The sequence below is a fragment of the Cupriavidus consociatus genome, from assembly GCF_017814975.1.
In the GTDB taxonomy this organism is placed as follows: domain Bacteria; phylum Pseudomonadota; class Gammaproteobacteria; order Burkholderiales; family Burkholderiaceae; genus Cupriavidus; species Cupriavidus consociatus.
The window spans coordinates 57,672-169,179 of the sequence record NZ_JAGIQA010000015.1; the positions used below are offsets into that span (position 1 = coordinate 57,672).

113 protein-coding genes and 3 pseudogenes (2 of these 116 only partly in view) are annotated in these 111,508 nt (G+C 61.2%); 73 read left to right on the forward strand and 43 right to left on the reverse strand.

All coding sequences use genetic code 11. The annotated features are described in order from the left end of the window. The 5 genes from J8I82_RS20735 to J8I82_RS20755 all read left to right on the forward strand — a co-directional run. Positions 1-907 carry the 3' portion of an L-serine ammonia-lyase gene (locus J8I82_RS20735; protein WP_209760678.1) on the forward strand. It extends 476 nt beyond the left edge of the window, so the window shows 907 of its 1,383 coding nt (coding positions 477-1,383); its start codon lies off the left edge, out of view; the stop codon is at positions 905-907. A gap of 540 nt (positions 908-1,447) precedes the next feature. After that, positions 1,448-2,617 carry an efflux RND transporter periplasmic adaptor subunit gene (locus J8I82_RS20740; protein WP_209760680.1) on the forward strand — a complete coding sequence of 390 codons (1,170 nt, stop codon included), beginning with the start codon at positions 1,448-1,450 and terminating at the stop codon, positions 2,615-2,617. A 27-nt stretch (positions 2,618-2,644) separates the two neighbouring features. Further along, complete coding sequence (locus tag J8I82_RS20745) at positions 2,645-5,797, forward strand: efflux RND transporter permease subunit (protein WP_209760683.1); 3,153 nt, start codon at positions 2,645-2,647, stop codon at positions 5,795-5,797. Continuing rightward, positions 5,794-7,254 carry an AdeC/AdeK/OprM family multidrug efflux complex outer membrane factor gene (locus J8I82_RS20750; protein ID WP_209760685.1) on the forward strand — a complete coding sequence of 487 codons (1,461 nt, stop codon included), beginning with the start codon at positions 5,794-5,796 and terminating at the stop codon, positions 7,252-7,254. The genes J8I82_RS20745 and J8I82_RS20750 overlap by 4 nt, the downstream gene beginning before the upstream one ends. A gap of 170 nt (positions 7,255-7,424) precedes the next feature. Then, positions 7,425-8,561 carry a zinc-binding dehydrogenase gene (locus J8I82_RS20755; protein ID WP_209760687.1) on the forward strand — a complete coding sequence of 379 codons (1,137 nt, stop codon included), beginning with the start codon at positions 7,425-7,427 and terminating at the stop codon, positions 8,559-8,561. A 260-nt stretch (positions 8,562-8,821) separates the two neighbouring features. On the opposite strand, the gene J8I82_RS20760 is transcribed toward J8I82_RS20755, so the two are convergent. Continuing rightward, entirely contained in the window at positions 8,822-9,298 is a 477-nt protein-coding gene (locus tag J8I82_RS20760) for a DUF3455 domain-containing protein (protein WP_245179952.1), read from the reverse strand. A 560-nt stretch (positions 9,299-9,858) separates the two neighbouring features. On the opposite strand from J8I82_RS20760, the gene J8I82_RS20765 reads away from it, so the two are divergent. The 3 genes from J8I82_RS20765 (at position 9,859) to J8I82_RS20775 (ending at position 12,663) form a co-directional block, all read left to right on the forward strand. Beyond that, a complete protein-coding gene (locus J8I82_RS20765; protein WP_209760690.1) occupies positions 9,859-10,494 on the forward strand; it encodes a nitroreductase family protein in 636 nt (211 codons plus the stop codon). A 187-nt stretch (positions 10,495-10,681) separates the two neighbouring features. Next, entirely contained in the window at positions 10,682-11,227 is a 546-nt protein-coding gene (locus J8I82_RS20770) for a carboxymuconolactone decarboxylase family protein (RefSeq protein WP_209760692.1), read from the forward strand. Between the two features lie 479 nt (positions 11,228-11,706). Continuing rightward, entirely contained in the window at positions 11,707-12,663 is a 957-nt protein-coding gene (locus tag J8I82_RS20775) for an AraC family transcriptional regulator (protein ID WP_209760694.1), read from the forward strand. Positions 12,664-12,935: 272 nt separating this feature from the next. Here the strand turns inward: J8I82_RS20775 and J8I82_RS20780 are convergent, their stop codons facing one another. From J8I82_RS20780 to J8I82_RS38415, 4 genes are all read right to left on the reverse strand, one after another. Continuing rightward, positions 12,936-13,472: a dihydrofolate reductase family protein gene (locus J8I82_RS20780; RefSeq protein ID WP_209760696.1), complete on the reverse strand. Its 537-nt coding sequence runs from the start codon at positions 13,470-13,472 to the stop codon at positions 12,936-12,938. Between the two features lie 134 nt (positions 13,473-13,606). Then, entirely contained in the window at positions 13,607-14,101 is a 495-nt protein-coding gene (locus J8I82_RS20785; protein ID WP_284183117.1) for an inositol monophosphatase family protein, read from the reverse strand. Positions 14,102-14,131: 30 nt separating this feature from the next. Further along, the gene (locus J8I82_RS20790; protein WP_209760700.1) at positions 14,132-14,359 is read right to left on the reverse strand and encodes a hypothetical protein; all 228 of its coding nucleotides are present in this window, start codon (positions 14,357-14,359) and stop codon (positions 14,132-14,134) included. 252 nt (positions 14,360-14,611) lie between these two features. Further along, entirely contained in the window at positions 14,612-14,938 is a 327-nt protein-coding gene (locus J8I82_RS38415; protein ID WP_245179953.1) for a substrate-binding domain-containing protein, read from the reverse strand. Between the two features lie 55 nt (positions 14,939-14,993). Here J8I82_RS38415 and J8I82_RS39645 point away from each other — a divergent pair, with 55 nt between their 5' ends. Continuing rightward, positions 14,994-15,140: a TauD/TfdA family dioxygenase gene (locus J8I82_RS39645; RefSeq protein WP_431831567.1), complete on the forward strand. Its 147-nt coding sequence runs from the start codon at positions 14,994-14,996 to the stop codon at positions 15,138-15,140. 479 nt (positions 15,141-15,619) lie between these two features. On the opposite strand, the gene J8I82_RS20800 is transcribed toward J8I82_RS39645, so the two are convergent. Continuing rightward, positions 15,620-16,570, reverse strand: coding sequence for a LysR family transcriptional regulator (locus J8I82_RS20800; protein WP_209760702.1), 951 nt, complete (start codon positions 16,568-16,570; stop codon positions 15,620-15,622). 137 nt (positions 16,571-16,707) lie between these two features. On the opposite strand from J8I82_RS20800, the gene J8I82_RS20805 reads away from it, so the two are divergent. The 8 genes and pseudogenes from J8I82_RS20805 (at position 16,708) to J8I82_RS20835 (ending at position 22,167) form a co-directional block, all read left to right on the forward strand. Further along, positions 16,708-17,787, forward strand: a complete 1,080-nt coding sequence (locus tag J8I82_RS20805) for a succinylglutamate desuccinylase/aspartoacylase family protein (RefSeq protein ID WP_209760704.1) — start codon at positions 16,708-16,710, stop codon at positions 17,785-17,787. 48 nt (positions 17,788-17,835) lie between these two features. Continuing rightward, entirely contained in the window at positions 17,836-19,167 is a 1,332-nt protein-coding gene (locus J8I82_RS20810; protein WP_209760706.1) for an MFS transporter, read from the forward strand. Positions 19,168-19,196: 29 nt separating this feature from the next. Further along, the gene (locus J8I82_RS20815; protein WP_209760938.1) at positions 19,197-20,111 is read left to right on the forward strand and encodes a pyridoxal-phosphate dependent enzyme; all 915 of its coding nucleotides are present in this window, start codon (positions 19,197-19,199) and stop codon (positions 20,109-20,111) included. Between the two features lie 113 nt (positions 20,112-20,224). Continuing rightward, positions 20,225-20,407 carry a tripartite tricarboxylate transporter substrate-binding protein gene (locus J8I82_RS39095; protein WP_280907772.1) on the forward strand — a complete coding sequence of 61 codons (183 nt, stop codon included), beginning with the start codon at positions 20,225-20,227 and terminating at the stop codon, positions 20,405-20,407. Beyond that, positions 20,380-20,574: a tripartite tricarboxylate transporter substrate-binding protein gene (locus J8I82_RS39100; protein WP_280907716.1), complete on the forward strand. Its 195-nt coding sequence runs from the start codon at positions 20,380-20,382 to the stop codon at positions 20,572-20,574. The genes J8I82_RS39095 and J8I82_RS39100 overlap by 28 nt, the downstream gene beginning before the upstream one ends. Before the next feature lie 71 nt (positions 20,575-20,645). Next, positions 20,646-21,499: pseudogene (locus J8I82_RS20825) on the forward strand (NAD(P)/FAD-dependent oxidoreductase). A 26-nt stretch (positions 21,500-21,525) separates the two neighbouring features. Continuing rightward, positions 21,526-21,750 (forward strand): annotated as a pseudogene (locus J8I82_RS20830) (FAD/NAD(P)-binding oxidoreductase); the annotation flags it as partial. Between the two features lie 57 nt (positions 21,751-21,807). Next, on the forward strand, positions 21,808-22,167 hold the full coding sequence (locus tag J8I82_RS20835; RefSeq protein ID WP_209760710.1) for a RidA family protein: 360 nt from the start codon (positions 21,808-21,810) through the stop codon (positions 22,165-22,167). Positions 22,168-22,430: 263 nt separating this feature from the next. Here J8I82_RS20835 and J8I82_RS20840 read toward each other — a convergent pair whose 3' ends face one another. From J8I82_RS20840 to J8I82_RS20850, 3 genes are all read right to left on the reverse strand, one after another. Further along, positions 22,431-22,862, reverse strand: coding sequence for an HU family DNA-binding protein (locus tag J8I82_RS20840; protein ID WP_209760712.1), 432 nt, complete (start codon positions 22,860-22,862; stop codon positions 22,431-22,433). A gap of 203 nt (positions 22,863-23,065) precedes the next feature. Continuing rightward, positions 23,066-23,245 (reverse strand): hypothetical protein, encoded by a 180-nt coding sequence (locus tag J8I82_RS38430; protein WP_245179954.1) that lies wholly within the window; start codon positions 23,243-23,245, stop codon positions 23,066-23,068. Between the two features lie 31 nt (positions 23,246-23,276). Further along, the gene (locus tag J8I82_RS20850) at positions 23,277-24,194 is read right to left on the reverse strand and encodes a tyrosine-type recombinase/integrase (RefSeq protein WP_431831568.1); all 918 of its coding nucleotides are present in this window, start codon (positions 24,192-24,194) and stop codon (positions 23,277-23,279) included. 243 nt (positions 24,195-24,437) lie between these two features. On the opposite strand from J8I82_RS20850, the gene J8I82_RS20855 reads away from it, so the two are divergent. Beyond that, positions 24,438-24,854, forward strand: coding sequence for a VOC family protein (locus J8I82_RS20855; protein ID WP_209760716.1), 417 nt, complete (start codon positions 24,438-24,440; stop codon positions 24,852-24,854). A 369-nt stretch (positions 24,855-25,223) separates the two neighbouring features. On the opposite strand, the gene J8I82_RS20860 is transcribed toward J8I82_RS20855, so the two are convergent. The 11 genes from J8I82_RS20860 to J8I82_RS20910 all read right to left on the reverse strand — a co-directional run bounded on the left by J8I82_RS20860 (position 25,224) and on the right by J8I82_RS20910 (position 35,949). Beyond that, entirely contained in the window at positions 25,224-26,195 is a 972-nt protein-coding gene (locus J8I82_RS20860; RefSeq protein ID WP_209760719.1) for a Bug family tripartite tricarboxylate transporter substrate binding protein, read from the reverse strand. A gap of 456 nt (positions 26,196-26,651) precedes the next feature. Continuing rightward, on the reverse strand, positions 26,652-28,025 hold the full coding sequence (accC, locus tag J8I82_RS20865; RefSeq protein ID WP_209760721.1) for an acetyl-CoA carboxylase biotin carboxylase subunit: 1,374 nt from the start codon (positions 28,023-28,025) through the stop codon (positions 26,652-26,654). Next, positions 28,018-28,503, reverse strand: a complete 486-nt coding sequence (gene accB, locus J8I82_RS20870) for an acetyl-CoA carboxylase biotin carboxyl carrier protein (RefSeq protein ID WP_209760723.1) — start codon at positions 28,501-28,503, stop codon at positions 28,018-28,020. Before accB ends, accC begins: the two co-directional genes overlap by 8 nt. Positions 28,504-28,510: 7 nt before the next feature. Further along, the gene (locus J8I82_RS20875; protein ID WP_245179956.1) at positions 28,511-29,287 is read right to left on the reverse strand and encodes a LamB/YcsF family protein; all 777 of its coding nucleotides are present in this window, start codon (positions 29,285-29,287) and stop codon (positions 28,511-28,513) included. A gap of 39 nt (positions 29,288-29,326) precedes the next feature. Next, entirely contained in the window at positions 29,327-30,421 is a 1,095-nt protein-coding gene (locus J8I82_RS20880) for a 5-oxoprolinase subunit C family protein (RefSeq protein WP_245179958.1), read from the reverse strand. Continuing rightward, positions 30,307-31,008, reverse strand: a complete 702-nt coding sequence (gene pxpB, locus J8I82_RS20885; RefSeq protein WP_209760727.1) for a 5-oxoprolinase subunit PxpB — start codon at positions 31,006-31,008, stop codon at positions 30,307-30,309. Before pxpB ends, J8I82_RS20880 begins: the two co-directional genes overlap by 115 nt. A 497-nt stretch (positions 31,009-31,505) precedes the next feature. Next, positions 31,506-32,414, reverse strand: coding sequence for a LysR family transcriptional regulator (locus J8I82_RS20890; RefSeq protein WP_209760729.1), 909 nt, complete (start codon positions 32,412-32,414; stop codon positions 31,506-31,508). A 43-nt stretch (positions 32,415-32,457) separates the two neighbouring features. Next, positions 32,458-33,276, reverse strand: a complete 819-nt coding sequence (locus J8I82_RS20895) for an alpha/beta fold hydrolase (RefSeq protein WP_209760940.1) — start codon at positions 33,274-33,276, stop codon at positions 32,458-32,460. A gap of 137 nt (positions 33,277-33,413) precedes the next feature. Beyond that, entirely contained in the window at positions 33,414-34,628 is a 1,215-nt protein-coding gene (locus J8I82_RS20900) for a pyridoxal phosphate-dependent aminotransferase (RefSeq protein ID WP_209760731.1), read from the reverse strand. Then, entirely contained in the window at positions 34,625-35,284 is a 660-nt protein-coding gene (locus tag J8I82_RS20905) for an RraA family protein (protein ID WP_209760733.1), read from the reverse strand. The genes J8I82_RS20900 and J8I82_RS20905 overlap by 4 nt, the downstream gene beginning before the upstream one ends. Then, positions 35,281-35,949 (reverse strand): RraA family protein, encoded by a 669-nt coding sequence (locus J8I82_RS20910; RefSeq protein ID WP_209760941.1) that lies wholly within the window; start codon positions 35,947-35,949, stop codon positions 35,281-35,283. The genes J8I82_RS20905 and J8I82_RS20910 overlap by 4 nt, the downstream gene beginning before the upstream one ends. 104 nt (positions 35,950-36,053) lie before the next feature. On the opposite strand from J8I82_RS20910, the gene J8I82_RS20915 reads away from it, so the two are divergent. Next, on the forward strand, positions 36,054-37,004 hold the full coding sequence (locus J8I82_RS20915; RefSeq protein WP_209760735.1) for a LysR family transcriptional regulator: 951 nt from the start codon (positions 36,054-36,056) through the stop codon (positions 37,002-37,004). A gap of 96 nt (positions 37,005-37,100) precedes the next feature. Further along, positions 37,101-37,769: an RraA family protein gene (locus tag J8I82_RS20920; RefSeq protein WP_209760737.1), complete on the forward strand. Its 669-nt coding sequence runs from the start codon at positions 37,101-37,103 to the stop codon at positions 37,767-37,769. A gap of 129 nt (positions 37,770-37,898) precedes the next feature. Here the strand turns inward: J8I82_RS20920 and J8I82_RS20925 are convergent, their stop codons facing one another. Then, positions 37,899-38,150 carry a hypothetical protein gene (locus J8I82_RS20925; protein ID WP_209760950.1) on the reverse strand — a complete coding sequence of 84 codons (252 nt, stop codon included), beginning with the start codon at positions 38,148-38,150 and terminating at the stop codon, positions 37,899-37,901. Here J8I82_RS20925 and J8I82_RS20930 point away from each other — a divergent pair. Both J8I82_RS20930 and J8I82_RS20935 read left to right on the forward strand, forming a co-directional pair. Next, entirely contained in the window at positions 38,045-39,046 is a 1,002-nt protein-coding gene (locus J8I82_RS20930) for a tripartite tricarboxylate transporter substrate-binding protein (RefSeq protein ID WP_209760740.1), read from the forward strand. The two genes, J8I82_RS20925 and J8I82_RS20930, sit on opposite strands and share 106 nt — an antisense overlap. Positions 39,047-39,296: 250 nt before the next feature. Continuing rightward, on the forward strand, positions 39,297-40,259 hold the full coding sequence (locus tag J8I82_RS20935; protein WP_209760742.1) for a Bug family tripartite tricarboxylate transporter substrate binding protein: 963 nt from the start codon (positions 39,297-39,299) through the stop codon (positions 40,257-40,259). A gap of 45 nt (positions 40,260-40,304) precedes the next feature. On the opposite strand, the gene J8I82_RS20940 is transcribed toward J8I82_RS20935, so the two are convergent. Next, positions 40,305-41,231, reverse strand: a complete 927-nt coding sequence (locus J8I82_RS20940) for a LysR family transcriptional regulator (protein WP_209760744.1) — start codon at positions 41,229-41,231, stop codon at positions 40,305-40,307. 128 nt (positions 41,232-41,359) lie between these two features. On the opposite strand from J8I82_RS20940, the gene J8I82_RS20945 reads away from it, so the two are divergent. The 3 genes from J8I82_RS20945 to J8I82_RS20955 are packed head-to-tail and all read left to right on the forward strand — an operon-like array spanning position 41,360 to position 43,989. Then, positions 41,360-41,893 carry a thiamine pyrophosphate-binding protein gene (locus tag J8I82_RS20945; RefSeq protein WP_209760746.1) on the forward strand — a complete coding sequence of 178 codons (534 nt, stop codon included), beginning with the start codon at positions 41,360-41,362 and terminating at the stop codon, positions 41,891-41,893. Between the two features lie 3 nt (positions 41,894-41,896). Continuing rightward, the gene (locus J8I82_RS20950; RefSeq protein ID WP_209760748.1) at positions 41,897-42,493 is read left to right on the forward strand and encodes a thiamine pyrophosphate-dependent enzyme; all 597 of its coding nucleotides are present in this window, start codon (positions 41,897-41,899) and stop codon (positions 42,491-42,493) included. A gap of 29 nt (positions 42,494-42,522) precedes the next feature. Beyond that, a complete protein-coding gene (locus J8I82_RS20955) occupies positions 42,523-43,989 on the forward strand; it encodes an aldehyde dehydrogenase (protein WP_209760751.1) in 1,467 nt (488 codons plus the stop codon). A 203-nt stretch (positions 43,990-44,192) separates the two neighbouring features. On the opposite strand, the gene J8I82_RS20960 is transcribed toward J8I82_RS20955, so the two are convergent. After that, entirely contained in the window at positions 44,193-45,110 is a 918-nt protein-coding gene (locus tag J8I82_RS20960; protein ID WP_209760753.1) for a LysR family transcriptional regulator, read from the reverse strand. 212 nt (positions 45,111-45,322) lie between these two features. Between J8I82_RS20960 and J8I82_RS20965 the strand changes: the two genes are divergently transcribed. The 4 genes from J8I82_RS20965 (at position 45,323) to J8I82_RS20980 (ending at position 49,585) form a co-directional block, all read left to right on the forward strand. Beyond that, a complete protein-coding gene (locus tag J8I82_RS20965) occupies positions 45,323-46,501 on the forward strand; it encodes a CaiB/BaiF CoA transferase family protein (RefSeq protein ID WP_209760755.1) in 1,179 nt (392 codons plus the stop codon). Between the two features lie 90 nt (positions 46,502-46,591). Beyond that, positions 46,592-47,407 carry an HpcH/HpaI aldolase/citrate lyase family protein gene (locus J8I82_RS20970; RefSeq protein WP_209760757.1) on the forward strand — a complete coding sequence of 272 codons (816 nt, stop codon included), beginning with the start codon at positions 46,592-46,594 and terminating at the stop codon, positions 47,405-47,407. Between the two features lie 145 nt (positions 47,408-47,552). Beyond that, positions 47,553-48,401: an HTD2 family dehydratase gene (locus J8I82_RS20975; protein WP_209760759.1), complete on the forward strand. Its 849-nt coding sequence runs from the start codon at positions 47,553-47,555 to the stop codon at positions 48,399-48,401. A 26-nt stretch (positions 48,402-48,427) separates the two neighbouring features. Further along, complete coding sequence (locus J8I82_RS20980; RefSeq protein ID WP_209760942.1) at positions 48,428-49,585, forward strand: acyl-CoA dehydrogenase family protein; 1,158 nt, start codon at positions 48,428-48,430, stop codon at positions 49,583-49,585. Between the two features lie 87 nt (positions 49,586-49,672). On the opposite strand, the gene J8I82_RS38435 is transcribed toward J8I82_RS20980, so the two are convergent. The 6 genes from J8I82_RS38435 to J8I82_RS21010 form a co-directional block, all read right to left on the reverse strand. Continuing rightward, a complete protein-coding gene (locus J8I82_RS38435) occupies positions 49,673-49,783 on the reverse strand; it encodes a biotin/lipoyl-containing protein (protein WP_336620904.1) in 111 nt (36 codons plus the stop codon). 202 nt (positions 49,784-49,985) lie between these two features. Further along, positions 49,986-51,194, reverse strand: coding sequence for an aminotransferase class I/II-fold pyridoxal phosphate-dependent enzyme (locus J8I82_RS20990; RefSeq protein ID WP_209760761.1), 1,209 nt, complete (start codon positions 51,192-51,194; stop codon positions 49,986-49,988). A 29-nt stretch (positions 51,195-51,223) separates the two neighbouring features. After that, on the reverse strand, positions 51,224-51,952 hold the full coding sequence (locus tag J8I82_RS20995; protein WP_209760764.1) for an amino acid ABC transporter ATP-binding protein: 729 nt from the start codon (positions 51,950-51,952) through the stop codon (positions 51,224-51,226). Further along, positions 51,927-52,664: an amino acid ABC transporter permease gene (locus J8I82_RS21000; protein ID WP_209760766.1), complete on the reverse strand. Its 738-nt coding sequence runs from the start codon at positions 52,662-52,664 to the stop codon at positions 51,927-51,929. Before J8I82_RS21000 ends, J8I82_RS20995 begins: the two co-directional genes overlap by 26 nt. 2 nt (positions 52,665-52,666) lie before the next feature. Then, complete coding sequence (locus J8I82_RS21005) at positions 52,667-53,365, reverse strand: amino acid ABC transporter permease (protein WP_209760769.1); 699 nt, start codon at positions 53,363-53,365, stop codon at positions 52,667-52,669. A 53-nt stretch (positions 53,366-53,418) separates the two neighbouring features. Further along, positions 53,419-54,240 (reverse strand): ABC transporter substrate-binding protein, encoded by an 822-nt coding sequence (locus J8I82_RS21010; RefSeq protein ID WP_209760771.1) that lies wholly within the window; start codon positions 54,238-54,240, stop codon positions 53,419-53,421. A 176-nt stretch (positions 54,241-54,416) separates the two neighbouring features. Here J8I82_RS21010 and J8I82_RS21015 point away from each other — a divergent pair, with 176 nt between their 5' ends. Both J8I82_RS21015 and J8I82_RS21020 read left to right on the forward strand, forming a co-directional pair. Then, on the forward strand, positions 54,417-55,358 hold the full coding sequence (locus tag J8I82_RS21015) for a LysR family transcriptional regulator (protein WP_209760773.1): 942 nt from the start codon (positions 54,417-54,419) through the stop codon (positions 55,356-55,358). Beyond that, on the forward strand, positions 55,355-56,275 hold the full coding sequence (locus J8I82_RS21020) for a LysR family transcriptional regulator (protein WP_209760775.1): 921 nt from the start codon (positions 55,355-55,357) through the stop codon (positions 56,273-56,275). Before J8I82_RS21015 ends, J8I82_RS21020 begins: the two co-directional genes overlap by 4 nt. A gap of 9 nt (positions 56,276-56,284) precedes the next feature. Here the strand turns inward: J8I82_RS21020 and J8I82_RS21025 are convergent, their stop codons facing one another. Further along, complete coding sequence (locus J8I82_RS21025) at positions 56,285-57,184, reverse strand: LysR family transcriptional regulator (protein ID WP_209760777.1); 900 nt, start codon at positions 57,182-57,184, stop codon at positions 56,285-56,287. A 299-nt stretch (positions 57,185-57,483) separates the two neighbouring features. Here J8I82_RS21025 and J8I82_RS21030 point away from each other — a divergent pair, with 299 nt between their 5' ends. The 7 genes from J8I82_RS21030 to J8I82_RS21060 all read left to right on the forward strand — a co-directional run bounded on the left by J8I82_RS21030 (position 57,484) and on the right by J8I82_RS21060 (position 63,537). Continuing rightward, on the forward strand, positions 57,484-58,725 hold the full coding sequence (locus tag J8I82_RS21030; protein WP_209760779.1) for an aconitase X: 1,242 nt from the start codon (positions 57,484-57,486) through the stop codon (positions 58,723-58,725). Positions 58,726-58,730: 5 nt separating this feature from the next. After that, entirely contained in the window at positions 58,731-59,156 is a 426-nt protein-coding gene (locus J8I82_RS21035; RefSeq protein WP_209760781.1) for an aconitase X swivel domain-containing protein, read from the forward strand. Positions 59,157-59,295: 139 nt separating this feature from the next. Next, complete coding sequence (locus J8I82_RS21040) at positions 59,296-60,264, forward strand: tripartite tricarboxylate transporter substrate binding protein (RefSeq protein WP_209760783.1); 969 nt, start codon at positions 59,296-59,298, stop codon at positions 60,262-60,264. 16 nt (positions 60,265-60,280) lie between these two features. Next, positions 60,281-61,465, forward strand: a complete 1,185-nt coding sequence (locus tag J8I82_RS21045; protein WP_209760785.1) for a YncE family protein — start codon at positions 60,281-60,283, stop codon at positions 61,463-61,465. A gap of 16 nt (positions 61,466-61,481) precedes the next feature. Beyond that, positions 61,482-62,216, forward strand: coding sequence for an RraA family protein (locus J8I82_RS21050; protein ID WP_209760787.1), 735 nt, complete (start codon positions 61,482-61,484; stop codon positions 62,214-62,216). A gap of 11 nt (positions 62,217-62,227) precedes the next feature. Next, positions 62,228-62,890 carry an RraA family protein gene (locus J8I82_RS21055; RefSeq protein ID WP_209760943.1) on the forward strand — a complete coding sequence of 221 codons (663 nt, stop codon included), beginning with the start codon at positions 62,228-62,230 and terminating at the stop codon, positions 62,888-62,890. Continuing rightward, positions 62,890-63,537 (forward strand): RraA family protein, encoded by a 648-nt coding sequence (locus J8I82_RS21060; protein ID WP_209760789.1) that lies wholly within the window; start codon positions 62,890-62,892, stop codon positions 63,535-63,537. Before J8I82_RS21055 ends, J8I82_RS21060 begins: the two co-directional genes overlap by 1 nt. A gap of 381 nt (positions 63,538-63,918) precedes the next feature. Here the strand turns inward: J8I82_RS21060 and J8I82_RS21065 are convergent, their stop codons facing one another. Next, a complete protein-coding gene (locus J8I82_RS21065) occupies positions 63,919-64,320 on the reverse strand; it encodes a hypothetical protein (protein WP_284183118.1) in 402 nt (133 codons plus the stop codon). Positions 64,321-64,553: 233 nt separating this feature from the next. Then, positions 64,554-65,468, reverse strand: coding sequence for a LysR family transcriptional regulator (locus J8I82_RS21070; protein WP_209760791.1), 915 nt, complete (start codon positions 65,466-65,468; stop codon positions 64,554-64,556). Between the two features lie 135 nt (positions 65,469-65,603). On the opposite strand from J8I82_RS21070, the gene J8I82_RS21075 reads away from it, so the two are divergent. The 7 genes from J8I82_RS21075 to J8I82_RS21105 all read left to right on the forward strand — a co-directional run bounded on the left by J8I82_RS21075 (position 65,604) and on the right by J8I82_RS21105 (position 72,573). Further along, the gene (locus J8I82_RS21075) at positions 65,604-65,987 is read left to right on the forward strand and encodes a VOC family protein (RefSeq protein WP_209760793.1); all 384 of its coding nucleotides are present in this window, start codon (positions 65,604-65,606) and stop codon (positions 65,985-65,987) included. Next, positions 65,984-66,910, forward strand: coding sequence for an NAD(P)-dependent oxidoreductase (locus J8I82_RS21080; protein ID WP_209760796.1), 927 nt, complete (start codon positions 65,984-65,986; stop codon positions 66,908-66,910). The genes J8I82_RS21075 and J8I82_RS21080 overlap by 4 nt, the downstream gene beginning before the upstream one ends. A gap of 1 nt (position 66,911) precedes the next feature. Continuing rightward, the gene (locus tag J8I82_RS21085; protein WP_209760798.1) at positions 66,912-68,606 is read left to right on the forward strand and encodes an IlvD/Edd family dehydratase; all 1,695 of its coding nucleotides are present in this window, start codon (positions 66,912-66,914) and stop codon (positions 68,604-68,606) included. A gap of 32 nt (positions 68,607-68,638) precedes the next feature. Next, positions 68,639-69,979 (forward strand): NAD(P)H-dependent oxidoreductase, encoded by a 1,341-nt coding sequence (locus tag J8I82_RS21090; RefSeq protein ID WP_209760800.1) that lies wholly within the window; start codon positions 68,639-68,641, stop codon positions 69,977-69,979. Positions 69,980-70,046: 67 nt separating this feature from the next. Further along, positions 70,047-71,015, forward strand: coding sequence for a Bug family tripartite tricarboxylate transporter substrate binding protein (locus J8I82_RS21095; RefSeq protein WP_209760802.1), 969 nt, complete (start codon positions 70,047-70,049; stop codon positions 71,013-71,015). A gap of 531 nt (positions 71,016-71,546) precedes the next feature. Continuing rightward, positions 71,547-71,972: an organic hydroperoxide resistance protein gene (locus J8I82_RS21100; protein WP_431831570.1), complete on the forward strand. Its 426-nt coding sequence runs from the start codon at positions 71,547-71,549 to the stop codon at positions 71,970-71,972. Between the two features lie 136 nt (positions 71,973-72,108). Next, positions 72,109-72,573, forward strand: coding sequence for a DUF6130 family protein (locus tag J8I82_RS21105; RefSeq protein WP_209760806.1), 465 nt, complete (start codon positions 72,109-72,111; stop codon positions 72,571-72,573). Positions 72,574-72,679: 106 nt separating this feature from the next. Here J8I82_RS21105 and J8I82_RS21110 read toward each other — a convergent pair whose 3' ends face one another. Further along, positions 72,680-73,639 (reverse strand): GlxA family transcriptional regulator, encoded by a 960-nt coding sequence (locus J8I82_RS21110; protein WP_209760808.1) that lies wholly within the window; start codon positions 73,637-73,639, stop codon positions 72,680-72,682. Positions 73,640-73,764: 125 nt separating this feature from the next. On the opposite strand from J8I82_RS21110, the gene J8I82_RS21115 reads away from it, so the two are divergent. Both J8I82_RS21115 and J8I82_RS21120 read left to right on the forward strand, forming a co-directional pair. Continuing rightward, a complete protein-coding gene (locus J8I82_RS21115) occupies positions 73,765-75,288 on the forward strand; it encodes an amidase family protein (RefSeq protein ID WP_245179961.1) in 1,524 nt (507 codons plus the stop codon). Positions 75,289-75,430: 142 nt separating this feature from the next. Then, positions 75,431-76,402: a carbon-nitrogen hydrolase family protein gene (locus J8I82_RS21120; protein ID WP_209760810.1), complete on the forward strand. Its 972-nt coding sequence runs from the start codon at positions 75,431-75,433 to the stop codon at positions 76,400-76,402. A 142-nt stretch (positions 76,403-76,544) separates the two neighbouring features. Here the strand turns inward: J8I82_RS21120 and J8I82_RS21125 are convergent, their stop codons facing one another. Further along, positions 76,545-77,246: a nitroreductase gene (locus tag J8I82_RS21125; RefSeq protein WP_209760812.1), complete on the reverse strand. Its 702-nt coding sequence runs from the start codon at positions 77,244-77,246 to the stop codon at positions 76,545-76,547. A gap of 104 nt (positions 77,247-77,350) precedes the next feature. After that, positions 77,351-78,703 (reverse strand): MFS transporter, encoded by a 1,353-nt coding sequence (locus tag J8I82_RS21130; RefSeq protein WP_209760814.1) that lies wholly within the window; start codon positions 78,701-78,703, stop codon positions 77,351-77,353. A 501-nt stretch (positions 78,704-79,204) separates the two neighbouring features. Between J8I82_RS21130 and J8I82_RS21135 the strand changes: the two genes are divergently transcribed. Beyond that, positions 79,205-79,762 carry a 4-hydroxylaminobenzoate lyase gene (locus tag J8I82_RS21135; RefSeq protein ID WP_209760816.1) on the forward strand — a complete coding sequence of 186 codons (558 nt, stop codon included), beginning with the start codon at positions 79,205-79,207 and terminating at the stop codon, positions 79,760-79,762. Between the two features lie 83 nt (positions 79,763-79,845). Here the strand turns inward: J8I82_RS21135 and J8I82_RS21140 are convergent, their stop codons facing one another. The 4 genes from J8I82_RS21140 to J8I82_RS21160 form a co-directional block, all read right to left on the reverse strand. Beyond that, the gene (locus tag J8I82_RS21140) at positions 79,846-80,427 is read right to left on the reverse strand and encodes an NADPH-dependent FMN reductase (protein ID WP_209760818.1); all 582 of its coding nucleotides are present in this window, start codon (positions 80,425-80,427) and stop codon (positions 79,846-79,848) included. Positions 80,428-80,679: 252 nt separating this feature from the next. Then, positions 80,680-81,651: a LysR family transcriptional regulator gene (locus J8I82_RS21145; protein ID WP_209760820.1), complete on the reverse strand. Its 972-nt coding sequence runs from the start codon at positions 81,649-81,651 to the stop codon at positions 80,680-80,682. 145 nt (positions 81,652-81,796) lie between these two features. Beyond that, positions 81,797-82,039 carry a LysR family protein gene (locus J8I82_RS21150; protein ID WP_209760823.1) on the reverse strand — a complete coding sequence of 81 codons (243 nt, stop codon included), beginning with the start codon at positions 82,037-82,039 and terminating at the stop codon, positions 81,797-81,799. A 425-nt stretch (positions 82,040-82,464) separates the two neighbouring features. Then, positions 82,465-83,475, reverse strand: a complete 1,011-nt coding sequence (locus J8I82_RS21160; RefSeq protein ID WP_209760825.1) for an AraC family transcriptional regulator — start codon at positions 83,473-83,475, stop codon at positions 82,465-82,467. A gap of 169 nt (positions 83,476-83,644) precedes the next feature. Between J8I82_RS21160 and kce the strand changes: the two genes are divergently transcribed. The 7 genes from kce to J8I82_RS21195 all read left to right on the forward strand — a co-directional run bounded on the left by kce (position 83,645) and on the right by J8I82_RS21195 (position 90,925). Then, positions 83,645-84,580 (forward strand): 3,5-dioxohexanoate:acetyl-CoA acetone transferase, encoded by a 936-nt coding sequence (gene kce / locus J8I82_RS21165; protein WP_209760828.1) that lies wholly within the window; start codon positions 83,645-83,647, stop codon positions 84,578-84,580. Positions 84,581-84,679: 99 nt separating this feature from the next. Then, positions 84,680-85,738: a beta-keto acid cleavage family enzyme gene (locus tag J8I82_RS21170; RefSeq protein WP_209760831.1), complete on the forward strand. Its 1,059-nt coding sequence runs from the start codon at positions 84,680-84,682 to the stop codon at positions 85,736-85,738. Positions 85,739-85,845: 107 nt separating this feature from the next. Then, on the forward strand, positions 85,846-86,592 hold the full coding sequence (locus tag J8I82_RS21175) for an SDR family NAD(P)-dependent oxidoreductase (RefSeq protein WP_209760833.1): 747 nt from the start codon (positions 85,846-85,848) through the stop codon (positions 86,590-86,592). 76 nt (positions 86,593-86,668) lie between these two features. After that, the gene (locus J8I82_RS21180; protein ID WP_209760835.1) at positions 86,669-87,640 is read left to right on the forward strand and encodes a quinone oxidoreductase family protein; all 972 of its coding nucleotides are present in this window, start codon (positions 86,669-86,671) and stop codon (positions 87,638-87,640) included. Between the two features lie 129 nt (positions 87,641-87,769). Further along, positions 87,770-88,750, forward strand: a complete 981-nt coding sequence (locus J8I82_RS21185; RefSeq protein ID WP_209760837.1) for a tripartite tricarboxylate transporter substrate binding protein — start codon at positions 87,770-87,772, stop codon at positions 88,748-88,750. A 12-nt stretch (positions 88,751-88,762) separates the two neighbouring features. After that, positions 88,763-89,611 carry a TauD/TfdA dioxygenase family protein gene (locus J8I82_RS21190; RefSeq protein ID WP_209760839.1) on the forward strand — a complete coding sequence of 283 codons (849 nt, stop codon included), beginning with the start codon at positions 88,763-88,765 and terminating at the stop codon, positions 89,609-89,611. Between the two features lie 156 nt (positions 89,612-89,767). Beyond that, complete coding sequence (locus J8I82_RS21195) at positions 89,768-90,925, forward strand: porin (protein ID WP_209760840.1); 1,158 nt, start codon at positions 89,768-89,770, stop codon at positions 90,923-90,925. Positions 90,926-91,148: 223 nt separating this feature from the next. On the opposite strand, the gene J8I82_RS21200 is transcribed toward J8I82_RS21195, so the two are convergent. Then, positions 91,149-92,090, reverse strand: coding sequence for a histone deacetylase family protein (locus tag J8I82_RS21200; protein ID WP_209760841.1), 942 nt, complete (start codon positions 92,088-92,090; stop codon positions 91,149-91,151). Between the two features lie 507 nt (positions 92,091-92,597). After that, the gene (locus tag J8I82_RS21205; protein ID WP_209760842.1) at positions 92,598-92,900 is read right to left on the reverse strand and encodes a hypothetical protein; all 303 of its coding nucleotides are present in this window, start codon (positions 92,898-92,900) and stop codon (positions 92,598-92,600) included. A gap of 293 nt (positions 92,901-93,193) precedes the next feature. Between J8I82_RS21205 and aceE the strand changes: the two genes are divergently transcribed. The 4 genes and pseudogenes from aceE (at position 93,194) to J8I82_RS21225 (ending at position 98,690) form a co-directional block, all read left to right on the forward strand. Continuing rightward, positions 93,194-95,890 carry a pyruvate dehydrogenase (acetyl-transferring), homodimeric type gene (gene aceE, locus J8I82_RS21210; RefSeq protein ID WP_209760843.1) on the forward strand — a complete coding sequence of 899 codons (2,697 nt, stop codon included), beginning with the start codon at positions 93,194-93,196 and terminating at the stop codon, positions 95,888-95,890. 472 nt (positions 95,891-96,362) lie between these two features. Further along, a complete protein-coding gene (locus tag J8I82_RS21215) occupies positions 96,363-97,430 on the forward strand; it encodes a CBASS cGAMP-activated phospholipase (RefSeq protein WP_209760844.1) in 1,068 nt (355 codons plus the stop codon). Positions 97,431-97,527: 97 nt separating this feature from the next. Continuing rightward, positions 97,528-97,794, forward strand: a pseudogene (locus tag J8I82_RS21220) (porin); the annotation flags it as partial. Between the two features lie 317 nt (positions 97,795-98,111). Beyond that, positions 98,112-98,690 carry an elongation factor P gene (locus J8I82_RS21225; RefSeq protein WP_209760846.1) on the forward strand — a complete coding sequence of 193 codons (579 nt, stop codon included), beginning with the start codon at positions 98,112-98,114 and terminating at the stop codon, positions 98,688-98,690. Positions 98,691-98,898: 208 nt separating this feature from the next. On the opposite strand, the gene J8I82_RS21230 is transcribed toward J8I82_RS21225, so the two are convergent. After that, positions 98,899-99,153 (reverse strand): hypothetical protein, encoded by a 255-nt coding sequence (locus J8I82_RS21230; RefSeq protein WP_209760847.1) that lies wholly within the window; start codon positions 99,151-99,153, stop codon positions 98,899-98,901. Between the two features lie 363 nt (positions 99,154-99,516). On the opposite strand from J8I82_RS21230, the gene J8I82_RS21235 reads away from it, so the two are divergent. Further along, positions 99,517-99,843 (forward strand): hypothetical protein, encoded by a 327-nt coding sequence (locus tag J8I82_RS21235; RefSeq protein WP_209760946.1) that lies wholly within the window; start codon positions 99,517-99,519, stop codon positions 99,841-99,843. 203 nt (positions 99,844-100,046) lie between these two features. Here J8I82_RS21235 and J8I82_RS21240 read toward each other — a convergent pair whose 3' ends face one another. Further along, positions 100,047-101,123 carry an AI-2E family transporter gene (locus J8I82_RS21240; RefSeq protein ID WP_209760848.1) on the reverse strand — a complete coding sequence of 359 codons (1,077 nt, stop codon included), beginning with the start codon at positions 101,121-101,123 and terminating at the stop codon, positions 100,047-100,049. Positions 101,124-101,335: 212 nt separating this feature from the next. On the opposite strand from J8I82_RS21240, the gene J8I82_RS21245 reads away from it, so the two are divergent. The 13 genes from J8I82_RS21245 to J8I82_RS21310 all read left to right on the forward strand — a co-directional run. After that, complete coding sequence (locus J8I82_RS21245; RefSeq protein ID WP_209760849.1) at positions 101,336-101,557, forward strand: hypothetical protein; 222 nt, start codon at positions 101,336-101,338, stop codon at positions 101,555-101,557. Between the two features lie 881 nt (positions 101,558-102,438). Then, positions 102,439-102,753 (forward strand): H-NS histone family protein, encoded by a 315-nt coding sequence (locus tag J8I82_RS21255; RefSeq protein ID WP_209760851.1) that lies wholly within the window; start codon positions 102,439-102,441, stop codon positions 102,751-102,753. Positions 102,754-103,007: 254 nt separating this feature from the next. After that, complete coding sequence (locus J8I82_RS21260) at positions 103,008-103,256, forward strand: response regulator transcription factor (RefSeq protein ID WP_209760852.1); 249 nt, start codon at positions 103,008-103,010, stop codon at positions 103,254-103,256. Beyond that, complete coding sequence (locus J8I82_RS21265; protein WP_209760853.1) at positions 103,207-103,611, forward strand: helix-turn-helix transcriptional regulator; 405 nt, start codon at positions 103,207-103,209, stop codon at positions 103,609-103,611. The genes J8I82_RS21260 and J8I82_RS21265 overlap by 50 nt, the downstream gene beginning before the upstream one ends. A gap of 317 nt (positions 103,612-103,928) precedes the next feature. Beyond that, complete coding sequence (locus J8I82_RS21270; protein ID WP_284183119.1) at positions 103,929-104,636, forward strand: sensor histidine kinase; 708 nt, start codon at positions 103,929-103,931, stop codon at positions 104,634-104,636. A 2-nt stretch (positions 104,637-104,638) separates the two neighbouring features. Next, on the forward strand, positions 104,639-105,283 hold the full coding sequence (locus tag J8I82_RS21275) for a response regulator (protein ID WP_209760857.1): 645 nt from the start codon (positions 104,639-104,641) through the stop codon (positions 105,281-105,283). A gap of 219 nt (positions 105,284-105,502) precedes the next feature. Next, positions 105,503-106,864 (forward strand): hypothetical protein, encoded by a 1,362-nt coding sequence (locus tag J8I82_RS21280; RefSeq protein WP_209760860.1) that lies wholly within the window; start codon positions 105,503-105,505, stop codon positions 106,862-106,864. Positions 106,865-106,966: 102 nt separating this feature from the next. Further along, on the forward strand, positions 106,967-108,280 hold the full coding sequence (locus J8I82_RS21285) for a hypothetical protein (protein ID WP_209760862.1): 1,314 nt from the start codon (positions 106,967-106,969) through the stop codon (positions 108,278-108,280). Between the two features lie 19 nt (positions 108,281-108,299). Next, entirely contained in the window at positions 108,300-108,557 is a 258-nt protein-coding gene (locus J8I82_RS21290; protein WP_209760864.1) for a hypothetical protein, read from the forward strand. A gap of 72 nt (positions 108,558-108,629) precedes the next feature. Next, complete coding sequence (locus tag J8I82_RS21295) at positions 108,630-108,845, forward strand: hypothetical protein (RefSeq protein WP_209760866.1); 216 nt, start codon at positions 108,630-108,632, stop codon at positions 108,843-108,845. 351 nt (positions 108,846-109,196) lie between these two features. Further along, a complete protein-coding gene (locus J8I82_RS21300) occupies positions 109,197-109,790 on the forward strand; it encodes a Pvc16 family protein (protein WP_209760868.1) in 594 nt (197 codons plus the stop codon). Next, positions 109,787-110,548, forward strand: a complete 762-nt coding sequence (locus tag J8I82_RS21305; protein WP_209760870.1) for a hypothetical protein — start codon at positions 109,787-109,789, stop codon at positions 110,546-110,548. Before J8I82_RS21300 ends, J8I82_RS21305 begins: the two co-directional genes overlap by 4 nt. Before the next feature lie 39 nt (positions 110,549-110,587). After that, positions 110,588-111,508 carry the 5' portion of a phage tail sheath subtilisin-like domain-containing protein gene (locus J8I82_RS21310; RefSeq protein WP_245179964.1) on the forward strand. Its footprint extends 1,260 nt past the window's final position, so 921 of the gene's 2,181 nt are visible here — the first part of the coding sequence; the start codon lies at positions 110,588-110,590; the stop codon falls past the right edge of the window.

Consider the following 111,508-nt stretch of genomic DNA (forward strand, 5'->3'; position numbering starts at 1 on the left):
AGACGGTAATCGTCAGGCTGCGATGGTTGCGGAGAGCAGCGAGCTGCCGTTTCCATTCCGTACCGGAGAGGAGCTGCTGTCGCTCACGCAACGCTATGGCATCACCATTGCTGAAGTCATGCGTCGAAACGAGCGACATTGGCGTTCTGACGCAGAAACCCGGGAGGGATTGCTGAACATCTGGAACATCATGAAGGCTTGTGTTGACCGGGGGTGTCGAACGGAGGGGACGCTTCCGGGTGGCTTTCAGGTGCGTCGACGCGCAGCGGTGCTTTCCCGAAAGCTCAACGCGCGTCCGGTTGCCGGCGACCCGTTGGACGTCATGGACTGGGTGAACCTGTATGCGCTGGCGGTAAATGAAGAAAACGCAGCCGGTGGCCGTGTGGTGACTGCACCCACAAACGGCGCAGCGGGAATTGTCCCTGCCGTTCTGCACTACTTCGTTCGCTTTGTCCCGTCAGCGAATGAAGATGGGATTGTCGATTTCCTGCTAACTGCTGCGGCAATTGGGATTCTCTACAAGGAGAACGCCTCGATATCCGGAGCCGAAGTGGGCTGCCAAGGCGAGGTTGGCGTCGCGTGTTCGATGGCTGCGGCCGGCCTATGCGCGGTGCTGGGTGGCACGCCGGAGCAAGTCGAAAACGCCGCAGAGATCGGCATGGAGCACCACCTCGGGCTCACCTGCGACCCGGTGGGGGGCCTGGTACAGATTCCATGCATCGAGCGAAACGCGGTGGCTTCGGTCAAGGCCATCAATGCGGCTCGCATGGCGCTCAATGGAGATGGCGTGCATCACGTCAGCCTCGATAAGGTCATCAAGACCATGCGCGAGACCGGTGCCGACATGAAGACCAAGTACAAGGAGACCGCGCGCGGCGGTCTTGCAGTCAACATCATTGAATGCTGAGGGCGTGACCCTCAGCAAGTCAGGAGAACGAGATGAAAGTTAAAGCCGCAGTTGCATGGGGTGCCGGTAAGCCGCTTTCCTCCTGAAGCACGAGCGCGAGGATGCCGACACCGCCAAGGCTTGCCTTGTGCCGGAACAGAATCAGGAATCCGTTGCCCAATAGTGCACCTCCGAGGCGGGGCGGGGGGCGGGGGCGAAGGCGAAGGCGACTTCGAGACCTGTCCATCCAGATCAGTCGGGCGCACGTTGCACTACAACCGGCAAAGTGTAGCGACGCTGGGCGAGGCCTCGCATGATCCCGGTCAAGTGCCAGCCCCCAAAGCTACGAGTTCGTCCAGCACTGACTGGATCTTCCAGTCGATCGATAATCGGCCTAACCAATTTCTCTAGTCGCGCTAGACTTTGTCGGCTGCGCCTGCAACTGGCACTGCCGCTGTACCAATTGCGGACATGGTGTTTGCGTCACCTGGATCTCTTCGCCGGCTGACCGGTTCGCCAGCGACATTCTGACTCGGCTTCATTCCTACGCGGGACATCGCAATGCAACGATCACGCGGCTGCAGCGCTCGGGTTCCGGTCACACTGGCCATCGCCATGTCAATGCTTGCCGGATGCGGCAACAAGAAGGAGGCCGCAGGCCCGCCGCCACCGCAAGTGAGCGTGGTCACGCTCAAGGCCGAGCAACTGACGCTGGATACCCAGCTGCCGGGGCGCACCACGGCGTTCCGCATTGCCGAAGTCAGGCCGCAAGTGGATGGCATCATCTTGCGCCGCCTGTTCAAGGAAGGCAGCGACGTCACGCAGGGCCAGCAGCTCTACCAGATCGATGCGTCTACCTACGAGGCCACCTACAAGAGCGCGAGGGCGACGCTGGAATCCACCCGCTTGCTGGCAGAGCGCTACGGGCGCCTGGTTGGTGACGAGGCGGTCAGCAAGCAGCAGTATGACGAGGCCAGGGCGGCCTGGCTGCAGGCGCAGGCGGCGGTGGACCGCGCCGAAATCAACCTGCGCTATACCAGGGTGCTGGCGCCGATCTCCGGCCGCATCGGACGCTCGAATGTGACCGAAGGTGCGCTGGTGACCAACGGCCAGGCTACCGCACTGTCAGTGGTGCAGCAGCTCGACCCCATCTACGTCGACGTGACCCAGGCTTCTTCGTCGCTGCTGCGGCTGCGGCGTGAACTGGCCAATGGTGCGCTGCAGAGTGCCGGCACCAACGCGGCCCAGGTTAGCCTGGTGCTCGAAGATGGTACCCGCTATCCCGAAACCGGCCGCCTGGAGTTCTCTGAAGTGGCGGTGGACCAGGGCACCGGCTCGGTGACGCTGCGCGCGGTGTTTCCCAATCCGCGCCATGAGCTGCTGCCGGGCATGTTTGTCCATGCCCGCCTGCGTGAAGGCGTCAAGACCGATGCGCTGCTCGTGCCGCAGCAGGGGGTGACGCGCGATCTCAAGGGCCAGGCGACGGCGCTGGTGGTCAATGCCAAGGACGAGGTGGAACTGCGCCAGATCCGCACCGATCGCGCCGTTGGCGACAAGTGGCTGGTCACTGAAGGCCTCAGTGCCGGCGACCGCGTCATCGTGGAGGGCCTGCAGTTCGTGCGGCCCGGGGCAAAAGTGCGCGTAGCCCAGGCCGGGAGCGGGGCGGGTGCGCCGGTGGCTGCTGCATCCGGCCCATCCGCACAATCCGCCCCATCCACGGCCAAGCCCTGAGCGCACCGCCCGGGCGAGGGAGTAGCCATGTCCAACTTCTTTATCGATCGGCCCATCTTTGCGTGGGTGATCGCCCTGGTCATCATGCTGGCCGGCGTGCTGTCGATTCGTGCGCTGCCCATCAGCCAGTATCCGGCCATCGCGCCGCCCACCATCGCCATCTCGGTCAACTACCCCGGCGCCTCCGCCGAGACGGTGCAGGACACCGTGGTGCAGGTGATCGAGCAACAGCTCAACGGCCTGGACCGTCTGCGCTATATCTCCTCCGAAAGCAACGCCGACGGCAGCATGACGATCACGGTGACCTTCGAGCAGGGCACCAATCCGGATATTGCCCAGGTGCAGGTGCAGAACAAGCTGGCGCTGGCGCAGCCTCTGCTGCCGCAGGAAGTGCAGCAGCAAGGCATCCGCGTGACCAAGTCGGTGCGCAACTTCCTGGTCATCGTGGGCCTGATTTCCACGGATCCCAAGGTGACGCGCGAAGACCTGTCGAACTACATTGTCTCGAGTCTCCAGGACCCGCTGTCGCGTACCTACGGCGTGGGCGACTTCCAGGTGTTCGGCGCGCAGTATGCGATGCGGGTATGGATCGACCCGGCCCGGCTCAACAGCTACCAGCTCACCCCGCTCGACGTGAGCAACGCCATCCGGGCGCAGAACGTCCAGGTGGCCTCCGGCCAGCTGGGCGGCCTGCCGGCGGTGCGCGGCCAGCAGCTCAACGCCAGCGTGATCGGCAAGACCCGGCTGCAGACCAGCGAGCAGTTCGGCAACATCCTGCTCAAGGTCAACCCCGATGGCTCCCAGGTACGCCTGAAGGACGTGGCCGAGGTGGGCCTGGGCGGGCAGGACTACAACATCAACGCGCAGTACAACGGCCAGGCGGCCTCCGGCATTGCCGTCCGGCTGGCCGCGGGGGCTAACGCGCTGGAAACCGTGCGCGCCATCCGCAGGACCCTGGATGGGCTGGAGCCGTTCTTCCCGCCCGGGATGAAGGTGGTCTTTCCGTATGACACCTCGCCGGTGATCGCGGGCTCCATCCACGAAGTGGTGAAGACGCTGATGGAAGCCATCGTGCTGGTGTTCCTGGTGATGTACCTGTTCCTGCAGAACGTGCGTGCCACGCTGATTCCCACCATCGCCGTGCCGGTGGTGCTGCTGGGCACCTTTGGCGTGCTGGCGGCGTTCGGCTACACCATCAACACGCTGACCATGTTCGGCATGGTGCTGGCCATCGGGCTGCTGGTGGATGACGCCATCGTCGTGGTCGAGAACGTCGAACGCGTGATGGCCGAGGAAGGCCTGCCGCCCAGGGAGGCGGCGCGGCGCTCGATGGGCCAGATCCAGGGCGCGCTGGTGGGCATTGCCATGGTGCTCTCGGCGGTGTTCCTGCCGATGGCGTTCTTCGGCGGCTCGACCGGCGTGATCTACCGGCAGTTCTCCATCACCATTGTCTCGTCCATGGTGCTGTCGGTGCTGGTCGCGCTGATCCTGACGCCGGCCCTGTGCGCCACCATGCTCCAGCCCATCGAAAAGGGCGATCATGGCGAGAACAAGGGCGGCTTCTTTGGCTGGTTCAACCGCAAGTTCAGCGCGACTACCCAGGGTTACGAACGCAGCGTGTCGGGCATCCTGAAGCGCCGCCTGCCGTTCCTGCTGATCTACGTGGCCATCCTGGTGGTGATGGGCTTCCTGTTCACGCGCATCCCCACTTCATTCCTGCCCGAAGAAGACCAGGGCGTGCTGTACGCCCAGGTGCAGACGCCTGCCGGCGCCACCGCCGAGCGCACGCAGAAGGTGCTCGACCAGATGCGCGAATACCTGCTGAAGGAAGAGGGCGGCGTGGTGGCATCGCTGTTCACCGTCAACGGCTTCAACTTTGCCGGCCGCGGCCAGAACTCGGGCCTGGCATTCATTCTGCTCAAGCCATGGGCGCAGCGCAGCGGGGACAGTACCAGCGTGTTCGACCTGGCCGCGCGCGCACAGCGCAAGTTCATGAGTTTTCGCGATTCGATGTCGTTCGCGTTCGCCCCGCCCGCGGTGCAGGAACTGGGCAATGCCACCGGTTTTGACCTCTACCTGCAGGACCAGGCCGGCATTGGCCACGTGGCGCTGATGAACGCGCGTGACAAGTTCCTGGCGCTGGCCTCGCAAAACCCGGTGCTGCAGCGCGTGCGTCCCAACGGCCTGAATGACCAGCCGCAGTACCAGCTGGTGATCGACGATGAGAAAGCGCGCGCGCTCGGCATCTCGCTGGCTGACATCAACAGCACGGTGTCGATCGCCTGGGGCTCCAGCTACGTCAACGACTTTATCGACCGCGGCCGGGTCAAGCGCGTCTACGTGCAGGGCCGCCCGGATTCCCGCATGAAACCGGACGATATCGACAAATGGTTTGTGCGCAATGGCAAGGGCGAAATGGTGCAGTTCTCAGCCTTCGCCGACGGCAAGTGGAGCTATGGCTCGCCCAAGCTGCAGCGCTACAACGGCGTGGCCGCGGTGGAAGTGCTCGGCGAGCCCGCGCCCGGGCGCAGCTCCGGCGAGGCCATGAACGCAATCGAGGAGATCATGAAGCAGATGCCGCCAGGCGTGGGTTATGCCTGGACCGGCCTGTCCTACGAGGAACGGCTGTCGGGCTCGCAGGCGCCGGCGCTCTATGCGCTCTCGCTGCTGGTGGTGTTCCTGTGCCTGGCCGCGCTGTACGAAAGCTGGTCGATCCCGTTCTCGGTGATGCTGGTGGTGCCGCTCGGCGTGATCGGCGCACTGCTTGCCACACTGGGGCGCGGCTTGTCGAATGACGTTTTCTTCCAGGTTGGCCTGCTGACCACCATCGGCCTGTCAGCCAAGAACGCCATCCTGATCGTGGAATTCGCCAAGAGCGAGTACGAACAGGGCAAGGGCCTGGTCGAGGCCGCCGTGGAGGCGTGCCGCTTGCGCCTGCGCCCCATCGTGATGACTTCGCTGGCCTTCATGCTCGGCGTGTTCCCGCTGGCCGTGTCGACCGGGGCCGGTGCCGGCAGCCAGCACGCCATCGGCACCGGCGTGATCGGCGGCATGATCACTGCCACGGTACTGGCGATCTTCTGGGTGCCGCTGTTCTTTGTCGCTGTCACCTCCATGTTCGGACGCAAGCGCAGGCCGCGGGCGCATGGCGCCTCCGTGGAAAAAGGCGCGCTCGAATGAAGAAGACCTTGTTTTGCGCCGCCGCCATGGCCATGCTGGCGGGCTGCAGCCTGATTCCCAGGTACGAGCGCCCGGCCTCGCCGGTGGCGGCAGCGTACCCGCAGGGCGCGGCCTACCTGCCCGCCGATGCCGCCGCCGAGGCCGGCCAGGTGCCTGCGGTCGAGTTGGGCTGGCGCGAATTCTTCGCCGATGCGCGCCTGCGCCGTCTCATCGAACTGGCGCTGGAGAACAACCGCGATCTACGCGTGGCTGTCCTTAACGTGGAGGCGTTCGGGGCACAATACCGCATCCAGCGCGCCGACCTGTTTCCCGCCATCGGCGCGGCCGCACAGGGCACGCGCCAGCGCATTCCCGCCGACCTGTCCGCCACCGGACGGCGCCTGATCAGCAGCCAGTATGGCGTGTCGCTGGGCACCACGGCGTGGGAGATCGACCTGTTCGGCCGCGTGCGCAGCCTCAGTGAAGCCGCGCTCGAACAGTATTTCGCCAGCGACGAGGTACGCCGCAGTGCCCAGATCTCGCTGGTGGCGGGCGTTGCCAGCGCCTACCTGACCCAGCGCGCCGATGAAACCCTGCTGCGGCTCACCCGGGAAACCCTGGCCAACTATGAGCGCAGCTATGGCCTGACCCGGCGCAGTTACGAGGAAGGGATCGCTTCCCGGCTGGACCTGCGCCAGGCGCAGACCGCCGTGGAAACCGCCCGCGCGAGCCTTGCCCGTTTCACCCGGCTGGTCGCCCAGGATGAGAATGCCCTGGTGCTGCTGCTCGGCACGTCCCTGCCAGCGGATCTGCCGGAAGGCCTGCCGCTGGAGCAGAAGCTGTTCGCCGATGTGCCGGCCGGGCTGCCCTCAGACCTGCTGCAGAACCGTCCGGACGTGCTCGCGGCCGAGCACCGGCTGCGCTCCGCCAACGCCGATATCGGCGCCGCGCGGGCGGCGTTCTTCCCCAGCATCAGCCTGACCGCGTCGGCGGGCACCGCCAGCAGCCAGCTTTCCGGCCTGTTCGGGGCCGGCTCCGGCACGTGGTTGTTCCAGCCGCGCATCAATCTGCCGCTGTTTACCGCCGGCAGCCTGCGGGCCAGTCTGGACTACGCCACCATCCAGAAGGACGTCAATGTCGCCCAGTACGAGCGAACGGTGCAGACCGCCTTCCGCGAGGTGGCCGATGGGCTGGCGGCGCGGGGCACCTACACCAGCCAGCTCCAGGCCCAGGTCCGTTTCGTGGAAGCTGCCCAGGACGCCTATGGCCTGGCCGACCGGCGCTATCGCACGGGTGTCGACAGCTACCTTGCCGTGCTGGACGCGCAGCGCTCGCTTTACAACGCGCAACAATTGCTGATCGAAGCCCGGCTCGAGCAACTCTCCAGTGAAGTCAACCTGTACAAGGCCCTGGGCGGCGGCTGGCACGACCAGACTGGCAAGCGCAACGATACGAAAGTTGGCCGGGGGGATTCGTAAAGATGAGGAGCTTGCATGTTGGCCTGCCGGCCGACGCATGACTGGATTTTCCGGCCCAGTACGGGATTCGCAGGAACTTGCTACATTGCTGACTGCTGACGAAAACAGCCCCACGCTGCTGTCCCGCTCATCGCAAATCATCGCAAACCGACAGACCAAGGAGACATCGAATGCGCACCACACTTCAACTTCGTTCGCAAATCAAGAGCAGCGGTGAACTCGAGCTGTCGCTAGCCAGCATCGACACGCCGAAGCCTGGCCCGGATGAAGTGCTCATCCGCATTGAAGCCTCTCCCCTCAACCCCTCCGATCTCGGCCTGCTGTTCGGTGCGGCCGACATGAGCACGGCCAAGGCCAGCGGCACGGCCGAGCGCCCCATCGTCACCGCACGCGTTCCGGAAGGCGCGATGCGCAGCATGGCGGGCCGCCTGGATGCGTCCATGCCGGTTGGCAATGAGGGCGCGGGCGTGGTCGTCGATTCAGGCTCGTCCCCTGCGGCGCAAGCCTTGATGGGCAAGACCGTGGCTGCCATCGGTGGCGCGATGTACTCGCAGTACCGCTGCATTCCCGCGGATCAGTGCCTGGTCCTGCCCGAAGGCGCCACGCCCGCTGACGGCGCGTCATCATTCGTCAACCCGCTCACCGCACTGGGCATGGTCGAGACCATGCGGCTTGAAGGACATAGTGCCCTGGTGCACACCGCCGCGGCCTCCAACCTGGGGCAGATGCTCAATCAGATCTGTCTCAAGGATGGCATCAAGCTGGTGAACATCGTGCGCAAGCAAGAGCAGGCGGACCTGCTCAAGGCACAAGGCGCGGTCCACGTCTGCAACGCCGCGTCGCCGACGTTCATGCAGGATCTCACCGAGGCACTCGTCGCCACTGGCGCAACAATCGCGTTCGACGCCACGGGCGGCGGCAAGCTCGGCGGCCAGATCCTCACCTGCATGGAAGCGGCCTTGAACAAGACGGCCCGCGAATACAGCCGCTATGGCTCGACCACCCACAAGCAGGTCTACCTCTACGGCGGCCTGGACACAAGCCCGACCGAGTTCAACCGCAACTTCGGCATGGCGTGGGGCATGGGCGGCTGGCTGCTGTTCCCGTTCCTGCAGAAGATCGGGCGCGAGCGGGCCAACGCGCTGAAGCAACGCGTAGTGGCGGAGCTGAAGACCACCTTTGCCAGCCACTACTCGAAAGAGATTTCGCTGGCCGAGGTGCTGGACCTCGACGTGATCGCCGTCTACAACAAGCGCGCGACGGGGGAGAAGTACCTGATCAACCCGAACAAGCGCCTGGCCGGATAAGCCACCCCGGGGCGCCTTGCGCGCCCACCGTGTCAAGAATCAGCCGCTGCGCCACCGCCGGCGGCGCGGCGCTGCCGACTGGCCGGCCGGCAACGGGGGAGCGCTTTCCAGTTCCGCGGCGGTGTGGAAGCTCACCCACACGCTGACCTGGCAGTCATCGCGCACCAGCACGCGCTGGGCCAGAAGAGCTCAAAGATGTGCCCCCCGTCGTCGCTGGTTTCAAAGTCCTCGCATGGGTAGCTCTGCTTCTGATCGCATAGCTATTCCAGGAAGACGTAGTCCGCCCGATAAGGCATGCGATTCTCCTGTCCTTCCTGTGTGCAAGCCTGAGGGAGGGCCTGTCCGCCTTGGGTATTCAGCCGTTGCACGTAACGCGTCCTCGAAAGCAGGCCAGCTCCGCCGGTGCTCGTTGCCTGCAACAGCAAGAGTGGAATGCTGTCGGGTTCCTGCGCATTGGGCGTCTGCCGCAATACCTTGCCGGTCACCTTGCTGCCATCAGGCGCTTCCCAGGTCGGCCCAGAATAATGTTTGACGGCGAGTTGTCCGGTGTCATCCTTCAGGGTGGCTTCCGGGGCCGAAAAGATCCATAACAACCGGCCGTCGTTCGCACGCTTGCACTGATAAATCTGTACACCGGATGCGTGCAGCACCGCGATCGTTCCACGCGCGTCGGTGGGCTGGAGTTCGGGCGGAGCCGATATCCTCGGTGTGGTACACGAAACGAGCAGGCCTGCCATGCAGAGTACAGCGAAACTCGCGTTGAAAAAATGCCGAGAACATTGCGACATTTTGCCCCCTTACCTTAACCCATGCAGGAGGATAGTACTTCCCGTGCCACGTTGCCAGTTGCGTCCGCGCGGGTCCGATCGCCTCGTCGCATCGGGATGCGGGCGGAAGGCTTGGCGGCTTCAGTAGCCCGTCAACAAGGGTCGTTCGGGGCCCGCAATCGGAACCTTGAGTGGCCCAACGAGACCCGCTCGGCGGCGACGCGCGCGGCAGCAGCAGCAGCAGGTAGTGCAGGACCTCTCTCCATCCGGCATCGGCGGGCACGGCTCAGGGCAAATCGCCGCGTCGGGATCAGCCGAGCGAAACTTCGACGTGTGATGTCGTGCTCGCCCGGCAAGGCGGCTCAATCGACGGGTGGAAAGTCAACGTGGAGAACCTTGGCATTGCGAGAAGATTGCCTCGTTGCTTTGATCCTTTTGGGCATTCTTTTGAGTACATGGAGTCTCGAAATCTGCATTCGGTAGACCTAAAGTTGAGGCTCCTAACTACCTGATGAATGAGTCTCGCACCCATGGCTAACGGAACCACCAGGACCAATGCAGTCATCGAATGTATCTTGAGCCGCAGCGCGGCCAAGTACTACGATCCCACCGCGACCTTGAGCGACGAGCAAATCCGCGAGCTGGTGCGGATCGGCACCAGCGCGCCGACATCCTTCCACATGCAGAACTGGCGCTTCATCGCCGTACGCTCGCCTGAAGCCAAGGCGCGGCTGAGTCCGATCGCCTGGAGCCAGCCCATGATCACGGAAGCAGCCGTTACTTTCATCGTCTGCGGCCAGTTGGCCGATTCCAGCGTAATACCGGATCGCCTGGCGCCTCTGGTGAAAGCAGGTGTCATGCCGGCAGAGATGGTGCCGGAATGGGAAATCCCGGCACGCGATCTGTATATGGATTACCCGCAGCGCCAGCGCGACGAGGCAGTACGCACTGCCACCTTCGGTGCGGCGGCGATGATCTACGCGGCCCGCTCGCTGGGCCTGGGTTCGACGCCGATGATTGGTTTCGATGCCGAAGGGGTGCACCGCGAGTTCGGACTGGCCCAGGACGAAGTGCCGGTCCTGCTGTTGTCCGTCGGACCGGAGCGTCCCGGAAACTGGCCGCAGAAGCCGCGCCTGCCAGTGGCCGATGTGCTGGATCTGGTATAGGCGCGTCGCCCTGGCAGCGATCACGCCGAACGATCAAGCGGCTGCCAAGTGAGAGGCAAACACAAGGTACCTCCCACTTGAAGGCCTGACCAGCTTCGACCCAAGACTTGGGCACGAAGTAAGCCGGGGGATGGTTCCCACATGGACTTTCCCCAATTAGTGAAACCAGCAACTTACAGAGATTACGATGCCAAGAACTGCTGCTCTAAAGCCGGAACACGTGCCGGCCGATTCGAAACCAACCCTCGATGCAATCACCAGGAGCATCGGGTTCACCCCAAATATGATGGCGACCTTCGCGCAGAGCCCCATCGCGTTCAACTCATGGGCCACCCTGCTCGGCTCCTTGAGTAAGGCGCTCGACGTGAAGACGCGTGACAGCATCGGCCTCGCTGTCTCCGAAGTGAATGGCTGCAACTACTGTCTGACAGTTCACAGCTATACGGCCGAGCATCTGGCCAAGCTGCCGGCCGATGAAGTCATTCTGGCTCGGAAGGGCCGTGCCAACGACCCGAAGCGCGACGCCGCCGTCCAGTTTGCGCGCAAAGTCATCGAGGCCCGCGGCAACGTCACTGACGCCGATCTGAATGCCGTCCGCGAAGCCGGCTACACGGATGCGAACGTCATGGAGATCGTCGCGCTGGTCGCCATGTACTCCCTGACGAATTTCTTCAATAACGTGTTCGATCCCGAGAAGGACTTTCCCGCCGTTACGCCGGCTGGCTCGATCTGAACGCTATCCGGGTGCTTGAAGGGTTTGATGCGAGCGCAGCGCCAAAGCCCGGAGGCACCCGGGAAGGATTCTTGGGAACGCGTTCGGGCTTTTCGTATGGCCCGACAAGTCTGGGAGTAGGAATGTGACACTCGCGGCTTCGATCGCTTCCTTCATGTGCAGGCATGGCTCGATCGCGGCCTCGCGCGCCCAGCCGTTCAGAAGGGAATCAATATGTGAAACCCATCGGCGCATAGGTGCAGGGTCTGCGAAGAACGGCATGCGGCTTTACGACCGCATCGCTCGTCGTCCCGGCTTTCCAACCGGCATGCAAATGCCTTGACGGCGGCGCGCACGCGAAGGAATTCCTTGCCGTCCAGTTGCCCGGACGAGCTTGCGCGCTACGTGTCCGATCAGCTCAGGCACTGAGGCCATTTGCTTTGCACAACCGGAATGCAATCGCAATAAGATGCTTGAGCGTTCCAAGTTCTCGAGGTCCTATGTCCCAAGTCGACTGGCTGAGCCAACTCCTGCAAATGATCACCATCACTGGCCGGCTGGAGGTCCGTTGCGTCTACGGCGCGCCATGGCGTGTGGCCTGGCCCCAGTCCGCAGCGCACGAGATTCCCTACCACGTCGTGCTCAAGGGCCGGGCGATTATCGAGAATCCGGAGACCGGGACGACCATGGAGCTGGTGGGAGGAGATATCGTGCTGTTGCCGCACGGGTCGGCGCACGTCCTGCACGATGGCAGCGGACATGCGCCGGGTCTTACCTACAATCGCCAAGGTTCAGCAGGATGGATGCTCAGCCACAATGACGGCCAGGGCGATCATCTGGACCTGTTGTGCGGGCGATTTTTCATCGAGCCGCCCCATGATCGGCTGATTCGCAATTATCTACCCACGAATCTGGTGGTACGGGCCGTGGACGGCCATGATGAAGACGCCATCGGGACCGCTGCGAATCACCTGGCCAGTCTCATGGGGCTGATGCGCATGGAGTCCAGCGGGGACAAACTGGGCGGATATGCCATGCTCAACGCGCTTACCTCGGCGCTGTTCACACTGGTACTGCGCGCAGCAAGCGAATCCGAGCAGGCCCCGGCAGGCTTGTTAGCGCTTGTCGGCCATCCACGGCTGTCTCCGGCCATTTCGGCCATGTTCGCCGAACCGGCGCGACCCTGGAACCTGCCTGATCTGGCCGACTTGTGCAGCATGTCGCGCGCCACCTTCATGCGGCATTTTCAGGACAAGCTGGGACGCTCGGCCATCGAATTGCTGACAGATATCCGCATGAGCCTGGCCGCCAACGAACTGAAGAAGCCGATGATGACCACCGAAGCCGTGGCCGAATCAGTCGGTTATCGATCCGTGGCAGCGTTCCGGCGTGTGTTCACCGACACAATGGGGATGACGCCGGGGGAATGGCGCCGCCTGGCGCGCGAGGGCCAGTAATGCGATTCGGTTTCGGTGTGCAGCCTGGATGAGGCGCTAGACGCGCCGGCGCCGGGCGGCCACTCTTCCGTGCTCCAACGCGACCACATTGGGGGAGTCGTTCTATAAGAAAGGGCGCCGCTGCGAATAGTGCGGCTGCATGTATTGAACGTGTCTCTGTGTCATGATCCGCATTGCGCATCGACTACGTTGTGCAGAAGTCGCGACCGCTACGTCACAAGTGCAAGTGGATTTAGCACGAAAGCAAATCTTCCGAACCGCTCTGGCGCTCGTCAGCGCAGCACGCGGTAGGTCGACTGCACCAGTCCGGACGGAAAATGTCGGCTCGACACAAGTGCCAGACTGACGTCCTGCGGCAGTGCGCCGAACAATGGCCTCCCGGCTCCGATCAGCACGGGCGCCGTTGTGACCACCAGGTCGGCGATCAATCCATCGCGCAGGAAAGATTGGACCAACTGGCCGCCATCGACATACACGCGATTCACGCCTTCGGCCTCCAGTTGTGTCATCGTGTCCTTGGGGGTGCGACCCGAGAAACGCACCTTTCCCTGCAACGCCTCCGGCACCGGCTTGCCGGCCAATTGGCGGGAAAGCACCAGCACAGGTCTGTCGTAAGCCCATTCGCCCATCGTGAGGACTTTTTCAAAGCAGCCCCGCCCCATCACGATCGCGCCCTTGTCGGCGATGAAATCCGAGTAGCCGTGGTCTTCAGCGTGGTCGTCCCGCGCCAGAAGCCAGCCGATGTCACCATCGGGTCGGGCGATAAAGCCATCCAGGCTGGTAGCAATAAAGACGTGTCCTGTAATCATCCTTCCTCCATGGTTCCGTCGCGATCGCGCAAACCGCAATCGACGCCTCCAGCTTCCCGCAGAACGAACAACTCAATTGGGTAGAGGCGTCTATCGGCGATATCCCTTTTCCTGCCGGAGAACGGACAATAGCACTATTGTTGTGAGCGACCGCTTCTGGCCCGGGAGCTGACTTCCATGCTTCGAAAGATGGATTCCCGGCCGAACCAGCCTTCCACCGGTGCAGAGGTAGATAAGTCATCGAAGCTGACTGGCCTTGATATCCGCTCGCCAATTTCCGAGCAATAGCGCACCGGCTTGCCGTCTGCAAGAAGGGCGATGAGGCAGCCGAACAGTGGTACGCCGCAGATAAAGCTCTTCGTGCCGTCGATGGGGTCGATGACCCAGCCGAGTCCGGCACCGATGGAGCCGCCGGATTCCTCGCCGAAAAAGCCATGGTGTGGGTAGCGGTTGGCAATCAGCGAACGAAGTTTCGATTCGATTTCCCGGTCGGCCCGCGTGACGGGAGTCGCATCCGACTTGATTGCGATTTCCACGTCCGACCGGAAATAATGCATGGCCTTGTCGCGAGCGATGTCGGCCAACTCGCCGGCAAAAGCGGATAGGGCCCGGAGTTCGTCAGCGTTCACTTGAGACTCCATGATGGGACGCAGTAGCAGTTAGCCCGCCCTGGATGCCACGTTCTGTAGTCGCTCGATCAGCCATTCCGCAGCGGGCGACAGTGTCCAGCCGCTCAGGGTGACGATGCCGATGTGGAAAGCCCGGTCCGGTGTCGGCGAGAGATTGAGCGCGACCAGAGCACTGCTGTCAAGTTCTGAGCGGACTGCCGTGTTGACTGCGAGCAGGACGGCATCGCTCTCAAGAGTCACACTGATCAGGAGCGGCACGAAATCACTGATCAAGTGAATGGGCACTGGGAGCGTCTCGCATGGCGCAGCTTGCGCAGATCCATGGTGCGTGTTCCTTCCCAGAAGGGCTTCAATACATTGCACCGGACGCCAGGCTATTGCAATCCCCCGCGTCAGTACAGATGTCGTCTGGATGGGTTTGGAAAACCGTTGCAGCGATAGCAAAGGGGGCGGCTTTATACGGAGTGCGCCAGGCAATTGCAGAAACGGCGGCCCTCCACCCTAGCCACGCTAACCTGGTTGAGCCACATGAGATGCAAGGCGCGAGTCTCGCATCGCACAGGATTCGCCCAGTACCAGATCCAGGGGCACAGTGACATTGCGTGGCGAAGCATCGACGATGCCTTCAAGCCGGTCGAGCATCAGTCGCGCGGCGGCTTCCGCCGCGGCTTCGATATTGAAGCGCAGGGTTGTCAGCGGCGGGTACATCAGCTCAGGGGTTTCCGGTGTACCAATTCCGATCACCGAGAGGTTGCGCGGAATCTCCAGGCCCGCCTTGCGCGCAGCATAGACGGCGCCAGAAAGCAGGCGCGTGCCAACGAAGGCTTTGTCACTCATCTGGCCAACTACAACGAACACCACAAGGGTCGTATCGGCTCTGACTATTGTTTCGGTGAACCTCTTGCAGTATCTGTATCGGCAGGCAGGGGCACCGGAATACCAGATCCGACTGAAGTGGCGGCAGAACACGGTAGCGCTATGGGACAACCGCGCTGTAGTTATTGGGATTTCCTACTGCGGCCACCTGCCCGTGCCATGACACGGGCGGATTTCGTCGTTGAAGTGCATGGTGTCCCAGGGATCGGTCAATTTCTCGATACACTACTCGTTCGGCGTGGGGGCCCCCGCCATCGGTACCACGCCGATCACGCTGCCTACTGAAACGCCCGGCCACGCCGGCGACAATGCGGGTTGGGGAACATCGGTTTCGTATCTCGATGGCAGGTTCGGCGCATCTCTGTTCTTCGACCAATGGACGGGCATCCGCCATATCTTCTTGAGAGCGCATGCGAGCCTCGGAGAACAATCTGCCGTGCGCTACGCCCCCTTGGAAGCACACGCAGATTGGGGGCGATCCGTCGCCGGAGCTCCGGAATTGGTGGAGCATGAACTAAAATGGGGACTCGCTAGCGATAGTCCGTCAGCGTGGGCCCAGCAGACATCCGAATGACCGACTAATTGCGCCGTCCAGCGACGCTTAAAGCCGAACTTCTGCCGTTGGATCAATGACGGCGGAAATCAACCGCCCGCCCGTCGCTGGCCGGGTGTGTCTTTAAATACCAATTTGTGGTCTTCCCCAAGCACCCGGCGAACCGATGCAACGAATCGCTCGACAGGCGGTGATTGCGCTTCCCGGCTATAGACGAACTCGACGTCAAACTCGACCTCCAGCCCCTTGAGCGGCAACAGGCTTACGGACGGCGGGCACGCCGCCCGTGTGCTGGCAGGTACGAATGCATAGCCCATCCCTGCGGCGACCAGCCCGAGCATGGTTGGGATATCCGCACCGATCTGGGCGATGTGTGGAACAAAGCCTGCCTTGGCGCATTCAGTGATCAGCGCGTCATGCTGTGGGGCAGATCGATCCCGACTAAACCAGATAAATCTCTGCGTCGCGACATCTGCCAGCTTTTTGGGGGTAGTCCTTGAGTTTTTGACCAGGGCAGGCATGGCCAGCACGAAGCCTTCACGCAGGAGACGAATGCCCTGAAGCGATGGGTCATCTTTGGACCGGAATGCGAGTATGCCGCCGTCCAACTCGCCGTTTCGGATAGATTGCGCCTGTTGCAACGACAACATTGGCTCGACGGAAAGCACCACGTCGGCTTGATGTTCCCGGAAGTCTTTGAGTATTGCGAGGGCTTCCGGCAAGACCAGATAGTTTGGCAGCGCGCCAATTTTCAGTGTTCCACCGAGCCCTTGCCCGATACGGTGCGCGCGGTCGCGCGCATCAAGCGTATTGCGCAGCAACTGCTTCGCGTCATTCAGAAAGCTCACGCCAGCGGGGGTGAGCCTTACTCCTTTCGCATGCCGGACAAATAACGGCGCGCCAATGTAGTCCTCCAGGTCTTTGACCTGACGTGACAGCGCAGGCTGCACGATGTTCAGTGTGCGGGCTGCCGCAACGATGCTCCGCGCTTCGGCCACAGCGATGAAATAGCGCAAATGGCGTATCTCGATGGTTTGCATTTTTTTCTCCGCCGAGGGCAACTCAGGCCTTGGCCTATGCTTACAAAGTATAGCTGTTGAAACTATCAAGTATTTGAAAGTATGGCATGGCGAGTCTATCTTCAGGTCTCCCATGAGCAACCAACGGCAGGCAAGCGATGACGCGTGACGCAAGAGAGCCTTTCCCAAAAACCCTCCTCCCGGTCAGCAGTGAGGGGACTGCGCGAAAGCACCTGGTTTTCACCGATGTCGAACTCCATCGCGAGGGCAGACAGGTGGGGTATTTCCACATTCCTCACTCGCCCGACGATGACGCATGGGGTACGACACGGATCCCGATCGCGGTGCTGAGTCATGGCGACGGGCCTACCGTTCTGCTGGAGGCGGGGAATCACGGCGACGAATATGAAGGACAGATCGTGCTTGGTGAGATCATCCGGGATCTCGATATCAGCAGGTTGCGAGGGCGACTGATCGTCATCCCGGCAATCAACCTCCCGGCCGCGATTGCCGGCAAGCGAAACTCACCGATTGACGGACTCAATTTCAATCGCGCCTTTCCGGGGGATCCGAACGGATCCGTGACCCAGCAGATTGCAGCCTTTGTGAATGATGTTCTGATGGCAGCGAGCGATGCTTTCATCAGTCTTCATTCCGGGGGCAGTTCACTGGATATTCTCCCTAGCAGCATCGTTCACTGCACCGGCGATACGTCGCATACCGAGCGTAACCTGGCGGCAGCAGCGGCATTTGGTGCGCCGATCTCAGTCGTGTTGGACAACCTGGGGGACACGCGTACTGCCGCCAGTGCGGCGATGACGGCGGGATTGATCACGCTGAGCGTGGAGATGGCTGGGCAGGGGACCGTTTCGCGCGAGGCGCTCACAATTTGCCGGCGCGGCGTCCGGAGCGTCCTGCGCCATCTAGGGGTCCTGAAAGACGTCGCGCCCGCGACACCGACGCCGGCCGCGATGCGCTACGAAGTGCCAGGTCCTGCAGCCTATGTCATCGCCAATGCGGATGGCGTGTTCGAACCGCTCTTCTCTATTGGAGAGCCGGTCGAAGCCGGTCAGGTGGCAGGGCGAATCCATTTCCCGAGCGATCCCGGCCGCGCTCCGCTGGACCTCAGGTGCCAGCAAAGCGGGATCTTTTACGCGAAGCGACAGCCCGGCCTTGTGCGGCAAGGGAACTGCTGTGCAGTTGTTGCCTCACGAGCCGGGACGGCGAGCAACGCCTGATTGGCTGCAGCCCGGGCAAGAGATATCCATAAGAGAAGAGGAGACATCATGGGCGAATCGAAAACACATCATGGACCCGATGCGGTTCAAAGGAAGGCGATCGCAGCCGCCGTTGCAGGGTGCGCGCTCGAATGGTATGACTTCGCCGTATACGGCTTCTTTGCACTCACCATATCGAAGCTCTTCTTTCCATCGGACGAGGGTTCGGTGTCCCTGCTGTTAGGGGTCGCAACCTTTGGCGTAGGCTTCATCATGCGCCCGGTAGGTGCGATCGTGCTGGGCTCGGTTGCGGATCGGCATAGCAGATCCGCGGCGCTGTCGCTCACGATCTTGCTGATGGTCATCGGTACCGCCATGATCGCTTTCGCACCGACCTATGCGCAAGCAGGAATCTGGGCGCCGCTCATGATCGTTGCCGCACGGCTTATCCAAGGCTTCTCGGCGGGAGGGGAGATGGGCGTGGCGACGGCCCTGCTGATCGAATCTGCCCCCCACAGCCGCCGAGGCTTATATGGAAGCTGGCAGCAGGTAGCTCAGTCCACCGCACTGCTGTTTGGATCCGGCCTCGGGGCATTGCTGTCGTCAACGTTGACGGCTGCGCAGATGGACGAATGGGGCTGGCGCATCCCGTTCATGCTGGGGCTGGTGATCGGACCGATCGGTTGGTACATTCGCCGGAAGTTGCCGGAGCCAGAGCACGCAAGCAGTGAGGCATCGGTGGCACGTCGTCGTGCTCCGTTAAGGTCGGTGCTGCGCGACCACCGCGCCGAAACCGTCGCAGGCCTTGGAATTACCACTGTATGGACGGTCTGCTCGTATTTTTTCCTGGTCTATATGCCGACCTATGCGGCGACTCAACTACAGATTGAGCTGTCCAGTTCGCTGGCCAGCAATGCAATCGGGCTGGTGATGCTGCTTGTGCTCGCGCCGCTGTTCGGTAGCCTCTCGGATCGTTGGGGCCGCTACCGGATTATTCTGGTGGGCATTGCCGGAGTCCTGGTGACTTGCTATCCCGCGATCGTCGCTCTCCAGCGTGTGCCCAGCCTCGGGATGCTGATCTGCGTCCAACTCTGGATGGCAATGCTCGTTGCGGCAATCGCCGGCCCCGCGCCGGCTGCCATGGCGGAGCTTTTTCCGCAGGAGGTCCGGTCCACCGGTATTTCGATCGGCTACAACGCCGCCGTGGTGGTCTTCGGTGGCTTTGCCCCCCTGATCGCGACCTGGCTTATCCGAGTCTGCCAGAGTGGTTCGGCGCCCGCCTGGTATGTCTCTGCAAGTGCAGCCTTGAGCTTGATGGCGCTGGCCTGGTCCACACGCACCATTGGCGCGGCCAGTCGGGCAAAGCCCATCATGCCAACCGCGCCGGATACACCTGCGTGAATCCCGTCAGCATTTTCCTTTTTTCGGCCATGACTCTGTATATCCATACACCACTGCTTCGTTCGCAGTCCAACTCCATCCGTCTGGGCAAAACTGTCTGGCTCAAGATGGAGGGCCTGCAACCGTCTGGTTCATTCAAGTTGCGCGGGATTTCACATGCATGCACCTGGCATATGGAACGTGGCGCCAAACACTTTGTTTCCTCATCAGGGGGCAACGCCGGCATGGCTGTCGCATATTGCGGCCGAATTCTCGGTTTGCCCGTAACAGTGGTTGTGCCGGAAAGCACATCTGCGCGGGCGAGAGCCTTGATCGGACTGGAAGGTGCAAGTCTCGTTGTCCACGGCAAATCCTGGGCGGAAGCCAATGCATATGCCATGTCACTGCTCACCGAACATACAGCATTCATCCATCCCTTCGACGACGCATTGCTATGGGAAGGCCATGCAACGCTGATTGACGAAGTTGCACAAGCTGGTGTCAGGCCGGGAGCCGTACTGCTATCCGTAGGCGGAGGTGGTCTGCTTTGCGGCGTACTGGAGGGAATGACGCGCAATGGCTGGGGCGACGTCCCCGTGGTTGCGGTTGAAACCGAAGGTGCTGCTAGCTACTCGGCATCGATCGCTGTGGGCAGGCCGGTATCATTGCCAGAAATTACCAGCATAGCGACGTCGCTTGGTGCCAGAAGTCCCTGCCAGCAAGCCGTCGACTGGGCTCAACGTCATCCGATCCGGAGCGTGGTCGTATCAGATGCCGCTGCGGTGGCTGCTTGCCTCCGATTACTGGATGAGCATCGCGTGTTAGTGGAGCCTGCATGTGGCGCCACGCTGGCTGCGCTGGACCACGATATCTCGGAACTCAATGCGGCGGAGGATGTCCTGGTGGTCGTTTGCGGGGGAGCCAGTGCCACCGTAGCGGATCTACTGGCATGGCAGCGCCCTTGACAAGGGGAACAGTCACGGTAGGGCCAGGCGCCGCGCCGTGTCGCGATATCGGGTCTGGTTCCACCCCATATCGCGCCGGACAGATCCAGTTGATGGTCAGTAATTTCACGTCCATGGAGCCGCAGGTGCGCGCTGGCCGAATTCGCGCGTTGGCCATCACGGGCCCGACCCGCTCGCCACTGTTGCCAAAGGTGCCAACGATCGCGGAAGCCGGGTTCCCCGCCGTCGAAATGGTAAAACCTGGGGTGGTGTCGTCGGGCCTGCCCGCATGCCCGCAGCGATTGTCCAGAAGCTGAACGCCGAGATCAACGCGATCCTGTCGGATCCCAAGATCATGAAGCAACCCGAAAGCCTGGGGGCGACCGTTGCGCCGGGTTCGCCGGCCCAGTTCGCGGATCTGATCAAAGCCGATGCCTCCAAATGGGGAGCAGTCATCAAGGCAGGTCACATCAGTATCGATTGATAGATGACGCCATTCGTCTTTCGAGGATTGGCAGTGTTGTGAATGAAGGATCGGGCGGTCGAAGGATAAACATGCGCAAGGAAGAAGTCATCGTTGTGGGCGGTGGCGTGGTTGGGGCGGCCATCGCCTTTGGTGCCGCGAAAGCCGGGGCGCCAGTCACATTGCTGGATCAGGGAGACATCGCCAATCGGGCGTCGCGTGACAACTTTGGGCTGGTATGGGCGCAGAGCAAGGGCGATGGGTTTCCTCGCTACGCCCGCTGGTCCCGGGAGGCCATCGATCATTGGAAACCCCTGGCCGACGAGTTGATGGAACTTACCGGGGTTGACGTCGACCTGCAGCAATCTGGCGGCTTCTGGGTCGGCTTCAGCGAAAAGGAAATGCGTGCCCGCCAGACGATGCTCGAGGGCCTCAGGAACACTGGCCCCGGGGTGCCTTACCAGATGATGGATCATGCCGAACTGAAGCGCCATCTTCCGGCTATCGGTCCGAAAGTCGCCGGTGGCAGCTGGTGTCCGCTTGACGGTCACGTCAATCCGCTGAAACACGATCTGCCTCTGCCGGCGCAAAGAGAGGCGCCGTGGCGGCCTGGTGATCAGTGGGCATTGCTAAAACTCCTGGCCGGATCAAGGTAACGATCTCCGGCAAATGGATTGCCCGACGTGCCGTGGAGACGTTCCCAATCCTTGCCAACGTGCGCCTGGTTCGCGCCTGGGGCGCGCTGCGTGTGATGACGCCCGACGGAAGCCCGATCTATCAGGAATCCGCGTCATGCCCGGGAGCCTTCGTCGCAACCAGTCACAGCGGCGTGACACTCGCAGGCACGCACACGTACGTCGTTGGCCCTTGGGTTGCGGCCTTCGGCGCTGCGCCAGACGACATCGAAGCTGCCCAGCTGATCTGGGTATTGGGCACGACTCCCTGATGGAGCAGTACCAGAGAGGTATCGTGGTGTCGGCGGGGCAGATCAGGAAGTATGTCGAGGTTGGCTGCCAAGGCCCGAATCAGACGAAAGCGTTTGGGCGTTGCGGCATGGGGCCATGTCAGGGGCGCCTGTGCGGATTGACGGTGACGGAGCTGATTGCGCAGGGGCGTGGCGTTTCGCCACAGGAAGTGGGCTATTACCGGATCCGCCCGCCGATCAAGCCCGTCACATTGGGCGAGCTAGCGGGATAGCTTCGACTTCGGAATGTTTCTGTATGACGATCAAAAGCGCTGAATCAGGAGGATCCTATGACTGAAATCCGGCGAATTGCCACGGATAAAAGACGTAGCCGCGCGGTAGCGTACAACGGCATGGTGTTTGTAGGCGGGCAGACCGCTGACGACCGTAGCCAGGACATTCGCGGCCAGACCAGACAAACCTTGGCCAGGATCGAGAAGTTTCTGGCGGAAGCGGGGACCGACAAGAGTCGATTGCTCACGGCACAAATTTGGCTGAAGAACCTTGATAGGGATTTTGAAGGCATGAATGAAATCTGGGACGCATGGACGGCCCCGAATGCCGCGTCCACGCGCGCGACCGCGCAGTGCGAACTGGGTCATTCAGACATCCTGGTGGAAACTATCGTCTCCGCCGCAACAGCTGATTGACGCACTCGCGATAATGGTCCGAAACAAGGAGCATTAGATGAGTGCAATGGGAAGAAAATCTTATGATCGAAAGTGAGGAGGCACACCCTTACGGTTCAATGGATTGAGCCGCAATCGGTCGGCATGGGATGCCGCAGCATGGGCAGGCCGCCTGGCAGCAGGCCGCGACACTGCAGCATTCGTTGTTTTGACGACCTACCATAGGTAAAAACCCCGGGCACTCGCAATCCCGGGGCTGCTTACTTTCTGCTCGCGACCTGCGATTACAGAGCAGCGTCCTTCAGCTTCTTGAGCGGGCGGACTTTCACCTTCACGCTGGCCGGCTTCGCGGCGAACCATTGTTCCTGGCCGGTGAAGGGGTTCTTGCCAAAACGCTTCTTGGTGGCCGGCACCTGAATGGCCGACACCTTGAAGAGACCGGGCAGGGTGAATTCGCCAGCGCCCTTCTTGTGGACCGCGCTCAGCACGGTATTCTCCAGGTGAGCCAGCACGGTCTGAACGGTCTTCTTGTCCAGCTCGGTCTGGGCAACCAGGTGTGCCAGCAGGCTGGACTTGTTGAAGGTGTCCTTGATCGGCTTTGCGACCGGGGCGGCAGCGGCAGCCTTCTTGGCGGTAGCGGCCTTCTTGGCAGGGGCAGCCTTCGTTGCAGCGGTCTTCGTTGCGGTCTTTGCTACGGGTTTAGCTTTCGTGGCCATGGTCGTATCAGGTTAGAAATGCGCGCCTGCAGGCCGGTACTGGCGAGCAGCGCACCGGCGAAGAATAGCAAAAACCTGCATCCTTGCAAGCAGGAAATTCCCCGCAATTCACTGGCTGGAGGCGAAAGAGCGCTAGCTGGGCGGCGTATACGCGCGGCGGCCGCCTTCGGAGCATCGCCTATCTGGCTCCAGTCGTGATGCCACTACGCAATGATGGCTGCGGCCGCGGCAGTATTCTCCGCGCCCGCAACAGCCATGACTTCTGCCGCGACAGCGGCCCACCGAGTGTCGCCTTCGACGTCGCTCGCTTTCGGATCCATTGCGCGGCGGTAGATGGCTTTGATGGCTTCCAGCGGTATCTGACTCCCGTACAGCGCAGGCATTGCAAGGATCGCTATAGCGCTAGCGGATCCGCTAGGCCGCTGGTAGCTGGATGGTGGCAAAGATACGGTCGCAGGTCCGGCTGCTGGCCAGCCCGAGCATCTGGCTCACTTCGTCGCGCGGGCGGCCGGCGAGCAGCTGGCGGCGGCAGAAGGTATTGCGCAGGGTGCGCGGACTCATCTCGACGTCGGAGACCCCGATCGCCTTGAGAATCTCCGACACGATGCGGCCGAAGCTCATGTCGGTAACCGGCTGGCCGTTCGGGCGCAAGGTAAAGAGTCGATCGCCCTCGATCGGCAGCGTCTTCCGGCGCGCCAGCCACTCGCGCAGCAGCGACACAGCGAAATCGGGCAGATGCACGGTGCGCGCTTCGCGTGGGCCGTGGGCGGGGACGAACAGGTACGGTGGCGCAGCGTCGGGATAGAGGTCGCCCATACGCGCCGCGCGAGCCTCGGCCGCGGTGATGCCTGTCCCGAGAAAGGTGGCCACGATGGCGCCGCTGCGAAGTTCGGCCAGGTCTTCGGCGGGGGATTGCAGGTAAGCCTGCAGCCGCTGGTCAGTTGCCGCATCGAGGTAGTACGGTGTGGGCTCTTCCTCTGGCCAGCGCACCGAGGCCAGCAGGCCTGCGGCGGGATTGTCCTTGCGCACGCCGGCGAAGACCAGATGCCGGCACAGGCGATCCAGCAGCTTCACGTACCGCATGCGGGTGGCCTGCGAGTAGGTTCGCGCTTCCGGGGTTTGCCAGAAGGCCTCAATGTCATCGGTGCCGAAGCTGGCCACCGACTTGCCCCGCGCCAGCAGGTGTCGACGGAAATGCTCGAACATCGCCTGGTGCTGCAGGATCGAGCGCTCAGCAAAGGGGCGCCTGTCGGCGCCGGCCGCTTCCCGGGTTTGCCAGTCGCGGTAAGCAAGCGTGGGGTTCGAGAGCCAGAGGGTGTCCATGCCAGTCATAGCCAAAGTTATATACTGAATTTGGCGTTCCTCCAACAGCTTGCCGCCTCGGTGAGGCGGAATTGCTGGCAGCAGGGGGCATGGGACTCGTCTTTTCGTGATGCGGCTTCCGGCGTACCGGCATAGTCGCAAAGTCAAGGGTCGCAGCGCGCAGTGCGGCGTGCGCACTGGCCATCTTGTACCGTCATCCGGCGCGGCCATCGCGCATAATTCCACTATCCGCTAAACAGCACCTGACGAATCATGACGCAATCTGTTTTTCACCTGGCGTTCAATATCACCGATCTCGATGAGGCGCGCCGCTTCTACGGCGGCGTCCTTGGCTGCAAGGAAGGCCGCAGCACCGACACCTGGGTTGACTTCGATTTCTTCGGCCACCAGATTTCGCTTCACCTCGGCAAGCCGTTCGAGACCGCACGCACCGGGCGGGTCGGCAATGCCCTCGTGCCGATGCCACACTTCGGCATTATCTTGTTGCTGCCAGAATGGCGCGCGCTGGCCGACCGGCTGACGGCGGCCGGTACAGATTTTGTACTGGCGCCACAAGTGCGATTCGAAGGCGAGCCGGGCGAGCAGTGGACGATGTTTTTCATCGACCCCTTCGGTAACCCGATTGAGGTGAAGGGATTCAACACCTGGGAGGCTGTGTACGCGCACTAGCGTGGCCGCATCCACGTGGTGGGCGACAGCAGTGGGGGGAGTGCAGCGCACCATCGCCAAGCCCCGGCGACATGGCAATCGCGACGTTCTGTTCTGTATCAACTCTCGGCCATGAACGGCCTCTGCGAAGACCGGGGCGGACCGCCATGGCAGGGGAGAGTGCATCCGGCCAGGCCGAATCGGCGGATCCGCAGAGGCCGTCGTGGACGATTTTGTCGTGGACCTCTTTGATCAGAATGCGCGGCAAACCTCGCCGTTCAGGGCGAGGAAGGATAGCGCGGACGCCGCAGGCAAGCACGTTGAGCCGGCACGTGGCGTCGAATCGAGCATCAGGCGGTAGGGTGTTTAGCCAGGAGCCAGGCCGCTTTGCTAGTCCAGTTTGATGCCGGCGTCCAGAATGACTTTTTTCCACTTGCCCGCCTGGGTGTTCATCAGCACCTCCAGAGCTTCCGGAGTGCCTCCAGCAGATTCCAAATCCATTTCTACAAGGCGACGCTTGATTTCCGGCTCGGCCAGAATCTCGTTGATGGCCTTGTTCAGCTTGGCGGTCACATCCTTTGGGGTACCCGTCGGCGCGACGAGCGCTTGCCAGAAAATCATCTCGAAGCCCGGCAAGCCGTTCTCGGACACAGTGGGGAGTTCTGGATATGCTGTGGCGCGCTTCGACGTGGTGATTGCCAACGCCTTGAGCTTTCCGCCTTTCACGAGCGGCATTGCTTCGGGGGCGAGCGCCATCATGATTTGCACTTGCCCTGCCATGAGGTCCTGCAGTGCAGGCGCTCCGCCCTTATAGGGGACGTGGACGACGTTGGTGTTGGTCGCTTTCTTGTACAGCTCCATCCCCAGATGGCTGGGTGTGCCATTCCCCGCAGATGCATAGCCTTCTGATGACGGCCGGCTCTTCAGATAGCGGGCAAGCTCCGACATTGTTCTGACAGGAACATTGGGGTTCACCACCACGACGCTCGGGATAGACGTCACCTGAATGATGGGAGTAAAGTCTTTGGCCGGGTCATAGCTTAGCTTGCTGTACAGGCTCGGGTTCACCGACAGGCCCGTCATAGTCGCGAACAATAGGGTGTAGCCGTCCGGCGCCGACTTCGCCACTGCAGCGGCGGCAATTGCTTCACTCGCACCCGGGCGATTGTCGATAACCACCGGCTGCCCGAGCTTAGCGGAGAGCCTTTGTCCAACCAGGCGCGCCACGCCGTCAGTTGAGCCACCAGGCGGGTAGGGTACGAGCACTCGAATCGGCTTGTTCGGGTAATCTGCGGCACTGGCAAAGACCGGAGTGCTGAACAGGGACAATGCGGCAACTACAGCAGTCGTGATGCGCTTCATGGCGTCCGTCCTTTTTAAAAATGTGGCGGGACAAATAGTCCTGGTTGCTAGGCGTCGAGGAACCCGAGAACAGCGTCGCCGTATCCGACCGTCTTCCCGTCCTCTGTGAGTTGATGTCCTGTACGGCCGTCAGCGGGGGCAGGGACGGCACTCAGTACAGATTCAATGGCAAGATAGCCAACGTGGTCGCCCTTTTTAACTTCACATGGCGCTGAGCCAGCGGCCAGCGGATGGTTTCGGCTGAAGGTGCCGGTGGCGTTTGCAACAATCTCTCTAGGGTTCGAGACCCGGGGTGACGCAGCTGGCTCCGTAGTCTCCCTGTTGCCAACCGTCGGGAGCTCACGGGGCTCACCAGGCGCTAAGGAAAGCCGTAAAGTCAGCGTTTCCGAAGCCTCGCGATATGTCAGCTCCCACACGCCAGCGCGTTCTAGTCTGCTGACCAGGGACGAAATCTCTTCACAGTTCATGGCCGTTTTCCTTAGATGTGGCCCAAAGCGACATCAGTCGCTCCAAATAGTGAATGTCAGAACCGCCAGCAGCAAACGCAGGTTCGTCCATCAACTTGCGATGAAGTGGGACGGTTGTCTGAATTCCCTTAATCTGGAACTCGCCAAGGGCCGCCTTCATTCTGGATACGGCCTCCTCGCGGGTGGAACCCAGCACCAGGAGTTTTGCGATCAGTGAGTCGTAATGGGGTGGCACGACGTAGCCAGGATAGACATGAGATTCCACCCGTACTCCTGGCCCACCCGGCACCACCCAGTCCACAATCTTCCCGGGGCAGGGGGTGAACTTCCAAGGATGCTCGGCGTTGATGCGGCATTCGATGGCATGACCGTTGAACGACACATCACGCTGCGGAATACTCAGCTCCTCACCCATGGCGATTCGCACTTGCTCGGCAACGATGTCGATACCAGTGACGAGCTCCGTTACAGGGTGTTCCACCTGGACCCGGGTGTTCATCTCAATGAAGAAAAACTCGCCATCCTCGTACAGGAACTCGAACGTTCCGGCCCCCCTGTATCCGATGCGGATGCAGGCTTGGGCGCAAAGTTCGCCAATCCGCGCAATCTCATCCCGTGGGATGCCAGGCGCCGGAGATTCTTCGATAAGTTTCTGGTGACGTCTCTGAGTCGAACAGTCCCGTTCGCCGAGCCACACGGCGTTGCCATGGGTATCAGCCAACACCTGAATCTCGACGTGGCGCGGCGTCTTGAGGTATCGCTCGAGATAGACGGTCGGGTTCCCGAAGGCCCTGCCGGCTTCTTCCTGCGTCATTGCCACGAGGCTGGCCAGGACACTCGGGTCTTCCACGACTCGCATGCCGCGGCCTCCACCGCCTCCGGCCGCCTTCACAATGAGCGGAAAGCCTACGCGTGAAGCAATTTCTGCGAGTTCGGCGGTATCCTCGGGAACAGGGCCGTCGGAACCTGGAACACAGGGGACTCCCGCCTCAGCCATCGCTTGTTTTGCGGTAACCTTGTCACCCATCAAGCGGATGGATTGGGACGTCGGCCCAATGAACGTTAGACCGGCTTTCTCGACGGCAGCCGCAAAGGCCGCATTCTCTGAAAGGAAGCCGTACCCAGGATGAACGGCGCCTGCTCCGGTAGCCTTTGCGGCCAGCAGGATTTCCTGCTGATTTAGGTAGCTTTTCGACGAAGGAGCGGGCCCGATGCAGATGGCCTGGTCTGCCAAAGCGACATGACGGAGGGTGGAATCGGCTTCCGAGTGGACAGCTACCGTCTTGAGCCCAAGTTTGCGGCAGGCACGCTGTATCCTGAGCGCAATTTCGCCGCGGTTCGCGATGAGGACCGTATCAAACATTGGCGCCCTCCAGGTCCTCGAGCCCAAACAGGGGCGTATCGGGCGAGACCGAAGCCCCATCGGACACGAGAATCTCAGTGATGCGCCCTGACCGGTCGGCCTCGACGGGGTTAAGCAACTTCATCGCCTCTACAATTGCCAAGGTTTGGCCCTCGGTTACGGTGTCCCCCACCGCAACGAAGGGCGGTTGTTCAGGCGCGGGTGAGCGATAGAAGGTGCCAATCATGCCGGCAGCGATAGTGTGCTTCGTCGCAGCCGGCGCGACCGGGTTCTTGACAGGTTGTACGGTAAGCGCCGCATCTACCACCTCGGATGAGGGGTCCGAAGTGACATGTGTGCCGGCGTCGCGGCTCCGGCCAGAACGCGTTGGCGTTCTCTTCAACGCCAATTGCCGCTGTCCATCGCTGTACTCAATTTCGCTGAGTGCGCTTGAGCGTTCCAGGACGCCGACCAGTGTTTCGACGAACTTCAGGTCCATGCTGTCCTCAGCTGAAAGACTTGACGAGAATGCCGGCACCTTCCAGCTTGCTACGCACCTTTGCCGCCATCTGGATTGCGCCTGGCGTATCGCTGTGGACGCAGATAGTGTCAATCTGTACGGGGAGCAGTTTCCCGGTAACCGTTTCAATGGCACTGGCCTGGACCATGCGCAGCATCCGGGCAGCAGCCTCCTCGCCATCGTGGAGTACGGCACCCGGGACGGAGCGGTGCACCAGGGTGCCTTCTTCCGTATAGGTGCGGTCAGCAAACACCTCCCGCCGCACAGCCAAGCCCATTTCCGAAGCTACGCGCTCCATCACCGCGCCGGCGAAGGTCATGCAAATGAGGTTGGGGTCCACCGCTTGGATGGCCCGGGCAATCGCCTTGGCAACGGCCTCATCTGTCTGGGTAAGGTTGCCCAGCGCGCCGTGCGCCTTGACGTAGGTAATAGGGTGCCCCGCATAACGAGAGAGGGCCTGCGCAGCGCCAATCTGATAAGCGACGAGCCGTTCGACTTCACCATCGGTGAACGGAATTACGCGGCGACCAAAGCCCCACAGGTCGGGGAATCCGGGATGGGCGCCAACTGCGACGCCCCGTGCTTTTGCCAGAGCAAACGTCTTGGCCATGATTTCCGGGTCCCCAGCGTGCATCCCGCACGCTACGTTCGCCGACGTGACAATTTCCAGGATGGCAGCATCGTCGCCCATGCGATATGCGCCGAACCCTTCGCCCATGTCGGAGTTGAGGTCGACTTCAATCGCCTTCGTTTGAGTGCTCATGATTCTAGGTTCCTTTCTCGATGGGTCCGTTAGGGATGTTCAAGCGCGGCCCGACATCATGGCCAGGGTGTCGCGGATGCGTAGCTCTTCATCGCGTCTGGTTCGCAGCGCCGTAACCGCGGTGTCGATGTCGGTCAGTTCGAAGCGTACGTTGCAACCAATAGGTGCTTGGGAGAGCTTCCACAAATCGGCTTCGATCACCGTGGCAATCTTGGGATAGCCTCCACACGTGTTCGCCTCTGCGAGTTGCACGATGGCCTGCCCGGATGGGGGAACCTGGATGGTGCCTGCCACGATGCCGTGGGAAAGGAGCTCTACAGGTACGGATTGGATGAGCGCGGGGCCGATGAGCCGGTAGCCGACACGATTGGCGTCTGGCGATACCTTGAATTCATCCTGCAAGAATGCGGCAAGAGACCTCGGAGTGAAGCGGTCAAACTCGGCCGCAGGCAGTACTCGAACGGTGACGCAGTTCGTACTCAGTTCGTCCCAGTAGTCGAGAAGGCCCGGCGGCACAACTCCCAGGCCCACCTTCCAAGGGCGGGCAGAGCGGGAATGCTCGCTACCAACGTCCAGACGGTCCCCACGCATCAGCCCCCGCCCGGATGCGCCGCCGAACGCTCCTTTCAAATCAGTCGACTTTGAACCCATAATCGGCTTGACATTGATGCCGCCGCCGAAGGTGAGATACGCTCGGGCGCCGCGTCGTGGGCGCTCAATGACAAGGGTCTGTCCAGCGGAAGCGCTCCGCCCCCACCATGGCGCTAGCCGCTGGTTGTCCAGGGTCGTCTTCGCATCTGCGCCCGTGACAGCAAATCGGATGTCCTGGTGGAACTTGACGCGAAAGGGGAACAAATTGATTTCGATGCCAGCCTCGCCGCGCTCATTACCAACCAGAGCATTGCCAATCGAAAGCGCAAACGGGTCCATGGCGCCGCTCCGGCTAACTCCGTAGCTCAAGCATCCATAGCGTCCCAGGTCTTGGACGACGTTGGGGGCGCCGTTTGACAGAATCTCAATCACAACAGAACCTCCTTGACGCTGAATCTCACGGAGTCCCCAGGCGCCAGCAGGCACGGCCGCTCGTTCGACGCATCGAACATCTCGCGGTCGGTTATTCCGACGATGTGCCATCCAGAGGGAGCGGTGCAGGGCATGACCCCGGCCTGGCTGCCACCAACGATTACCGAGCCCTTCGAGACCTTCATACGGGGCGTACTGCGACGCGGTACTGCCAACTCGTCGGGGAGGCCAGTCATGTAGGCGAACCCAGGCATCGAGCCGACGCATGCCACGGTGTAGACAGCGGAGCCATGGCGTTTTATGTAGTCTTCAACGGTGAGCGACGCGCGTTTGGCCAAGTCTTGCAGGTCTTCCCCATGCTCTCCGCCGTAGGTGACAGGGATGTCGAAATGCTTGCCAGAGCTGCGCGAAGGGGTGGCCGATTCCCAGAGCGTGCGCATCATCATTTCAGCATCGCGCGGATGGAGCTGAAGAGGGTCGAAGGTCAGGAGTAGATTGTTGACGCCGGATACCACCTCAAGTGAGCTGACTTTCCCAAGGCGCTGCCGCAACCTGGAGGCCAGCGAAAGAAGGAGCGACTGAGTGTCGTTGTCGAACGCGCCCGTGGACGCGTCAAGCAGGAGGGCGCCGGAGCCAGCTGCGTGGATTCGGGCGGCGACACTGTTGTCCGGCTCGGCCAGTTCCAATGTGAGGGTCATGCTTCAGATACCAATGTCGGTTCAAGGTCCGGCCACCACTTCGTGGCGCGGCGTCCGGGACAGTTCAGTGTTCCAACGCCATGTGAGGTGTTTCCTTGGCGGAGCGTAGGCTGGCCAAGAAATCCGGCATGACGGACACGAGTCGAAAACTGCTATCCGATGCGACAAAAAGCATGCTGAACTTATTCCGCGTCATTTCACACCTCGCGTTTTGGTTATATGAATCGTACGTAGGAGAGGTGGTCGTCGACAAACGGGAATTTTTTCGAGGGGCTAATAGATTTTTCTTCGACCCTTAAGGGTTCGTTCACCGAAAGGTGCCCTCCGTGAGCCCTTTTGCGGTGCTTGGGTGGCTATGGAGGCGCGCGGGCAAGGGCAAATCCCGGCTGTCCTCTGTAGAGAAAGGCCCGCTATTAACCTGCGATATGGAGAATAGCTCGGGTAATCTCTATTCGTGAATCAAGACCTGAGCAGGGCTTTCCGAGTCCGATGGAGAACTACTGTGGCGAGAAGGGCGCTGGCATGGAGCGCATAAATCTGTCCGCTTCCTGGCAAGCCAATTCGGCCACCAGTCTGATCGCATCGGATTCTCGACTTTCCAAATAGCTGACAATCAGCCCCTGGGGCGGGAGCGCCATATCCGTCTCAATAATCCGAAGCTCACCACGGACGATCTCTTCCCGCACCGGGGGGAGAGGTATAAGCGCATTCCCCAAGCCGCTGCGAACCAAACGAGCCAGTGCCGCGATGGAATTGACGCAATGTACTTTCCCCATGGGGACACCAGCGCGTCGATAGACGTCTTTCAGGACAAGGTAGGGCTGCGAGCCCCGGCTCATCGTGACGACGGGCTGGGCGAGTAGTTCTCGAACGTCCGATTTGGGTTGACCCTTGCCACCTGGCCCTACCCATCCGACGCCCATCGGCAGGCAAGTCGTGCTGATGACACCGTCACCAGCCAACTGGTCAGTTTGTAGTGCGATGTCGACGTCGCCATCACGAAGACTTCTATTGAGCCGGTCCGTGGACTCGGAACTCAGCTGGACTTCGATTCCGGGATATGACGACTGGAGGTGTTCAATGAACCCCACCAACCAGGTGTGGACGACGGTATCGATGGCGCCAATACGGACGCTGCCCAAAACATTCTGGTCCGACTGGCCGAGTTGCAGGATGTACTTCTGCATCTCTAGCACTCGTTCCCCCAGGGGAATCAGCTTCATGCCGACGGGTGTCAGACGTAGGTCACCTGCCTCACGTGAGAATACCCGAGCGCCGATTTCCTCCTCGAGCGAAGCGATACGATTTGAAATCGTGGCTTGAGTGATGTGCAACTTCTCTGCGGCGGCGCGAAAACTGCCCAGCTGCACGACCAGAATAAAGCTTTCGAGGAAGCGAGTGTTCATGATGGCGAACCGTGTTTCGTGCCGCAGCAACAGCGTTTGCCTACTACCTGTTCTCGGCACGCAAGAGGAAGCGCTCAATGCGCTGCCACATTTCGACGGGATTCGAGTACATCGGGAAGTGGGCGCAATGGCTAATCTCAGCAAGCTCCACGCCTGATTTGTCGAGGAGCGGAAGATAGCTAAGATGGTTGTTCTGCTCGCCGAACATGAACATCTTGGGGCAGTGCAGCGACAAGAACTTATCCATCAACGCGCCGTGGTCCGAAAGCTGCACCATCGAGCTGAATATGCTGGCAACCGCCTGCGCTCGAACCTTATGTCGAAGACTGGCCGCATATAGCGGTGACGAATACTGCGACGAATGCCAGTTCCGGTCGATAAAGTCATTGAAGAAGTCCTGGGAGTCATCGGACGGAAAATCGACAATTTGCCGGCTCAGGAAGCAATCTTCTGGTGCGACGTTACCCTCAATATCAATGAAGCTCAGCACGCGGTTGCCCAGCTCATGGGCAAGCATCAGCCCCGTGAGCCCACCCATCGAGTGTCCCACCAGATGGAAGCGGTCTATCCCCGCGGGCGCAAGCATCGCTTTCGCGGTCTCGACCAGGAAGGGAATGCTTATCCTCCGGAGGTCGCTGCACGCAGTTTCACCGCAGCCAGGAGCGTCATAGGCAAGGAACGCCCTCCCGGCGAAGGCCTCGATGAGTGCGATGTCCGCAAAGTCTTCTTTGGTGGAACCAAAACCGTGCAGAAAGACGATGGGTGCAAGCTCCCCTTGCCGACTGATGGCGGCTACCTTGAGGGCTACGCCGTCTACGTCAAGTGTGACGGATTCTTTGAGAGTGTTTCGGGTGAGCGTCATCATGGTACGATTTTGGTGTTGTCCGTCGACCGTCGCGCCGGATAGCTTTGCGGCTTCCGTCTACTTCCTGAGCTGTACTGCCTGGCGCCCCATTCTCTTGGGATGAAAGGGCGCGATGCAGCCGGCCCTTCCTCACGTCATTTCAGCGACAAGCAGAACTCCCGGATGGCTTCGCAGGCTTGGCGCAGCGAGTCGTTGTCCAGGGCGTATGCAAAGCGGATATACGGACCCAGGCCGAAGGCCGAGCCATGCACCACTGCTACGTTGGCCTCCTCGAGAAGGGCAAGCGCGACGTCCTCATCTGTGCGCAGGAGGGTCCCGGCCGGAGTCGTCTTCCCAAGCAAATCCTCACAGGAAGCAAACGCGTAGAACGCGCCGCCAGGCATCGTGCAACTCAGACCCGGGGTGCTATCCAGTAGCTCCACCATCATGTTTCGGCGAGCCTGGAAGACTTCCTTGGACTCGCGAATGAAGTCCTGTGGTCCCTGCAGGGCGGCAAGGGCCGCGTGTTGCGAAATAGAGGATGCGCCGGAAGTTTGCTGTCCCTGAAGCTTCTCCATTGCTTCCAGCAGCCAGGCCGGGCCGGTGCCAAAGCCAATACGCCATCCAGTCATGGCATACGCCTTTGACACGCCGTTCATCGTCAGCGTGCGGTCTTTCAGACGCGGCTCGACTTGCGCAAGCGTGAAAAATTCGGCGCCATCGAACGTCAGATGCTCGTAGATGTCATCTGACAGTACGAGGACGTTCGGATGCGCCAGCAGTACTTCTGCAAGGCCGGCGAGTTCGTCCCTCTGGTACACGGCTCCCGTGGGATTCGAAGGCGAGTTGAGAATCAGCCATCGAGTACGGGGCGAAATCGCCTTGCTCAGTGCATCCGGTGTCAGTTTGAAGCCAACATCTGCGCCGCACGGTACAACTACCGGTGTGGCGCCGCAGAGCTGTGCCATTTCTGGATAGCTCACCCAGTAGGGGGCGGGCACGATGACCTCGTCGCCGCCGTTGAGCGTAGCTGCCAAGGCGTTGTAGATGACCTGCTTGCCGCCAGAACACACGATGGTGTCCTGCCAGCGGACGTCCAGGCCGTTCTCACGATTGAACTTCTCGGCAACAGCCTCGCGTAGCGCTCTGAGTCCTGCTACCTGGGTGTACCGCGTATGGCCGGCTCGGATTGCGCCGATGGCCGCCTCACAAACGTGAGGTGGCGTGTCAAAGTCGGGTTCTCCGGCACTGAGGGAGATAACCTTCGCTCCGGTCGCACGCTTCGCCGCAACTCGGTCCATCATTCGGTAGGTAGCCGAGGGCTGGGCGCTCGCGAGATGGACGTTAAGACGTTGGATTTCGGACGTCATGGCGCCTTCCTTTGCAGAGTGTGGTAGCCGAGGGCTTCGCGTGCTTCGCCCAATGTCTTCCCGTCAGCGATGTAGTCACGAATCTTTGATTCGACTTCCTCAATCTTCCGCGCGAGCTCGGCAACTTCTTGAGCGCGTCCTCGGGGGATGATGACCACGCCGTTGGCATCTGCCACGACGATATCCCGAGCGCAAACGCGAGCCGTGCCGACCGAAACTGGGGTATTCACCGAATCGACCTGGACGCGGTCCTTACCCGTGCGCATGAATCGTCCACGGGTGAAAAGCGGATAGCCGTCCCCGAGCGCCTTCATCACGTCGCGACACACGCCATCAATCACGGTAGCCGCGATGCCGCGTGCGCCAGCGTACTGGGTCATGATGTCGCCCCAGACAGTACAGTCGGTACGGCCGTCGTTGTCGATGACGATGACGTCGCCAGGCTGCACGTCGTCGATGAAGTCGCCGACGGTTCCCGGCGGGGTGCTAGCCGAAACATACTTAACCGTGAAAGCGGGGCCGACTACTGCCTTCCGATAGTTGTCCAGCGGAGCGATGTCCAGGCACTGGCCAGGCAGACCGAGTCGGTCCATTGCGTCAGATACGCCCGGTGTATCCAGACCCTCGAAAAGTGCGACCAGTTCCTTGTCAGTCATTTTGCCTCCGCAGTTTTGATGGCTTCAAATTCCTTGTCGTGCATCACTTCCTCGACGGACCGACCCGAGCGGACAGCCTTCACCATGCCGTCCTGGCGGCGGGCGATGCGCTCGCCGAGGTCCAACACTTCCTCGATGCGGTCGGCGGGGACGAATACCGTGCCGCAGCGGTCTGCGATGACATAGTCGTCTTCGTGAACGACAACACCAGCGAACGTCACAGTTTTGCCAGAGTCGACCTGCACTACGCGGTTGCGCGCACTAATCATCGTGACGCCTCGCCCGAACACGGGGTAGCCAATCGACTCGCTGCCTTCGATGTCCCGGCTCGCACCGTCGATGACTGAGCCGCGGACCTGTTTAGCCACGGAAGCGTTCGCCAGGATGTCTCCCCAGCACGAAATGCCGTCCAACCCGCCAGCGATGACCAGGATGCGGTCGTCGGTCAGTACCTGGGCAATGACTGGAGAAATGAGGTGGACTGTCGGTTTTGCATCAGTCTTGGGACCGAGTTGGATGGTGCTCGCGCGGCCAACGATTTTCGGGCAGTCCCAGAGAGGGCGGATGCCATAGGTTGCGCCAGGTAGATTCAGGAAATCGAGCGCATCTGACACCGTGTTGGTGTCCAACGATGCGAGACGGTCCAGCGTAGAAGAGGTGCTCATGTCGAGACTCTGTTGGGTTGCCATGGTCATACTGTCGGCGCTAGAGTTCTCGATGTAAATTCCGAATCCAGTAAGCTTTCGATACGCCAAACCTATCAATCGTCATGATTAACTTCAGGCTTGTTCGACACCTTTACCTGTTCCTGGCCGTTGCTGAAGAAGGGAATTTCGGGCGTGCGGCAAAGCGTCTGGGGATGTCACAGCCTCCATTGACGGAGCAAATCCAGGTGCTGGAGCAGGCTCTCAAGGTGAAGCTCTTCGAGCGCGGAAGGAAGGGCGCGACTCTGACCCCCGTAGGAGCTGCCATCCTGCCGGCCGTGCGGAAGTTCGTCGAGCAGTTGAATCGATTGGAGCTCGCCGTCCAGGAAGCCATTACTGGAAGCACGGGCGTGCTGTCCATCGGCGCAATTTCATCCGCCTTAGTCGATACGCTGCCGGGACTCATCAACGAACTTGGTCGCAGGTTCCCTCACCTGACGGTCTCGGTGACCGAGATTGACAGCGTAGATGCGGTACCGGCGCTCGAGCGGGGAGACATTGACCTTGCCTTTGCTCGCCTTGAAGGCGAGTTAGGGGCAGGTGTTGATGCCATGCCGCTCAAGCAGGACCGGCTAGCGGTGGCCCTCCCGAAGACTCACAGATTCGCGGACATGCCCAGGGTTCGCCTTGCCAGCTTGGCGGACGAGCCTTTTGTCATCTTCTCCCGCGCGGTGAGTCCGACCTACTTTGACAGTTTGATAGCGACCTGTCGGGCAGCTGGCTTTTCTCCCCGGATACTCCACGAGGTCAGAACGGTTGCAACGCAAGTTGCGTTTGTGGGCTGCGGCCAGGGTATCGCGCTTGTGCCGTCGTCGATGAAGAAAGCTGCGCCGGAGAGCGTTGTTGTCAGACCATTGAAGGAAGCGGTGAGCGTTGTCACTACTGCGATGGCTTGGTCGAAGAGCCGACAAAGCGCGGCCGTCGAGGCGGCAATCGAAATTCTGGCAAGTGGAAAGGTGGTCGCACCTCGCCAGCGTACAGTGCCTAAAGCCGTACGGCAGACTGCTTATCCATAGGTTTTCCGTATGGAAGCGATCCGGTATTGAGAATTTACAGTTGAACCATGTTGGCCGAGAGTCTGCATATCACCGCGATTCATCAGGAGACTCTCAGTGGCAACACCCAACCTCACCGTCAATCACGTGCCCTCTCTCGCGCCTACCGAGCTAGTTGAGGCGTTCCGAGATGTGGTGACTCCTCACATCAGCGACAATCTGCAACGACTCTCTGGTGTCACTGGTCTGAAGCGATTCAACCGTAGCAAGAAATTGGTCGGGACTGCCGTAACAGTCAAGGCGAGACCGGGCGACAATCTGCTGATTTACAAGGCTCTCATGGAACTGCAGCCCGGCCATGTACTGGTAGTTGATGGCGGCGGCGACTGCACGAATGCGCTGGTTGGCGAGCTCATCATGCAGTATGCGGCTGCTAGAGGTTGCGCCGGGTTCGTTCTGGACGGTGCGATTCGGGACACCGCTGCCTTCTACGAGGCTGACTTTCCCTGTTATGCGAGAGGCGTCAGTCACCGTGGCCCGTACAAGATGGGGCCGGGGGCGATGAATGTGCCGGTTTCCGTTGGTGGGCAGCTCATTTCTCCGGGCGACATCGTTGTAGGTGATGAGGACGGCGTGGTTGCGTTTCCCTTGTCCCAGGCAGCGGCGCTATTGGATGCGGTAGCAGTGACGGCAAAGAACGAGCAAAAGATAATGGCCGAAATTGCGACGGGAACTCGTGAGCAGGAATGGCTTCGCCAGGTGCTGGAGCCGCACGGCTTGTACTAGCAGCTTCCAGGTCTGCTTACGGCAGCAACGGGCAGGCCTTCTGGCTCAGAACTCGGCGAAATCGGTGGCATATCGGGGCCTAACGCTTTCAGACGCTTCTCTTTCATACGCTTCTCCTATGAAACGGCCTCAGTTTTCGCTGCGTTCGGATTTGCCGTACGGACCTTTCGGTTTTTCCTGATTGCCGCGCGTGGCACTTTTCCCGCAACCTTCCATTCGAAAGTCGAACAGGTTCGGCGGCGACATGTTCGTCGCGGCATTATCGGAGACAGAAGATGGTTCGGAAGCATGCGGTTCTTGTTGGTCCTTGTGTCCGCTTGGCGGTTGGCGCGCTAGGCATTGCGTTTTGTTCTTCTGTAGCAGCGGCAGACGCGTTCCCATCCAAGCCCATCACGTTGATTGTTCCCTTCTCGGCTGGCGGCCCGACGGACGTCGTGTCTCGAGCGCTTGGGCAAGCGATGTCGAAGGACCTGGGCCAGAGTGTGGTGGTTGAGAACCGCCTTGGGGCTGGCGGCACCGTTGCTGCGGCCTATGTTGCTCGTGCGCAGCCAGATGGCTATACCATCCTCATTCATCACAACGGGATGGCGACGGCGCCCGCGCTCTATAAAAAGCTGTCGTATGATCCCCTGAAGGATTTCGAGTACATCGGCCAGGTCGCTGATGTTCCCATGACCATGCTCGGCCGGAAGGACTTGCCGCCGACCACGGCCGCGGAGCTGGTGAAGTATGTAAAAGAGAACAAAGACAAGGTCACCTTGGCTAACGCGGGACTGGGAGCTGTCTCGCAACTTTGCGGCTTGCTGTTCGAGGAGGCCGTGGGCGTCAAGATGACGTCCATCCCCTACCAAGGGACGGGTCCGGCGATGACCGCTCTGCTGGGCAGCCAGGTCGATTTGCTCTGCGACCAGACCACTTCCACGCTTCCGCAAATCTCTGCAAACCGCGTCAAGCTGTACGGCGTTACCACTCCAGCCAGAATCAAGGCTCTGCCCAACACCCCGACGCTGAATGAAGGGGGCGTTAAAGGGTTTTCCATGAAAGTGTGGCATGGTGTGTATGCACCGAAGGGTACCCCTCCGGCCGTCACTGCGCGCCTGACGAAGGCGCTGCAGCAAGCCCTGAAGGACCCGGTGGTCTCCAAGCGGCTTGATGAACTCGGTGCAGAAATCGTACCCATCGACAAGCAGACGCCAGCTGGTCTCCAGGCCTGGCTGAAGTCGGAGAGCGTGAAATGGCAACCGCTCCTGAAGACGATGAAGGTCGAGGCGCCGTAAGACACCTCGATTGCGAAGTCCAAAGCAGGGTCCATTTCGGACCGGCTTAGGCCCGCCATGCGCGGGCCATTTTTTTCCTGAAAGCTGGGAGTTGAAACGCAGCCAAAGTGCTTGAATAGGCGCTGCTTCAGGTATGCAGTTTCGTGATGGTAGGGGCCGAATATTCTATTTCTCTATCGCCGGCTTCCATGGATAACATGGGTGCACAGGGTGTAGCGGACACTCACCCAAAAAAGAACCCGGAAGAGACATGAAACACTTCATCATCAAAGTGGGGGTGGGTGCCCTCATCTCCTGCAGCGCCCACGCTCAGCAAGCGTATCCCGACCATCCCGTTCGTCTTATTGTCGGCTTCGCTGCTGGCGGCAGCACCGACCTGGTTGCCCGGATTGTCGCCAACAGAATGAGCGCGCTTCTGGGGCAGTCCGTAGTCGTGGAGAACCGCGCTGGCGCCGGCGGAACCATCGCGACCGACGCAGTGGCAAAGTCGAAGCCGGACGGCTATACCCTCCTTTTCGGTACCAGCTCCCACGCCATTAACGCTTCGTTGTATAAGCGACTGCCCTACGACTCAAACGATGTTGTCCCCATATCGATTGTCGCGTCGGTACCGATGGTGCTTGCCGTGAATCCGTCGGTGAAGGCGAATACGGCCAAGGAGTTCGTCGACGATATCAAGAAGAACCCGGCGAAGTACACATACGGGTCAGCCGGCAAGGGGAGTGCAGTACATATGGCCGTGGAGCTCCTTGCCTACCAGGAGAAGCTGCAAGTAACCCATGTTCCGTTCCGCGGCGCTAGCCAGGCGATTCAATCGGTGATTTCAGGCGATATCCCGTTTATTACTGACGCCGTATCGACGGCCGCACCGATGGTTCAGGCGGGCAAGCTGAAGGCCCTCGCTGTCACTACATCCACGCGTTCGTCGGTGCTTCCCAATGTGCCGACGATGAAGGAAGCGGGCTTCCCGTCCTATGAGAGCTCCATCTGGAACATGGTAATGGTGCCAAAAGGGACCCCCGCGCCGGTCATCGAGAAGCTGAGCGTGACCCTGCTCGCGACAGTGAAGGACCCCGACGTGCAGCAGCGTATGCAGAAGATTGGTGTTGAACCTGTTCTGGACTCCACCCCCGACAAGGCTGCTACTTTCGTTAAAGCGGAAACTCGCCGTTGGGCAGAAGTCATCAAGGCGGGTAACATCCAACCAGAATGAGCTGGGCGCCAGACCCCCTCTCTCTGTATATTGAGGGGCCTGGTGTTATGCACCAATCCACGTTGCGCCGGGCCAGGCACCGTCCAGCACCAGCCGACGCATCAACGCGACAAGCTCCCCGGCTACGAAGCTGCTCGCTGGCGACGGGCGTCGACTGCTCGCCTGCGCGATGACGATTCGACGGGAGAGGTTCGGCGAAACGATTGGCGCACCTGCGAGGGTGCCTGCCTCAAGTTCTTCGGATACAGCCGAACTCGGTAACACCGTAAATCCGAATCCCTGCGCAACCAGGGCCTTCTGAACGCTGAGCGCATTCGTCTCCATGGCCACCATTGGCGTGATGCCTGCCACCGCGCAAGCATGCTCGACGACGCCGCGCAAGCCGTGATGAGCGTTGGGCAGCACAAGTGGGATGTCCTTCAGGCTTCCAACGGTTTCCTCCTCGCCTTTCAACGACCCAGGTGCGCCGATAAGGTAGAGCTGCTCATCCAGCAGGGCTTCGACGGCCAGGTTGGAAGACACCTTGGTGTCGTAGAGGAGCGCGACTTCGACGTCGCCGGCTTCGAGCCATTCCAATACGTTGCCGGCATACCCGGCGTTGATGCGGACCACGAGTTGCGGATGCTTTGCCTTGACCGCCGACACCAGTTCGGTTGCGAGCAGCTCGCAGGTGCTGGGCAATAGCCCAATTGCTGCGGTGCCGGAAAGCTCGCGACTAGCGGGCTTGATTTGCGCCTTGGCACGGTCCAGTTCCTGGATAGCCCGCCGACCGTACTCAACCATCGTGCGACCGGCGTCGGTGAGCACCATGCCGTGCCGTTCCCGTTCGAATAGCTCAACGCCCAGTTCTTCCTCGAGCAGACGCACGTGCCGCGAGACCGCAGGCTGGACGATACGCAAGAGGTCCGCCGCCTTGGTGGCGCTACCGGTTTCAGCAATCGCCAGAAGGGCGCGCAGTTGCTTGATGTCCATATGGTCTGCCTGCTGTGGGTTCTATTCAGAATCGTGATGCTGACATCAAATAATTCTATTTCATGATGGGATACCAACAAAACTATGATAGCAGCGTTGTCCCCACTTCGTGTACCCACCTGCCTACTATGACCAGTCCCAGCTCCGAGCCGCTCGCGTGGCAAGAGGCCATCTTCCAGGCCTTCAAGGAAAACAACGTTCAACAGATGGCCTACGTGCCGGACGCCGGCCACTCGCACGTCATCAAGCGCGCCAAGGCCGACTCCGAAATTCGGGATATCGTGCTTACCACCGAGGAGGAAGGTGTGGCGCTCGTCAGCGGTGCCTGGCTGGGCGGTCAGCGGGCAGTTCTGCTGATGCAAAGCAGCGGTGTAGGCAACTGCGTGAACATGTTCTCGCTGCTCGACAGCTGCCGTTTCCCGTTCTTCACGCTCGTGACGATGCGCGGGGAGTATGCCGAGTTCAATCCGTGGCAGAACCCGATGGGTCTGGCCACCGAAAAGGCTCTCGAGCTGATGGGCATCACGGTCTATCGCGTGAACTCGCCGGAAGAAGCCGCAGAAATCGTTGATGCGGGCCTGGTCTCGGCCTTCGACGCTGGCAATCGTGTTGCCGTCCTTCTGTCCCAGAGCCTGATTGGCCGCAAAAAGTGGATGCGCTGAGCTATGACTACCTCGACCTCAAAGAACGGCATTGACCGCCGCAAATTTGTTGCTGAACTCCTGAAGCAGTTTCCTGATGCACTCGTCGTGACGGGTCTCGGTTCGCCTGCGTACGACGTCTTCGCAGCTGGCGACCGACCGGGCAATTTCTACCTGTGGGGCGCGATGGGTGGTTCCACGTCACTGGCTCTCGGCCTGGCTATCGCGCAGCCGGAAAAGACCGTGATTGTCATCACGGGTGACGGTGAGCAACTGATGGGTATCGGCAGCCTGGCTACGGCGGCCGCGCAGCATCCTCAGAACCTGTCTATCGTGATTCTGGATAACGGTCACTTCGGTGAAACGGGCATGCAGCAGAGCCACACCAGTTTGGGCACCAATCTCGCTCAGGTGGCCAAAGCGGTTGGTGTGCCGACAACACTCGAGATTTCGGACATCGGGGAGCTGGGTTCCCTGGTCAGCGAAATCAGGAAGCGTGATGGCATGACCGTCGCCCAGGTCTACATTTCGACCGAAGAGCCGCAGCGTGCTCTGCCGTCGCGTGATGGCGTCTATGTGAAGAACCGTTTCCGCCAGCATCTCGGATTCTCACCCTTCTAAGCATCCAAACCAAGGGGAAGCAAAGCGCCATGGAGCAGTATCCAATGTTCATCGACGGGGCCTTCGACGAAGCAGCCGACGGCCGTTGGTTTGAAACCCACAACCCGTACACCGGCAAGCCGTGGGCTCAAGTGGCTCGTGGCAGTGAGGCTGATGTCGACCGAGCAGTGAAGGCCGCTGACCGAGCCTTTCGGTCGGGGCCCTGGGCTGACATGACTGCTACGCAGCGTGGCGCTTTGCTGCGAAACCTCGGTGACCTTATCGCGGAAAATGCCACCCGCCTCGCCGAGTTCGAAGTGCGGGACAACGGCAAGCTGCTGGCAGAGATGGGAGCCCAACTAAAGTACCTGCCGCAATGGTTCTACTACTTCGGCGGCTTGGCCGACAAGATTGAAGGGTCGGTCATCCCGTTGGACAAGAAAGGCTATTTCAATTACACGCGCAAGGAGCCGCTGGGCGTAGTCGCGGCCATCACGCCGTGGAACTCTCCGCTGATGCTATTGGCCTGGAAGATTGCTCCGGCCCTGGCTGCGGGATGCACGGTCGTCGTTAAGCCATCGGAGTTCACCTCAGTTTCTACGCTGGAGCTGGCTGCGCTGTTCGAGGATGCCGGATTTCCGCCAGGCGTGTTCAACGTGGTGACGGGATTTGGTGGCGAGGTCGGCTCGCAGCTCGTAATGCACCCGCTTGTGAAGAAAGTCACGTTCACTGGCTCGGACGCAACGGGCCGGGTCATCAACCAGCAATGCGCTGCGCAATTCAAGCATGTGAGCCTTGAGCTGGGCGGCAAGTCGCCGAACATCGTCTTCAACGATGCCTATCTAGACGATGCCGTCAATGGTGCAGTCTCTGGTATCTTCGCAGCCAGTGGTCAAACGTGTATCGCGGGTTCGCGTCTGCTGCTGCAGGAAGACATCCACGATGCTTTCGTGGCGAAGCTACTCGCCTTGGCGGGGACGGCAAAGCTCGGCAATCCCATGGATTCCACTACCCAGGTCGGTCCCATCACAACGCCAACACAGTACGAGAAGGTGCTGTCTTACATCGACATTGCGCAAGCCGAAGGGGCGAAGCTGCTGTTTGGCGGGAAGCCTGCAAGTTGCGGCGGATGGTTCGTGGAGCCAACCATCTTCGCGAATGTCCAGCCGAAGATGCGGATTGCCCGGGAAGAAGTGTTTGGCCCCGTGCTGTCCATCCTGAAGTTCAAGGATGAAGACGATGCGGTCGCGATTGCCAATGACAGTTGCTACGGGCTTGGCGCGGGTGTCTGGACCGGCGACATCGGTCGTGCCTTCCGGATGTCCGAGCGTATCCAGGCGGGTACGGTCTGGGTCAACACATATCGCGCCGTGAGCTTCATGTCACCGTTCGGCGGTTACAAGGACTCTGGCCTCGGCCGAGAGAATGGCATGTCTGCCATCGAATCGTATGTGCAGACCAAGAGCGTGTGGGTGAACACCGGTGCCCCGACGGGGAATCCGTTCACCATTCGTTAAGCCACGATTTGGCTAACCATCATGCAGCAGTCCGGCAGCGAAAGCGTCGAGCCGCTGCGCTGCGTGGGGACAAAGACCGGGTTATGCGCAATCGTGCTCGGTGAACAGGTCCGTGTACGGCTCGCTGCCAATCCCGGTCGTTAGAAGCGGGGTGCTTGCACGCGAAGGATTCACTTTCGGAGACGCCGTTGCGAGCATTAATGCTACGGTGCTATCTGGGCGCCGCCAGCAGACTCTGCGGCTTCAATCAGCGTGTCAATAAGAGCCTTCGCGCAGCTTGGGAGGCCTTCCAGCTCTCGCACAATAACGGCACGCTCTCGCAGCGCCCACGGCTCTGGCAGTTCGACAATCGCGAGCTTCATCGTTCGGCGATGTCGAAGTGCGGCAGACAGGGGCAGCACACCGACTCCCACACCCGCCTCAATCATCCGGCAAGCAGCCTCGAAGCTCCTGATCTGGATTCGAATCTGCAACTTGCTTCGCTGGTCGCGTACCAGGTCGGTCAGGAAGGCATGAAGCGTACTGCCCTCGTGGAGGCTGACGTGTTCATATTCCAGGGTGTCTTCAAAGCAGACGTTCTTCTTCTTCGTCAGCGGGTGTCCCACTGGCGTAACCAGGATGAGCTTGTCGGTACTGAAGTGAATCACTTCCAGCCCTTCGGTAGTCATCGGCCCTGAGATGATGCCCAAGTCGGCACTGCCGTCTAGCACGCCGCGAATGATGTCCCGAGTGAGACGCTCCTGGAGGTCGACGGTCACGGCATGACGCTCGGCCATGAAGCGAGCCAGCACCTCCGGCATGAATTCCGTTACCGCGGTCGTGTTCGCGAAGATTCGAATATGGCCGACAGAGTCTTTCGAAAACTCTTCGAACTCGCTTCGCACGTGCTCGAACTGGCGTTCGATGACTCTGGCATGGCGCAATAGGCGCTCACCAGCGGGCGTGAGGCAGAGTCCTTTGCTCTCCCGGTAGAACAGGCGCGTTCCGAGCTGGTCTTCCAGGGCTTTCAGCCGTGCGCTGGCCGCCGCCGGCGACAGAAAGGCCTTTTTGGCCCCACGGGACAGGTTCTCTTCCTCGGCTATGCGAGCGAAAAGCCTAAGGTCGGCAAAGTCAAAATGCATCGAAGTTCCTCCGCCCACACTGTACCAAGCCGAAACTTGCGGTGCAAAGGGGCTGTCTACGGAGTGCCCCCATCCTCGCATTCGCTACAGGCGAATGACCGCTTCGAAAAACCGAGATTTACCTATCAGGCTTGCGCTGCCATCCTGCCTCATATCCAACTGTTTGTGGCTGCGCCGGCGGCGCAAACTTTACCCACCTTCGAAAGGCTGCTATGCGTCCCCTTGATGGCATCACCGTAGTATCTCTGGAACATGCAATTGCCGCGCCGTTCTGCACCCGCCAACTGGCGGACCTCGGCGCCCGCGTCATCAAGATTGAACGTCCGAACGTCGGCGACTTCGCTCGCGGCTACGATGAGCGGGTCGACGGGATGTCATCACACTTCTCCTGGACCAACCGCTCGAAGGAAAGTCTCGCGCTCGACCTGAAGCACCACGAAGCCCCGGCAATTCTGCAAAAGATTCTGGAGCAAGCCGATGTCCTGGTGCAAAACCTGGCGCCGGGCGCGGCCGACCGCCTTGGTCTGTCGTACGAGGCGCTCTCGCAGCGCTATCCCGGCATCATCGTTTGCGATATTTCGGGCTATGGCAATGACGGTCCGTATCGCGACAAGAAAGCCTATGACCTACTGATTCAGGCTGAATCGGGGTTCGTTTCTATCACCGGTACCCCTGACAGTCCGTCCAAAGCCGGTTGCTCGATAGCAGATATCGCCGCTGGCATGTACGCCTACACCAACATCCTGGCTGCCCTGCTGCAACGCGGCAAGACTGGCAAGGGTTCGCACATTGATGTGTCGATGCTGGAGAGCATGGCTGAATGGATGGGCTTTCCGCTTTACTATGCCTTCGACGGTGCCACGCCCCCTCCGCGTGCCGGCGCTTCGCACGCGACGATTTTCCCGTATGGTCCGTTCCCGGCAGGGGACGGTAAAACCGTCATCCTCGGGCTGCAGAATGAACGCGAGTGGGATGCGTTCTGTCGCGTAGTGCTCGAGCAGCCGGAACTGACCAATGACGAGCGATTCATCTCGAACTCGTTGCGCAGCAAGAACCGCGCTGAGCTGACCCAACTTATTGTCGACGCATTCGCGCCACTTACCATCGAGCAGGTCGTCGAGCGACTGGAGCGGGCGCAGATTGCCAACGCTCGTCTCAACGAGATGCGAGACGTATGGAATCATCCGCAGCTGAGAGCTCGTGAGCGCTGGACCTCGGTCGATTCCCCGGTGGGCGCAATTCCGGCCTTGCTTCCGCCGGGTCTGTCGAATGCCTATGAGCCGCGGATGGACGCTATCCCCGCGCTTGGTGAGCACAGCGAGAGCATTCTCCGCAACCTTGGCTACATCAGCCAGGACATCGACCGTCTTCGTGCAGAAGGTGCCATCTAGGAAGTCTCTGCTTGGCTCTAAAACGCTTCGTCTCCTTTGACCTCACAGAGGCGTCGGAGACGTTTTCACTTCCCGACCTCACATTCCTCTATGACCACCTCGACGTCTGCTCGCTCGTATCTTTTCGTCCCCGGTAATCGCCCGGAACGGTTTGTCAAAGCTCATCAGTCTGGGGCAGACCGAGTCATTCTCGACCTGGAAGATGCTGTGGCGGAGGGCGACAAGGACGCCGCCCGCCTGCAGGTGTCGAACTATCTCGGGGCCGGCGGTACCGGTATTGTCCGAATCAATGCCACGAAGGCCCGCTGGCTGGACGACGTCCTGTCGTGCCGTAAGGCTGGCCTTCAAGGGGTCATCCTGCCGAAGGCGGAAAACCCTGAAATGATTGCGAGAATCGTCAAGCATCTACCGCCTACCGTGAAAGTGCTTCCGCTAATTGAGACGGCCCGAGGTATGAAATGTCTCGATGAGATGGCTTCGACGGTTGGCGTCGAGCGCCTGATTTTTGGCACTGTCGACTTTCGCACAGAACTCGGCATTGAAGGTGATGACCAGGAATTGCTGTACTACCGTTCGATGATTGTGCTGGCGTCGAAGGCGGCCGGCATTGCGCCTCCTATCGATGGTGTGACGGTCGCCATCAACGATGTGGAAGAGGTTCAGCGAGCGTCCGTCCGCGGACGTCGCTTGGGATTCGGTGCGAAGCTCTGTATTCACCCGACTCAGGTCTCTGAGGTGAACAAGGCGTTCGGCCCGTCCGCCGAACTGATTGCGTGGGCCGAGAAGGTTGTCAGCACTGCGAAGTCCTCGCCAGGCGCCTTCAAGCTGGACGGGGAGATGGTGGATGCGCCGGTTATTGCTCGCGCGAACGAGCTTCTTCGGCAAGCCAAGGTGACTCTGGCTTAAAGGATTGAGGTGGTCGGAAGCTCAGCGGGCTCCCAGGCAGACGTTGCTTTCTGTCTGACCGAACGGCGCGTTCCGAACTTTCGAATTTTCGTCTGTGCTTGTCACGTGCATAGTTGAGTCCGAGCAGTTCTACCAGAGGAAAGCCATGGATGTTGAGCATTTGAAGCAATGGGTCGGAAGGAAGGCGGAAGCCCAAGATGAAATCACTGCGTTCCCGGTTGCGGCACTTGCGGCGACCCTGGACTACGAAATCCCGGCCGTACGCCGCGGCGAAGCAATCTCTCCTCTCTGGCACTGGCTGTATTTTCTCCCCCTGCATCGCCGGTCGGAAATTGGCGCGGATGGCCATGCAAGCCGCGGGGGCTTCTTGCCTCCCGTGCCGCTGCCCCGTCGGATGTGGGCGGGTGGACGCCTCCAGTTTCATCAGCCTCTTCAGGTTGGCGACCTGGCATGCAAAGTCTCGACCATCCTCGACGTCAACGCAAAGACCGGTCGGAGTGGCTCTCTGGCTTTTGTGACAGTTGAGCACAAGTACTACGGACCGTCGGGGCTGGCCATCACAGAAGAGCACGACATCGTCTACCGCGGGGCCGCGTCGCCAGATGCACCGGCTACCGAACCCGTGTCGGCACCAACGGATGAGGAATGGGTCCAGGAAGTGGAAACTGATGCTGTTCTGCTCTTCCGCTTTTCTGCTCTAACCTTCAATGGCCACCGGATTCATTACGACAAGCCGTATGTCAGCGACGTCGAGCATTATCCGGACCTTATTGTTCATGGCCCGTTGCAGGCCATGCTGATGCTGGAACTGGTACGTCTGAACCTTCCGAACGCTACGGTGAAGTCGTTCTCGTTCCGCGGCGTCCGACCAACCTTCGTGCCACAGCGCATCTCCGTGTGCGGCAAGCGCTCGGAGGACGGCAAGACTGTCAACCTCTGGATTCGCCATGAGGACGGAGCGCTCGCGATGAGCGCGGCCGCCGAACTGGCATAACCCTTACATGATTGGAGACCGCTGTGCTGAACGCAGTCGATGAGTATCAAGAAATCCGTGAAGCGGTCCGTGACCTGTGCGGCCAGTTTTCGTCGGAGTACTTCCGCAAGATTGACGAAGTCCGAGGCTATCCCGCGGAGTTCGTCAATGCGCTGACCGAGGCCGGCTGGCTCGCGGCGCTCATTCCGGAGGAGTACGGTGGCTCGGGCCTGGGGCTGACGCAGGCGTCGGTCATCATGGAGGAAATCAACCGCGCCGGCGGCAACTCGGGCGCGTGTCACGGCCAGATGTATAACATGGGGACTCTGCTGCGCCATGGTTCCCCCGAACAGAAGAAGCTCTACTTGCCCAAGATTGCGAGCGGTGAACTGCGCCTGCAATCGATGGCTGTAACCGAGCCGACGACGGGAACGGACACGACGAAAATCAAAACGACCGCGGTTCGCAAGGGCGACAAGTATGTGGTGAACGGTCAGAAGGTGTGGATTTCCCGCGTTCAGCATTCCGACCTGATGATTCTGCTGGCGCGGACGACCCCGTTGGACCAGGTGAAGAAGAAGTCGGAAGGCATGTCCATCTTCGTGGTCGACCTGCGCGAGGCAATTGGAAATGGTCTGACAGTTCAGCCCATCCTCAACATGGTCAACCACGAGACCAATGAGTTGTTCTTCGACAATCTGGAAATCCCTGTCGAGAACCTGATTGGCGAGGAAGGAAAGGGGTTCAAGTACATCCTGGACGGCCTCAACGCCGAGCGTACGCTAATTGCGGCGGAATGTATCGGCGACGGCTACTGGTTCATCGACAAGGTGACCAAGTACGTCAACGAGCGCATCGTGTTCGGCAAGCCCATCGGCCAGAACCAGGGCGTGCAGTTCCCCATTGCCCGAGCCTTCGTGAATGTCGAGGCAGCTAACCTCATGCGATTCAACGCGGCAAAGCTGTTCGACGCGCATCAGCAGTGTGGCGCAGAAGCGAACATGGCCAAACTGCTGGCCGCCGACGCTTCGTGGGAAGCGGCGAATGCCTGCCTGCAGTATCACGGCGGCTTCGGCTTTGCCGCCGAGTACGACGTTGAGCGAAAGTTCCGCGAGACTCGTCTCTATCAGGTGGCGCCTATCTCCACGAACCTGATTTTGTCATACGTCGGCGAGCACATTCTCGGCATGCCCCGGTCATTCTAATATCCGTATCGGTGGTCTCCTGACCACTGGGACCTGCGGTAGGGCAGGTCCCTTTCCATTTTTGTTTCCAGCTGTCCTTTAGAACAGCTATTGCAGCTCAATGAGGAGCTGCCCGGCCCGGACAAGATTGCCGGGCTTTACGAGCACGCTTTTCACAGTGCCCGCCGCCTCCGCGACGACATTAGTCTCCATCTTCATGGCTTCATTGCCGCGAGCGTTTCACCCTTTGCCACAGCCTGGCCCTCCTTTACGTTCACCGAAATGACGCTCCCTTGCATCGGCGACGACACATGCAGAGGGTTGCCGGCGATGGCCATCCGTTCCCCTTGGGTCGCCATTCCGTCCTTGCGCTTGACGGCGCGAATCGGCCGCGGCTGACCGTTGACGTCGGCATTCGAAGTTAGCGCAGGGTGGAGACCGCGCGCTTCAGACGTTCGCAACCTTCTTCGATGACCTCCATGGAAGTGGCGAACGAGAAGCGCAGGTAGGGTGACAGGCCGTAAGCTGCGCCATCGAGCACCGCTACACCAGCCTTGCTCAGAAAGAACATCACTACGTCCAGGTCGGATTCGATGACCTCGCCGGTATCCGTCTGCTTGCCGAGGAGGCCCTTGACGGAGGCATAGAGGTAGAACGCGCCGGCGGACGGCTTGCATTCAATGCCCGGAATCTCGTTCAGCAGCTCGGCCAGGCGGTCGCGACGCTTCTCGAAGATGCTGACCATCTCGTCGACGCAACCTTGGTCGCTTTCGAGCGCCGTCACTGCGGCGGCCTGCGAGACGGAGCTGGTGCATGTCGAGCTCTGGGAGAAGAGCGTGCTGATTGCCTTGACGAGGTCCTTGGGGCCGGCACCGTATCCAACCCGCCATCCGGTCATGGCATAGGCCTTCGACATGCCGTTAATCAGCAGCGAGCGCTGCTTTAGTGATGGCATCAGCGCAATTGGCGAGCGGGCGACGCCGCCGTCGTAGACGAACGGCTCGTAGATTTCGTCGCTCATCAGCCAGACGTGCGGATGACGTTCCAGCACACCGCAGAGCTCTTGCAGTTCACCTTCCGTGTAGACGGCGCCGGTCGGATTGTTCGGGCTGTTCACGATGAGCCAGCGCGTCCGAGGCGTGATAGCTGCCTCCAGTGCCGCTGCGGTCAGTTTGAAGCCCGCTTCGGGCCCGCAGACGACAATCACCGGCTTGCCGCCGTTCAGCACGACCATATCCGGGTACGAGACCCAGTGTGGAGCGCTGATGATGACCTCGTCTCCTTCCTCGAGCGAAGCCGTCAAGGCGCTGAAGATGACTTGCTTGGCGCCACAGCCGACCACGACCTCGTCGGTAGCGTAGTCCAGCTTCATGGAACGCTTGAGTTTCGCCGAAATGGCCTTGCGCAGAGCCAGGGTTCCCAAGGTGTTGGTGTACTTGGTTTCGCCGCGGGCGATGGCGCTATTTGCCGCCTGGCCAATATGGGCAGGCGTCGGCAGGTCTGGCTCGCCGATAGTGAAGTCCAGAATATCGTGGCCCTGGGCGCGCATATCGTCGACCATGGATTTCGCGGCGACGCTGGGAGAGGGCTTGATCAGAGCCATGCGGCTGCTGACGATGGATTGAGACATCGTGAATCCTTGATTGGCAGTTGGCGACTTCAATGCGAGCGCAGGTCGGACAGGAAGGCACGCGCACGGGGGTGCTGGGGCGATGCGAAGAAGTCAACGGGTGACGCCTCCTCCAGAATCGCGCCCTTGTCCATGAACCAGACGCGGTCAGCGACTTCCCGGGCAAAGTTCATTTCGTGCGTGACGCAGACCATGGTCATGCCGTCCTTCGCGAGTGACTTCATCACGTTCAGAACCTCGCCGACCATCTCCGGGTCGAGCGCGCTCGTGGGTTCATCAAAGAGCATGACCGGCGGGTCCATGGCCAATGCCCTGGCAATCGCGACGCGCTGCTGCTGGCCACCGGAGAGCTGTTGCGGATAGGCATCTGCCTTGTGCGCGAGTCCGACGCGCTCCAGCAGCGACATTGCCTTCTCGCGGGCTTCGGCCTTGCCCTTGCCAGAGACCTTGACGGGTGCGAGGCATACGTTGTCCAGCGCAGACAGGTGCGGGAACAGGTTGAACTGCTGGAACACGAATCCGACATGGCTGCGGAACTTGTTCAGGTTCAGCGACTTCGAGTGGATGTCCTCGTTGGCCAGGTGAATGGTTCCGCGCTGAATCTCTTCCAACCGATTGATGGTACGGATGAGCGTGGACTTGCCGGAGCCGGACGGGCCGCAAATGACGACAACTTGTCCACGCTCGATTTGTGCAGAGACGTCAACCAGAGCGTGGTAGTCGCCGTACCACTTATTGACTTTGGAGAACTGAATCATTTGCATAGCTCCGTGTGCTTGCGGTGCTCCTGGTCCTCTGGCGAGTGACACGACGTTCAAGGGCGTGTGCAAGCTGAGTGAGGCAGAAGCAGACAGTGAAATAGGTCAGGGCCAGGATCAGGAAGACTTCGAACGGCCGGGTCAGAAGGTTCGTGTTGACCTGATTGGCGGAGTAGGTGAGCTCCTGGACGCTGATGACATAGCCGAGCGACGTTTCCTTGATGGTCGACACGAACTGGCTGACGATGCTGGGAATCATGTTGTAGAGCGCCTGCGGCAGGATGACCTTCGTCATGGTCTGCACGTAGCTCAGGCCGAGTGCTCGGGCGGCTTCCGTCTGCCCGCGCGGCAAGGCTTCGATGCCGGCCCGAACCACTTCCGAGATGTAGGCCGCTTCATAGATGACCAGCGTGCACAGCAGCGTGGTGACACCCGAGACGCTATGCCCGACGAGGAGCGGGACCAGGAAGTAGCTCCAGAAAATCAGCATGACCAGCGGCACGCCGCGGACCATGTAGACGATGATGGTTGCCGGGATACGGAACACTCTCCACGGGGAGATGCGGGCCAGGGCGAGCAGAATGCTCGCAGGGAAAGCCAGAATCAGCCCTGCAATGGACAGCAGAAGGGTCAGAACCAGGCCACCAATGGGGCCGTTGGGATACTGACCAAGCAGCAGTAGCTGCCAGTTGTCGCGAATGATGTCGAACATGCTTACCTCGCCGGAATGCGCGTGTGCTTTGCCGTTGCTGCGCCAATTGCCATCAGGCCCATGGATACCGTCAGGTAGAAGGCCGTGGCGAGCATGTAGGCCTCGAAAGTGCGGAAGGTGTGGTTCTCGACTTCCCGTACGGCATAGGTCAGTTCGGCAGCGCCCACCGCCATCGCGAGGCTGGTGTTCTTGAACAGAAGCACCGTGTGGTTGATGAAAGGCGGCAAGGCAATACGAAACGCTTGAGGAAGGATGACGTACCGCATCGACCCGATGTAGCTCAGACCGAGCGAGCGCGAGGCTTCGTGCTGGCCGACGGGGATGGAGCGAAGACCGCTACGGATGTCTTCGGAGAAATACGCCGCCATGCACAGGCCGATTGCGATGCTGGCGAAAATCATCTCGCCGCCATTCGCGTTTGCCCATGCCTGGACTGACTCGGGCAATATCGTTGGAATGCCGAAATACCAGAGCAGGATGTGAACCAGCATCGGCACGTTCTGGTGGTATGCGACGTAGCCGGCGACAAAGCGCTCTGCGATGGCGCTACCGGAGACGCGGACAGTTGCGAGAACGGTGCCGAGCACGAAGGCAAGCATCCAACTCGAGGCAGTCAGCCAGGCGGTGAGTTCCAGGCCCTTGAGTAGTTGCTCGCCGTAGGGGGCGGCGACGATTGCGGAGAAATTCAGATGGGAGAACATAGCTTGCTCCTACGCGGGGGCCATAGCTTGTGGCCATGGCCGCTGCCGATGCCTTAGCCCTTGATGGGCTGGATGCGGAACTCGCGCTTCATCTGGAACAGCGTCTTCTCGCCGAGCCACTTGTCGAAGATTTGCGCGGCCTCGCCGGACTTTTCCATGTTGTCGAGGGCCGCATTGACGGCCTTCTCCAGCGCCGGCTCACCCTTCTTGATACCCAGGCCCCAGTCCTCGCGGCCGATGGACGGCGAGATGACCTTGATGTTGCCGCTCGGGCCCAGCTTCGCGACGAAGCGGCGCAGCATCGATTCCGACAGGCCGAAGCCATCTACCTTGCCTTGCACCAGTGCCATGAACGCCGACGGGGCGTCGTCGTAACTCACCAGCTGCGCCGAAGGGAGCACCTTCTGGACGAAGAGCGCCGAGCTTGCCCCCTTGATGGTGCTGATGCGCTTGCCGGCCAGGTCGTCGCGCTGGCTGTACGGGCCCGTGGTCTTCACTGCCAGGCGGTGTTCGCTGACGAAGTAGGCTTCTGAAAAGGCAATCTGTTCGGCACGGGCGGGCGTGTAGCCGAGGACTGCGGCCAGGATGTCCACGCGACCCTGGCTCAGTTCAGGAATGCGGGCTTCCAGCGAGACGGCCTTCAGTTCGGGCTTCACGCCGAGCGACTTGGCGATGCCCTTGCAGAAGTCGATGTCATAGCCGGCCAGCTCGCGGGTGTTTGGGTCCTGAAAGCCAAACGGCTCCAGATTGCTGAGGACGCCACAGACCAGCGTGCCTCGCGCTTTGATATCCGCCAGCTGGTCGGCATGGGCAGTTCCGACCATGGCTGCGGCACAAGCCAGTGCAGCGAAGCTTGCTTTGACGATGGACTTCATGGGTGTCTCCAAGTGGGGGTGCCTTGGGAAGGGCAGGTGTTTTCTCCCAGCGATGAGCACCTTGTCAGCTCACCGTTGCACGGATTCTTGCAGACGGATTTGATTAGTTAAAGCGACATTTTGGGAGTATGATTCATTCCAAAATGAGACGAATCGACGGGGTTAGCCCCTAGCTAATGGCCACCATCAAGCAGCTTGAAGCCCTTGTGGCGTTCGCGGAATGCGGCTCGGTAGACGCCGCAGCGCGCCGGCTTGGCATCGTCCATTCGGCCGTGTCACGCCAAATCCGTGGGTTCGAGGACGGGTTCGGATTTCCGTTGCTGGACCGGGAAGGGCGGTCGGCGAGACTGACCGTTGAGGGTTCGGAAGTTCTTGCTCGGGCGAAGGCAGTCCTGCGACACCGCGATGTGCTGCTTGAGCGAATCGTCAGCAAGGAGATACTGGTCCGGAAGCTTCGGCTCGGTGTCACCGAACTCACGGCCCTCACCTGGCTACCCCGGTTGCTGGAGGCAATTCGAGCCGAGTATCCACAGGTCGTGATTGAGCCTGAGGTAGACCACAGCGCCCACCTTCGCGACCGGCTGCAGGCTGGTCACATCGACATGGCGATTCTTCCCGATGCGTTCGGAGCGTCGGGCTACGTCAAGGACACCTTGGCGGACGTACAGAACGAGTGGTATTGCAGTCCAACGCTCCTGTCGCCAAGTGCGAAGCTATCCCTCGGCGAGCTTTGCGAGTACACGATATTGACCCAGGGGGAACTGTCCGGGTCCGGCGTCCTGATCGGCGAGTGGTTGCGCAAGTCAGCCGTATTGCCGCGGACGACCATCACCTGCAACAGCGTCATCGCGTTGGTTGGGCTCGCGGCGGCGGGCCAGGGCATCACGTATCTGCCTCTGTCTGTCATTGCAAACCTGGTCGAATCCGGACAACTCGTCGCACTAGACGTGACGCCGCGGATGCCTCCATTGCGCTACGTCACGATGGTTCGTTCGGACGCGGCTACCCCGTTCTTGCGAAATATCGTGGCAATCGCACGGAAGACTTGCGATTTTGAGGGCTCGTACCAGGTCTTCAACGGGGCCAGAGAAGTTTCAGCAGGAGGTCCCACCTCGTGATTACCATCAAGCAAGTCGAGGCGTTCTACTGGACGGCGAAGCTCGGAACTGTTCAACGGGCGGCATCGAAGCTCCACGTGACGCAGTCTGCAGCGACCAAGCGCTTACAGGAACTCGAGCGTATCGCAGCACTGCCGCTCTTCGATGCGTCCGGCCGGAAGTCGGCGTTGACCCCAAAAGGCTTGGAGCTGCTTGGGCTGTGCGAGGAATTCCTCGCCGCTACCGCGCGTTTGGATGAGGTGAAGGCGTCCGCAAAGCACGTTGCGCGGACGCTTCACATTGGCATTACCGAAATGGTGGCGCTCACGTGGTTTCCGACCCTGGTACGAAAGCTCAAGAGCATCTATCCGCAGGTAACGTTGCAGCCCGATGTGGACCTGTCTGCGTCATTGCACGACAAGGTGTCTGACGGACGGCTCGATATCGCGGTAATCATCGAACCCTTCAACGATTCCACGATGGCCTCGGTGCGCCTGGGGTCGGCCGAGTTTGGCTGGGTAGCGCCGCCCGGCACTTTCGACTCCGAGAAGGTCTATTCCCTTGAGCAGTTGTCCGCGCTCCCACTCATCCAGCAGGACAAAGGCTCCGGCGCGCGCATACTTTGCGACACCCAGTTCGCCCAGGCTGGTATTGAACCACAACGCATTAATGGCAGTAACAGCCTCGTGACCTTAGCCGGTCTCGTGGAGGCGGGCGTTGGGGTTAGCTGTATCCCGTTGCGGCTGTTCAACCACGAGATTCGGGAGCAGCGCATACAGGTGGTCAAGACAGACCCGGCCGCTCCCAGCCTCACGTACTACGCGGTCTTCTTGAAACAGCACCAGGCCGCCCTGGGGTACGCAGTGGCCGACATGGCGCGCCAATGTTGCGACTTCGAGGCCAAGAACAGGCAGACCAGGCGACAGAAGGCGCCCTGATGCGCCGCCTCACTCGGTCTGAAACATCCAGCTGAAATCGCATGTCTCCTGAGCCAGCGAGATGATGGACGAAATCAGCATGCTCTTCCTGTCGCTCTTGCAGATTGCAGCGTAGTTCGCTGGAGGCAAGGCGGGAGTGACCTGCAGGACCTCGAGAGCGCCTGCTTCGACCATGGGTGCAAGGCATTTCTTGGGCAGGTAGCTGATGCCCATGCCAGACACGGTCAGCCCGATGATGGCAACGACGCTGTTACTGTAAAGCGCATTCTCGGGATGGACACCGTGGGCGCGGAGCCACTTGTTATAGAGTTGGCCGGTGCCTGACCGGTCATCCTGGGCCAGTAATCGCTGGTCTGCCAACTCATGCATGCGGTGTCGGCCTCTACGCTGAACTAACCCTGGCTTACACATCCACGCGTTCTCGACTGACCCGACCCGGGTAGAAACGAAACGCTGGTCGTCGAACACCTCTGGCGCAATCATCAAGTCCACCTCATCCGCGAGCAGCTTGTCGCGCAGCATCACGCTGACGTCGACGTGCGGCTCAATCACCACTTTCGGATATTTGGCCTGGATAGCGCTCACAAGTCGGGGAAGCCAAGTCATGGCCGTCAGTTCCGTGACGCCAATTCGGACATGACGCTCCAGAACCTCGGGGCGCTGAAACCGCTCGACCGCTGCGTCCCTTTGCTCGAGCAGTCGCTTGGCGAGCAGGTACATCTCTTCGCCTTTCTCGGTCAGCCTCGCCGCGCGCATTGAGCGGTCGAACAGAGGCGTATCGAACAACGCCTCCAGCTCCTGAATGCGCTTCGAGATGGCCGACTGCGTGGTGTGCATCTTGTTTGCGGCCTGAGCGAAGCCTCCCAGATGCACGACCCAGTAGATGGCTTCGAGTTGCTTGAACGTCATTCGTCGTCTGTCTCCGTGTCGCGATACATCGCCGTGAGGAATATATATCTATTCCAATTTATCGCTTTTTTAGTCGCGAATCGAGTACCAAAATACATCCACATCGAGGTTGCCTGCAACGGTGACCCAGAACAGAAACAGTGCTTCCCCACAGCCACCTGCCGCCAGCGCAGACACAGTCTGTCTTCAAGCGGTGATGCCTCGGAGCTGCACTGGATTGATATCAAGCACGGAAAGCCTGGACTTTCCTAGCCCAGGAGCCGCAGCACGCGGTCCGGGTTGTACATGGAGACATCAGTATGTTGCTGACTGAAGAAGAGACCCAGATGTTGAATGGGGACAAGGGCCCCGCCGTCAAGAAGGCCATGGAAATCCTGGTCGCCTTGGGCGAGAGCTTCGGAGCCGCAAGGCTCGTTCCTGTCAACAACGTACACATGGCTGGCTCTTCTGTGCTGGTTGCCGAAGAGGCAGGTACGCGCTTCGTGGAGGACATCCGCAAGCAAGGGGGTACCTTCATCACCCGAGTCACGACCAACCCGACGGCCGTCGACCCGACCCAGTGGAAAGACATCGGCATTCCCGAGTCGGATGCGGTCCTGCAGACGCGACTCACCGATGCCTATGCCGGCATGGGCGCGAACACCTGCAACACCTGCATTCCCTACCTGACCGGCAACTCGCCGCGTTTCGGTGAGCACATGGCCTGGGGCGAATCCTCGGCCGTGGTCTACGCGAACTCTGTCTGTGGTGCGCGCACCAACCGTGAAGGTGGCCCGAGCGGTCTTGCGTCGGCGCTGACTGGCCGTACGCCCGAGTATGGCTTCCACCTGAAGGAGAACCGCTACGGCAAGTTCCTCATCAAGGTCGAAGTGCCGCTGACCGATATGACGGACTACGGCACGCTCGGTTACTTCGCCGGCAAGATTGCTGGCCAGGACACGCCCGTGTTCACTGGCATCCCGACGACGCCGACCCTGGAAGAACTCAAGGCGCTGAGCGCGGCGCTGGCTGCATCGGGCGCGGTGAGCATGTTCCACGCTGTGGGCGTGACGCCGGAAGCGCCGACGCTCAAGGAAGCGTTTGGTGGCGGCCAACCGGAAAAGGTGCTTGTGTTCGGCCAGCCCGAGAAGGAGCAGGCTGAGGCGGCCCTGAACAAGGAGCCGACCGATCACGTGGACTGGATTCTCGTCGGCTGCCCGAATGCATCCGTTCAGGAAATTCGCGAAGTTGCGGAAGCGCTGGAAGGCAAGAAGGTTCACAAGGACATCACCCTGTGGGTCACCACAGCGGGCGCAATGTACGCGATGGCAGAGCGCATGGGCTACATCAAGACCATCGAAGATGCCGGCGGCGTCGTGGTGCGCGAGACCTGCCCGTTCCTGGCCCGCAGCCGCGTCATTGCACCGACGAAGGGCTACAAGACGCTCACCACCAACTCCGCAAAGATGGCGTTCTACGCGCCTGGCCAGTTTGGCCTGCCCACGCACTACGGGAATCTGCAACGCGTAATGAACGCCGCTGTCGCTGGCGTCTGGAGGTAAGCATCATGGCGACCACGAAATTTGTCCTGCAGGGCCGCAAGATTGTCACTGGCAAGGCCAAGGGTGAAGCGGTAGTGACGAGCGAAGCCATCAGCTTCAACGGCGGTGTCGACAACATGACCGGCATCGTCACGGAACCCGGGCACGAGCTCGAGGGCGTAAACATCGCTGGCAAAGTGCTCGTGTTCCGCACCGGCAAGGGTTCCACGGGCGGCTCGTACAAGATCTACGACATGGTTTCGCGCGGTACTGCACCTGTGGCCTTCATTCAGGTGGATCCTGAGCCCATCACGACGATTGGCGCGATTATCGGAAGCATTCCCGTCGTGGCCGGCCTGGACCAGAACCCGACGACGGCCATCGCGACCGGTGACTACATCGAACTCGATGCTGACGCAGGAACGGTCTCGGTGACCAGCGAACGCGAGTAGGAGTAATCCGAACCCAAAGCAGGTTTAAGCACCATCGCAAGTACCCACTTAACAAGCGATGGGCCGGCATTAGCGCCGATTTTCAGATGCGCTGACCCTCAGCACATTCGTAAAGAAAAAACCACCAATGGAGACAACCATGACCCGACGTTTCTTCCACGTCGCTGCCGCTGCCTGCGCGGCGATTGTATGCCTTGCCGCAAATGCCGGCGAATGGCCCGCTCAAAAGCCCATTACGCTGGTGGTGCCGCTTGCTGCCGGCGGTAGCACCGACTCGACCGCGCGCCTTCTGGCCGAGAGACTCGGCAAGGAAATCAAGCAGCAGATTATCGTGGAGAACCGCGCTGGTGCCGGCGGCAATATCGGGGCCGCATACGTCGCCAAGGCTAATCCGGACGGCTACACGCTGCTGATGGCAACGAGCACCATCGCTACCAACGTGACGCTGTACAAGAGTATGGGCTTCGACCTGCGGAAGGACCTCATTCCCGTTTCGCAAGTCGCCTTGATTCCAAACGTGCTTGTTGTGAACAACAACGTTCCGGCGAAGACGTTGCCCGAGTTCATCGACTACGTGCAGAAGAAGAAGGGGCCCATTACCTACGGTTCGGCTGGCAATGGCACCGCATCGCATCTGTCGGGCGCGCTGTTCAATAGCATGGCACATGCCGATATGCTGCACATCCCGTACAAGGGCGGCGCACCGGCGAACGCTGACCTGATTGGTGGCCAGATTCAGGCGGTGTTCGCACCGATGGTCGAAATTCTGCCATTCATCGATGGCGGCAAGCTGCGTCCGCTGGCCGTGACGACGAAGGGTCGCTCGACACGCCTCCCCAATGTGCCGGCGGTGACGGAGTCGCTGCCGGGCTTCGAAGTGACGCTGTGGAATGGTGTGTTTGCACCGGCCAATACCCCGCAACCGGTTGTCGACAAACTGGCAGCCGGCATCCAGAAGGTGCTGCAGGACCCTGCCGTACGCAAGACTTTGGCTGACCAGGGCTCCACTGCAGTTGGGAACAAGCCGGCCGAGTTCAGGAAGATTGTGGACTCGGAAATCGACAAGTGGGGCAAGCTGGTCAAGTTGTCGGGCGCGAGCGTCGAGTAATTGAAGGGCGATGAACATGTCCATTGTTCCGATGCTGTCGCTGCGCTATTCCCTCGTAGCCACTGCAGTGGTGGCTCTGGCAGCGTGCGCCAATACGACGCCGACGCCCAGGCAGTCCTCGTACTACTTGTCGGTGCAGGATGGCCGAGCGGGCCTGACCGATGGCAAGCCGGTCGTCCGACAGTCAGGCGATACGCTGGCCGTCATCGAGCTTTCCGGAGGACACTTGCGGGTTGCGCAGCAAATCGCGATACCGACGTCGCTGGTAGGCCCCCCGAGTTCCATCGCCGTCACGCCTAACGGGCGCATGGCGCTGGTCAGCGCCGCGACCCGCCGCGACCCTGCAGATGCATCCAAGGTTATTCCCTATAACCTGGTGTCGATTGTGGCACTCGACCCGAGCGGCGCAACGGCACCGCGCGTCGTTGGCAGCGTGCATACCGGGGCGGGCGCATCGGGCATTTCTATCAACCGGGCCGGAAATCTGGCTCTCGTAGCCAACCGTGTCGAAGGTTCTGTGTCGGTGCTTGCCATCGATGGCGAAAAGGTCGAAGCCCTTGGAAAGGTGCAGCTCGGCGAGAAGGCCGGCCCTGCCCATGTTGCATTCACTCCGGACGGGCGTCGTGCGCTGGTAAGCCGCGATGGCGATAACCGCGTCAGCCTCCTGGCAATCGAGGGCCGCTCGGTGGCGCTCGAACAGCGGGACCTGTATGCCGGCCTTCGTCCCTACGGTCTGGACATTTCCCCTGACGGTGCGTGGGCAGCGGTAACCAACCTTGGCGGCGGGCAGGGCGACGCGGATACCGTAAGCCTGATTGACCTGCGCGCCAAGCAGCCGCGCGTTGTCGACACCGTGACCGTAGGCCAGACGCCCGAGGGCATCTTCTTCTCTCCTGACAGTCGTTTGGTCGGCGTGACGGTCATTGACGGTAGCAACAAGCCGCAAAGCTCGTCCTTCCACGGCACGGCGCGGTACCGCCTGTTCAGCATCGACGATGGTCGGCTCCGGCCGACGGCACAGGTTGCTGGCGGGCAATGGCTGCAGGGCCATGCGTTCTCACCCGACGGCAGCGCAGTGCTGGTCCAGGACGCGGCCAACCGTCAGATCCGCCTCTATCACAACACGAGCGGCACGCTGGCCGACAGCGGTGAGCGGCTGCAGATGGATGGAGCGCCATCGGCGCTGAAGCTCTGGCGCTGAAGGAGTGGCACTGCAAATGCGCAATGCGTCATCAGGGAAGAACAACTACCTGGAATTGCTAATTTATAAAGGAACGAACGTGAACAGCAACCCTTCCTTGCTCGAGCGCCTTGCGGGGCTCGACACCAATACGGTCTCCGACGCGCTCGACTTTCTGGGGTTGCCCGGCGCCACGGATGGCCTGCGTCCGCTGTGGGACTGCCCGAAGATTGTGGGTCGTGCCAGCACGATTCAGCTCGGCCCCAAGGCCGACGCAAAGCCGACCGTCCACCTGATTTCGCCCGTTATCGACGCGGTCACGACTGACGACCGCATCCTCGTAATTTCGGGCGGTATCGACGGTATCTCGTGCTGGGGCGACATCCTGGCCAACGCTGCGGTGTCGAAGAACGTCCGCGGCTCGGTCATCGACGGCTACAGCCGCGACATCGAGGGCAGTGAATCGATTGGTTATCCGGTGTACGGCCGTGGCATCACGATGATTAGCGCCCGCAACCGCGTCATCCAGACCGGCTCCGGCGAGCCCGTGGAAGTTCGAGGCGTGATGGTGCATCAGGATGACTACGTCATCGCCGACCGCTGCGGCACGGTGTTCGTGCCCGCCGCACGTATCGAGGAAGTGCTGGAACTGGGCGAGCGCATCGCCCGTCGCCAGGATGGTATGGTTGCTGCCGTACGTGCTGGTCGCCCGGTTGCGGAAGTCATGCACGACAAGGAGTTCGAAGCTATCAATCAAGGAGACAAGCAATGAGCGCACCCGCCATGAGTGCAGAAGACAAGGAGCTGGTTGCTCTGTTTGAAGGCCTGGACACGCCGGGCGTGTCGGATGCCATGGACAAGCTGGGTCTGCCTGGCCAGTGTCTGGGCATCGCGCCGCTGGACAATTACAAGGGCACCATTATTGGTCCCGCCTTTACGGTCAAGTACGTTTCCGCAACGACCCCGGCGGGCTCTGTCGGCGACTTTATCGACGACGTGGCTGAAGGCGATGTCGTTGTTCTGGATAACGACGGCCGGACCGACTGCACGGTATGGGGCGACATCATGACCCAGTACGCGGGTCTGCGCGGCATTCGCGCCACCGTTATCGATGGCGTATGTCGTGACGTGTCGAAGGCGCTGGGCGACGGCTATCCGCTGTTCACCCGCGGCCGCTTCATGCGCACCGGCAAGGACCGAGTCCAGGTCGATGGCGTGAACGTACCGGTTTCCATCGGTACGGCCCGTGTCGCCGCCCGCGACATCGTCGTCGCGGACGCCAACGGTGTTGTCGTGGTGCCACGCGGCCGCGCCCGCGAAGTCGCTGATGTTGCTCGCAAAATCGAGGGCGTGGAATTGCAGATTCGCGACCAGATAGCCCAAGGCAAGACCCTCGGCCAGGCGCGCGAAGCGCTGGGCTACCACACGCTGCAAAGGAAGCCATGATGAACGCAACGCAAAACCCCTACAGCGACGCCCAGCTGGAGCAGGCACGCAAGCTGGGCACGTCCACGCTGTTCGAGGCTTCTGGCATCGCCACGACGTCTGTCGACCCGCTGGTCCGCACCATATGGCCGGGTACATCCGTTGCCGGTCCTGCGTATCCGCTGGAATGCTCGCCAGGCGACAACCTGGCCATTCACATCGCCATGGAAAAGGTACCGCGCGGTAGCGTGCTGGTCGTGTCCACTGGCGGCTTCGTAGCCGGCTACTGGGGCGAGGTACTGACCGTTGCAGCCGAGGCTGCCGGCGTTGTGGGTCTGGTCATCGACGGTGGCGTCCGTGATATCGCGGCGCTGACCGCCCGTCGTTTCCCGGTGTTTTCCCGTGGCATTTCGGTACGCGGCACCATCAAGGCAAGTGTCCCGTCGGTTGGCCAGCCACTGAGCTTCACCGGCACGCCAGTCGCTTCCGGCGACCTCGTGGTGGCGGACGATGATGGCGTGATTGTCATCCCCGCAGCACACGTCAGTGCCACGCTGGACCGCGGCCAGGCCCGCTTCGACAAGGAAGCGCGCATTATGGACGAACTGACCAAAGGCCATACGACGCTGGACCTGCTGGGCCTCTCCAGCTGGCGAGAAGGCGCATAAGCACTCGTGCGGTTGGTATAAAGGCATCGGTCAGGTACATAGGGTTTCCTGGCCGATGCGCTTGTCGGCTGCCTGCTCGCTGAACTATTCGAAGGCGTTCGACCATATGTTGACCCGGCGCCTTACGACCCGAAGCGGCATACGTAGCAAGGTGGAGGTGCATGGTGCAACCAGGCGTTAGTTTCCGACGCGAGTAAGGCGGGTGTTCTTTGCCTTCGCTGCGCTCTGAACGTGGTCATCGCAGATGTTGAAGCCCTATGCCCTGGCGACAGTTGCGCGTTTATCGAGCATGCCGGATGTCCCCACATTTGGACACCTGTCAACAAGGCAGCAGGCGTTTACGAGGGGTAGTGCTGTTCGGACAGGACCGGCGGCTCTGGCCTACTCAGAGAGTGGAGCGTCCACAATAACACTGGTTCTAAGCCGACGGATGCGCGGGTCAACAAAGTACCCCCCGCCCTCCACGTAGCGCAAATACGCGCGTTCGCAAACCTGGCACTCCGAGACGGTGCAGCGGTTGTAAGGAAAGTAGAGCGGAGCAATCGGTGCTTCGGCCGACCACAGGGTTGTGCCCTGAGGGTGATACTCCTCATACGTCCCCTCGGTGTAGACGTCGCGAACCAGAGTGCCGATGATGCGAAGCTGTTGCTCTGGGAAGGAGACGGGCAACGAGGTCCATTCGTCGAGTTCAGGGGCGCAACACGCACAATCTACAGTTACAGCATCGGTGCGGCGGGCGAGAGCTTGCAGGGCGTCAAATTGCAGGAAGGTTTCGTTTTCCACGGGGCGTTACGTGATGGGGCTCTCAAAGCCGACCGGAGCATCATACCGCCGCTGAGGAAATCAACACAGTGTTCTCCGCCCTGGCTGCACACTGCGAAGCAGTTCGAGGTGAGGCGATAGCGTTTAGATGCAGCGTAGCGGCCAGGTACGCGAAGGTTATTGCGGGAGCCGTCTTCTGGATTGGGGCAGCGTTGTGAGCCGTACCGCTCGCATCGACGACCGAACGCCGGCGGTCAATCTGGCGACTTACTCAAATGTTCGACGAGCAGCGCGGCTGAGCCGGACAAGGCTCGGGCTGCGCTGGTGGCGATGAGGAGCCGTCGTTCAGCCCAAGCATCCATGAGCCGTACAGCCTTCAAGTTCATGGGCTCCAGCTTTCGAAAGCAAGCACCGAGTGGCAGAACGCCGATACCAAGATTCGAGGCAATCATCTCCGACATGGCGTCGAAGCTTCGAACCTGGACTCGGAGCCGCAAAGGAAAACCGATGTCGTGAGCGGCGCTGGAGATGGTATCCAGCAATGAGCTTCCACGGTTCAGGCCTACGAAGTCGTACGAAAGGCAACTTCGGAAGTCAATTTCGTCGACTGCGGCCAAGGGGTGCGCCTGGGAGCAAAGAACGACCAGTCGGTCTGTCCGATAGGGCAGTACGTTTAACCCATGTGTAGGGGCGCCTTCGACAAATATCCCGACGTCTGCCAATCCTTCCACCAAGGCGCGGACGATGTCTCCACTAAGCTGCTCCTCTACCTCCACGCGGGTATCGGGGTAAAGCCGGAGGAAGCTCTCCAAGGCGGACGGCAGAAATTCGACCAGGGCCGACATGTTTGCCCAAAGGCGGACGTGTCCCCGCGACCCGCTCGAATATTCGCTCAGCTCATTGCTGAAAAGCTCGAACCCCTGAAACAGTCGCATCGCGTGCTGCAGAGCTACGTGCCCGGCCGGTGTCAGCCGCACGCCGTGCACAGTTCTTTCCATGAGAACCGCCTTGGAGGCGGCCTCGAAATCAGACATCCGGCGACTCGCAGCTGAGAGCGCCAAATTGCATCGCTCAGCCCCCTTCGTAATGCTGCCGCTCTGCGCGACCGCACAGAATAGTCGCAATGTGACGAAATCGATGCGTGCGGGATTGATGAGGTCCTGTGGCATGGAGGCATCTTAGCAAGAAAAGATCGGTGCTTCCTTCGCAAAACGCGAAGGAAGCATGTGAAATTAGGAATTCCTCCGCGCTCCTTCACGCGCCTACATTCGCTCCATTCGCGGAACTGCAAGAAGGAGACACCCGTGATTCACCATCTGGACCACCTCGTCCTGACCACCGGCAACGAACAGGCTTGCGTCGGCTTCTACGTTGGCCTGTTGGGCATGACCCTTGAGACCTTTGGCGAAGGCCGCAAAGCGTTCAAGTTCGGCGAGCAGAAAATCAATCTGCATGTGAAGGGCAAGGAGTTTGAGCCGAAGGCCCATCTTCCGGTGCCCGGAGCCCTGGACCTCTGCTTTATCGCCTCGGTTCCGCTCGATGACGTCATCAAGCGCTTGAATGACCGCGGCGCCAACATCATCGAGGGGCCGGTTGCCCGGACTGGCGCGAGCTATCGCATTCGCTCTATCTACCTGCGCGACCCTGACCTCAACCTGATTGAAATCTCCGAGAGGGCCGACGCATGAGCGCCGCAAATTCCGACCGCACCATCGTTGGCTTCGTTGGCCTTGGGCAGATGGGCAAGCCAATGGCGTTGAATCTTGTTCACGCCGATACCGACCTGCTTGTGACATCGAAAATCCAGGACGCCTATCCGGAGTTGCAGGCCGCGGGCGCAACGACGGCCGACAGCCTGGCCGGATTGGCCGACGCTCGTATCGTGTTCCTCAGCCTGCCGGGCACGGCGGCTGTACTCGACGTGCTCTTCGGCGACGGTGGCCTGGTATCGCTGCTTCGCCCAGGCTCTATCGTTGTCGACACCAGCACGATGGAGCACGGCGCGACGATGGACATCCATGCCCGTCTCTCTGCAGCTGGCATCGAGTTTCTGGATGCCCCGGTGTCAGGCATGCAATCGCGCGCCGAGGCCGGCACGCTGACGGTCATGTGTGGCGGCTCCGAAAAGACGTTCGAGTGCGTCAAGCCGTGGCTTGAACGCATGGGTAACAACATCCTTTACATGGGCGAGGCCGGTAGCGGCCAACTGACGAAGCTCGTCAACCAGCTGTTATTCGATATCAACTGTGCCGCGTTAGCCGAAATCTTGCCGATGTCGCGACGGATGGGTCTTGACGCCGAGAAGATTGCGTCGGTCATCAACAGTGGGACGGGACGCAGCTACGCGTCGGAGTTCTTCCTGCCTCGCATTCTGAAGCGCCATTTCGACGATGGGTATCCGCTCCAGGCGGCCTACAAGGACCTTGTCAGCGCTGCCGAACTCGGCGCACGTCACTGCATCCCCATGCCGGTCCTCGCGGCTGCGACCGCTACCTATCAGATGAGCCTTCTGGCTGGCCACGGTTCCAGCGACAAGGGCGCAATGACTCGGTTCTTTGAAGACGCGCTCTCCGTCGAGTTCAGCGCCGCAACACCCCAGATGGAGAAGTAACATGGCTGGACCACTTGGCCTTGACAATGGCCTGACTAACTACGGTGACCGCGATTTTGCGCGCTACCTGCGCCGCTCGATGGCGCACTCGATGGGCATCTCGGGGGAGTTGCTGTCGAAGCCGGTCATCGGCATTGCCGCATCACCCAGCGATTTCAACAACTGTCACCGCTACATGCCGCAACTCGTTGAAGCAGTGTCGCGCGGGGTGTTGGCCGCGGGCGGTCTGCCACGCATGTTCCCCACCGTGTCGCTGGGCGAAGTGTTCCTCAATCCGACCAGCATGGTCTACCGCAACCTGATGTCCATGGACGTCGAGGAGATGGTACGGGCACAACCCATGGACGCCGTTGTCCTGATTGGTGGCTGCGACAAGACTGTGCCTGCCCAGCTGATGGGTGCCGCCTCGGCCAACCGTCCCGCCATCCAGCTGGTTACGGGGCCAATGTCCACCGGGCGCCATAAGGGCGAGCGGTTGGGCGCATGCACGGACTGCCGCCGGTTCTGGGGAAAGTTCCGTGCTGGTGAAATCGACCAATGCGAAATCCAGACCGTGGAGACTCGTCTGGCCACCACGGCAGGTACCTGCGCAGTGATGGGCACCGCCAGCACGATGGCATGCATCGCGGAGGCACTGGGGATGTCGCTGCCCGGCACTGCCGCGATTCCGGCTGTCGATTCGCAGCGTCTGGTTGCGGCCGAGGAGAGCGGCCGTGCGGCCGTGCGGCTGGCACATGCGCCTATCCTGCCTTCCCAAATCATCACCGAGCAGTCGGTTGAGAACGCCTTCCGCGTACTGATGGCACTGGGTGGCTCGACCAACGCCATCATTCACCTCACCGCCGTGGCGGGCCGGCTCGGCATCCGTATCAGCCCCCAGCGGCTTAACGAGATTTCGGACGAGACGCCGGTGCTGGTTGACCTCAAGCCTGTGGGCGAGGGCTACATGGAAGACTTCCATGCCGCGGGCGGCATGGGCGCCGTGCTGCGGGAGCTGCGGTCGTTGCTGAATCTGGATTGCCTGACGATTGACGGTCGCACGCTGCGCGAGCGCCTCGACGAGCCGGCTGGGTGGGTCGACCGCAAGGTCATCCGGTCATTTGACGAGCCGGTAAGCAACGTAGGCGGCCTGATTGCCCTGCACGGCAGCCTGGCACCGGATGGCGCCATCTTCAAGCGCGCAGCCGCCACGCCAGCATTGTTCGAGACGGAAGGCCGCGCGGTTGTCTTCGAAAGCCTGGAAGACCTCGCTGACCGTATCGATTCGCCAGACCTGGACGTCAATGCGGACGACATCCTGGTGCTGAAGAACGCCGGCCCGCTGGCGGCAGGCATGCCTGAGGCTGGGTACCTGCCTATTCCTTCGAAGCTTGCAAAGGCTGGTGTGAAGGACATGGTGCGTATTTCGGACGCTCGCATGAGCGGCACTGCCTACGGAACCATCGTGTTGCACGTGTCTCCCGAAGCCGCTGCGGGTGGACCGCTGGAAGCCGTGCGAAACGGCGACCGGATTCGCCTGTCGGTGTCGCAGAAGACCATCGATTTGCTTGTCGAGCCTGAAGAAATCGCACGCCGCCTTGCCGGGCGCAAACCGCTTCCCCAGAAGCAAGGCGGCTATCGCGAACTCTACCAGCGCACAGTGATGCAGGCCCCCGATGGCTGCGACCTCGACTTCCTTGCCCAGCCACGTAGCTGAGAGCTGTCCGTTTCAACCATATCTGATTCACTATGAACTTCTATCCTCAACTGCTCGCGCGTGCCGAGCAAGGAAACCCCGTGCGCGTTGGCCTCATCGGTGCGGGGAAATTCGGCTCGATGTACCTCGCCCAGGTACCCCGCACACCTGGCGTACACATGGTTGGCATCGCTGACCTGGTTCCTGCCAACGCCCATGCCAGCCTTGAGCGTGTGGGTTGGGAGGCTGGCCGCGCACAAGCAGCGTCGCTGGACGACGCCATTCGCACGGGTTCCACGCACGTCGGCGATGACTGGGAAGCGCTGGTAGCGCATCCTGGCGTCGACATCATCATCGAATGCACCGGTAACCCGATTGCCGCCGTTGACCATTGCCTTGCAGCATTCAAGGACGGCAAGCATGTCATCAACGTCACGGTCGAAGCGGACGCCTTCTGCGGGCCGCTGCTTGCCCATCGTGCCCGTGAGGCTGGCGTGGTGTATTCCCTCGCCTACGGCGACCAGCCGGGGCTGGCTTGTGAGCTGGTCGACTGGGCGCGCACGTGCGGCTTCCCCATCATTGCTGCGGGCCGCGGTCACAAGTGGCTGCCGCAGTTCCGTGAATCGACGCCCGATACGGTCTGGGACCACTGGGGTGTGACAGCTGAACAGGCACGCATTGGTGGCATGAACCCGAAGATGTTCAATGCTTTCCTCGATGGGTCCAAGCCTGCCATCGAAAGCACTGCCATTGCCAACGCCACCGGCCTCCAGGTGCAGGCTGAAGGTATCACCTTTGCGCCGGCCTCTGTCGAGAAGATTCCAACTGTCATGCGGCTCAAGTCCGAAGGCGGCGTGCTGTCGGCAAAGGGCGTGGTCGATGTGGTGTCGTCGCTCAACCCCGACGGGACATCCGTAGGCTACGACATCCGCAAGGGCGTGTGGGTCTGCGTTGAGGCTCCGAACGACTACATCAGCCGCTGCTTCAAGGAGTATCAGGTCTTCACCGACCCGGAAGGCCGCTGCATGGTCCAGTACAAGAAATGGCATCTCATCGGTCTGGAGCTCGGCATCTCCGTGGCAAGCGTTGGTCTGCGTCGCGAACCGACCGGCGTTGGCCAGCATTTCAATGCAGACGTGATTGCTACAGCCAAGCGAGACCTGAAGACCGGAGAGATGCTCGATGGCGAGGGTGGCTACACGGTTTTCGGCAAGTTGTTCCCTGCCCAGGAGTCGCTCCGGCTGGGCAGCCTGCCTCTCGGCCTGGCCCATCACCTGAAGCTGCGTCGCGATGTGCGCAAGGACCAGTCTCTCACTTGGGATGATGTGGACATAGACGCGGACCAACCGGCGTACCGCGTCCGAAAAGAGATGGAAGCACTGTTCCGGAAGTGAAGTAAGACCAGTGATAAGGCCGGAACGGTCGGTCTGTTCCGGCGAATAGATGAACAGGAGACAGAAAATGAAATGGAGCGTGAAGACCTCTGTGATGGCGGTCCTGGTTGCCGCTGCATGGCCGCTGTTCGCTGCGCAGACCTATCCCACCAAGCCCATCAACATGGTTGTGCCGAGTGCACCAGCCGGTTCGACCGATATCGTGGCGCGGTTGATTGGTGAGCAGCTGGCCAAAGACCTGGGGCAACCCATCGTGGTCGAGAATCGGCCAGGCGCCAGCGGCAATATCGGTACCGAAGCGGTCGCCCGGGCCAAGCCGGACGGCTATACGCTTCTCATGCAGTACTCGGGCTATCACGTGGGAAATCCTGCGCTGTTTCCCCAAGCGCGCTGGAAGCCAAAGGACTTCGCTCCTGTGGCGCTCGTGATGCGTGCACCCCATGTGGTGGCCGTGAGCGGAAAAATTCCTGCCAAGAACCTGAGCGAACTGATTGCGTTCGGCAAGAAGGACAAACGGGGCTTGTTCTACGCCTCGTCCGGCAATGGCTCTATCCAGCACATTGCCGGCGTTATGTTCGGCAACCAGGCGCACGTACCGGTGACGCACGTACCGTACAAGGGCGCAGGTCCTGTGGTGACCGACCTGATTGGTGGCCAGGTCGATATGTTCGTGACAACCCCGCCATCAGTCATCCAGCAGGTCAAGACGGGAAAAATCAAGGCGCTCGCCTACACGGGACCCAAGCGTCATCCCTCGATGCCCGACGTTCCAACCTCCGCTGAAGCTGGCTTGCCCGGCTACAACGTCGAGTCCTGGTTCGCAGTATTCGCGCCAGCAGGAACTCCCCCCGACATCATCAACAAGCTGTCTGCGTCAATCAAGAAGATTGTCGAAAGCCAGGACTACCGACGCAAGATTGAAGACCAAGGCAGCTTCGCTGCGTACATGGGCCCACAAGCGCTGCAGAAATTCGTGTCGGAGGAACTCGCCACGTGGGCGAAGGTGATTAAGGAAGGAAATATCACGGCTGAGTAACAACAAGAACTGAGGCGGCGGCGATGAAGGCCCAACCGCCCCAGTGCCACCGGACCGGCGGGTACCGGCAAGAGGCTTGCATTAGATTGCGGCTTCGGTTCCCTGGCGATTGCGACGTTCAGCGCTTGAACCCGGCCGCCTTCTCTTTGCCGAACTCGAAGCTGTGCCGGCGGAATACAGCTTGCGACGCTAGGCGCGGCGCCGGGTTCGCAGGCGGGCGGACGCAGTGACGTAGCCGCAGGCTGGCATCTGGACTATTGCCGGCCAGCGCCACAGCGAGCGCGAGCGGCTGCACTTCCACACGGGCATACCCTCTGGTTCTACAGGAGGCGCGCCGGGGAACTCAAGAGGTATTGGGAAAGGGAAGAAACGTCCATGCCCCTTCCATTTCATGGTTGGCATAAAAGGAGGGAAGTTAGTCCTTCAGGCTAAACCCCAGACTCCTATTATCATTTGCATCGCATGCGATTGCATCGCAAACGATATATTTGTTTCGACAACGAGGCATGTCTCAACCCATGTAAGGAAATCATCATGACCAAATTCGATCAAGTTATCTACACCGCACACACCCACGTCACCGGCGGCCGCGAAGGCGCCGGCCGTTCCAGTGACGGTGCCATCGACGTCAAGCTGAGCACGCCCGGCGCCGGCCGGCCTGGTACCAACCCCGAACAGTTGTTCGGCATCGGATACTCAGCCTGTTTCATCGTTGCCGTCGAAAACGCCGGCAGGCAGGTGGGTGTCAAGCTGCCCAAGGACGCGGCCATCGACGCTGAAGTGTCGCTGGGCAAGACCGACGGCGGCGCCAACTATGCCCTCGGCGTGACGCTGAAGGTCCGCTTGCCGGGCCTGGATGCGGCCGTGAAGCGGCAACTGGTGGAAACCGCCCACCAGACCTGCCCATACTCGCGCTCCCTTCGCGGTAACGTCGACGTGCAGTTCGAGATTCTGTAAGCAGTGTGCGGCATTCAGGACGCTGAGATGGGGCTCAGGGTGCGAACGTCGCTCGCGACCCGTGCCCCATCATCCTTATTTCGAACCGCGCCTGGATCCGCACAACCGCAATCCATACTTTGAACGAGAAACTTCAATGTCCAAGCTGATCAAGACGCTTGCCGTAGTCGCGGCGGGCATCGTACTCGCCACGAGCGCCTTCGCCCAGAGCGCGAAGGATATTCGCGGCGCTTCGCCGTACGTCGCGGTCGAGAATGAGCCCGCCCCGAAACTGATCGTAGATCCCCCGCTGCCCGAGGGGCTGGCCCACGGCATCTTCTGGGCTCAGTACCGGGTGGAGAACTTGCGCATCGCCCCGGTGTTCGGGCCGGAGGCAGCCAAGGTATCTCCACGCATCGGGCATCTGCATATTACGGTCGACGACTTACCCTGGTGGTGGGCGGATCCGAGCGACAACAACACCGTCGACATAGCCGGGCTGCCGCCCGGCCAGCACAAGGTGAGGATCTCGCTGGTTGACGCCAATCACAACGTCTTTCCCGGACAGGTGGTGACACTGGAGTTCACCGTGCCTGAGGGCGCCAAAGCGCACTCACATTAAAGCTGATTCCGAGGATGGGAACGCGCGCTTCACTCGTTTCAGTCCGCGTCCTCAGTACGGTACTCGCACCATTCCGCACAACTGGAATTCGCCAGCAGCCAACCGTTCAAGTCAGAGCCGACTCCGCCGCATGTCGCGAGCGGGCCGCTCGCTTCAATGCCTGGGGCGGTTGGCCGAAGACGCGCAGGAACGCCCGCCTCATTCGCTCCGGGTCGGAGAAGCCAGTTTCACTCGCGATGCGCTCGATCGTGAGTCGATCCGCCTCGACAAGAATGCGAGCCGTTTCCGCGCGCAGCCGCTCGACGGCGCGCGCAGGAGGTTGACCCGTGTTCAACCGGAACTCGCGGCTGAAGTGTCGCGGGCTCATATGGACGGCATGGGCGAGCCGCTCGACCGACAGGTCTTCGCGCAGGTGGTTCTTGGCGTAGGTCAGTGCCGCCTGGATGCGATCGGACTTGGATTCCAGCTCCGACAGCGTCGAGAACTGGGACTGCCCACCCGAGCGCCGATGGTGAACGACCAGTTGTCTTGCGACCGCTCCCGACACGTCGCTGCCCAGGTCGCCCTCCACCAGTGCCAGCGCGAGATCGATGCAGGCAGTCATGCCGGCCGAGGTCCAGACGGTACCGTCGCGCACGAAGATCCGATCTTCCTCGACCCGGATCGACGGATAGCGCCGCTGAAGCTCCCGCGCATGGGCCCAATGCGTTGTCACGCGACGGCCATCCAGGATCCCGGCCTCGGCCAGGACGAAGGCGCCGGTGCAGATGCTGGCCATGCGCCGAGTGGGCTCGAGCGCACGCGCGAGCAGCCGCAGGAGTCTGGCCGATGACGGCTGCGGTGTGGTCGCTCCGGCCATGATGAGCGTGTCATAGATGTTCGGATCCAGCGCAATCGTCTGAACCGCGGTGCCCATCGAGCTTTTCACCGCACCCCCACATTCGGAGACGACATGGATGTCGTAGGCCGCCTTCGGTGCGGCAAGGTTAGCCATCTCGAAGACGGAGACCGCCACTATGTCCAGGATCTGGAAGCCGGGGAACACCACGAGTCCGACGCGTTTCATGTTGGCCTAAAACGAGGGAAGTTGGTCATTTGAGCTAAAGCCTAGGCCACTATCATCAACCTGTCAAAGACATCCACAGCTTCCCAACCGCCCCCCGGGGCATACGGCCTTTGAAAGGTAATGAAATGAGCTCAATTCCAATTTCCAAGGGCGTCGCCCTCGTGACCGGCGCATCAGCGGCTTTCGGTTCGACTGAAGAACTTATGCCTGCAATGCGTTCGGCAAGCTCCGGTGAATTGCACGAGCTCGGCCTCGCAGCTGCAGCACGCGCAATTCGAACCGGGGAGATTTCCTCGGAGGCATATGTGGGCGAGCTGCTGGAACGCGCGCATGAGCACGCCGACTTGAAAGCGTTCATCACCATCGATGGCGCCTCAGTGCTGGAGGCCGCAAGCCAGGCCGATCGAGCGCGTCGAGCAGGGCACAGCGCTCCGTTGCTCGGCGTGCCTCTGGCGGTCAAGGACAGCTACCTGACGAAGGGATTGACTACCACCATGGGCACTTCCGTACTGGCTGCGTACAGACCGACGCAGGACGCCGAGGCGATTGCGGGTGTGAAAGATGCGGGGGCGATAATCTTCGGAAAGAACAACCTGGTTGAGATGTCGTATGGCCTGACGGGCCTCAATGCTCACCATGGCCAGGTGAAGAATCCCTACAACAAGGCCAACGTCACGGGCGGTTCCTCCAGCGGTGCAGGCGCTTCGGTGGCTGCTCGCATCGTTCCCGCAGCGCTCGGCGGAGACACTGTCGGCTCCATCCGTGTTCCCGCGTCGTTGTGTGGTGTGGTGGGATACAAGCCGACGCCGGGCCGCTGGCCGGCCAAGGGCGTGGCTCCCATATCCGACACCCTCGACACCACGGGACTCCTCGCTCGCCGCGTCGAAGACTGTGAGCTTCTGGATGCCGTGCTTACGAAGAGCCCTGTCCACAGCGTCAACCTGAGCGGCAACCTGAAGGGCGTCAGGTTCGCCTACGCGCCTCGGCAGTACCTGGCTGACGTCGACGTTGAGGTCGACCGCGCGTTTCGCGAGACCTTGCGACGGCTTAAGGATGCAGGAGCCGAGCTGGTGGAAATCGATCTGAAGGAAGATTTCCTTGCCCTTGCTGATAGCACGACTTGGTCCATCTTTTTCCATGAGACGATGCCCGCCGTTCGCAGGTTCATCGCGGCCAACCAGCTGCCCATTTCCTTCGAGGAGATCTATGCGGGCCTGGGCGAGAATATCAGGGGCAGCTGGTCACACTTCGTCGTGGCCTCCGGCGCAGGCTTCGTGTCGGATGAAAAGTACCTCACCGCACTTAACGTGGGCAGGCAAGAGCTGAGCAGCCGACTCGCGCAGATCGCGTTCGGACAGGCCGATGCGCTGCTCTTCCCGACCACGCCGTGTGCAGCGCCGCGGATCGAGAATCAATGGAACTTCCAGGTCGGCGGCAAGGACGTTACGCACCTCTTCTTGTCCAGGAACACGCATCCGTCGAGCTCCGCCGGCTTGCCCGGTATCAACATTCCGATGGCACTGAACTCTGAAGGGCTTCCACTCGGGTTGGAACTCGATGCGGCAGCTGGTCGTGACCGTGAGCTACTGGCCTTGGCTCGCCGAGTCGAACAAGTCCTTGGTTACCTGCCTGGACCGACTGCGTTCTGAGCTTCACCCACCGTGACTTGAAGGCAGCCACATTGGCTGTCGGCGCTAACTCCCGCGAACGCCAGACACTGAATGTTGCTGTCGCCTATGCAACTTCGTCGCGGCACTACGATGCCGCGTCCGATCCAAAGGAATTTTTAGAATGACAGTCATCAAAGCTGCCGCAGTCCAGATCAGCCCTGTGCTCTACAGCCGTGAGGCAACCGTGGATAAAGTCGTGCAGAAGATCCAGGAGCTTGGTGAGAAGGGGGTGGAGTTCGCCACCTTTCCGGAGACCGTGGTGCCGTACTACCCCTATTTTTCAGCGGTCCAGACGGGTCTTCAGCTTCTTGCCGGAAGTGAGCACCTCAGGTTGCTCGAGCAGTCCGTGACGGTACCGTCTCCCGCCACCGACGCAATCGGCGAGGCGGCCAGGAAGGCCGGCATGGTGGTGTCCATTGGTGTGAATGAGCGTGACGGAGGCACCATCTATAACACGCAATTGCTTTTCGACGCAGACGGGACCTTGATCCAGCGCCGCCGCAAGATCACCCCTACGCATTTCGAACGCATGATCTGGGGTCAGGGCGACGGGTCAGGCCTTCGCGCGGTTGACAGCAAGGTCGGACGAATCGGCCAGCTCGCATGCTTCGAGCACAACAATCCGCTCGCGCGCTACGCGCTGATCGCCGACGGCGAGCAGATCCATTCGGCCATGTATCCGGGATCAGCCTTCGGCGAAGGATTTGCCAAAAGGATGGAAATCAATATCCGACAGCATGCGCTGGAGTCCGGCTGCTTCGTCGTGAACGCAACAGCGTGGTTGGACCCTGACCAGCAGGCGCAAATCATGCGGGACACGGGGTGCGATATCGAGCCGATTTCTGGCGGTTGCCTGACCACAATCGTGACACCGGATGGCATGCTGTTGGGCGAACCTATCCGCTCGGGTGAGGGTGAGGTCATCGCCGATCTTGATTTTTCGTTGATCGACCGGCGCAAGGTCTTGATGGACTCGGCTGGACATTACAACAGGCCAGAGTTGCTTAGCCTCATGATCGACCGTACGGATACCGCCCACCTGCACGAACGCGCCGTGCACGCCAAATCGCTCATCAATCAAGAGCAGAAATGATCAGTGCGCCACAGTAGCTCCAGTGGTCCCAGCGTGCGGGGCCTGAAAGAACGTGAGACCGACGTTGCCTGGACGCGATAGGGCAGGATAACGGGCGCTTGTCATGTGAGTCACCAGTTATAAGTTCTCCTCGACTGCATGCTCAGGCATCGAAGCCCAGAAACCGCGTGAAGCCCTCGACGGGCTCACGCGTCATATCGAGACGGTTGACAAGCGACTCGTCGTCGGAGAAGCCGAGGCTCATCCCGCACACGACTTGGAAGCCTTCGGGAAAATCGAGGTGCCTGGAGATGATGTCCTGATAGCGCACGAACGACACCTGAGGACACGTAGCCAAGCCGATGGCGCTTGCGGCAATCATGATCGTCTGGATAAACAGCCCATAGTCCAGCCAGCTGAACTTGGTGAGGGAGGGATCAATTGCAAAGATCAAGCCAACGGGCGCACCGAAGAAATCGAAGTTTCTCGCCGTCACCTTGGCGCGTTGCGGCATATCGCTCCGGGATATTCCCATCGCCCGGTAGTACACCGATCCGAATGCCTCCTGGCGAACCCTCATCTCTTCGGGAAGGGGGTCGGGAAGATGTTGCAATGGAGGATGTCGATCCTCCATCTGTGCCTGTCTCAACCTCTCGCTCAGCGCAGCTTTTTCCGGCCCAGCCAGCACGTAGACATGCCAGGGCTGGATATTCGAGTTGCTTGGCGAAAATCTCGCCACGTCGAGAATGTCCTCGACCATGCGTTGCGGGACCGGATCCGGTCTGAAGTATCTCACGGCTCGACGGGAGCGAATGATTCCGTCGACGATGGATGCTGTGGGATGAGAGTCTCGAGAAATTGTCATGAGCAGAGAACGAGCAAGGAGGCTTCCTCATGATGACATGGCGTTCAGGAAGCGGACGGTGAAACATATGCAAGGGCAGATTGCACCCGCTGCACAACGGCTGGTTAAGCACCGGCGAGTGCAGGCCGCGGACGGCCCCATGCCATCACGAACAGGGCCATTGCGGCTACGAATGCTGGCGCGGCCATCAGCGTAAAGATGTAGATCATGTTGTAGCCGGCCGCGAGCAGCGTGCCGCCGCCCATGGCACCGAGAATGCCACCGAAGCGTCCCACCCCGAGCATCCAGGCGACGCCGGTCGCGCGGCTGTGGGTGGGATAGAAAATCGCAGCCAGTGCGAGCATCGACATCTGCGCGCCCGTCATACAAACGCCGGCCACAAATGTCAGAATCGCCAGCGCCCCGGTATTGGCCGCTCCCTGTCCCATTGCACAGACCGCGACGCCGAGAAGAAGGAAGGCCAGTGCAACGGTTCGGCAGGGATTCCAACGATCCATCACCCAGCCGAAGATCAGCGCGCCCAGCACGCCACCTGCAGGAAACAGCGCCGTAACGAGTGCTGCCTCGCGCAGCGTGAAGCCAGCCTCGCGGATCAGCGTGGGCATCCAACTCGTGAGTGTGTAATAGACCAGCAGCCCCATGAAGTAGGCCAGCCACAGCGTCAGCGTGCCGAATCGGTACGGCCTCGAGAGCATCGCGCCGATCGACGTGTGTTGCTCGTTCCCTTGGCTCTCCGAAACCGTAACGCGTGACGTCGCGATAGAAGGATTGTCGGCGATCCGGCGTAGTACGTTGCGAATCCGCTCGATCGGCCAGTCCCGGATCACCATGAAGCGGATCGACTCGGGTAACCAGATCAGGCCGATTGCCAACACGATCGGTACACCGCCGCCGATCACGAAGACAGATCGCCATCCGAAGTCAGGTATCAATGCGGCCGCGGCAAGTCCGCCCGCCGAGGCCCCCAGTGTAAAACCACAGAACATGATGTTCAGTAGCAATGCGCGTCGTTTCGCCGGCACATACTCCGATAGCAGGGTCGTCGCGTTGGGCAACGCCGCCCCGAGTCCGATGCCGGTCAGAAAGCGGAACACGGTGAGTTGCCAGATGTCCGTCGCTGCCACGCACGCTGCCGTCCAAAGACCGAAGAAGAAGACCGAGCCGATCAAGACCCAGCGCCGGCCTATCCTGTCGGCGATCGGTCCTGCCAGCAGCGCACCCAGCGCCAGGCCGACGAGGGCTGCACTGAGCACCGGGCCTAGCGCACCAACGGGAATGGACCATTCCCTGGCGACGGCCGGCGCGACAAAGCCGATCGCTGCCGTATCGAAGCCGTCCGCAGCGACGATCAGAAAGCAAATGAACAGGATCAGCCATTGATATGGCGAAAAAGGATGTTCATCAATGAATTGCTGGACATCGATGACGTTCGATGTCGGTTTCTGGTAAGTACTCATGACAACTCCTGTGGGGATGATTCTTCATGGAGCCTCTCGACAAACAGATGGTCGATTCATTGTCGACATCTGCTGGAAGCTGAAAGACATCGGGGCGGAGCATAGGGATGCAGATGACGTGCGACAACAGGGTCAACCCGGACAGGGGCAGGCCGGCGCGTAGTTCATACCCTTTGTCAGTGAAATTAATCTTGCGAAGATGCAGAGAATCCAGCGTGAATTGATCGTGTTGGCGTTCTTTCTTCCACATAAGCGCTAATTTCTTCCTCGCATGCTCGCGATGAAGGAGTCATTGAAATCTGTGCATATGGATATTGAACGGTGAAACCTTCGTCACACAAGACGCCTCTTGCACGATATGCAATTTCACCTTGAACGGTTGTCGCTTCCGCTGTTGCGCACCGTATGGCATCGTGCCTGCAGGCGGTACGCCGCTGCGCGGGCATCGATCGTCATCGTTGACGACGCGAGCCGGCGCTCAACCGAAATCATGAGGACGATATGTCAAACACCGGAGCATCCAATCACAGGGAGCAATTGATCGCTCGCTGCATTCCGTTTCTTGAGGAGGTCAAGGACATGACCACTGGAACCAAAGTCGAGGAATGGCTCAACACGAAATACGGTCCTGAAAGCGCGTTGTACAAGGATCTCGCCCGACTGATCAGGATTGGTGTCGAGCAGGAAGGCTGGGCCGCCAACACGGAAATCGCGGGTCATAAGTACCGGCGATCGCGCCTTGTTGATCCGTCGGAAGCGACCTTCGGCTTCAGCATTACCGCGGTCTATATGGACAGCGCCGATAACGATCAGCGCAACCCGGAAAATGCCTTCCGCGGCGACTATCACTCCCATCCTTATGGCGAATTCAACCTGGTGGTGGCGCTCAATGAAGGCGCGGCGCTGGCTGGTCCGAATGGCTGGTGCTACGGCGGATGGACCGCCCCCGCACCGGGCAGTCATCATTATCCCGAGGCCAAGGGCGGCGCAGTGATCGCGCTCTTCTTCCTCCCTGCAGGCAGGATTGCCTACAACGTCAAGGCACCGGACGCCCATTGACTGGCAGGGGAAGGGCGGCTCGCTTTCATCCGGCGCGCCGCCCGCAGAAATTGCACGGCGGCGGCCGTGCGAACGCTTAAACTCTAGGCCTTCGACAAGCCCCGGGCCGTCTCCACAAGCCTGGCACCCACCGCGCGCACTTCGGTCTCTACCGGCTTTTGAATCAGACCTCCATCTGCGTCGAATGCCTGATGTGCTGCTGCCAGGGAGAATCCCTGCGGGATCACCAGCATGCCGAGTTTCTCCAGCACGCCGCGCATTCCCAACATGGAGCGGATGCCGCCCATGGGTCCTGGCGACGCGCTGATCACTGCGGCGACCTTTCCCTGAAAAAGCTGCACGCCAGATTCGCCGGTAGCCATCGGCCGGCTAATCCAGTCAATGGCATTCTTGAGCAGGGCGGTATAGCCGCCGTTATATTCGGGCGACGCCACCAGCAACGCATCATGCTCCGCTAGCAACCGCTGCAATTCCCTTGCCGCTGCCGGCATGCCGTATTCCTGTTCGAAGTCGCCGTCATAAAACGGCAACGAATGATCGGCCAGCGATACGAGCCTGACCTCCGCGCCACTGTCGCCTGCGCCACGCACGGCCACATCGAGCAACTTTCGGTTGACGGAACCGCGACGGGCGCTGCCACACAATGCAAGGATCTTTACTGTCATGTTGAAGTTATGAAGCGATGTGAATTGCCGGGGCGTTACGCGCGCACGCTGCAGAATGTCAGCGGGGCGAACGACCGGAGCTGCATGCCGCGATCGTGTCACGATATTGACAAGGCGAACGCTATCTGCGGAAAAGAGCCAGTCCGCGTGGCACCAGAGATGTCGATGCGCATGGTGCCCCGATGGTGCCACATGGAAAACGCCGACTGCGGTGAAATACGTGCAAGACGACCTTGCAGAAAACAGGACGAACTAGGTTCGCACCTGGCTCGCCACATCGGCGATTTGCTTGCGCAGCCATTGCAAGGCCGGATCTTCGGCATTGCGGCCGTGCCAGACCGCCCGTACCGACGTCGTCGGCGTGGGGTAGGGCACCGGATGAACTCGCAACTCACCATTGCGCTCAAACTCGCGGCCCAACGGCGAAGGTATGAGCGCCAGCATGTCGCTGTGGCGAACCAGAGCGGGTATCGCCAGCGAATGCGCCACTGCGACGCGGATACGCGGCTGACTTGCTGAACCCACAAAGGCGTCTTCAAGCGCCTGCCGGTCGAACATTTCCGATTGCCGTGCAAGCCCGCGTTCGACGATAAAGCCGCTGACCGCGCCTTCCTCCTGCCCACCCAGCGATACGGCGACCAGTGGATAGGTCAACAGGTCCTCATTGGTGAGCGCACGGTCGCCGATCGGATGATCACGGTGCGTGACCAGTACCTCCGTCTGTTTCCAGATCACCATCGATTGAAATCGTGTAGGCACCTCGGCGAAGATGCCGATGGCGATGTCGATGCGGCCGATGTCGATCTGTCCGGCCAGATCCAGTCTCGTCGAGGGGCGTACCACAAGGTCGACCATCGGCGCTTCCGCGCGCAGGCGCTGGCTCAGCCGGCTGAGCAGAATCAATGTGATGTAGTCGTTCGCGGCCACCACGAATTCCCTCCGTGCGCTGGCCGGAGCGAAGGGTTCATCACCGAGCGCGGTCTGGATTTGCCGCAAGGCACTCCGGATGGGCATAGCCATCGCCACCGCGCGCGCGGTCGGCTCCATGCCCTTGGCTGTGCGGACGAAGAGGTCATCCTGGAGCACATCGCGAAGGCGGCCGAGCGCATGGCTGATTGCCGATTGACTGAGATGCAAGCGCTTGCCCGCGGCCAGCAGATTGCGATCCTCGAAAACTGCATCGAAGACGCGCAACAGGTTGAGGTCGATCCTTGCGAGATTCATTCTTTTCGTCCGAATGACAACGCACCAATTGTCCGCGCATTCTACCCTCGAGAGCACGACCGAACGTGGGGCTCGCCCCGTCGATTTGCGTTCCGGCCATCGTCACGCCGTGGTCCTCGGGGAGAAGTGACGAGTGTCTCGGATGTCAGGTAGCTTCCTCTGACGCGTCGTACGGTGGCACCGAGGTCTCAAGTGAGTTCCATAAGTCCTGCATGGTGGGGTTGCTGTTCGCTATTGCCCGATACGATCGAATCTGAAGCTTGGCACACCATTCCTCGCCGCCGGCTTGGACGAAGCGGCCTGCGTCGATCTCATCCTTGACGGCGCTAAACGGCAGCCAAGCGATAGCATAGCCTTCGACTGCCATCCTCATGATGAGCATGGCCATGTCAGCTTCGTAACATCCTCCCATGAGCAGGCCAAAATCGAATTGCTGCATGTACCGTACAAGGGACCTGCTCCATCGCTGCTGCCATCGCAAGCATTCCGTTTGCAGCAGAAGGCCTGTTCTTTCAGCACTGGCTACGCTCCTGGAGCATTTCCTGGCTAACCATGCTGCCGGTTGTCGTGTCGCCACACCCATCATTCGCCGCCTGGTCGATCGCATGACAAACCAGTCTTAGGGCATACCGTCCTATGTCGATGACCTGGTTGAAACGTTAAACATGTGCCTGTTGACTGTGTCATCGCTCAACTGCGTGCAAGAGCCTGACACCCTTGAGTTCGATAATGCGACGCACGGCGGTCAGATGCGGGCGAAAGAAATCGGGTTGGACGGGCGGAACGCGGAACATGGCGCCGCCGGTTCGTGGCTTACCTCAGATTTGCCGGCTTAGTGCTGCGCCACCGAGTCGGCGTCATGCCAAACTGCGCCGTGAACCACCGGACGAACGAGCCATAAGCGGAGTAGCCAAGCGATTCGGCAATGCGCCCAAGCGAGTAGCTTCTATTGTCCATATAGTGGATAACGAGATCGCGCCGTACGCCATTGACCATGTCAGAGAAGACCTTTCCAGCGCCTTCGAGTTGGCGCTGCAGGGTGCGCACGTTCATCCCCAGGCCCTGCGCAACCTGCTCAATCGTCGCGCGTCCCGCCGGAAGCATCAGATAGATTGTCTTGCGCACCTCGAGGACAATTGACGGCTCGTTAGCCCCCGGCAGACCTTCAAGCAGGCGTTGCGCATGGCGTGCCATGACAGGGTCAGCGATAGGGTTCGGCAAGTCCAGGTCGGCAGACCGGCAAATCAAGCCATTGAAAGCGCTTGCGAACTCCAGTTTCCCGCCGAAGATACGGCGGTGCAACCGCAGATCAGTTGGAGCGTCATGGGTGAAGTTGACACCAAGAGGCTGCCAGGAACTACCCAGCAGTGTGCTGAACAGGCGTGACAATGCGCCCAGCGCCAGCTCAACTGACTGTATCGACGGTCCGGCGTCGTCAGCGACCACGTCCTCCCGCACGATCACCTTCTTCCCAGTTTCCTCGATCCGGATGACCAGAAACTCATTCATCAAGTGCCGATACTGAACCAAGGTGTCAACCGCATCGCGCAGGGTCCTTTGATGGGTGAGTAACACGCTCACGACACCGAGATCGGACAGTTGCCACAGGTCGGCCATACGCAGCCCAAATGTCGGGCATTGCGTGAGTCGCGCTGACTCTTCCAGCAAGGTAACTGCACCACTTCCGGAAATCCAGTGTTCCGGGTCCGCAAGCATCTCGCGGGTCAGCCCCAGTTTGCGCAGCAACGGCTGCGGTTCAAGGCCCAACTGCTGCGCAATCTTGAAATAGTTCGCCATCACGCCAGTACGAATCAGTGTGCCCATCGCCTCTCTCTGTCAGTGTGTTGCCTGGATCCGTTCACTGCGGGGAAAACCCGGGTGTCATGCCATTCTGTCATGAAATGAGATACAGATGTCGTGAAATGAGAGAAAACTGGGGGCCGAGGATTACTAGACTGTTTCGTAATTCGACGACGAACGGAACACAGTTGCCATGGCAGCTCCTCAGAAGAAGGTCATAGTCACCTGCGCCGTAACGGGCGGCATTCACACGCCAACGATGTCCCCCTACCTGCCCATCACGGCAGAAGACATCGCCGGCGCGGCAGTCGGTGCGGCCGAGGCCGGCGCCTCGATCGTCCATCTGCACGCGCGCAAGCCGGAGGATGGCCAGCCCTCGCAAGATCCCGCGCTCTTCCGTGAATTCCTCCCGGAGATCGCCGCGCGTACCGATGTCATCATCAATCTCACCACAGGCGGCGCCCCCAACATGCTCGTCGAGGAACGGCTGCAACCGGCGCTGCAACTCAAGCCCGAAGTCGCCTCGCTGAACATGGGGTCGATGAACTTCGGGCTGTACCCGATGCTCGGCAGGCACACAGTGTTCAAGTACGACTGGGAACGTCCTTACCTCGAGGGCTCAGAAGACCGCGTCTTCCGCAACACGTTCAAGGAGATTCGCTACATCCTGGAATCGTGCGCCGGCAACGGGACCCGCTTCGAGATCGAATGCTACGACACCAGCCATCTCTACACGGCGGCGCATTTCATTGACCGCGGCATCCTCAAGCCGCCGTTCTTCATACAGTCTGTGTTCGGCCTGCTCGGCGGCACCGGCACGCATCCCGATGATGTCATGCATATGCGCCGCACCGCCGAACGGCTGTTTGGCAAGGACTACTACTGGTCCGTGCTGGGCGCGGGCCGCAGTCAGATGCCGATCGCTTCCATGGCGGCCGCGATGGGCGGCAATGTACGCGTGGGGCTGGAGGATTCGCTCTGGGATGGTCCGGGCCGGCTTTCCACCAGCAACGCCGATCAGGTCAGGCGCATCGTCGGGATCCTGAAGTCCCTGAATCTGGAGGTGGCAACGCCGGATGAGACGCGCGACATGCTTCAACTGAAAGGCAGGCAGGCGGTTGCATTCTGAGCAGTCCATCTGCGACAAGCCATTTACGACTGATGCCCCATCCGGCCTCCACGATCTGTGGCGGCGCTGATAACCAAAGTTCTGATCAAGGAGATAGAAATGCAATTTCTGGATGACTCGCTGCACCCGGAGAACATGGACAAGGTGGTCATCACCGTGGCCCCGTACGGCCCGGAATGGATGCCGGAAGACTTCCCGGAAGACATCCCCGTGACCATGGAAGAGCAGATCCAGAAAGCAGTGGATTGCTATGAAGCCGGCGCCAGCGTGCTGCATTTGCACGTGCGTGAGCCGGATGGCAAGGGCTCCAAGCGCCTGTCCATGTTCAACGAACTGATCGCCGGCGTGCGCAAGGCGGTGCCCGACATGATCATCCAGGTTGGCGGCTCGATCTCGTTCGCACCGGAGGATGAAGGCCAGGCCGCGAAGTGGCTGGATGATGACACGCGTCACGCGCTGGCGGATCTCGACCCCAAGCCGGACCAGGTGACTGTAGCACTCAACACCATCCAGATGAACATCATGGAGTTGATCTACCCGGAATTCTACGAGCGCACGCACATGGCCAACCCGGCCGTCTACGACGCGTACCGTGAAATGATTGTTCCGGCCGGCCCGGCCTGGGCGGAAGAGCACCTGCGGCGCCTGCAGGAAGCCGGCATCCAGCCGCACTTTCAGTTGGTCGGGATGCATGCGCTCGAGACGCTGGACCGCATGGTGCGCAGGGGCCTCTACAAGGGGCCGCTGAACCTGACCTGCATCGGCATCGGTGGCGGACACCATGGACCGCATCCGTACAACCTGTTCGACTTCATCCAGCGTGCACCGGATGGCTGCACCATCACCTCGGAGTCGTTGTTCAAGAATGTACTGCCGTGGAACACGATGGCGCTGGCAATGGGTATGCACGTGCGCTGCGGCATTGAGGACACCCTCATCGATCAGCATGGCAATCGCTTCACCTCGGTGCAGCAGATCCAGCAGACCGTGCGTATCGCCAGGGAACTGGGCCGCGAAATCGCCGATGGCAAGGCAGCGCGGGAAATCTACCGCATCGGCACCTGGTATAGCGATGTCGATGAAACCCTGGCTGCCAACGGCATGACCCCGAACCGCAAGCCCGGTGTCAAGAACGTGCCGCTGCGCAACGCAGCCTGAGCCTGCTACGGCGCAGGCAACGACTCGATCCGGTTGATGTGCGGACTCCAGCCTGAATTGCCGCAACGGGATCGATCTGTTTTGACTTGATTCAAATAGGAAATGTCATGACTCGTACCGTCGTTCTCGTTACGGGAGCCACATCTGGAATCGGCCGCGCAACGGCGCTTGCATTTGGCCGTGACGGGGCACAACTGGTTTGCTCCGGCCGCAATGCCACCGCAGGCGCCGCACTTGTGTCTCAACTCCGGGAGTTCGGTGCCGAGGCCGAGTTCGTACCCGCTGATGTAGCGAATGAGGAGCAGGTCCGCCAACTTGTCGAGCACACCGTCACCCGCTTTGGACGGCTCGATGTCGCAGTGAACAGTGCAGGGATTGAAGGCTCGCCTGGGTCGATCGTTGACCAGACGGTTGAATCCTATGCAGCGACCTTCGATGCGAATGTTCTTGGGACGTTCCTGAGCATGAAGCACCAGTTACGCGTCATGCTGGAGCAGAAAGAGGGCGTTGTGATCAATCTCTCCTCCACCATGGGAAGCCGCGGCAACGCGCAGAATCCGATGTATGTGGCCAGCAAGCATGCGATCGAAGGCTTGACCAAGGCCGCAGCACTCGATGCAGCAAGATCGAACGTGAGAGTGAATGCGGTTGCCCCTGGCCCGATCGAGACCGGGATGCTGGACCGCATTGCGGGCGGCGCCGAGAAAGTTGCTGCAGTTGCCGCGAGTATCCCGGCGGGTCGCATCGGGACCCCGGAGGAGGTCGCCGACGCCATTGTATTCCTGGCGTCCGCACGGTCCAGGTACATAACGGGCCAGATTCTCGCGGTCAATGGCGGCAAGACAGCGATGTAGTCGCCGGCGCGCTGGGCATTGGGATTGCCCCATGCGCGCTCAGACGCAATATGAAAAGAATTTCAGGAGACAAGTCATGGCAAAAGCAATCCGGTTCTACGAGACGGGCAGCGCAGACGTGCTCAAGCTCGAGACCGTGGAAGTCGGCGATCCAGGCCCCGGCCAGGCGCGCGTGCGGCACAGCTACATCGCTGTTAACTTTATCGACATCTATTTCCGCACCGGCCACTATCCGCTCGACCTGCCCAATGGCCTGGGCTCGGATGCCGTCGGTGTGGTCGAGGCAGTGGGCCCCGGCGTCACCGACATCCGCGTGGGCGACCGCGTGGGCTACCTGCTCGGCCCGCAGGGCGCCTACTCGGACGTGCGGGTCATGCCTGCGGAGTGGCTGATCCCGCTGCCGGACGGCGTCTCCGACCGCGTCGCCTCGACGCTCATCATGAAGGGGATGACGGCGCAATACCTGTTCCGCCAGGTCTACCCGCTCAGGGGCGGCGAGACCATCCTCTATCACGCCGCAGCCGGCGGCGTGGGCCTGATCGCCTGCCAGTGGGCACGCGCGCTTGGCGTGAACATGATCGGAACGGTCAGCACCGACGAGAAGGCCGAACTTGCCAGGGCCAATGGCTGCTCGCACGTCATCGTCACCTCGCGCGAGAACATCGTCGACCGCGTGATGGAAATCACCGACGGCAAGAAAGTCCCGGTGGTGTTCGATTCGGTCGGCAAGTCGACGCTGGACGCCTCGCTGTCCTGCCTGCAGGTGCGCGGCACGCTGGTCAGCAACGGCACGACGTCAGGCCCCGTCGAGATTGACAGCCGCATGCTCGCGGCGAAAGGCTCGCTCTGGGTCACGCGTCCGGCCATGGTGCACTACGCCACGCCGCGCTCGCACATGCTCGCGATGGCCAACGAGGTGTTTGACATGGTGATGGCGGGAAAGATCACCAGCGCGCCGAAGCAGCAGTTTGCGCTGGAAGAGGCCGCGCTGGCCCATCGCGCCCTGGAAAACAGGCAGACGAGCGGCGCCACCGTACTGGTGCCGTAAAGCAGTGCCGTAGTCCCCTCCCATGCATGCCGCAGTCGCATTCCCACCCTCGCCGGGGCGAGGGTGGGGGGACGGCTGCATCCTCGAAAGCAAGCTCACATTGCTGGATACACCGAGATGGAGACAAAGATGTCAGACCGACCTGCCGTTCTGCGCGTGCGCCGCGTCGCCGCAGCGACGATTCTTGCTCTTGCCATGCCCGCCGCCATGGCGTGGACCAGCAAGCCGGTGCGCGTACTGGTGCCAGCACCTGCCGGCGGCACGATGGACGTGATGGCCCGCATACTGTCCGAACAACTCACGGCAGAGCTGGGCCAGCCCGTGGTCGTCGACAACAAGCCGGGTGCCGGCGGCGCCATCGCGGTCGGCGCAATGCTGGCGGCGCCGCCCGATGGCCAGACCATTCTGGTGTCGGCGACCAACGTGTTTGCGGAAATCCCCCACGTGATGAAGGTGCCCTACGATCCGATGAAGGACGTGAAGCCCGTTGCCGCCGCGGCCAGGTCGACCCTGCTGCTCGTCAGCGCCCCCGGCCTGCCGGCCAAGGACCTGCCGGGGCTGATCAGCTACGTGAAGGCGCATCCGGGCAACCTGAGTTTCGCCACCTACGGCCCGGGCACCGCCTCGCAGTACGCCGGCATGATCATGAACCAGAAGGCGGGGATGGATCTCCAGAACATCCCGTTTCCTGGATCGCCACCGGCCCTGACGCAGGTGATGGGCGGGCAGATCGCCGTGATGTATGACGGCATGGTGACGTCGCTGCCATACCTCAAGGCGGGCAAGCTCAAGGCCTATGCCGTGGCCGGCAAGCAGCGCTTGCCGATGCTCCCGCAGGTGCCGACCTTCGCCGAACTGGGCTATCCGGACGTTGACTTCAGCAACTGGACCGGCGTGTTCGTGTCGTCCAAGGTGCCGGCAGACCTGACCGAGAAGATCCAGGCCGCGGTCTACAAGGCAGCCTCCAGGGCCGGCGTGCAGGACCGGATTGCCGCGCTCGGATTCGAGCCGCTGCAGCCGCAGAGCCTTGGCCAGCTCAGCCACGATCTGCGCGCCGATTTCGATCGCAACGCCCGCATCGTGAAGACCTTCAACATCCAGCCCCAATGACATCCATCGACCATGCGAGTTGAACAACTTACCTGCGCGATCGGGGCAGAACTCATTGGTGTCAGCCTGGCCGATGCGATCCATGATGACGGCCTTTTCGCCGGTATCCGCAAAGCGCTGCTCAGGCACCGCGTGCTGTTCCTGCGCGACCAGGACATCACGTCTGCCCAGCACGTGGCCTTTGCGCGCCGCTTCGGGGATCTGGAGGATCACCCCGTGACGGGCAGCGACCCGGAGAATCCAGGGCTGGTGCAGATCTACAAGACGCCGGCCAATCCGCCGGATCGTTACGAGAACGCCTGGCACACAGATGCGACCTGGCGCGAAGTACCGCCGCTTGGCGCTGTCCTGCGGTGCTGGGAGTGCCCGCCCGTCGGGGGCGACACCATGTGGGCCAACATGGTGCTTGCGTACGAAAACTTGCCCGCCCACGTCAAGGAGCAGATTGCCGACCTTCGGGCGCGTCACAGCATCGAGGCGAGCTTTGGCGCCGCCATGCCAATCGAGCGGCGTCTGGCGCTGAAGAGTCAGTTCCCTGACGCCGAGCATCCGGTGGTGCGAACCCACCCAGAGACCGGCGAGAAGGTGCTGTTCGTCAACGGGTTTACCACGCACTTCACCAATTTCCACACGCCGGGCCGAGTGCGTTTTGGGCAGGACCACAGTCCCGGCGGCGCCGATCTGCTGCGCTACCTGGTTACGCAGGCATACATCCCCGAACATCAGGTCCGCTGGCGCTGGACGAAGAACAGCGTGGCTATCTGGGACAACCGGTCGACCCAACATTACGCCGTCATGGATTATCCGCCGTGCCACCGGAGGATGGACCGCGCAACGATCATCGGAGACCGTCCTTTCTGATCAGGACTGGCCGGCTCGCATACCGAAAGGTCCGGGCTGCAGATCGTTGACCAAGGGGGGCACCCCTGTAGTAGCGCGCACCTGGCGCCGGAAGTCGTAGTGACTGAGCCTGAGAACAATCAAATGAAAACGATGAACCATGGAGGATGGGAGTAGATGAAAAGAGCGTTTCTTGCCCTGGCCGCCGCGATGGCATGTGGTGGGGTCCAGGCGCAGTCCAGCGTAACGTTGTACGGCGTGATCGACGTCAACCTCGAATACGTCAACAAGGTCGGCGTCGTGCCGTCGGCGGCCAACGGCTTCAATCCCGGTACGGGCCATTCGGTGTTCCGCGAGAACTCCGGCGGCTACTCCGGATCGCGCTGGGGCCTGCGCGGCACGGAAGACCTCGGTGGCGGACTGAAGTCCATCTACGTGCTGGAAAGCGGCTTCAACGCCGATACCGGCACCCAGCAGCAGGGCGGGCGCATGTTCGGCCGCCAGGCTTTTGCCGGCCTCAGGTCGGACTATGGGCAGGTCACCTTTGGCCGCCAGTACACGTCGCTGTTCGTGTCGTTGGCCAACTTCGTGCCGGCCCGCTTCGCCACGCAGTATGAACCGGCGGGCGTCATCGCCGGCGCGAACTTTCGCGAGGACAACATGGCGCAGTACACCGGCACGTTCGGTCCAGTGACCGCCATGGCGCACTGGTCGTTTGGCGTCGGTACGACGCTGCCGCAGATCAATCCCGGTATTCCCACGTTGGGCGGCAACGGCGAAGTGCCCGGACAGTTCCGCCGGGATTCAGCCTACGGTGCGGGCGTGACCTACATGAACGGCCCGCTCGGCCTCGGCGTTGCCTACGACCAGTGGAACCCGACGATCGGCGCCAGCAACGGCACGTTGAAGAAAGCGGCCGTCATGGCCAGCTATTCGGTCGGCGCGGGCAAGGTGATGGGTGGCTACCGCTGGGGGCAGAACAAGGACCAGACGGGCAGGGAGTTCCTGCGCGACGACTTCTACTGGATCGGCGGCCAGTACCGCGTGTCGGCGGCGCTGGACTTCACGCTGGAGTATGACTACCAGAACCTGAAGAATGTCGGCGGCAACACCCACGCCGCCAATCCGTGGCAGATCGCTCTGATCGCGGACTACTCGCTGTCGAAGCGGACCGACGTGTACCTGACCACGGCGTATACCCGCAACGCCGGCCTGACCCTGGACTCGGCGGCGAGCGGCTTCGCCACCAGCCTGGCGCTGGGCAACAGCTACTCGCTGCCCAGTGGGCAGAAGTCCATGTTCGGTGCGGCCGTGGGCATCCGCCATATCTTCTGACCACCCGCGTGGTGGCGATCCCGTGGGCGGGCAGCAGCCGTGCGCTCAAGGTACCTCGCCTCGCGACAAGCCACGCTTCGCGCGGAAGGGAGCGTGGCAAGTTCATCCGGGGGACGCAGACGATCACGCTCCGGATTTCAACCGGGGAAATCGAATCCATGACTTCTACCAACCCACTGCGTCATTTTTGGTGTGAGTGACCTGCACCAACCCCGCTGCCTGATCACTCGGCATCGAGCTGCATCAGAGCGCTGACATGAGCCATCGCACTCGTGGCCAATGCGTCGAGGCTATAGCCCCCTTCCAGGATCGATACGATGCGGCCGTCGCACGTTTCGTCGGCAATCTGCATCAGTTCCTTGGTGATCCAATGGAAGTCGCTGTCCTCCAGGTTCATGCCGGCGAGGGGATCCAGGCGGTGCGCGTCGAATCCCGCGGAGACAATGAGGAGTTCGGGGGCGAACGCCCTTAGCGAGGGAAGCACGAGGGCGGAAATTGCTGCACGGAACTGCGCAGACTCACAGCCGCGAGGCAACGGAACGTTCACGATATTGTGGTTCACCCCTGTCTCGGACCGGGCTCCGGTACCGGGATAGAACGGCGACTGGTGGCTGGATGCATAAAACAGCTCCGGGCGGTCGAAGAATGCTGCCTGGGTTCCATTGCCGTGATGCACATCGAAATCGACCACAGCGACGCGCTCGAGTTTGTGGACCTCATAGGCGTAGGCTGCCGCGATCGCCGCCTGGTTGAAAATGCAAAAGCCCATCGCCTTCGCCGGTTCAGCGTGATGGCCACATGGCCGCGTCGCGCAGAACACGTTGCGCGCCTGGCCGTCAATCACCGCATCGACACCCGCGCAAGCAGCGCCGACGCAGCGCATGACGGCTTCCCACGAACCCGGCGACATGACCGTATCGCCCGCGTCCAGCGGCACGTATCCCTGGCTGGGTGCGCTTTGCGCGATCTCGTCGATGTAGTCCGAATCGTGGATCAATCGCAACTGCTCGACGGTGCCCATCGGCGCATCGCGCCATTCCAGCGAAGCGAATTCCGGTCTTCGCAACGTCTGCACGACGGCTCTCAGGCGTTCGGCCGACTCCGGATGGTGCGGCCCGGGGCGGTGTTCGAGACACGCGGTGTGGGTATAAATGATTGTTGTCATGTTCGGCTGTACTCGGTTTAACCGGCGCCTTTCCCTAATCGCACACCGGTGGCTAACGTCGATTCGTCACGGCAATCCTATCAGATATGTAATATATCAGAGGAGCCAAGTTTCCGGACCTTCCGCAGGCGCTTGATGCGGTCGCCGAGCTGCAGCAACAAGTGACGTTCTAGGACCGAGGTAGTGTCAGTGAAGGCTGGCTTAGCGGCTCCCTGCCGGCCGCCTGGCTGCCGATCAGGTAGCCGCTGTCAATGGGTTTGGACATCCTTCACTCCTGTGTCCATGAATGGGTCTGTGCAGGTCGGCGAAGCAGGGCCAGCGCGCTGGCCCCGTCCTGCGACGGCCCGCGTCCGGGTCATGCGCAGCCCTGGTTTTCGGCTTGCGGCAGCTTGGCGGGCTTGGACTTGCTCGCGTTGCGGCTGACGGGATGGTGCGAGCCCGGCTCTTCGTGGAAGCTTTCGCCCGCCTTCCAGCCAGGAATGGGTTTTCGTCACGGGAGGCACACGCTCAGGCGAGCCGAGGCAGCGATTTGTTGGGCGGCCCCGAAGCCTTGCTGGCTTCATCCCCCGCGCCGGTCTCGCCGGCGTGGCTTGGCGTAGCTGAAACGCCGCTCAGGTCTTGGCCGGCGATCAGCGTGTCGCCAAGGCTGCGGGTGTGGCCCGGTTGCGCCGATACGCCTTTCTGGTCCAGGCCGGCAGCCATGGGGTGGCTGGTCGCCCAGGCAAGGTCGGAAGCGGATGCCCACGCGGTCACGCCGGTGGACAGGATCGCAGTGATGCCAAGTGCGCTGATCCAGTGGATCGGTTTCATAATGAACTCCGTTTGTTAAACTACGATCAATGTAGTCGTAGTAACGATACTAAATCGTCCATCGAAGTGCAAGCGAGGGCGTGGACTGCGCCGAAACAGGCATCCGGAAAAAATCTTGCGCGCGGACCAGATCGGCGAGCGTGTGCTGCTTCAGCGCTGTCTCCGGTCAAGTGCAAGACATGAACAGTCCATGGGTTTCCTGAAGTTTCTATCGATAGGCTAAAACTACGACTGTACAAGTCGTAGTTTTAGCCTATACTGGTTCTCACCGGATACCTTGACGGAGACATGCCATGACTGCCGCGCAACTTGACGAAATCGCATTGACAATTGATCCCCGGGACGACGACCCGCAGGAGACAGCCGAATGGCTGGAAGCCCTGGAGGGCGTCCTCGGTAACGTCGGGCCGGCACGTGCGCACTATCTCATCGAGCGGCAGATCGCCCATGCGCGGCTGCGCGGGCAATTGCAGCCGCACTCGGGCGGCACGCCTTACGTCAACACCATTGCCGTCGACCAGCAACCACGCATGCCAGGCGACCGCGAGATCGAGCGCCGCATTCGCGCCTATACCCGGTGGAATGCCATGGCGATGGTGGTGCGTGCCGGCAAGACTTCGAATGTCGGCGGGCATATCGCCTCGTTTGCCTCCGCGGCCACGCTCTATGACGTGGGCTTCAACCACTTCTGGCGCGCGCCCACAGCGGATCACGGCGGCGACCTTGTATTCGTGCAAGGCCATGTGTCGCCGGGCATCTACGCGCGCGCGTTCCTGCTGGGCCGGCTGGATGCCAAGCAACTCGACAACTACCGGCGCGAAGTCGGCGGGGAAGGGCTGTCCTCCTATCCCCACCCGTGGCTGATGCCCGATTTCTGGCAGTTTCCCACCGTTTCGATGGGGCTCGGCCCGTTGATGGCGATCTACCAGACCCGTTTCATGAAATACCTGCAGGCGCGCGGCATCGCGAAGACCGACGACCGGAAGGTCTGGGTATTCCTCGGCGACGGCGAAATGGACGAGCCCGAATCCCTCGGTGCAATTGGCATGGCGGCCAGGGAGCGCCTGGGCAACCTTGTCTTCGTCGTCAACGCCAATCTTCAGCGCCTGGACGGACCGGTGCGCGGCAACGGCAAGATCGTGCAGGAACTGGAAAGCATCTTCCTGGGAGCCGGCTGGCGGGTGATCAAGGTGCTATGGGGTGGCCGCTGGGACGAGCTGTTCGCACGCGACAAGAGCGGGGCGCTGGCACGACGGATGATGGCAGTCGTTGATGGCGAATACCAGACCTACCGTTCGAAGTCCGGGGCATACCTGCGCGAGCATTTCTTCAATACGCCTGAGCTGAAGGCGCTGGTGGCTGACTACACCGACGATGACCTCTGGAGCCTGGACCGCGGCGGCCACGATCCGGCGAAGGTCTTTGCCGCATTCGCTGAGGCAGCGCGCGGCAGCGACGTGCCGACCGTGGTCCTGGCCAAGACCATCAAGGGCTATGGCATGGGCGACCAGGACCAGGCCTCCAACGTCAACCACCAGCAGAAGAAGGTGCAGCGCGAGGCCCTGCTGGCCTTGCGCGACAAGTATGCGTTGCCCGTTGCGGATGCGGATATCGAAGACGTCCCGTATATCAGCTTGCCCGAGGGATCGAAAGAGCTCACCTATATGCGCGAACGCCGCGAGACGCTGGGCGGCTACCTGCCCGCGCGGCGCCGGAAGGCCGCATCGCTGCCGGTGCCCGCGTTGTCGGCATTCGACGCGCTGCTCAGGGCCACGCCCGAAGGGCGGGGCATGTCGACCACGATGGCCTTCGTCCGGATCCTGGGCATGCTGCTGCGGGACAAGGAACTGGGCCGGCGCATCGTGCCGATCGTACCGGACGAGTCCCGCACGTTTGGCATGGAAGGACTGTTCCGGCAGATCGGGATCTGGAACCAGGACGGCCAGCGCTACACCCCGCAGGATGCCGGCACGCTGACATCCTACAAGGAGTCGACGACCGGCCAATTCCTGCAGGAGGGCATCAATGAAGCCGGAGGCATGGCCGACTGGATCGCTGCCGCGACCTCGTACTCCACGCATGGCGAGCCCATGGTGCCGTTCTATATCTTCTACTCCATGTTCGGCTTCCAGCGCGTGGGCGATCTCGCCTGGGCAGCGGCCGATATGCGGGCACGCGGCTTCCTGCTGGGTGGAATCTCCGGACGGACCACGATCAACGGCGAAGGCCTGCAGCACGAGGATGGCCATTCGCTGCTGTGGGCATCGTCGGTGCCGAATTGCATCAGCTATGACCCGTCGTATGCGTACGAGCTGGCTGTGATCGTGCAGGACGGCCTGCGCCGCATGGTGCAGGAGCAGGAAGACGTCTACTACTACATCACCGTCATGAACGAGACCTATGCGCAGCCGGCCATGCCGGCCGGCCCGACCGTTGCGCAGGATATTCTCAAGGGCATGTACGCCTTCAGCAAGGCGGACGCCGCCGAATCCGTCCCGAGGGTGCAACTGATGGGCGCCGGCACTATCTTCAATGAGGTAATCGCCGCAGCCGCATTGCTGCAGCAGGACTGGGGCGTCGCAGCGGATGTGTGGGGCGTGCCGGGCCTGACGGAACTGGCACGCGACGGTCATGCGGCCGAACGACACAACCTGCTGCATCCCGAGGCGCCACCGCGCGTTCCGCATGTGACCCGGCTGCTGAAGAATACGCAGGGGCCGGTCATTGTCGCGACCGACTATATCCGTGCGCTGGCGGATCAGATCCGCGCCTATGTGCCGCAGAAATTCGTCGTGCTGGGCACTGATGGCTTCGGACGCTCCGATACCCGCGCGGCGTTGCGCCACTTCTTCGAGGTGGATCGCCACTGGATCGCTATCGCGGCATTGAAGGCGCTGGCGGATGAGGGGACCATCCCCGGCACGCGCGTCTCGGAAGCGATTCGCAAGTACGGGATCGATCCGGAGAAGCCGAACCCGCTGCATGCCTGAACGACGAACCATCGGACACGCTGGCCGGCTCGATAGCCGGCCGGCGGCGCAATGCCGCCGCCGTCTGAGTGGCTAATGCAACACTTCACTCATGCAAGGAATGCCCTTCACGTTCCTCGTCTTCTATTGGGAAGGGCTATTCCGTCCTTTGGCCTTGGCTGGCTCTATTATCGTTTGTCGTTCCGTTGACGGAGTCCGAAGCACCAATAAGTTCGTGACAGGACTGTGGTGAAGAAAATCAGAATTAAATCCCGTCTAATTGCCTGTGTCGATAACTCGGCTCACGGTGCGCAGGAAAGGTGTTGTAAAAAAATTCAGGCGTCGTCTAGTATGGATGCGCATGGCATCTCGGGCGCTCTTTCCATGCGGCCTCGTGGTTTTCGATCCGAGACGCCCGCCGGGACATTTCCTAAAAGCCCGTCTTCTCACCCGTCGAGAAACGGTAGATTTATACATTCGCAGGGGGAATTCTTTGGCCGAGCCGGCTCCAACCAGATTTCAGATCCTCGCGCTCTCTGGCGGCGGCTTCCGTGGGCTGTACACGGCGAAGCTGCTTGCCGATTTCGAGGATGAAATCGGTGCACCGATTGCGACCCGATTTGACCTGATTGCCGGGACCTCGATTGGCGGAGTCATAGCCCTGGCTCTGGCGCTCGAAGTTCCGGCGAGCCGCATTGTCGCCCTGCTGACAGAGTATGGGGAGAAGATCTTCAAGCGGCGCTGGTCGCTTGCTGGTCTTTGGCGGGCCCCGTTCTCTTCGCGTCATCTGGTGGAACTGCTCTCCGATAGCCACATGTTCGGCGAACGCCTGTTAGGGTCTTGCGCGCATCGGGTCGTCATTCCTGCAATCAATTACTCCACGGGACGCCCTCAAATCTTCAAGACGCCGCACCACCTCAATTTCAAGCGGGACCATAAGTTCCGGATCGTGGACATCGCGATGGCCACCAGCGCCGCGCCGGCCTATTTCGCACGCTATACGTTCAATAATAATCAGTTTGTCGATGGCGGCCTTTACGCCAATGCCCCGGGCTTGTTAGCTGTGCATGAAGCCCAGTATTCCCTGCTTCGGTCGCCCTCGGATATTCACGTCATGGCGATTGGCACGATGTCATCGAAGTTCACTGTGAATCCGCGCCGCAATCGCGAGGGAGGAACCTACGATTGGGGCGGCATCAATCCCTCCAACATGCCCAAGAGATTATTCGGCCTATCAATCTCGGTGCAGGAAGCGCTGAGTGATTTCATGCTGTCTCACCTGCTGCCCGGACGCTATGTCTTGGTCGACGATGATCTCACCGATCAGCGAGCACGTGCCGTGGGGCTGGACAAGGCAGACCAGGCGGCGAGAGAGGTTCTGCTCGGTGCGGCCTCGGAGCGATCGAAGATATGCATCGGAAGCCGGGACGTCCAGCCCTTCCTGAGGCATCTCGCCCCTTGCCCCACGTTCTTCTATGGGGAGAACGAGAATGCAAGCGCGCCATCGCATCGTATTGCGAGTTTGACTGCGCGGGTTCATGTGGTTTCACAGACGCGATAGTTGGCTGAACAGATGAACGACCATAGATCAATGCCCGTGCGGAACGACGGGCGTCGATCCAAACTAGTGTTCGCGCAGGCGCGTGTGTGCGGTGGGGGGCGCAGCGTACGACATCACCCCCGCGGTGACGCTCGCGGGCCAGGTCTACTACCTGCGCTTCCACAATAGCGACAATAAGGCGATGCTGTGGGCAGTGCGGGGGACGTACGCATTGTCAAAGCGAAGCTCCGTCTATGCGACTGCGGGGTTGATCGATAATGGCGGCCAGCTTGCTATGTCAGTGAGCGGCGGGGCAGCGGGATCCAACCCGAAGCCAGGTGGCAACCAGTTTGGGGCCATGCTGGGCATGAAGCATATTTTCTGACGGCACCAGTCCGCCAGCGCGCCTCACGCTTGCGACGGCGCGGGCAAGCCGCTCAGCCAGGCCAAAGCCGTACCCGCACGGGCCACACCGCCAGCGCTCCCAATATGGGATCGAATGGACGGGACTTCGCCGTCCCGAGGTTGCGGCGGAAGCCGCCAGTTGGCACCGACGTGCCATGATGGCGTGTTGAAGCTGCATCACAATCGCCGAAGGGGGAAGTCCATGGCTATATGAGTAAAGCCGGTGCCTGCCGTTTGTTGAAGGGGCACTGTGGTGCTAGGCTGAAAGCGAATCTTGCCGCCCAGGCGGGGACACCAATGGTCGAAGCTTCCGGACTGAAGTCGGGCATGGTCATCATGCTTGAGGGTGAACTTCATATCGTTGCCAGTGCCGGGTACCACGCAGGCGGTGGCCAGCATGGAAGCGCTGTCTTCGCCAAGCTCAAGAACCTGAAAACTGGTCACATCAAGGAGTTGCGGTTGCGCCCGAGCGACAAACTGGAGGAGGTCGCGCTCGATCACCAAGAGATGGAATATCTGTACACCGATGGTGTCGGCTTTTATTTCATGAATCCCGAAACCTTCGAGCAGATCAGTTTTACCGCGGAAACCATGGGCGCATATCAAAAGTTTCTTCGCCCCAGCATGCGAATCCCGGTGCAGCTTTATGAAGGCGAACCAGTCACCATCGCATTTCCCCCGGCTGTCGAGTTAACCATCGTATCCACGCCACCGGGCATGCACGAGCATGAAACCTCTACGTTCAAGGCTGCGACGCTGGACAACGGCATGGAAGTTCTCGTTCCGCAGTTCATCAAGGAGGGGGACACGGTGCGCATCGAGGTTGCTTCGGGGAAATATCTGGAACGGGTAAGGCGCGGGACGCAAAAATCCTGATTCCAGCGCCGCGCCGTCGCTTCCCGCATGCGCCGAGCCGCGTACAGTCCGGCAACTACGGGGCCGGCAGCATACCGTATCCGGTACCTGAGACCATTGTCGCGCCCAGGCGTGTCCAACGGGCAGAAGCTCCACGAACCGATCCATCCCGGCGCGGCCCAGCAGTCGCCCAACCGGCATTGCGCAGATCTTGCGTCGCCGATCTGACTCACTCGTTCCTGAGGTCAATGCCGAAACCGCCAGCCAGTTCACAATCGATAATCCCCGCGGCGTAGGCAAAAAGCCAGTCCTCTGCCTCCTTCTGCGTTGCGGGCGGGTGGGACCAGTCGGGCGTAAAGCGGATGCCGATGTCCTCATTGCCCGCAGATATCTGGACGCGCCCGTTTGGCTTGCCCTGCTCGATCAACTCCGGCACGAACAGGGCCACGTGAAATCCCTTGTAAGACCGCTTCTTCTCCAGCATTTCAGCCTCCGCAATTTACGCAGGTCCATGGCTGAGATCCTGTCGCTGGGGCAGGCGCCGTGTACTCTGCAAATCGCCCCAAGCGACGGAACTCTCTTTGCGTTCACGATAGAACCAGGCGCCGCGAATGCCTAGTAATGCCGTAGCCAGTGCCGGTTTCAGCAACAGGATCTTCGGGATCACAGCGGAGCGGGGTGCCGATTTTGACCTAGACTGAAAAAGTGTCATTTGCGCGCTTCGCCGCCGCTTTGGCGCAATGTAACTGCGCTGTTAGCCGCTTGCGGGCAAATGACAATGGCACGGGCAACACACTGTCATCTGCTGCCTGAATTCATGGGGATGGATGTTCACGAAGGGGGCATCATGTTGCAAGCCAGTGAAATGCAGCAACGTTTTAGTCATCTGCAGCAAACCATCAGCGAGACATCACGGACTTGTCATGCCGATGCGGGGGTTCCACAAGACTTGATGAACTGTGTGGATGAACTCGACAAGGAGTGCAAGACAGCATCGAAGATGGCGTCGTCCAAGGATGAGGATCGGATCCGGCAGTGGGTCGATGATCTCGAACGGATCGGCGATCGTGCAGACCGCGCTTGCCAGCAGGCCGGCGGTCTCGATGCAAAGGTCAAGGATGCGGTCAGTTCGATGCATTCTGAACTCGCTGACCTGAAGCGCCAACTCCACTAACAAGACTGAAAGCCCCGGCCCAACCAGCCGGGGCGGATCGAGCAGCTTGAAGGCATGGCGATAACCACGCGCACTTCCCGCCAATGTAAGAACACCGGCAACTGCTGATCGGACACCCGGAACATCCGGACTTGCCCTCGTCGCCAGGTAGGCGATCAGAGTGACCTGGCTTAGCGTGGGAGGCGGGACACGGTTTGCCCCCGTTACGCCGGGGGTGGCCCTACCCGCTGCTCCGCCTGGCTTTCGAGCCATTCGCGCCATACGGCGAGCAGCACCGCAAGAATCACCGGCCCGACGAACAGGCCGATCAGGCCAAATGCGGCAAGACCGCCCACGACGCCAAACATTACCAGCAGGAACGGAACCTTGGTGGCCCCACTGATGACCAGCGGACGAACGACGTTATCAATCCAGCTCACGGCCGTAGCGCCCCACAGCAGGAGACCGATCCCCGCCACAGTGTGGCCAGTGATGATCAGCCATACGCCGATGGGGGCCCAGATCACAAGCGCGCCGAAGGGAATCAGTGCAAGGATGGCAGTGGCAATGCCCCAGAACACCGGAGCGTCAACGCCTGCCGCCCAGTAGCCAATTCCGGCGACAGATCCTTGGGTGAGTGCGGCGAGAAAGAGGCCGAACACCACTGCCCGCGCGGTGTCGCCCACTGCCATGATGTACCCGTGAGCACGCGGCCCGAGGATCCCTTGCAGGACCAGGCGAAACTGCGCCAGCAATTGATCGCCGTCGCGGAAGAAGAAGAATGCTGTGAACAGCGTCACGCCAATGAGGCCCGCGTTGAGTCCCACACCGCCGGCCAGCCTTGCAAGGGCGCCGCCCCACCGGTCGATCAGCGCCGTGACCTGGGCACGCAGCGCTGCGCGGTCACCAAACAGCACTGACAACCACTCCTGCAACCATTCGCCGACCCAAGGCAGGCGTGCGAGCGAATCCGGTAGCGCGACGCCCGCGTTCACAATGTCCGCCGCCTCGCGGTAGGCGGCGACCATCTCAGCACGCAGGAGGATAGTGAGCCCGATGATCGGCACTCCCAGCAGCGCTGTAAGTACCAGCGTGGAGACCAGCGCCGCCCAGGTTCGTCGCTGCCGCAGCACGCGGCGCAACCACGCGTTGAGCGGCCAAGTGACATAGGTGAGGATTCCTGCCCAGGCAAGTGGCACCAGGAAGGGCCGCACTACGACAAAAGCAAGGGCGAGGAGCCCGCCGAGCAGACACACCAAAAAAATCCGGCGTACCCATACGGCTGCTTGGAAATCGGTCATGGAAGGGCACGTGGGGACGGCATCCGGGGCGATGCACGTTGCCACTATGCTAACCGCGACACATCACGCCGCAAAGGAGGCGGTATTCTGGTGTTACCGAACCAGCGATTCCGTATCCGCTCAACCGGCTGCGCCCTGTTTGCTAGCGCACAGACGCCAGCCGATCGCGCCGTAAGCTACTCCGGTTCAGTCCTATCCGCGAGGAGGCACAGATGAAACAGGTACCACTGACCATTCCTGAAATTGGACTGATTGCCGGAACCCGGGCGGCAGGCGGTGCGGGTGTAGCACTGTTGCTAAGCAATCGAATGAATCCGGAACAACGCCGTGCCATCGGCTGGACGCTACTCGCGGTAGGCGTCATCACAACGGTGCCGTTAGTCGCACAAGTGATTGGAAAACTTCAGGAATGCAAGAGCACCGAAGAAAGCTGAGGTAATGGGGCAACAATGGTTGGCGCCAGCGGCGTACTCGATGCGCTTCCCTCTCTGCGGGGAAGCACGTTGCTCGCCATGCTGCAATGAGCGGTTGCCGACGATTGACGGCGCCTATGAACCTACCGGCCCTGGTCCGGCAAACGTCTGGGAGCGAGTATGGAGGCGGTAACAAGGGCGCGCATGTCGGCTTCCGCCAGGCAACACCATCCGATACACGCCCGCCCAGCAGCCTAGGACCTCATGCCCTTCCACGCTCATGACGGGAGCCGATCGCCCCTTCATGTGCTGAATGGACTACTTAATCAGCCCGCAACGGCGCCATGCGGTGCATGGCATCCGGGCAGAGCAGCGTACTCATTTCTGCGTGCGGCCCATTTAGCAGCAAAGTTTCCGGCAATTGGACGACGCTATCGTCATGTGCCAGAGGCGGCGTCTCACATGGAATACCGTTACCATCCCCATCCATTTTCACCGCCGGGCAGTTCTTTTAGGTAGAGTCCCGCACGCGACGCCCGTCTTTATCGCACCGACGGTCATTCATGTCTATGAGCTTGCTGCTGGTCGCGGCCTCCGCGGCCGCTTCTACCAAAACTCACGCTCGGCTGGAAAATGTGGTGGTCCACGTCGAGCCATAGCCGATGGCGGTTTCGGTTATGGCCCCAATGCCGGAACCAGTATTCCGCTGCGAAGGCAAACAGCACTGTTGTTCAAGTAATGATGTTTCCGCGACCACGCTAATGCGCTCGCAAGGGTGATGGTGGTCCTCCCGCGAGTCGAACGAAATCAGAAGAAAGACGCTTAGTGCCGCGCTTGTAGCCTTGCGGGGCGACTTTAAACTGCGTATAAATCAAGCTCGATTAAATAATTCGGAGGCAAAAATGGCAACGTATCAGGAGCTGCTGGCCCAGAAGCAGGCATTGGAAGCGCAAATCGAACAAGCGCGCGCCACTGAGGTCCCCGGCGTGCTCGAGCAGATTCGCGCGCTGATGCAACAGTACAGCCTGTCGCCCGAAGATATTGCCCCGCGACGTCGCCGCGGCGGGCCCACCGCGGCAGTCACTGGGCCAACGGAAAAGGCAGCGCTGCCGCCGAAGTATCAGGACCCCAAAACGGGCAAGACCTGGTCTGGTCGCGGCCGCGCGCCGGCTTGGCTGGGCAAGCGCCCCGCGCGTTTCTTGATTCCGCAGGAATAACTGGCGCCGATGCCTCTCTGGCCAGCGCCGCCCATGCGCGCATGGCCTCCGATCCTGGGCCGGCGACCTCCGTCCTTCAACTTCGAATTGCTCATGGGCTGGACCGATGAATATCTGCATGAGTTCAGCATTCGTGGCAGAGGCTCACGAGGGGTGAAGCATTCAAACACGTGCGAGGCGCAGCCCGGCCTTTAAGGCCACCATCACTTTGTCTTCCGTAGTGCGTTCGGGCGACTGTCGAATCAAACCGCTGCATGGCACAACAAGCACCACGGCACAATTTGACCCGGCGCGAACAGGCAGTTCTCCGCATGATCGCCGCCGGCCAGAATAGCCGTTCGATCGCCACCGAATTGGGGGTCAGCGTGCTGACCGTGCGCAAGCACCGGAGCAATCTGCTAGCCAAGACCGGTGCGCGCAATGCTGCGCAACTGACCTCATATGCCGTCGAGCATGGATTTCGTCGTGCTCGTCGCCTCGTCCGAGTCGAGCCGGCAATCTGACACTCCACAAGCAGGCAGCGCGCAAGCGGATGGTGTACGAGCCGCGCCGGCAGCCCATGCTGATCCGCGAGAGAGTAGCGCCTGCGACGCGGCGCAGCGCTCGCCCGAGCTCGATGACAAGTCTGCTCACCGTCTGGCGGGTACGCCTTCTCTGACACCTCGCGAGCGCGATATCGCGCTGCGGATCGCCTTTGGACGCACCAGCAAGCAGATCGCGCGGGAATTCGGTCTGAGTGATCTGACGGTACGCAAGCACCGCGAAAATCTGTATCGGAAGCTGGGCGTTGGCAATGCAGCGGGGGTGGCAATCTATTGCTTGCGTCATGGCCTGCTAAGCCCGCCGGACACCAACTGACTACGGCATTGGCAGTATTGCGAAGCTCGCGCAGGCCACACGATCATGGCACGGAAGTCCTGGCTTTCCTTAAGCTCAATCGGGACTTCATGAAAGATATGTCAATTGAAAAAAATTTAAAAGAGATATTCGACTAATGGCAATTTTTCGCCTTGATGGGGACTCGCATGACGAGGAATCAGAACAAGAGATCAGCATGGTCAGCATTCTCGGGGCAGCATGGGCTTTGCGAACAGGACGGGATCGCTTCGGCTGCTGAAGCATCGCCGAGCCTCGGGCGGGAGAGCCGGCACTGGCTGGCGGCCCTTGAAGCCAGCGTGCGCGAACGCGAGCGCCAGCGCATCGCTTGCGGTTTGCACGACGAAGCCGGCCAGGCGCTCGCGCTGGCACAGCTGCGGCTGCGCGAGCTGGAAGGCCTGGAATGTGCGCCCACGGTAAAGGCTCTGATCGACGAAACGCGCTCGCTGGTCGACGATGCGGTTGGTACGATACGCGCTGTCACCCGGGACCTCGGCGTCGGATTGTTGGTGCAGGGGCGCCTGGACGATGCCCTGCGCGGTCTCGCAGCACGCTTGCAGTCAGGGCGGCAGGATGCGCTGCTGACGCATCTGGAACTGCACAGCCCGCCGGTGCCGCTCGACCCGACCACTACGGCTGTGGTGCTGCGCGTAGCGAACGAATTGCTTGCCAATGTGCGCCGGCACAGCGGCGCCAAACAGGTCTGGTTGCGCTGTGCCTGCGGTCACGGCCATGTCCATGTCACCGTGAGCGACGACGGCCGCGGCTTCGATCCCCGGCTCTGCGCGCCGTCCGGCAGCGCTGCGGGCGGCTTCGGTCTGTCCAGTTGCGCGGCCCAGCTGGCGGCATTGGGGGGATGGCTGGAGGTGAATTCTGCCCCAGGCAGCGGTACACAAGTCCGCATTGTGCTACCGCTGCCGCAAGGCCGGCGCAGCCCCGCCACGCGCCTGGGCCTGTCCTACGGCGACACTGGCGGCAGTGCGCGCGCGTCCCGTCCGCGGGGTTGAAAATGCCTCGCATCCGTGTATTGCTGGCGGACGACCACAGGTTGTTCCGCGAGGGACTGGCGGCCTTGCTGGGCAAGGAGAGCGACATGGAAGTCGTCGGGCAAGCCGCCGACGGCTTAGAAGCGCTGCGGCTGACCGACCGCTTGCGCCCGGACGTGGTCGCGCTCGACCTCGGGATGCCGGCGCTTAATGGCATCGATGCGATTAGCCGCATCCTGCCGATGTCACCGTCGGTGCGCGTGCTATGCGTATCGGCGCACGGCGAGCAGCGCATGATCGCCGCCGCGCTGGATGCGGGCGCTCTGGGCTACCTGCTCAAGGACTGCGCGTTCGATGAATTGGGCAAAGCCATTCGCACCGTGGCTAGCGGACGTTCCTACCTGAGCGCCGAGGTGGCCACCGCCATGTTGGCCAGCTTGCGCTCGGCACGAAGTCATGGCACGCCGGCGCCGGGCGCCACGCTCAGCGCGCGCGAGCGTCAGATTCTGCAGCTGTTGGTGGAGGGCCACTCAACCAGAGAGATCGCGGAGCAGCTGCACATCAGCACCAAGACTGTCGGCACGCATCGCGAGCACATCATGGGGAAGCTCCAGGTAAAGGGTATTGCGCAGCTGACCCGCTATGCCATTGACGAAGGGCTGTTCTGAACGGCGCCAACGCCTGCCATATGCGGCGAGTGCCGATGCACAAATCAGTTTCTCTGAAGGGGAAAATCAGTCTTCGGCACAGTTCGCCGGCACACATGATCGCCGACCATGGAATCCAGACGGGCGGTGCAAGCGAGATGGCGGCACGGCGCGTCAGTGGACGATGCCGGCACTTCTGCTGCTTCCGTCCGTTTTCGCCAAGCCAACTGGAGCAGAGAAATGGCAAATGTCGATACCCTGGATCTGTGGAAGAAGTGGATGGGCGCCGTGCAGGCGCAGGCGTTCCCGAGCGGGATCACCGACCAGCAGCAATTCAGCGCTGGCTCGACGACGCTGAATGTCGACCTCGGCAACGGCGACCCCGGCATCATCAACTACTACGTGTATGGCATCGGCGATGTCATTCCCGCCGCCAGTCCTGCCTATTCCTCCGCCGGCGGGCTGCTTGCCGCCTATGCGACCTTCCTCGACTGGGTGGACCTGGGGGCAATGGTCAATCCCAACCTGGAAAGCCAGGTGAACCAGGCGGCGGCCGCGCTCAACGACGCCCAGACCAATTTCAATAATGTCCAGGTGGCGGCTTACAACGCCTATGGCGCCTACAAGAACGTCAATCCGAATCCTCCACCGTTCCAGGCCTGGGTACAGCAGAACTACCCGAGCTATCTGAATGCCAATAATGCGCTGATTGGCGCATCCGGCGCCTACGACGAGATCATGATCAAGGCCTACGGGCCCGGCTACAGCGTCGTGCAGCAGGCGCGCGCAAAGGTTGGCATCAACGGCGCGCAGAACATGGCCACGCAGAATCCCTACAACATGCCAGTCAAGATGGGCAGTGTGGCCCCCGCCGGCAGCCAGCCGGTGGTGATCGGCGGCACCAATCCGGTCCCGCCAAACAACCTGTTCTCCGCCTTCGCGCCGTCCTATTCACTGCAGGCATTTAGCGCCAAGTATGCCGAGTGGCAGCAGGCCAGTGTGGCAGGCAAGAACAACGCGGGCGCCTCGATCTCGATCAGCTCTGGTTCCGGCAGCTATGACTTCGACGAGTTCGGCTGGAGCACGTCGGTGGATGCCAGCCTGTTCGGCGACTTTTTCTCCTTCTTCGGCAGCGGTTCGGCCAGCGGGCAGAAAACCAGCATCAACACCAGCAGCTCCGACTTCAGCCTGGCGGTTGACTTTACCGGCTTTGGCACCTTTCCGATTAACCCCGGACTGTGGTGGGACAACGGCGGGCTGGTTGCCACCTATCACAACCGACTCAAGTCCGGCGCGCCGGACTTCTTCGGCGACAGCGGTGCGTTGGCCCGGGTGCCGACGCAAATCATTGTCGGCTTTCAGCCGACCGTGAAGCTAACAATGTCGGCAAGCGACTACAGCAATGTCAAGAACAGCTGGCAGGCGCAAGCGACGGCCTCGATCGGCATCGGCCCGTTCCGCATCGGCTCGGCCACGGTATCGACCAACGGCACCAAGCAGGACATCAAGTGGGATGATGCTTCGGCTACCGTCACGATCGGGCCGGTCAGCAGCACCATTCCCATCCTGCTCGGCGTAGTGAGCCAGAAGCTGGGCGGCTGATGCGCGTGTGGCGCCCCGCACACGAGTGCGGGGCGCCACGTCCGACACCGTTGCGCATCCGCCTCGGCCGCAGTCGACAACAGTCTGCCCGCTGGAGATCTCATGCTGTCCGATCAAGCGCTGTGGCGCCTCTACGCCGATGCGATCGCAAGCCATGCAGGCACAGCCGCCCCGGAATTGTTCTCGCCCGCCGCTGTTACGTCTTTCAGCGGGCTCGGTGATGCGCAGCCCGCGGTCGTCAACTGGAGTATCTTCCAGCTCGGCGATGGCATCCCCCCCAGCACGGGTGCTTACGCATCTCGCAGCGGCCTGTTCACGGCTTACTGGCTATGTCTGAGCTATCTGGTGGAGGCTGCGGCCACATCAGGGACGCAGCGTGGACCGTTGCGGCCTGCAACGCCTGGCAACGCCTTGAGCACGGATCTGGCCCGGTACCGGCGATTGCTGCAATCGCTGCAGCTGCCGATCTCCGGCATTGCTGGCCGCAATGGCGCCAGCAGCGCTGTCGCCGGCGTTGCCACGCAGGATGGCGAGCGCGCCGGACTGCTGGACGCTCATGATGCCGTGGCCGCCACGCTGGACGGCCGGGCACCGGCGCTGGGCGCGGCAATGAATCGCTGCCTGCTCGCGTCCCTGCCGCAGGCCAGCGAACTGAACATGGCCGCCAGCCTGTATGCGGGCAGCACCGAGTTTTGCTGTCCGCGGTACTCGCTGGACGGCTGGGCCACCGGCCTGGGCGCCTGGCGCAGCTCGCCGGCAGATCTGCCGCCGGCGTTGTCGCTGAGCTTGCCTTCGCCTGCCATGCTGGCCGGTCCGCGGAGCCTGCCAGCGACATTGGAAGCGTCTGCCGCGCCGGCCGTAGCGCCGACACCGGAACCCTTTGCCGGGGCTGGCTGGCCGGCATTTCTCGGACTGCGCATGCCCAATGCCAGCGCAGCGGTTGCGGAGCCGCCTGCGCTGCAGCGCGCCACGGCCAGCGGGGTGGTCGAAGGTCTGACCCTGACCCTGGCCGGTTTCGGCGTCTTCCCCATACAGCCCGGCGATTGGTTCGACGCCGGGTTGCTCGAAGGCGGGCACGCAACGCTGCCGGCCGGCGCGCCAGATTTCTTCGGTATGGGTGGCGCGCTCGGCCTGCTCCCGGCGCGCGCGGTTATCGGCTACCGGCCGCGCCTGTCGTTGCGGGCAGCCAGTGGCCAACTGGCGAAGGAGCTGGCCGCGTCGGTGGCAAGCATCGGGCCTTTCACCGTGCGGCGCGAGCCGGCCATGGCCGCCGCGCTTGCCTGCAGCGGATGCACGGGAATGGAGGTGCGCTTCGATGCCAGCGATTCGAATACCCCGGTGTTGCTTGGTGTCATCAGCAAGCCGGTTCGCAGCGTCAATGGCGAGTCAGCACCGCCGACGCACAAACCGCAGTAGCACGTCTAGGAGAACTGCAATGATGGACGATTGGAAAGTGAGCGGCTATGTCGACCCCAACAATGGTGGTACCTGGGTCTACTATGAAAATCCCGTCTTCCCCGACATCCACATGAGCCGCAGCATCGACAATTCCGCACGCGACCACATGGCGACGAATGACCGCACCGCCTACTACTACGGCAGCAGGAAGCCGCCTACGTTCAACAACGACCAGTTGCCCGAGCAGATCCGCACCCAACTGGTCGCGGCATGGCGTGACTACTACACAGTCTGAACGTATCGCCAGAACTTGACCATTTCAGTCGGAACAACTGCGTCGATCGATACTCAACTCAAGGAGTAAGCCATGCCAAAGTACTGCCAGGAAAAATTCACCGAAACCACCAACGGCACCGAGGTGAAAGTCTGCTGGCGCCAGGACAAGCATGTCCATGACGCCACCCTGATCACCGCCATCGAGCAATGGCTGCAAGCGCAACGCGGCGGCCAATGGCAGGTGCGCGCCAACAGCTACCAATCCAATCAGTCCAGCTGTTCGGTGGACGCGATCAGCTACGGTTAGCGTGCCCATTCAAGGAGCGGGACCGGCGCGGTTCGCCGCGCCAGTCCCACTGCCTCCTCCTGACACGCCTTCAGAACTCGGCTCAACCCAGTGCCAAGGAGAATCGTCAAGTAAGGGTTGCGCAGACCAGCATTAAATTGTGCGCATTTGCACTTTGGATGCTCTCCTCTACGCTGCACTTGTTGCGCGGCCCGTCATGGCACCTTACCGCCACACGCGCCTAAGCGCGGCTGAACGGATCGCGGAACTAAGTAATGATTTAAAAGCCCCCGATTACTGTCGTCGATCTGTGAATGGGGAAGGACGTCGCAACGCTGTCTCGCAAGCTCAGGCTTAAAGGGGAGGGGAACGGTGGCGTCGCATCTGGGGGTCCTCGGAGTATTGCAAGCCCTGCGCGAACGCTTGTCGATTCGCATGGCGGCGCGGCTGGGCGGCAATCCAAAGGTCGAGATTCTCGGCTCGCAGGCGCTGGCCGGTGTTCCCCAGAACAATACCGACACCCTCGGCATCTACCTGCACCGCGTCTCGGTGGACCCCTTCAGCCGCAACCGGCATCTGCCGCCTGCACCCGGCCATCGCCTGCCCCGTCCCGAACTACCGGTGAATCTGCACCTGCTCCTGATTGCATGGTGCACGCACACGGAACAGGAAATCAGCTATCTCTCGACCGCGATCCAGATCCTCGGCGGCGGCTTCCCGCTCGCGAGCGCCGACCTGAGCCTCGCCGACCCCGAATGGGGTGACGACGGTGTCCAGGTGCTGCCCGAGGAAATGAGCACCGAGGACCTGATGCGCCTCTGGGACAGCTTGCCGGGCGACTACCGGCTGTCGGCACCCTACCTCGTCAAGACGGTGCGCCTCGCGCCCGACGTGAACCAGGACGAGGGTCCTCCGGTGCGCACGCTGGTGTTCCCTGCCGGTGAACATGGGGGCGCGCACCAATGATCTTCGAGACCCTTGTGTTGCACGCAAGCGATTTCATCGAATGGCTCGACGCGAGTGGCGCCCAGGGAAGCGCACGACGCGTGGTCCCGGCGCAGACGCTGGAGATTCGCCTGTCGCAGGCGCCCCGCGATCTCGAACTGATCCACAAGACTTCCGGTACCGCGCTCTGGCGCCGCATACCCGCCGGACTGCGACGGGTCGTCGCCGGTGAGGCGGTGCCCGCGGACCTCGTGCCGCCTGCCGAGGCGATGTTTCCCATCGCCGGCGAAGTGCGTGATCCGGCGGGGCGCTTTCTGCCGCGGCGTTTTGCGCTCAATGCTGGACAGTGTGCCGGCCAACGCTTGCGTATGTTCCGCTCGCCGCACGGCACGCGCTTCGGCCGCGCCGGCGGGCTCATCGGACGCGCCACGCTCGACGACGGCACGCCGCTGCCGTGGGCGCTGCTCGCGCTGCGCGTGACGCCGCCGCTCGCCGACCCCTTCGATTTCGTTGCACAGAGCGACGCCCACGGGGAGTTCCGCCTGTCGCTTGAGCGCCTCCCGGCCCTGACCAAGGACGCACCAGCCGACGTCTATCCTGCCGTGCTGTCGGTGCGCGCCGCGCCCGACGGCACCGACCCGGACGCGTTGCCGCAGGCGCTCGTGCGCACGACCGGTGGTGCCCCCTTCAAGACCGAACTCGCAGTGGATATTGCGCCGGGGCGCATCGTCACCCTTGCCAGCCCGGGACGGGATGCCCTCGTCCTGCAATTTCCCTGAGACCCTAGACAGCCGCACGCAGCCCCGAAGGAGGCCGATATGCCGGAGTACCTCGCACCAGGCGTCTTTGTAGAGGAGACGAGTTTCCGCAGCAAGTCCATCGAAGGCGTCGGGACCAGCGTCGCGGCGTTGGTGGGTCCGACCCGCACGGGGCCACTGCGCGGCGTGCCGGAGGTAATGACGAGCTATGCCGAATTCGAACGCATTTTCGGCGACGCCGCGGATATCAACATCGGCAAGGACGGTGGCGCAGTGCTCAACCATACGGCCCACGCAGCGCGTGCCTTCTTCGACAATGGCGGCAAGCAACTCTTCGTCGCGCGCGTGGTGGCCGGCGTGAACGGCATCGGGCCGGACGACGAAGGCAAGTGGCCGAACACGGCGTCGAAGTCCGACGCCGGTAACACCGTGCAGTTCTTCAGCCGCTTTCCAGGCAAGATCGGGGACTACACGCTGGAACTGCACTGGCGCGACAGCGAGAACCTGCTGCGTAGCGAATCGCCGAAATCGGCCACGGGCACCGGACTCTTCTTCCTCGAAGCGACAGGGGTGACACTCGCGGCGAAGGCAACCGGCGCAATCGCCGACGCTGCCTTCCCCATCGACGTGAAGGCGGTCGTCAGGCTCGACGGGGCCAATCTCGCGATCCAGGGCGATGGCGCCGAGATCACGTCGATGGCAGATCCGGCCAATCCGGCGCCCGTCGCGGCGAGCGAGTTGACCGCGCTGATCCCGGCCCAACTGCCCGCCGATGCCAGGCTCACGCGCGTCTTCGTACGCCAGCCGTCCTCCGGCGCGCTCGCGGCGGGCACCTCGGCCGAACTGCAGCTCTCCGAGCCCACCCACCTCACCGCTTACACGGGCGGTGCCGACTGGGGGGACCTCAAGGTGTTGCGCGGGACCCTCGATGCGTCCGGCGAGACCTTCACGGTGACTGGAAACACGACGCTCAATCCCGGC

Bases quoted from the DNA above. Each gene is read 5' to 3' on its own strand.
- J8I82_RS20740 (WP_209760680.1), top strand. From the start codon at position 1,448: ATGCAACGATCACGCGGCTGCAGCGCTCGGGTTCCGGTCACACTGGCC.
- J8I82_RS20745 (WP_209760683.1), top strand. From the start codon at position 2,645: ATGTCCAACTTCTTTATCGATCGGCCCATCTTTGCGTGGGTGATCGCC.
- J8I82_RS20750 (WP_209760685.1), top strand. From the start codon at position 5,794: ATGAAGAAGACCTTGTTTTGCGCCGCCGCCATGGCCATGCTGGCGGGC.
- J8I82_RS20755 (WP_209760687.1), top strand. From the start codon at position 7,425: ATGCGCACCACACTTCAACTTCGTTCGCAAATCAAGAGCAGCGGTGAA.
- J8I82_RS20760 (WP_245179952.1), bottom strand. From the start codon at position 9,298: ATGGCAGGCCTGCTCGTTTCGTGTACCACACCGAGGATATCGGCTCCG.
- J8I82_RS20765 (WP_209760690.1), top strand. From the start codon at position 9,859: ATGGCTAACGGAACCACCAGGACCAATGCAGTCATCGAATGTATCTTG.
- J8I82_RS20770 (WP_209760692.1), top strand. From the start codon at position 10,682: ATGCCAAGAACTGCTGCTCTAAAGCCGGAACACGTGCCGGCCGATTCG.
- J8I82_RS20775 (WP_209760694.1), top strand. From the start codon at position 11,707: ATGTCCCAAGTCGACTGGCTGAGCCAACTCCTGCAAATGATCACCATC.
- J8I82_RS20780 (WP_209760696.1), bottom strand. From the start codon at position 13,472: ATGATTACAGGACACGTCTTTATTGCTACCAGCCTGGATGGCTTTATC.
- J8I82_RS38415 (WP_245179953.1), bottom strand. From the start codon at position 14,938: ATGAGTGACAAAGCCTTCGTTGGCACGCGCCTGCTTTCTGGCGCCGTC.
- J8I82_RS20800 (WP_209760702.1), bottom strand. From the start codon at position 16,570: ATGCAAACCATCGAGATACGCCATTTGCGCTATTTCATCGCTGTGGCC.
- J8I82_RS20805 (WP_209760704.1), top strand. From the start codon at position 16,708: ATGACGCGTGACGCAAGAGAGCCTTTCCCAAAAACCCTCCTCCCGGTC.
- J8I82_RS20810 (WP_209760706.1), top strand. From the start codon at position 17,836: ATGGGCGAATCGAAAACACATCATGGACCCGATGCGGTTCAAAGGAAG.
- J8I82_RS20815 (WP_209760938.1), top strand. From the start codon at position 19,197: ATGACTCTGTATATCCATACACCACTGCTTCGTTCGCAGTCCAACTCC.
- J8I82_RS39095 (WP_280907772.1), top strand. From the start codon at position 20,225: ATGGAGCCGCAGGTGCGCGCTGGCCGAATTCGCGCGTTGGCCATCACG.
- J8I82_RS39100 (WP_280907716.1), top strand. From the start codon at position 20,380: ATGCCCGCAGCGATTGTCCAGAAGCTGAACGCCGAGATCAACGCGATC.
- J8I82_RS20835 (WP_209760710.1), top strand. From the start codon at position 21,808: ATGACTGAAATCCGGCGAATTGCCACGGATAAAAGACGTAGCCGCGCG.
- J8I82_RS20840 (WP_209760712.1), bottom strand. From the start codon at position 22,862: ATGGCCACGAAAGCTAAACCCGTAGCAAAGACCGCAACGAAGACCGCT.
- J8I82_RS38430 (WP_245179954.1), bottom strand. From the start codon at position 23,245: ATGCCTGCGCTGTACGGGAGTCAGATACCGCTGGAAGCCATCAAAGCC.
- J8I82_RS20850 (WP_431831568.1), bottom strand. From the start codon at position 24,194: ATGACTGGCATGGACACCCTCTGGCTCTCGAACCCCACGCTTGCTTAC.
- J8I82_RS20855 (WP_209760716.1), top strand. From the start codon at position 24,438: ATGACGCAATCTGTTTTTCACCTGGCGTTCAATATCACCGATCTCGAT.
- J8I82_RS20860 (WP_209760719.1), bottom strand. From the start codon at position 26,195: ATGAAGCGCATCACGACTGCTGTAGTTGCCGCATTGTCCCTGTTCAGC.
- accC (WP_209760721.1), bottom strand. From the start codon at position 28,025: ATGTTTGATACGGTCCTCATCGCGAACCGCGGCGAAATTGCGCTCAGG.
- accB (WP_209760723.1), bottom strand. From the start codon at position 28,503: ATGGACCTGAAGTTCGTCGAAACACTGGTCGGCGTCCTGGAACGCTCA.
- J8I82_RS20875 (WP_245179956.1), bottom strand. From the start codon at position 29,287: ATGAGCACTCAAACGAAGGCGATTGAAGTCGACCTCAACTCCGACATG.
- J8I82_RS20880 (WP_245179958.1), bottom strand. From the start codon at position 30,421: ATGGCACATCGTCGGAATAACCGACCGCGAGATGTTCGATGCGTCGAA.
- pxpB (WP_209760727.1), bottom strand. From the start codon at position 31,008: ATGACCCTCACATTGGAACTGGCCGAGCCGGACAACAGTGTCGCCGCC.
- J8I82_RS20890 (WP_209760729.1), bottom strand. From the start codon at position 32,414: ATGAACACTCGCTTCCTCGAAAGCTTTATTCTGGTCGTGCAGCTGGGC.
- J8I82_RS20895 (WP_209760940.1), bottom strand. From the start codon at position 33,276: ATGACGCTCACCCGAAACACTCTCAAAGAATCCGTCACACTTGACGTA.
- J8I82_RS20900 (WP_209760731.1), bottom strand. From the start codon at position 34,628: ATGACGTCCGAAATCCAACGTCTTAACGTCCATCTCGCGAGCGCCCAG.
- J8I82_RS20905 (WP_209760733.1), bottom strand. From the start codon at position 35,284: ATGACTGACAAGGAACTGGTCGCACTTTTCGAGGGTCTGGATACACCG.
- J8I82_RS20910 (WP_209760941.1), bottom strand. From the start codon at position 35,949: ATGAGCACCTCTTCTACGCTGGACCGTCTCGCATCGTTGGACACCAAC.
- J8I82_RS20915 (WP_209760735.1), top strand. From the start codon at position 36,054: ATGATTAACTTCAGGCTTGTTCGACACCTTTACCTGTTCCTGGCCGTT.
- J8I82_RS20930 (WP_209760740.1), top strand. From the start codon at position 38,045: ATGGTTCGGAAGCATGCGGTTCTTGTTGGTCCTTGTGTCCGCTTGGCG.
- J8I82_RS20925 (WP_209760950.1), bottom strand. From the start codon at position 38,150: ATGGGAACGCGTCTGCCGCTGCTACAGAAGAACAAAACGCAATGCCTA.
- J8I82_RS20935 (WP_209760742.1), top strand. From the start codon at position 39,297: ATGAAACACTTCATCATCAAAGTGGGGGTGGGTGCCCTCATCTCCTGC.
- J8I82_RS20940 (WP_209760744.1), bottom strand. From the start codon at position 41,231: ATGGACATCAAGCAACTGCGCGCCCTTCTGGCGATTGCTGAAACCGGT.
- J8I82_RS20945 (WP_209760746.1), top strand. From the start codon at position 41,360: ATGACCAGTCCCAGCTCCGAGCCGCTCGCGTGGCAAGAGGCCATCTTC.
- J8I82_RS20950 (WP_209760748.1), top strand. From the start codon at position 41,897: ATGACTACCTCGACCTCAAAGAACGGCATTGACCGCCGCAAATTTGTT.
- J8I82_RS20955 (WP_209760751.1), top strand. From the start codon at position 42,523: ATGGAGCAGTATCCAATGTTCATCGACGGGGCCTTCGACGAAGCAGCC.
- J8I82_RS20960 (WP_209760753.1), bottom strand. From the start codon at position 45,110: ATGCATTTTGACTTTGCCGACCTTAGGCTTTTCGCTCGCATAGCCGAG.
- J8I82_RS20965 (WP_209760755.1), top strand. From the start codon at position 45,323: ATGCGTCCCCTTGATGGCATCACCGTAGTATCTCTGGAACATGCAATT.
- J8I82_RS20970 (WP_209760757.1), top strand. From the start codon at position 46,592: ATGACCACCTCGACGTCTGCTCGCTCGTATCTTTTCGTCCCCGGTAAT.
- J8I82_RS20975 (WP_209760759.1), top strand. From the start codon at position 47,553: ATGGATGTTGAGCATTTGAAGCAATGGGTCGGAAGGAAGGCGGAAGCC.
- J8I82_RS38435 (WP_336620904.1), bottom strand. From the start codon at position 49,783: ATGAAGATGGAGACTAATGTCGTCGCGGAGGCGGCGGGCACTGTGAAA.
- J8I82_RS20990 (WP_209760761.1), bottom strand. From the start codon at position 51,194: ATGTCTCAATCCATCGTCAGCAGCCGCATGGCTCTGATCAAGCCCTCT.
- J8I82_RS20995 (WP_209760764.1), bottom strand. From the start codon at position 51,952: ATGATTCAGTTCTCCAAAGTCAATAAGTGGTACGGCGACTACCACGCT.
- J8I82_RS21000 (WP_209760766.1), bottom strand. From the start codon at position 52,664: ATGTTCGACATCATTCGCGACAACTGGCAGCTACTGCTGCTTGGTCAG.
- J8I82_RS21005 (WP_209760769.1), bottom strand. From the start codon at position 53,365: ATGTTCTCCCATCTGAATTTCTCCGCAATCGTCGCCGCCCCCTACGGC.
- J8I82_RS21010 (WP_209760771.1), bottom strand. From the start codon at position 54,240: ATGAAGTCCATCGTCAAAGCAAGCTTCGCTGCACTGGCTTGTGCCGCA.
- J8I82_RS21015 (WP_209760773.1), top strand. From the start codon at position 54,417: ATGGCCACCATCAAGCAGCTTGAAGCCCTTGTGGCGTTCGCGGAATGC.
- J8I82_RS21025 (WP_209760777.1), bottom strand. From the start codon at position 57,184: ATGACGTTCAAGCAACTCGAAGCCATCTACTGGGTCGTGCATCTGGGA.
- J8I82_RS21030 (WP_209760779.1), top strand. From the start codon at position 57,484: ATGTTGCTGACTGAAGAAGAGACCCAGATGTTGAATGGGGACAAGGGC.
- J8I82_RS21035 (WP_209760781.1), top strand. From the start codon at position 58,731: ATGGCGACCACGAAATTTGTCCTGCAGGGCCGCAAGATTGTCACTGGC.
- J8I82_RS21040 (WP_209760783.1), top strand. From the start codon at position 59,296: ATGACCCGACGTTTCTTCCACGTCGCTGCCGCTGCCTGCGCGGCGATT.
- J8I82_RS21045 (WP_209760785.1), top strand. From the start codon at position 60,281: ATGTCCATTGTTCCGATGCTGTCGCTGCGCTATTCCCTCGTAGCCACT.
- J8I82_RS21050 (WP_209760787.1), top strand. From the start codon at position 61,482: ATGCGCAATGCGTCATCAGGGAAGAACAACTACCTGGAATTGCTAATT.
- J8I82_RS21055 (WP_209760943.1), top strand. From the start codon at position 62,228: ATGAGTGCAGAAGACAAGGAGCTGGTTGCTCTGTTTGAAGGCCTGGAC.
- J8I82_RS21060 (WP_209760789.1), top strand. From the start codon at position 62,890: ATGAACGCAACGCAAAACCCCTACAGCGACGCCCAGCTGGAGCAGGCA.
- J8I82_RS21070 (WP_209760791.1), bottom strand. From the start codon at position 65,468: ATGCCACAGGACCTCATCAATCCCGCACGCATCGATTTCGTCACATTG.
- J8I82_RS21080 (WP_209760796.1), top strand. From the start codon at position 65,984: ATGAGCGCCGCAAATTCCGACCGCACCATCGTTGGCTTCGTTGGCCTT.
- J8I82_RS21085 (WP_209760798.1), top strand. From the start codon at position 66,912: ATGGCTGGACCACTTGGCCTTGACAATGGCCTGACTAACTACGGTGAC.
- J8I82_RS21090 (WP_209760800.1), top strand. From the start codon at position 68,639: ATGAACTTCTATCCTCAACTGCTCGCGCGTGCCGAGCAAGGAAACCCC.
- J8I82_RS21095 (WP_209760802.1), top strand. From the start codon at position 70,047: ATGAAATGGAGCGTGAAGACCTCTGTGATGGCGGTCCTGGTTGCCGCT.
- J8I82_RS21105 (WP_209760806.1), top strand. From the start codon at position 72,109: ATGTCCAAGCTGATCAAGACGCTTGCCGTAGTCGCGGCGGGCATCGTA.
- J8I82_RS21110 (WP_209760808.1), bottom strand. From the start codon at position 73,639: ATGAAACGCGTCGGACTCGTGGTGTTCCCCGGCTTCCAGATCCTGGAC.
- J8I82_RS21115 (WP_245179961.1), top strand. From the start codon at position 73,765: ATGAGCTCAATTCCAATTTCCAAGGGCGTCGCCCTCGTGACCGGCGCA.
- J8I82_RS21120 (WP_209760810.1), top strand. From the start codon at position 75,431: ATGACAGTCATCAAAGCTGCCGCAGTCCAGATCAGCCCTGTGCTCTAC.
- J8I82_RS21125 (WP_209760812.1), bottom strand. From the start codon at position 77,246: ATGACAATTTCTCGAGACTCTCATCCCACAGCATCCATCGTCGACGGA.
- J8I82_RS21130 (WP_209760814.1), bottom strand. From the start codon at position 78,703: ATGAGTACTTACCAGAAACCGACATCGAACGTCATCGATGTCCAGCAA.
- J8I82_RS21135 (WP_209760816.1), top strand. From the start codon at position 79,205: ATGTCAAACACCGGAGCATCCAATCACAGGGAGCAATTGATCGCTCGC.
- J8I82_RS21140 (WP_209760818.1), bottom strand. From the start codon at position 80,427: ATGACAGTAAAGATCCTTGCATTGTGTGGCAGCGCCCGTCGCGGTTCC.
- J8I82_RS21145 (WP_209760820.1), bottom strand. From the start codon at position 81,651: ATGAATCTCGCAAGGATCGACCTCAACCTGTTGCGCGTCTTCGATGCA.
- J8I82_RS21150 (WP_209760823.1), bottom strand. From the start codon at position 82,039: ATGGCCATGCTCATCATGAGGATGGCAGTCGAAGGCTATGCTATCGCT.
- J8I82_RS21160 (WP_209760825.1), bottom strand. From the start codon at position 83,475: ATGGGCACACTGATTCGTACTGGCGTGATGGCGAACTATTTCAAGATT.
- kce (WP_209760828.1), top strand. From the start codon at position 83,645: ATGGCAGCTCCTCAGAAGAAGGTCATAGTCACCTGCGCCGTAACGGGC.
- J8I82_RS21170 (WP_209760831.1), top strand. From the start codon at position 84,680: ATGCAATTTCTGGATGACTCGCTGCACCCGGAGAACATGGACAAGGTG.
- J8I82_RS21175 (WP_209760833.1), top strand. From the start codon at position 85,846: ATGACTCGTACCGTCGTTCTCGTTACGGGAGCCACATCTGGAATCGGC.
- J8I82_RS21180 (WP_209760835.1), top strand. From the start codon at position 86,669: ATGGCAAAAGCAATCCGGTTCTACGAGACGGGCAGCGCAGACGTGCTC.
- J8I82_RS21185 (WP_209760837.1), top strand. From the start codon at position 87,770: ATGTCAGACCGACCTGCCGTTCTGCGCGTGCGCCGCGTCGCCGCAGCG.
- J8I82_RS21190 (WP_209760839.1), top strand. From the start codon at position 88,763: ATGCGAGTTGAACAACTTACCTGCGCGATCGGGGCAGAACTCATTGGT.
- J8I82_RS21195 (WP_209760840.1), top strand. From the start codon at position 89,768: ATGAAAAGAGCGTTTCTTGCCCTGGCCGCCGCGATGGCATGTGGTGGG.
- J8I82_RS21200 (WP_209760841.1), bottom strand. From the start codon at position 92,090: ATGACAACAATCATTTATACCCACACCGCGTGTCTCGAACACCGCCCC.
- J8I82_RS21205 (WP_209760842.1), bottom strand. From the start codon at position 92,900: ATGAAACCGATCCACTGGATCAGCGCACTTGGCATCACTGCGATCCTG.
- aceE (WP_209760843.1), top strand. From the start codon at position 93,194: ATGACTGCCGCGCAACTTGACGAAATCGCATTGACAATTGATCCCCGG.
- J8I82_RS21225 (WP_209760846.1), top strand. From the start codon at position 98,112: ATGGTCGAAGCTTCCGGACTGAAGTCGGGCATGGTCATCATGCTTGAG.
- J8I82_RS21230 (WP_209760847.1), bottom strand. From the start codon at position 99,153: ATGCTGGAGAAGAAGCGGTCTTACAAGGGATTTCACGTGGCCCTGTTC.
- J8I82_RS21235 (WP_209760946.1), top strand. From the start codon at position 99,517: ATGTTGCAAGCCAGTGAAATGCAGCAACGTTTTAGTCATCTGCAGCAA.
- J8I82_RS21240 (WP_209760848.1), bottom strand. From the start codon at position 101,123: ATGACCGATTTCCAAGCAGCCGTATGGGTACGCCGGATTTTTTTGGTG.
- J8I82_RS21245 (WP_209760849.1), top strand. From the start codon at position 101,336: ATGAAACAGGTACCACTGACCATTCCTGAAATTGGACTGATTGCCGGA.
- J8I82_RS21255 (WP_209760851.1), top strand. From the start codon at position 102,439: ATGGCAACGTATCAGGAGCTGCTGGCCCAGAAGCAGGCATTGGAAGCG.
- J8I82_RS21260 (WP_209760852.1), top strand. From the start codon at position 103,008: ATGGCACAACAAGCACCACGGCACAATTTGACCCGGCGCGAACAGGCA.
- J8I82_RS21265 (WP_209760853.1), top strand. From the start codon at position 103,207: ATGGATTTCGTCGTGCTCGTCGCCTCGTCCGAGTCGAGCCGGCAATCT.
- J8I82_RS21275 (WP_209760857.1), top strand. From the start codon at position 104,639: ATGCCTCGCATCCGTGTATTGCTGGCGGACGACCACAGGTTGTTCCGC.
- J8I82_RS21280 (WP_209760860.1), top strand. From the start codon at position 105,503: ATGGCAAATGTCGATACCCTGGATCTGTGGAAGAAGTGGATGGGCGCC.
- J8I82_RS21285 (WP_209760862.1), top strand. From the start codon at position 106,967: ATGCTGTCCGATCAAGCGCTGTGGCGCCTCTACGCCGATGCGATCGCA.
- J8I82_RS21290 (WP_209760864.1), top strand. From the start codon at position 108,300: ATGATGGACGATTGGAAAGTGAGCGGCTATGTCGACCCCAACAATGGT.
- J8I82_RS21295 (WP_209760866.1), top strand. From the start codon at position 108,630: ATGCCAAAGTACTGCCAGGAAAAATTCACCGAAACCACCAACGGCACC.
- J8I82_RS21305 (WP_209760870.1), top strand. From the start codon at position 109,787: ATGATCTTCGAGACCCTTGTGTTGCACGCAAGCGATTTCATCGAATGG.